The organism is Crossiella sp. SN42, assembly GCF_023897065.1.
Classification (GTDB): domain Bacteria; phylum Actinomycetota; class Actinomycetes; order Mycobacteriales; family Pseudonocardiaceae; genus Crossiella.
In genome coordinates this window covers 1-113,809 of sequence record NZ_JAMHIV010000017.1, presented here as the reverse complement: position 1 = coordinate 113,809, position 113,809 = coordinate 1, and the positions used below count along the sequence as shown (strand labels likewise).

At 71.4% G+C, this 113,809-nt stretch carries 107 protein-coding genes and 2 riboswitches (1 of these 109 cut by a window edge); of the genes, 42 read left to right on the top strand and 65 right to left on the bottom strand.

Going from position 1 to position 113,809, the window contains the following annotated elements; all coding sequences use genetic code 11:
• Both M8C13_RS21305 and M8C13_RS21300 read left to right on the top strand, forming a co-directional pair.
• Positions 1–675: the 3' portion of an ABC transporter permease gene (locus M8C13_RS21305; protein ID WP_252482404.1), read on the top strand. The gene continues 531 nt to the left of window position 1, outside the view; the window shows 675 of its 1,206 coding nt (coding positions 532–1,206); its start codon lies beyond the left edge, outside the window; it ends in the stop codon at positions 673–675.
• 14 nt (positions 676–689) lie between these two features.
• The gene (locus tag M8C13_RS21300; RefSeq protein WP_252482403.1) at positions 690–2,066 is read left to right on the top strand and encodes an alpha/beta fold hydrolase; all 1,377 of its coding nucleotides are present in this window, start codon (positions 690–692) and stop codon (positions 2,064–2,066) included.
• Here M8C13_RS21300 and M8C13_RS21295 read toward each other — a convergent pair.
• From M8C13_RS21295 to M8C13_RS21275, 5 genes are all read right to left on the bottom strand, one after another.
• On the bottom strand, positions 2,063–3,388 hold the full coding sequence (locus M8C13_RS21295; protein ID WP_252482502.1) for a deoxyribodipyrimidine photo-lyase: 1,326 nt from the start codon (positions 3,386–3,388) through the stop codon (positions 2,063–2,065). The two genes, M8C13_RS21300 and M8C13_RS21295, sit on opposite strands and share 4 nt — an antisense overlap.
• A 91-nt stretch (positions 3,389–3,479) precedes the next feature.
• Entirely contained in the window at positions 3,480–4,811 is a 1,332-nt protein-coding gene (locus M8C13_RS21290; RefSeq protein WP_252482402.1) for a citrate synthase, read from the bottom strand.
• A 460-nt stretch (positions 4,812–5,271) separates the two neighbouring features.
• Positions 5,272–6,192 (bottom strand): carbohydrate kinase, encoded by a 921-nt coding sequence (locus M8C13_RS21285; RefSeq protein ID WP_252482401.1) that lies wholly within the window; start codon positions 6,190–6,192, stop codon positions 5,272–5,274.
• Positions 6,189–7,409: an amidohydrolase gene (locus M8C13_RS21280; protein WP_252482400.1), complete on the bottom strand. Its 1,221-nt coding sequence runs from the start codon at positions 7,407–7,409 to the stop codon at positions 6,189–6,191. The genes M8C13_RS21285 and M8C13_RS21280 overlap by 4 nt, the downstream gene beginning before the upstream one ends.
• A 55-nt stretch (positions 7,410–7,464) precedes the next feature.
• Positions 7,465–8,331, bottom strand: coding sequence for a class I SAM-dependent methyltransferase (locus M8C13_RS21275; RefSeq protein WP_252482399.1), 867 nt, complete (start codon positions 8,329–8,331; stop codon positions 7,465–7,467).
• A 95-nt stretch (positions 8,332–8,426) separates the two neighbouring features.
• Between M8C13_RS21275 and M8C13_RS21270 the strand changes: the two genes are divergently transcribed.
• A complete protein-coding gene (locus tag M8C13_RS21270; protein ID WP_252482398.1) occupies positions 8,427–9,239 on the top strand; it encodes an alpha/beta fold hydrolase in 813 nt (270 codons plus the stop codon).
• On the opposite strand, the gene M8C13_RS21265 is transcribed toward M8C13_RS21270, so the two are convergent.
• Together M8C13_RS21265 and M8C13_RS21260 are read right to left on the bottom strand one after the other, a co-directional pair.
• Positions 9,223–10,128 carry an aldose 1-epimerase family protein gene (locus M8C13_RS21265; RefSeq protein ID WP_252482397.1) on the bottom strand — a complete coding sequence of 302 codons (906 nt, stop codon included), beginning with the start codon at positions 10,126–10,128 and terminating at the stop codon, positions 9,223–9,225. The genes M8C13_RS21270 and M8C13_RS21265 overlap by 17 nt on opposite strands.
• Positions 10,129–10,151: 23 nt before the next feature.
• Complete coding sequence (locus tag M8C13_RS21260) at positions 10,152–11,543, bottom strand: APC family permease (RefSeq protein WP_252482396.1); 1,392 nt, start codon at positions 11,541–11,543, stop codon at positions 10,152–10,154.
• Between the two features lie 111 nt (positions 11,544–11,654).
• Between M8C13_RS21260 and M8C13_RS21255 the strand changes: the two genes are divergently transcribed.
• The gene (locus M8C13_RS21255) at positions 11,655–12,299 is read left to right on the top strand and encodes a hypothetical protein (protein WP_252482395.1); all 645 of its coding nucleotides are present in this window, start codon (positions 11,655–11,657) and stop codon (positions 12,297–12,299) included.
• A gap of 3 nt (positions 12,300–12,302) precedes the next feature.
• Here the strand turns inward: M8C13_RS21255 and M8C13_RS21250 are convergent, their stop codons facing one another.
• Positions 12,303–13,289, bottom strand: coding sequence for a hypothetical protein (locus M8C13_RS21250; RefSeq protein WP_252482394.1), 987 nt, complete (start codon positions 13,287–13,289; stop codon positions 12,303–12,305).
• A complete protein-coding gene (locus tag M8C13_RS21245) occupies positions 13,286–14,083 on the bottom strand; it encodes an ATP-binding cassette domain-containing protein (RefSeq protein WP_252482393.1) in 798 nt (265 codons plus the stop codon). The genes M8C13_RS21250 and M8C13_RS21245 overlap by 4 nt, the downstream gene beginning before the upstream one ends.
• A 153-nt stretch (positions 14,084–14,236) precedes the next feature.
• Here M8C13_RS21245 and M8C13_RS21240 point away from each other — a divergent pair, with 153 nt between their 5' ends.
• On the top strand, positions 14,237–15,139 hold the full coding sequence (locus M8C13_RS21240; RefSeq protein ID WP_252482392.1) for an arginase family protein: 903 nt from the start codon (positions 14,237–14,239) through the stop codon (positions 15,137–15,139).
• A gap of 53 nt (positions 15,140–15,192) precedes the next feature.
• Positions 15,193–16,479: a hypothetical protein gene (locus M8C13_RS21235; protein WP_252482391.1), complete on the top strand. Its 1,287-nt coding sequence runs from the start codon at positions 15,193–15,195 to the stop codon at positions 16,477–16,479.
• On the opposite strand, the gene M8C13_RS21230 is transcribed toward M8C13_RS21235, so the two are convergent.
• Both M8C13_RS21230 and pdxH read right to left on the bottom strand, forming a co-directional pair.
• Positions 16,422–17,795: an MFS transporter gene (locus M8C13_RS21230; RefSeq protein ID WP_374213114.1), complete on the bottom strand. Its 1,374-nt coding sequence runs from the start codon at positions 17,793–17,795 to the stop codon at positions 16,422–16,424. The two genes, M8C13_RS21235 and M8C13_RS21230, sit on opposite strands and share 58 nt — an antisense overlap.
• Before the next feature lie 229 nt (positions 17,796–18,024).
• Entirely contained in the window at positions 18,025–18,648 is a 624-nt protein-coding gene (pdxH, locus tag M8C13_RS21225) for a pyridoxamine 5'-phosphate oxidase (protein WP_374213113.1), read from the bottom strand.
• Between the two features lie 125 nt (positions 18,649–18,773).
• Here pdxH and M8C13_RS21220 point away from each other — a divergent pair, with 125 nt between their 5' ends.
• The 3 genes from M8C13_RS21220 (at position 18,774) to sepH (ending at position 22,359) form a co-directional block, all read left to right on the top strand.
• Entirely contained in the window at positions 18,774–19,976 is a 1,203-nt protein-coding gene (locus M8C13_RS21220) for a citrate synthase 2 (RefSeq protein ID WP_252482389.1), read from the top strand.
• 104 nt (positions 19,977–20,080) lie between these two features.
• Positions 20,081–21,217 carry a phosphoserine transaminase gene (gene serC, locus M8C13_RS21215; RefSeq protein ID WP_252482388.1) on the top strand — a complete coding sequence of 379 codons (1,137 nt, stop codon included), beginning with the start codon at positions 20,081–20,083 and terminating at the stop codon, positions 21,215–21,217.
• 170 nt (positions 21,218–21,387) lie between these two features.
• Positions 21,388–22,359: a septation protein SepH gene (gene sepH / locus M8C13_RS21210; protein ID WP_252482387.1), complete on the top strand. Its 972-nt coding sequence runs from the start codon at positions 21,388–21,390 to the stop codon at positions 22,357–22,359.
• A gap of 121 nt (positions 22,360–22,480) precedes the next feature.
• Here sepH and M8C13_RS21205 read toward each other — a convergent pair whose 3' ends face one another.
• Both M8C13_RS21205 and M8C13_RS21200 read right to left on the bottom strand, forming a co-directional pair.
• A complete protein-coding gene (locus tag M8C13_RS21205) occupies positions 22,481–23,050 on the bottom strand; it encodes a DUF2537 domain-containing protein (protein WP_252482386.1) in 570 nt (189 codons plus the stop codon).
• 11 nt (positions 23,051–23,061) lie between these two features.
• Positions 23,062–23,868, bottom strand: coding sequence for an RNA methyltransferase (locus M8C13_RS21200; protein ID WP_252482385.1), 807 nt, complete (start codon positions 23,866–23,868; stop codon positions 23,062–23,064).
• Between the two features lie 216 nt (positions 23,869–24,084).
• On the opposite strand from M8C13_RS21200, the gene M8C13_RS21195 reads away from it, so the two are divergent.
• Positions 24,085–25,584, top strand: a complete 1,500-nt coding sequence (locus M8C13_RS21195) for a glutamate-cysteine ligase family protein (protein WP_252482384.1) — start codon at positions 24,085–24,087, stop codon at positions 25,582–25,584.
• A 26-nt stretch (positions 25,585–25,610) separates the two neighbouring features.
• Here M8C13_RS21195 and M8C13_RS21190 read toward each other — a convergent pair whose 3' ends face one another.
• Together M8C13_RS21190 and M8C13_RS21180 are read right to left on the bottom strand one after the other, a co-directional pair.
• Entirely contained in the window at positions 25,611–26,426 is an 816-nt protein-coding gene (locus M8C13_RS21190; RefSeq protein ID WP_308202835.1) for an ATP-binding cassette domain-containing protein, read from the bottom strand.
• Positions 26,427–26,471: 45 nt separating this feature from the next.
• Entirely contained in the window at positions 26,472–27,590 is a 1,119-nt protein-coding gene (locus M8C13_RS21180; RefSeq protein ID WP_252482383.1) for a hypothetical protein, read from the bottom strand.
• 85 nt (positions 27,591–27,675) lie between these two features.
• Here M8C13_RS21180 and M8C13_RS21175 point away from each other — a divergent pair, with 85 nt between their 5' ends.
• Genes M8C13_RS21175 through M8C13_RS21150 form a run of 6 tightly spaced genes read left to right on the top strand, consistent with a single transcriptional unit; the run spans position 27,676 to position 33,112 of the window.
• Positions 27,676–28,347, top strand: a complete 672-nt coding sequence (locus tag M8C13_RS21175; RefSeq protein WP_252482382.1) for a hypothetical protein — start codon at positions 27,676–27,678, stop codon at positions 28,345–28,347.
• Positions 28,344–29,315: an ABC transporter substrate-binding protein gene (locus tag M8C13_RS21170; protein WP_252482381.1), complete on the top strand. Its 972-nt coding sequence runs from the start codon at positions 28,344–28,346 to the stop codon at positions 29,313–29,315. Before M8C13_RS21175 ends, M8C13_RS21170 begins: the two co-directional genes overlap by 4 nt.
• Positions 29,315–30,343: an iron ABC transporter permease gene (locus M8C13_RS21165; RefSeq protein WP_252482380.1), complete on the top strand. Its 1,029-nt coding sequence runs from the start codon at positions 29,315–29,317 to the stop codon at positions 30,341–30,343. The genes M8C13_RS21170 and M8C13_RS21165 overlap by 1 nt, the downstream gene beginning before the upstream one ends.
• On the top strand, positions 30,340–31,122 hold the full coding sequence (locus M8C13_RS21160) for a heme ABC transporter ATP-binding protein (protein WP_252482379.1): 783 nt from the start codon (positions 30,340–30,342) through the stop codon (positions 31,120–31,122). The genes M8C13_RS21165 and M8C13_RS21160 overlap by 4 nt, the downstream gene beginning before the upstream one ends.
• 14 nt (positions 31,123–31,136) lie before the next feature.
• Positions 31,137–32,612 carry a hypothetical protein gene (locus tag M8C13_RS21155; protein WP_252482378.1) on the top strand — a complete coding sequence of 492 codons (1,476 nt, stop codon included), beginning with the start codon at positions 31,137–31,139 and terminating at the stop codon, positions 32,610–32,612.
• A complete protein-coding gene (locus M8C13_RS21150) occupies positions 32,609–33,112 on the top strand; it encodes a hypothetical protein (RefSeq protein ID WP_252482377.1) in 504 nt (167 codons plus the stop codon). Before M8C13_RS21155 ends, M8C13_RS21150 begins: the two co-directional genes overlap by 4 nt.
• Here the strand turns inward: M8C13_RS21150 and M8C13_RS21145 are convergent.
• A complete protein-coding gene (locus M8C13_RS21145; RefSeq protein ID WP_252482376.1) occupies positions 33,105–33,770 on the bottom strand; it encodes a hypothetical protein in 666 nt (221 codons plus the stop codon). The genes M8C13_RS21150 and M8C13_RS21145 overlap by 8 nt on opposite strands.
• A 73-nt stretch (positions 33,771–33,843) precedes the next feature.
• Between M8C13_RS21145 and M8C13_RS21140 the strand changes: the two genes are divergently transcribed.
• Positions 33,844–34,704, top strand: coding sequence for a helix-turn-helix transcriptional regulator (locus tag M8C13_RS21140; RefSeq protein ID WP_252482375.1), 861 nt, complete (start codon positions 33,844–33,846; stop codon positions 34,702–34,704).
• Positions 34,705–34,709: 5 nt separating this feature from the next.
• Here M8C13_RS21140 and M8C13_RS21135 read toward each other — a convergent pair whose 3' ends face one another.
• Genes M8C13_RS21135 through M8C13_RS21125 form a run of 3 tightly spaced genes read right to left on the bottom strand, consistent with a single transcriptional unit; the run spans position 34,710 to position 37,479 of the window.
• Complete coding sequence (locus M8C13_RS21135) at positions 34,710–35,483, bottom strand: ABC transporter ATP-binding protein (protein WP_252482374.1); 774 nt, start codon at positions 35,481–35,483, stop codon at positions 34,710–34,712.
• Positions 35,480–36,511, bottom strand: coding sequence for an iron ABC transporter permease (locus tag M8C13_RS21130; RefSeq protein ID WP_252482373.1), 1,032 nt, complete (start codon positions 36,509–36,511; stop codon positions 35,480–35,482). Before M8C13_RS21130 ends, M8C13_RS21135 begins: the two co-directional genes overlap by 4 nt.
• Positions 36,508–37,479 carry an ABC transporter substrate-binding protein gene (locus M8C13_RS21125; protein WP_252482372.1) on the bottom strand — a complete coding sequence of 324 codons (972 nt, stop codon included), beginning with the start codon at positions 37,477–37,479 and terminating at the stop codon, positions 36,508–36,510. Before M8C13_RS21125 ends, M8C13_RS21130 begins: the two co-directional genes overlap by 4 nt.
• 51 nt (positions 37,480–37,530) lie before the next feature.
• A riboswitch (cobalamin riboswitch) is annotated at positions 37,531–37,598 on the bottom strand.
• A gap of 158 nt (positions 37,599–37,756) precedes the next feature.
• Between M8C13_RS21125 and M8C13_RS21120 the strand changes: the two genes are divergently transcribed.
• Positions 37,757–38,380, top strand: coding sequence for a superoxide dismutase (locus M8C13_RS21120; RefSeq protein ID WP_252482371.1), 624 nt, complete (start codon positions 37,757–37,759; stop codon positions 38,378–38,380).
• Between the two features lie 158 nt (positions 38,381–38,538).
• On the opposite strand, the gene M8C13_RS21115 is transcribed toward M8C13_RS21120, so the two are convergent.
• A complete protein-coding gene (locus M8C13_RS21115) occupies positions 38,539–39,801 on the bottom strand; it encodes an MFS transporter (protein WP_252482370.1) in 1,263 nt (420 codons plus the stop codon).
• A 114-nt stretch (positions 39,802–39,915) separates the two neighbouring features.
• The gene (locus M8C13_RS21110) at positions 39,916–40,347 is read right to left on the bottom strand and encodes a MarR family winged helix-turn-helix transcriptional regulator (RefSeq protein ID WP_252482369.1); all 432 of its coding nucleotides are present in this window, start codon (positions 40,345–40,347) and stop codon (positions 39,916–39,918) included.
• Positions 40,348–40,578: 231 nt separating this feature from the next.
• Here M8C13_RS21110 and M8C13_RS21105 point away from each other — a divergent pair, with 231 nt between their 5' ends.
• The gene (locus tag M8C13_RS21105) at positions 40,579–43,173 is read left to right on the top strand and encodes a ricin-type beta-trefoil lectin domain protein (RefSeq protein ID WP_252482368.1); all 2,595 of its coding nucleotides are present in this window, start codon (positions 40,579–40,581) and stop codon (positions 43,171–43,173) included.
• Between the two features lie 17 nt (positions 43,174–43,190).
• On the opposite strand, the gene M8C13_RS21100 is transcribed toward M8C13_RS21105, so the two are convergent.
• From M8C13_RS21100 to M8C13_RS21090, 3 genes are all read right to left on the bottom strand, one after another.
• A complete protein-coding gene (locus M8C13_RS21100; RefSeq protein ID WP_252482367.1) occupies positions 43,191–43,898 on the bottom strand; it encodes a hypothetical protein in 708 nt (235 codons plus the stop codon).
• A gap of 11 nt (positions 43,899–43,909) precedes the next feature.
• Complete coding sequence (locus tag M8C13_RS21095; RefSeq protein WP_252482366.1) at positions 43,910–44,728, bottom strand: hypothetical protein; 819 nt, start codon at positions 44,726–44,728, stop codon at positions 43,910–43,912.
• 146 nt (positions 44,729–44,874) lie between these two features.
• Positions 44,875–46,332, bottom strand: a complete 1,458-nt coding sequence (locus M8C13_RS21090; protein WP_252482365.1) for an NCS2 family permease — start codon at positions 46,330–46,332, stop codon at positions 44,875–44,877.
• Positions 46,333–46,386: 54 nt separating this feature from the next.
• Between M8C13_RS21090 and M8C13_RS21085 the strand changes: the two genes are divergently transcribed.
• Positions 46,387–46,668: a DUF2530 domain-containing protein gene (locus tag M8C13_RS21085; protein ID WP_252482364.1), complete on the top strand. Its 282-nt coding sequence runs from the start codon at positions 46,387–46,389 to the stop codon at positions 46,666–46,668.
• A gap of 15 nt (positions 46,669–46,683) precedes the next feature.
• On the opposite strand, the gene M8C13_RS21080 is transcribed toward M8C13_RS21085, so the two are convergent.
• The 5 genes from M8C13_RS21080 to M8C13_RS21060 all read right to left on the bottom strand — a co-directional run bounded on the left by M8C13_RS21080 (position 46,684) and on the right by M8C13_RS21060 (position 53,227).
• Entirely contained in the window at positions 46,684–47,190 is a 507-nt protein-coding gene (locus M8C13_RS21080; RefSeq protein WP_252482363.1) for a hypothetical protein, read from the bottom strand.
• The gene (locus M8C13_RS21075) at positions 47,174–48,790 is read right to left on the bottom strand and encodes an alpha/beta hydrolase (protein ID WP_252482362.1); all 1,617 of its coding nucleotides are present in this window, start codon (positions 48,788–48,790) and stop codon (positions 47,174–47,176) included. Before M8C13_RS21075 ends, M8C13_RS21080 begins: the two co-directional genes overlap by 17 nt.
• Positions 48,787–49,086 carry a type VII secretion target gene (locus tag M8C13_RS21070; protein ID WP_252482361.1) on the bottom strand — a complete coding sequence of 100 codons (300 nt, stop codon included), beginning with the start codon at positions 49,084–49,086 and terminating at the stop codon, positions 48,787–48,789. Before M8C13_RS21070 ends, M8C13_RS21075 begins: the two co-directional genes overlap by 4 nt.
• A gap of 179 nt (positions 49,087–49,265) precedes the next feature.
• A complete protein-coding gene (locus M8C13_RS21065; protein ID WP_252482360.1) occupies positions 49,266–52,196 on the bottom strand; it encodes a sacsin N-terminal ATP-binding-like domain-containing protein in 2,931 nt (976 codons plus the stop codon).
• Positions 52,193–53,227: a DUF3027 domain-containing protein gene (locus M8C13_RS21060; RefSeq protein ID WP_252482359.1), complete on the bottom strand. Its 1,035-nt coding sequence runs from the start codon at positions 53,225–53,227 to the stop codon at positions 52,193–52,195. The genes M8C13_RS21065 and M8C13_RS21060 overlap by 4 nt, the downstream gene beginning before the upstream one ends.
• Positions 53,228–53,289: 62 nt before the next feature.
• Between M8C13_RS21060 and M8C13_RS21055 the strand changes: the two genes are divergently transcribed.
• The 3 genes from M8C13_RS21055 to M8C13_RS21045 are packed head-to-tail and all read left to right on the top strand — an operon-like array spanning position 53,290 to position 56,180.
• A complete protein-coding gene (locus M8C13_RS21055) occupies positions 53,290–54,066 on the top strand; it encodes a glutaminyl-peptide cyclotransferase (protein WP_252482500.1) in 777 nt (258 codons plus the stop codon).
• A 7-nt stretch (positions 54,067–54,073) separates the two neighbouring features.
• On the top strand, positions 54,074–55,687 hold the full coding sequence (locus M8C13_RS21050; protein WP_252482358.1) for an MFS transporter: 1,614 nt from the start codon (positions 54,074–54,076) through the stop codon (positions 55,685–55,687).
• Between the two features lie 10 nt (positions 55,688–55,697).
• Positions 55,698–56,180 carry a DUF2771 family protein gene (locus M8C13_RS21045; RefSeq protein WP_252482357.1) on the top strand — a complete coding sequence of 161 codons (483 nt, stop codon included), beginning with the start codon at positions 55,698–55,700 and terminating at the stop codon, positions 56,178–56,180.
• 25 nt (positions 56,181–56,205) lie between these two features.
• Here M8C13_RS21045 and M8C13_RS45110 read toward each other — a convergent pair whose 3' ends face one another.
• Positions 56,206–56,595, bottom strand: coding sequence for a cold-shock protein (locus M8C13_RS45110; protein ID WP_252482356.1), 390 nt, complete (start codon positions 56,593–56,595; stop codon positions 56,206–56,208).
• Between the two features lie 238 nt (positions 56,596–56,833).
• Positions 56,834–57,523 (bottom strand): HAD family hydrolase, encoded by a 690-nt coding sequence (locus M8C13_RS21035; protein WP_256509434.1) that lies wholly within the window; start codon positions 57,521–57,523, stop codon positions 56,834–56,836.
• A 91-nt stretch (positions 57,524–57,614) separates the two neighbouring features.
• Here M8C13_RS21035 and M8C13_RS21030 point away from each other — a divergent pair, with 91 nt between their 5' ends.
• Both M8C13_RS21030 and M8C13_RS21025 read left to right on the top strand, forming a co-directional pair.
• Positions 57,615–58,217, top strand: coding sequence for a TetR/AcrR family transcriptional regulator (locus M8C13_RS21030; protein ID WP_252482355.1), 603 nt, complete (start codon positions 57,615–57,617; stop codon positions 58,215–58,217).
• 63 nt (positions 58,218–58,280) lie between these two features.
• Positions 58,281–59,162, top strand: a complete 882-nt coding sequence (locus M8C13_RS21025) for a R2-like ligand-binding oxidase (RefSeq protein ID WP_252482498.1) — start codon at positions 58,281–58,283, stop codon at positions 59,160–59,162.
• Here M8C13_RS21025 and M8C13_RS21020 read toward each other — a convergent pair.
• A complete protein-coding gene (locus tag M8C13_RS21020) occupies positions 59,149–59,994 on the bottom strand; it encodes a helix-turn-helix domain-containing protein (protein WP_252482354.1) in 846 nt (281 codons plus the stop codon). The two genes, M8C13_RS21025 and M8C13_RS21020, sit on opposite strands and share 14 nt — an antisense overlap.
• A gap of 100 nt (positions 59,995–60,094) precedes the next feature.
• On the opposite strand from M8C13_RS21020, the gene M8C13_RS21015 reads away from it, so the two are divergent.
• The gene (locus M8C13_RS21015; protein ID WP_252482353.1) at positions 60,095–60,565 is read left to right on the top strand and encodes an SRPBCC family protein; all 471 of its coding nucleotides are present in this window, start codon (positions 60,095–60,097) and stop codon (positions 60,563–60,565) included.
• A gap of 18 nt (positions 60,566–60,583) precedes the next feature.
• Here the strand turns inward: M8C13_RS21015 and M8C13_RS21010 are convergent, their stop codons facing one another.
• Together M8C13_RS21010 and M8C13_RS21005 are read right to left on the bottom strand one after the other, a co-directional pair.
• Positions 60,584–60,958: a hypothetical protein gene (locus tag M8C13_RS21010; protein ID WP_252482352.1), complete on the bottom strand. Its 375-nt coding sequence runs from the start codon at positions 60,956–60,958 to the stop codon at positions 60,584–60,586.
• A 101-nt stretch (positions 60,959–61,059) separates the two neighbouring features.
• Entirely contained in the window at positions 61,060–62,061 is a 1,002-nt protein-coding gene (locus M8C13_RS21005) for a Gfo/Idh/MocA family protein (RefSeq protein ID WP_252482351.1), read from the bottom strand.
• Positions 62,062–62,092: 31 nt separating this feature from the next.
• On the opposite strand from M8C13_RS21005, the gene M8C13_RS21000 reads away from it, so the two are divergent.
• Positions 62,093–62,863, top strand: a complete 771-nt coding sequence (locus M8C13_RS21000) for a PhzF family phenazine biosynthesis protein (protein ID WP_252482350.1) — start codon at positions 62,093–62,095, stop codon at positions 62,861–62,863.
• 66 nt (positions 62,864–62,929) lie between these two features.
• Complete coding sequence (locus tag M8C13_RS20995) at positions 62,930–63,322, top strand: SSI family serine proteinase inhibitor (RefSeq protein WP_252482349.1); 393 nt, start codon at positions 62,930–62,932, stop codon at positions 63,320–63,322.
• Here the strand turns inward: M8C13_RS20995 and M8C13_RS20990 are convergent.
• Positions 63,319–64,947, bottom strand: coding sequence for an AMP-binding protein (locus tag M8C13_RS20990; protein ID WP_252482348.1), 1,629 nt, complete (start codon positions 64,945–64,947; stop codon positions 63,319–63,321). The genes M8C13_RS20995 and M8C13_RS20990 overlap by 4 nt on opposite strands.
• A 100-nt stretch (positions 64,948–65,047) precedes the next feature.
• Between M8C13_RS20990 and M8C13_RS20985 the strand changes: the two genes are divergently transcribed.
• Positions 65,048–65,230 carry a hypothetical protein gene (locus M8C13_RS20985; protein ID WP_252482347.1) on the top strand — a complete coding sequence of 61 codons (183 nt, stop codon included), beginning with the start codon at positions 65,048–65,050 and terminating at the stop codon, positions 65,228–65,230.
• Between the two features lie 2 nt (positions 65,231–65,232).
• On the opposite strand, the gene M8C13_RS20980 is transcribed toward M8C13_RS20985, so the two are convergent.
• From M8C13_RS20980 to M8C13_RS20970, 3 genes are all read right to left on the bottom strand, one after another.
• Positions 65,233–65,979, bottom strand: a complete 747-nt coding sequence (locus tag M8C13_RS20980; RefSeq protein ID WP_252482346.1) for a maleylpyruvate isomerase family mycothiol-dependent enzyme — start codon at positions 65,977–65,979, stop codon at positions 65,233–65,235.
• A gap of 22 nt (positions 65,980–66,001) precedes the next feature.
• A complete protein-coding gene (locus M8C13_RS20975) occupies positions 66,002–66,772 on the bottom strand; it encodes an HAD-IIA family hydrolase (RefSeq protein ID WP_283666073.1) in 771 nt (256 codons plus the stop codon).
• A gap of 69 nt (positions 66,773–66,841) precedes the next feature.
• Entirely contained in the window at positions 66,842–67,330 is a 489-nt protein-coding gene (locus tag M8C13_RS20970) for a MarR family winged helix-turn-helix transcriptional regulator (protein ID WP_252482344.1), read from the bottom strand.
• Between the two features lie 125 nt (positions 67,331–67,455).
• Here M8C13_RS20970 and moaA point away from each other — a divergent pair, with 125 nt between their 5' ends.
• Positions 67,456–68,520 (top strand): GTP 3',8-cyclase MoaA, encoded by a 1,065-nt coding sequence (gene moaA / locus M8C13_RS20965; RefSeq protein WP_374213112.1) that lies wholly within the window; start codon positions 67,456–67,458, stop codon positions 68,518–68,520.
• A 1-nt stretch (position 68,521) separates the two neighbouring features.
• A complete protein-coding gene (locus M8C13_RS20960) occupies positions 68,522–68,776 on the top strand; it encodes a MoaD/ThiS family protein (RefSeq protein WP_252482343.1) in 255 nt (84 codons plus the stop codon).
• A 9-nt stretch (positions 68,777–68,785) separates the two neighbouring features.
• Here M8C13_RS20960 and M8C13_RS20955 read toward each other — a convergent pair whose 3' ends face one another.
• The gene (locus tag M8C13_RS20955) at positions 68,786–72,004 is read right to left on the bottom strand and encodes a BTAD domain-containing putative transcriptional regulator (protein ID WP_252482342.1); all 3,219 of its coding nucleotides are present in this window, start codon (positions 72,002–72,004) and stop codon (positions 68,786–68,788) included.
• 132 nt (positions 72,005–72,136) lie between these two features.
• Here M8C13_RS20955 and M8C13_RS20950 point away from each other — a divergent pair, with 132 nt between their 5' ends.
• Positions 72,137–73,003, top strand: coding sequence for a phosphatidylinositol-specific phospholipase C/glycerophosphodiester phosphodiesterase family protein (locus M8C13_RS20950; RefSeq protein ID WP_252482341.1), 867 nt, complete (start codon positions 72,137–72,139; stop codon positions 73,001–73,003).
• Positions 73,004–73,228: 225 nt separating this feature from the next.
• Positions 73,229–73,399: riboswitch (cyclic di-AMP (ydaO/yuaA leader) on the top strand.
• Positions 73,399–74,079, top strand: coding sequence for a transglycosylase family protein (locus M8C13_RS20945; RefSeq protein ID WP_252482340.1), 681 nt, complete (start codon positions 73,399–73,401; stop codon positions 74,077–74,079). (Overlaps the previous riboswitch by 1 nt.)
• A gap of 73 nt (positions 74,080–74,152) precedes the next feature.
• On the opposite strand, the gene M8C13_RS20940 is transcribed toward M8C13_RS20945, so the two are convergent.
• The 4 genes from M8C13_RS20940 to M8C13_RS20925 all read right to left on the bottom strand — a co-directional run bounded on the left by M8C13_RS20940 (position 74,153) and on the right by M8C13_RS20925 (position 77,283).
• On the bottom strand, positions 74,153–75,100 hold the full coding sequence (locus M8C13_RS20940) for a molybdenum cofactor biosynthesis protein MoaE (protein ID WP_252482339.1): 948 nt from the start codon (positions 75,098–75,100) through the stop codon (positions 74,153–74,155).
• Positions 75,079–75,564, bottom strand: a complete 486-nt coding sequence (gene moaC, locus M8C13_RS20935; protein WP_308202834.1) for a cyclic pyranopterin monophosphate synthase MoaC — start codon at positions 75,562–75,564, stop codon at positions 75,079–75,081. The genes M8C13_RS20940 and moaC overlap by 22 nt, the downstream gene beginning before the upstream one ends.
• 26 nt (positions 75,565–75,590) lie before the next feature.
• Positions 75,591–76,985 carry an NAD-dependent malic enzyme gene (locus M8C13_RS20930; protein ID WP_252482338.1) on the bottom strand — a complete coding sequence of 465 codons (1,395 nt, stop codon included), beginning with the start codon at positions 76,983–76,985 and terminating at the stop codon, positions 75,591–75,593.
• 112 nt (positions 76,986–77,097) lie between these two features.
• The gene (locus M8C13_RS20925; RefSeq protein ID WP_252482337.1) at positions 77,098–77,283 is read right to left on the bottom strand and encodes a hypothetical protein; all 186 of its coding nucleotides are present in this window, start codon (positions 77,281–77,283) and stop codon (positions 77,098–77,100) included.
• Positions 77,284–77,356: 73 nt separating this feature from the next.
• Here M8C13_RS20925 and M8C13_RS20920 point away from each other — a divergent pair, with 73 nt between their 5' ends.
• A complete protein-coding gene (locus tag M8C13_RS20920) occupies positions 77,357–79,612 on the top strand; it encodes a helicase-associated domain-containing protein (protein WP_252482336.1) in 2,256 nt (751 codons plus the stop codon).
• Positions 79,613–79,899: 287 nt separating this feature from the next.
• Positions 79,900–80,634, top strand: a complete 735-nt coding sequence (locus M8C13_RS20915; RefSeq protein WP_252482335.1) for a hypothetical protein — start codon at positions 79,900–79,902, stop codon at positions 80,632–80,634.
• Between the two features lie 72 nt (positions 80,635–80,706).
• On the opposite strand, the gene M8C13_RS20910 is transcribed toward M8C13_RS20915, so the two are convergent.
• Genes M8C13_RS20910 through M8C13_RS20895 form a run of 4 tightly spaced genes read right to left on the bottom strand, consistent with a single transcriptional unit; the run spans position 80,707 to position 85,694 of the window.
• On the bottom strand, positions 80,707–81,312 hold the full coding sequence (locus M8C13_RS20910; protein ID WP_252482334.1) for an ATP/GTP-binding protein: 606 nt from the start codon (positions 81,310–81,312) through the stop codon (positions 80,707–80,709).
• The gene (locus tag M8C13_RS20905) at positions 81,293–81,898 is read right to left on the bottom strand and encodes a DUF742 domain-containing protein (protein WP_252482333.1); all 606 of its coding nucleotides are present in this window, start codon (positions 81,896–81,898) and stop codon (positions 81,293–81,295) included. The genes M8C13_RS20910 and M8C13_RS20905 overlap by 20 nt, the downstream gene beginning before the upstream one ends.
• Positions 81,899–81,922: 24 nt before the next feature.
• A complete protein-coding gene (locus M8C13_RS20900) occupies positions 81,923–82,345 on the bottom strand; it encodes a roadblock/LC7 domain-containing protein (protein WP_252482332.1) in 423 nt (140 codons plus the stop codon).
• 37 nt (positions 82,346–82,382) lie between these two features.
• Positions 82,383–85,694: a nitrate- and nitrite sensing domain-containing protein gene (locus M8C13_RS20895; protein WP_252482331.1), complete on the bottom strand. Its 3,312-nt coding sequence runs from the start codon at positions 85,692–85,694 to the stop codon at positions 82,383–82,385.
• A gap of 515 nt (positions 85,695–86,209) precedes the next feature.
• On the opposite strand from M8C13_RS20895, the gene M8C13_RS20890 reads away from it, so the two are divergent.
• A complete protein-coding gene (locus M8C13_RS20890; protein ID WP_252482330.1) occupies positions 86,210–87,193 on the top strand; it encodes an ABC transporter substrate-binding protein in 984 nt (327 codons plus the stop codon).
• Here the strand turns inward: M8C13_RS20890 and M8C13_RS20885 are convergent.
• The 5 genes from M8C13_RS20885 to M8C13_RS20865 all read right to left on the bottom strand — a co-directional run bounded on the left by M8C13_RS20885 (position 87,186) and on the right by M8C13_RS20865 (position 92,789).
• A complete protein-coding gene (locus tag M8C13_RS20885) occupies positions 87,186–88,694 on the bottom strand; it encodes a tripartite tricarboxylate transporter permease (RefSeq protein ID WP_374213111.1) in 1,509 nt (502 codons plus the stop codon). The genes M8C13_RS20890 and M8C13_RS20885 overlap by 8 nt on opposite strands.
• 48 nt (positions 88,695–88,742) lie before the next feature.
• Positions 88,743–89,708 (bottom strand): tripartite tricarboxylate transporter substrate binding protein, encoded by a 966-nt coding sequence (locus M8C13_RS20880; RefSeq protein WP_252482329.1) that lies wholly within the window; start codon positions 89,706–89,708, stop codon positions 88,743–88,745.
• 80 nt (positions 89,709–89,788) lie between these two features.
• A complete protein-coding gene (locus M8C13_RS20875; protein ID WP_252482328.1) occupies positions 89,789–91,303 on the bottom strand; it encodes a tripartite tricarboxylate transporter permease in 1,515 nt (504 codons plus the stop codon).
• On the bottom strand, positions 91,300–91,842 hold the full coding sequence (locus M8C13_RS20870; protein WP_252482327.1) for a tripartite tricarboxylate transporter TctB family protein: 543 nt from the start codon (positions 91,840–91,842) through the stop codon (positions 91,300–91,302). The genes M8C13_RS20875 and M8C13_RS20870 overlap by 4 nt, the downstream gene beginning before the upstream one ends.
• On the bottom strand, positions 91,839–92,789 hold the full coding sequence (locus M8C13_RS20865) for a tripartite tricarboxylate transporter substrate binding protein (RefSeq protein ID WP_252482326.1): 951 nt from the start codon (positions 92,787–92,789) through the stop codon (positions 91,839–91,841). The genes M8C13_RS20870 and M8C13_RS20865 overlap by 4 nt, the downstream gene beginning before the upstream one ends.
• Positions 92,790–93,082: 293 nt before the next feature.
• On the opposite strand from M8C13_RS20865, the gene M8C13_RS20860 reads away from it, so the two are divergent.
• Positions 93,083–94,744, top strand: coding sequence for a DNA repair helicase XPB (locus M8C13_RS20860; protein WP_252482325.1), 1,662 nt, complete (start codon positions 93,083–93,085; stop codon positions 94,742–94,744).
• Here M8C13_RS20860 and M8C13_RS20855 read toward each other — a convergent pair.
• Positions 94,737–95,396 (bottom strand): glycoside hydrolase family 75 protein, encoded by a 660-nt coding sequence (locus M8C13_RS20855; RefSeq protein ID WP_252482324.1) that lies wholly within the window; start codon positions 95,394–95,396, stop codon positions 94,737–94,739. The two genes, M8C13_RS20860 and M8C13_RS20855, sit on opposite strands and share 8 nt — an antisense overlap.
• A 187-nt stretch (positions 95,397–95,583) precedes the next feature.
• Between M8C13_RS20855 and M8C13_RS20850 the strand changes: the two genes are divergently transcribed.
• Positions 95,584–97,233 (top strand): hypothetical protein, encoded by a 1,650-nt coding sequence (locus M8C13_RS20850; protein ID WP_252482323.1) that lies wholly within the window; start codon positions 95,584–95,586, stop codon positions 97,231–97,233.
• On the opposite strand, the gene M8C13_RS20845 is transcribed toward M8C13_RS20850, so the two are convergent.
• Positions 97,230–98,207, bottom strand: a complete 978-nt coding sequence (locus M8C13_RS20845) for a S9 family peptidase (protein WP_252482322.1) — start codon at positions 98,205–98,207, stop codon at positions 97,230–97,232. The two genes, M8C13_RS20850 and M8C13_RS20845, sit on opposite strands and share 4 nt — an antisense overlap.
• Before the next feature lie 56 nt (positions 98,208–98,263).
• On the opposite strand from M8C13_RS20845, the gene M8C13_RS20840 reads away from it, so the two are divergent.
• Together M8C13_RS20840 and M8C13_RS20835 are read left to right on the top strand one after the other, a co-directional pair.
• Entirely contained in the window at positions 98,264–98,869 is a 606-nt protein-coding gene (locus M8C13_RS20840) for a GNAT family N-acetyltransferase (RefSeq protein ID WP_252482321.1), read from the top strand.
• On the top strand, positions 98,866–99,720 hold the full coding sequence (locus M8C13_RS20835) for a PaaX family transcriptional regulator C-terminal domain-containing protein (RefSeq protein WP_252482320.1): 855 nt from the start codon (positions 98,866–98,868) through the stop codon (positions 99,718–99,720). Before M8C13_RS20840 ends, M8C13_RS20835 begins: the two co-directional genes overlap by 4 nt.
• On the opposite strand, the gene M8C13_RS20830 is transcribed toward M8C13_RS20835, so the two are convergent.
• Complete coding sequence (locus M8C13_RS20830; RefSeq protein WP_252482319.1) at positions 99,689–100,789, bottom strand: CapA family protein; 1,101 nt, start codon at positions 100,787–100,789, stop codon at positions 99,689–99,691. The two genes, M8C13_RS20835 and M8C13_RS20830, sit on opposite strands and share 32 nt — an antisense overlap.
• 100 nt (positions 100,790–100,889) lie before the next feature.
• On the opposite strand from M8C13_RS20830, the gene M8C13_RS20825 reads away from it, so the two are divergent.
• Positions 100,890–101,114 carry a PspC domain-containing protein gene (locus M8C13_RS20825; protein ID WP_252482318.1) on the top strand — a complete coding sequence of 75 codons (225 nt, stop codon included), beginning with the start codon at positions 100,890–100,892 and terminating at the stop codon, positions 101,112–101,114.
• Between the two features lie 7 nt (positions 101,115–101,121).
• Here M8C13_RS20825 and M8C13_RS20820 read toward each other — a convergent pair whose 3' ends face one another.
• The 10 genes from M8C13_RS20820 to M8C13_RS20775 all read right to left on the bottom strand — a co-directional run bounded on the left by M8C13_RS20820 (position 101,122) and on the right by M8C13_RS20775 (position 112,412).
• The gene (locus tag M8C13_RS20820) at positions 101,122–102,711 is read right to left on the bottom strand and encodes a beta-N-acetylhexosaminidase (protein WP_252482317.1); all 1,590 of its coding nucleotides are present in this window, start codon (positions 102,709–102,711) and stop codon (positions 101,122–101,124) included.
• Positions 102,708–103,550, bottom strand: a complete 843-nt coding sequence (locus tag M8C13_RS20815; RefSeq protein ID WP_252482316.1) for a carbohydrate ABC transporter permease — start codon at positions 103,548–103,550, stop codon at positions 102,708–102,710. Before M8C13_RS20815 ends, M8C13_RS20820 begins: the two co-directional genes overlap by 4 nt.
• A complete protein-coding gene (locus tag M8C13_RS20810) occupies positions 103,547–104,497 on the bottom strand; it encodes a carbohydrate ABC transporter permease (RefSeq protein ID WP_374213115.1) in 951 nt (316 codons plus the stop codon). Before M8C13_RS20810 ends, M8C13_RS20815 begins: the two co-directional genes overlap by 4 nt.
• A 20-nt stretch (positions 104,498–104,517) precedes the next feature.
• Positions 104,518–105,807 carry an extracellular solute-binding protein gene (locus M8C13_RS20805; protein ID WP_252482315.1) on the bottom strand — a complete coding sequence of 430 codons (1,290 nt, stop codon included), beginning with the start codon at positions 105,805–105,807 and terminating at the stop codon, positions 104,518–104,520.
• Between the two features lie 205 nt (positions 105,808–106,012).
• On the bottom strand, positions 106,013–106,684 hold the full coding sequence (locus M8C13_RS20800; RefSeq protein ID WP_252482314.1) for a copper homeostasis protein CutC: 672 nt from the start codon (positions 106,682–106,684) through the stop codon (positions 106,013–106,015).
• 28 nt (positions 106,685–106,712) lie between these two features.
• Complete coding sequence (locus M8C13_RS45485) at positions 106,713–107,372, bottom strand: TNT domain-containing protein (protein ID WP_252482313.1); 660 nt, start codon at positions 107,370–107,372, stop codon at positions 106,713–106,715.
• A gap of 857 nt (positions 107,373–108,229) precedes the next feature.
• Entirely contained in the window at positions 108,230–109,852 is a 1,623-nt protein-coding gene (gene groL, locus M8C13_RS20790; protein WP_252482312.1) for a chaperonin GroEL, read from the bottom strand.
• Positions 109,853–110,055: 203 nt separating this feature from the next.
• On the bottom strand, positions 110,056–111,252 hold the full coding sequence (locus tag M8C13_RS20785; protein WP_252482311.1) for a serine/threonine-protein kinase: 1,197 nt from the start codon (positions 111,250–111,252) through the stop codon (positions 110,056–110,058).
• 190 nt (positions 111,253–111,442) lie between these two features.
• Positions 111,443–111,649, bottom strand: coding sequence for a cold-shock protein (locus M8C13_RS20780; RefSeq protein ID WP_252482310.1), 207 nt, complete (start codon positions 111,647–111,649; stop codon positions 111,443–111,445).
• 79 nt (positions 111,650–111,728) lie between these two features.
• Complete coding sequence (locus tag M8C13_RS20775) at positions 111,729–112,412, bottom strand: TIGR00266 family protein (RefSeq protein ID WP_252482493.1); 684 nt, start codon at positions 112,410–112,412, stop codon at positions 111,729–111,731.
• 72 nt (positions 112,413–112,484) lie between these two features.
• Between M8C13_RS20775 and glp the strand changes: the two genes are divergently transcribed.
• Entirely contained in the window at positions 112,485–113,702 is a 1,218-nt protein-coding gene (glp, locus tag M8C13_RS20770; protein WP_252482309.1) for a gephyrin-like molybdotransferase Glp, read from the top strand.
• Positions 113,703–113,809 lie beyond the last annotated feature (107 nt).

The following is a 113,809-nucleotide window of genomic DNA, read 5'->3' as shown; positions in this document are numbered from 1 at the left end:
CGCCTTGGCATCGCGATCGGGCTCACCGCGCTGCTCTACATGTCGCTGATGATCTTCGGCATGGCGGTGGCGCAGGGCGTGGTGGAGGAGAAGTCCAGCCGGGTGGTCGAGCTGCTGCTGTCCTCGGTGCGGCCGTGGCAGCTGCTGGCCGGCAAGGTCGCCGGGATCGGCATCGCGGGCCTGTTGCAGGTCAGCGTGATCACCGCGGTGGCGCTCACCGCGGCCACCGCCACCGACCAGCTCACCCTGCCCGGCGGGCAGATCACCGGCACCCTGGTCACCGGGGTGCTGTGGTACCTGGCCGGGTTCTTCACCTTCGGCACCCTGTTCGCCGCCTCCGCCGCGCTGGTCGCCCGGCAGGAGGAGGTCAGCTCGGTGGTGCAGCCGGTGATGTTCGCCGCGATCCTGCCCGCGGTGCTGACCTTCCTGATGCTGCCCCGCGATCCGGGCAACCGGATCCTGGAGGTGCTGTCCATGATCCCGCCGTTCGGACCGATCATCATGCCCGCCCGGATCGCGATGGGAGTGGCGCCCGCCTGGGAGATCGTGGTGTCGGTGGTGCTCACCGTGGCCGGGATGTTCGCCTTCATCCGGCTGGCCGGGCGGATCTACTCCAACGCGGTGCTGCGCACGGGCGGCCGGGTGAAGCTGCGGGACGCGCTCGGGGCCAAGTAGGCCACAATGGACTGGTGCGTTTCCTGATCTTGGCGTTGACCACGGCCATGCTCGGCACGGCTCCCGTCGCCCTTGCGGAGTCCACTGTGGACTGGAAGCTGTGCAGGGACCTCGCCAAGGACTGGTCACCGGAGGACGACCGGACCGAGTGCGCGATGGTCACCGTGCCGGTGGACTACGCGAAACCGGACGGGCGGACCATCGGCATCGCGGTGTCCCGGATCAAGGCCACCGATCCGGGCCGCCGCCGCGGTGTGGTGGTGTTCAACCCCGGCGGGCCGGGTCAGGCCGGGATCGAGATGCCGGGCCGGATCAGCGAGAGCAAGGCGGCCGGGCTCGGCCGGGAGCACGACCTGATCGGCTTCGACCCGCGCGGGGTGCAGTACAGCGCGGAGGTGGCCTGCCCGCGCGAGCCCGGCGACACCGAGGAACCGCCGCCCGGCCGGTCCGAGGAGGAGAAGGCCAGGTTCGTCTTCGAGCGCACTGCCAAGGTCAACCAGCGCTGCACGGCGCTGGACCCGGAGTTCGTGGCGCAGCTGACCACCCAGAACATCGCCAGGGACGTGGACCGGATCCGGATCGCGCTGGGCGAGCGGAAGATCGGCTTCTACGGGGTGTCCTGGGGCACCGCGCTGGGCGCGAGCTACCGCAGCCAGTTCGACCGGCACGTGGACCGGATGCTGCTGGACTCGGTCATGACGCCTGCCCTGAGTCTGTCCACAATGGACGATGGTCAGGTGGCGGCGGGCGAGCAGAGCGCGAAGGACTTCGCGAGCTGGATGGCCGAGCGGGACGCGGAGCACCACTTCGGGCGCACCCAGGCCGCGGTGCTGACCGTGTTCCAGGAGCTGCGCGGCAAGCACGGCGAGGACGTGCTGCACCACATCGCCGGGCCGCGCCGGGACTGGCCGCAGGCGGCCAAGGCGCTGGTCGCGCTGCGGCAGGGCGGTGGCGCGGAGCGGGCCGGGACGCTGGGCTGGCAGACCACGCCCACCGGGGGCAACACCTTCCAGCAGACCGCGGTGCTGTGCAACGGATCCACCAGCGCCCGCGACTTCGAGACGATCTACCGCCTGCGCCAGGAACGCATCCGCAAGCACCCGCTGATTGCCTTCCCCGGCACCTGGGACGGCACCTGCGCGGGCTGGACGCCGCCGGTGCGGCCGTGGGACTTCCGGGCGGGCGAAAGCCCGTTGCAGCTGGTCGGGCACCGCTACGAGCCGGTCACCCCGTACGGCTGGGCCGAGCAGCTGCGGGAGCGGATCGGCGGCGGGCTGCTGACCGTGCAGGACGACCACCACGGCTCGCTGTCCTCGATCCCCTGCGCGGCCAAGGCGGTGGCCTTCTTCCGCACCGGGCAGCCCAGCTCGGGAAGCTGTCCCGGCGCTTAGCCCCTGGTGGCCCCGTAACGGGCCAGGGCGACCTCGCGCTCGTGCTTGTGGTCCACGATCGGCTCCGGGTAGCCGGGCACGCCGACCGGCTTGTGCACGCCTTTCCCCGGCACGCCACGGAGTTCCGGCACGTACCGGCGCACGTAGTCGCCGTCCGGGTCGAACTTCTCGCCCTGGGTGGTCGGGTTGAACACCCGGAAGTACGGTGCCGCGTCCGTGCCGCAGCCCGCGGTCCACTGCCAGCCGTGCTGGTTGGAGGCCAGGTCGCCGTCCACCAGGTGGCGCATGAAGTGCCGTGCCCCGCGCCACCAGGGCTGGTGCAGGTCCTTGACCAGGAAGCTGGCGGTGATCATGCGGACCCGGTTGTGCATCCAGCCCTCGGCCAGCAACTGCCGCATGCCGGCGTCCACGATCGGGAACCCGGTCCGGCCCGCGCACCAGGCCGCGAACAGCTCGTCGTCGGTGTCGTGGTCGATCTGGTCGAAGCGGCGGTCGTAGTTCTGCCGCGCGGTCTCCGGCCGGTGCCACAGCACGTCGGCGTAGAACTCCCGCCAGGCCAGCTCGCTGCGGTAGGTCTCCGCGCCCTGGCCGGTGTGCCGGGCCAGGTCGGCGAGCAGGGTGCGCGGGTGCAGCTGGCCCCAGCGCAGGTAGGCCGACATCCGGCTGGTGCCGTCCACCGCGGGCCGGTCCCGCCGGTCCGCGTAGTCCGCCACCCTCTCGTCCACAAAGGACTCCCAGGCCTCGGTCGCGGCCCGCTCCCCCGCCGCGGGCAGGGAGATCTCGCCCAGGTCCTCATCCGCCGGGACGCGCACGCCGCCCTTCGCGGTGATCCAGTCCACTGTGGACGCATCGGTGTCCGCGGGCGGCCGCCAGCCGTGTTCGGCCCAGGCCCGGCGGAACGGGGTGAACACCTTGAACGGGGTGCCGTCGCCCTTGCGCACCCGGCCGGGCGTGACCGCGTACGGCGAGCCGGTGCGGACCAGCTCGATCCCGTTGCCCGCCAACGTTTTTGCCACTCGCTCGTCCCGCTCCCGGCCGTACGGGCCGGCGTCCGCGGAGATGTGCACGCTGTCCGCGCCCACCTGCGCGGCGGCCTTGCGCAGCTCGGCCGCCGGGTCGCCGCGCAGCACCAGCAGGCGGCCGTCCAACTGCTCCTCCAGCGCGCGCAGGCTGCGGTAGAGGAAGGTCCGGCGGACCGGTCCGGATGGCTTGAGCAGGGCCTCGTCCAGCACGAACACCGCGAGTACGTCCCGACTCCGCTGCGCGGCGGCCAGCAGGGCCGCGTGGTCGCCGAGTCTCAGGTCCCGCCGGAACCACAGCACAGCCGTCACACCGGGAAGGTACCCACCGCAAAGCGCCCCGGCACATCCACAGGGGATGCGAACCGGGGCCGCTTCGGTGGGGTCGGACGCCTCAGCGCTCGGTGATCGACTGGTAGTCGCGCTCAGCCGAGCCGATGTAGACCTGGCGCGGGCGGCCGATCTTGCGCGCCGGGTCCTTGATCATTTCCTGCCACTGCGCGATCCAGCCGGGCAGGCGGCCGAGCGCGAACAGCACGGTGAACATCCGGGTCGGGAAGCCCATGGCCTTGTAGATCAGGCCGGTGTAGAAGTCCACGTTCGGGTACAGCTTGCGCTGGATGAAGTAGTCGTCGCTGAGCGCGTACTCCTCCAGCTTGAGCGCGATGTCCAGCAGCGGGTCCTGCACGCCGAGCTTGCTCAGCACGTCGTCCGCGGTCTTCTTGATGATCGCCGCGCGCGGGTCGTAGTTCTTGTAGACCCGGTGCCCGAAGCCCATCAGCCGGACGCCGTCTTCCTTGTTCTTGACCTTCTTCACGAAGGAGTCGACGTCGCCGCCGTCCTCGTGGATCTTGTTCAGCATCTCCAGCACGGCCTGGTTGGCGCCGCCGTGCAGCGGGCCGAACAGCGCGTTGATGCCGGCCGAGACGCTGGCGAACAGGTTGGCCTCGGAGGAGCCCACCAGGCGCACGGTCGCGGTGGAGCAGTTCTGCTCGTGGTCGGCGTGCAGGATCAGCAGCAGGTCGAGCGCACGGGCCAGGGCCGGGTCGACCTCGTAGGGCTCAGCGGGCAGCCCGAAGGTCATCCGGAGGAAGTTCTCCACCAGGCCGAGGGAGTTGTCCGGGTAGAGGAAGGGCTGGCCGACCGACTTCTTGTACGCGTAGGCCGCGATGGTCGGCAGCTTGGCCAGCAACCGGATGGTGGAGATCTCCACCTGGTTGTCGTCGAAGGGGTTCAGGCTGTCCTGGTAGAAGGTGGACAGCGCGGAGACCGCGGAGGACAGCACCGGCATCGGGTGCGCGTCGCGCGGGAAGCCGTCGAAGAAGCGCTTCAGGTCCTCGTGCAGCAGGGTGTGCCTGCTGATCTTGCCGGTGAAGTCGTCCAGCTGCGCCTGGGTGGGCAGCTCGCCGTAGATCAGCAGGTAGCTGACCTCGACGAAGCTGGACTTCGCGGCCAGCTGCTCGATCGGGTAGCCGCGGTAGCGCAGGATGCCGGCGTCACCGTCGATGTAGGTGATCTCCGAGGCGCAGGAGGCGGTGTTCACGAAACCGGGGTCGAGAGTGACCATCTTGGTTGTGGAGAGCAGTTTGCCGAGCTCGAAGCCTGGCGCGCCGTCGGTGGCCGCGACCACCGGCATCTCATGCTCCCCGCCGTCATAACGTAGCGCGACGTTACGGTGTTTGGCTGGTTTCACCGTCGAATCTGGCGCGGTCGTCGCGTCGGGCATGCGAGTCCCTCTCACGCTAAGGCGAGGCGCTTCACGCGCGCGGGGTGGGTTTGCCACCACCCGCAGCAACCGCCTCGTTGGGGTCCTGTCGGTTGTCACGCTAGTGGGCGTTACATCCCAGCGCAGCCGCGTGAGTGGCCCAGCGGCTCATCTGGGACAGGTATCACATAACGCCCGTCCGGTTACCTGAGTGGCACCCGTGGGTTCCAACCTAGGGAATCCGATCGATCAAGACCAGATCCACGCAGGCCAGCGGGGTACGTGACGTCCACTACAGTGCCAGATGCATCGATCAAGATCGTCATCGGGGTAGCGCGGTACCGATGGGTAACCAGGGTCACCTAGTGGACTGGACCACTCGGGCGCAGCGTGCTGCCCGGCTACCCACGGTGATTCTTGATCGGGGCCGATCCAGCACCCGGAAATATCGATTTATTTGCCGGGTGGAAAACGCCGGGAATTAAGGACTCTGGAGTTCTGCCGCATACGGCGGTTCGGCCCCGGCCCTGGAACAGGTGAGCGCGGCGGCCCGCCCGGCGAATTCCAGCGCGGCCGTCCACTGCCGCTCGGTCAGCGCGCCCAGAGCGTCCCTGGACAGCGCGTCCTGCCGGGCCAGCCAGCCGAGCAGGGCGGCGTGCACGGTGTCGCCCGCGCCGATGGTGTCCACCACGTCCACCTCGGTGGCCGGGACCCGCACGGACAGCCCGGCCACGGTGCGCACCTCAAGGCCGTCCCCGCCGTGGGTGAGCAGCACCGCGGCCGGTCCCTGGCCGAGCCAGCCGGGCACGTCCGCGCCGAGCCAGTCCGCGTCCTCCACGGACAGCTTGAGCAGGGTCACCTGCGGCAGCCAGCTGCGGAACCTGGCCCGGTAGGCGTCCGGGTCCGGGATCAGCCCGGCGCGGATGTTGGGGTCCAGCGAGACGAACAGCCCGCGCCCGGCCTCCCGGCGCATCATCGCCTCGTACGCGCTCGCACCCGGCTCCAGCACCAGCGACAGCGTGCCCAGGGCCAGCGCGGTGGCCGCCGGGGCCAGCGGGCCGGGGTCGGCGACCAGGCGGTCCGCGGTGCCCTCCACGTGGAAGGAGTAGCGGGCCGAGCCGTCCGCGGCCAGGCCGACCACGGCCAGCGTGGTGGGCTCCGGGCCGCGCTGCACGCCGGAGACGTCCACGCCCGAGGCGACCAGCCGGTCCAGCAGCGCGTCGCCGAACTGGTCGGTGGACAGCCGCGAGACGAACCCGGCGGCCACGCCCAGCCTGCCCAGCGCGACCGCCACGTTGTACGGGCCGCCGCCAAGGCGCGGCAGCAGCGGACCCAGCTCACCGTCCATTGTGGACGGATCGGGGACCAGGTCGACCAGGGCCTCGCCGCCAACGATGATCATGAACGGGCTCCTCGCCGGTAGGGACTGGCCACGACGCCCTCGCCGCGGTGCTCGTCGAAGGTGTAAACCTCGCGGCCGTCCACGAACACCCGCAGCGCGCGGCTCATCACGTCCAGCGGGTCGCCCGACCAGAGCACCACGTCGGCGTCCGCGCCGGGCTTGAGCGAGCCGATCCGGTCTTCCAGGCCGAGCATCTTGGCCGGGTTGACCGTGATCGAGCGCAGCGCGGTGCGCTCGTCCAGGCCCTCCTTGACCGCGAGGGTGGCCTGGTGCACCAGGAAGTGGATGGGCACCACCGGGTGGTCGGTGGTCAGCGCGATCCGCACGCCCGCCTTGGCCAGCAGCCCGGGGTTGCGCAGCGAGCGCTGGCGCAGCTCCACCTTGGACCTGGCGGTGAACAGCGGGCCGATGATCACCGGGATGTCCCGCTCGGCGAGCAGGTCGGCGATCAGGTGCGCCTCGGTGCCGTGGTGGACGACCAGCCGGTAGCCGAACTCCTCGGCCAGCCGCAGCGCGGTGGCGATGTCATCGGCGCGGTGGCTGTGCTGGGCCCAGGGCAGCTCGCGGTCGAGCACCCGCACCAGCACCTCCAGCGTGGGATCGCGGTCGAACGGCTTGTTCTCCGCCGCCGCGTGCTCCCGCTTGCGCCGGTAGTCCTGGGCCTTGGTGAACGCGTCCCTGATGACCGCGGCCACGCCCATCCTGGTGGAGGGCAGCTTCTTCTGGTCGCCGTAGACCCGCTTGGGGTTCTCGCCGAGCGCGCTCTTCACGCTGGCCGGGTTGACCACGACCATCTCGTCCACGGTCCGGCCCCAGCACTTCAGCGCCACGGTCTGGCCGCCGATCGGGTTGCCCGAGCCCGGCTTGACCACCGCGGTGGTGACCCCGCCGGAGAGCGCGTCGGCGAACCCGGTGTCGGCCGGGTTGATCGCGTCGATGGCGCGCAGCCTGGCCCCGTTCGGGTCGGTCATCTCGTTGGTGTCCTGGCCTGCCCAGCCCTCGGCCTCCTCGTGGATGCCGACGTGCGCGTGGCCCTCCACGAACCCCGGCAGCACCCAGGTGCCCGCGGCGTCCACCACCTGCGCGTCCTCTGGCACGTCCACGGCCTCCTCGGTGCCGACCGCGACGATCTTGCCGTCGGAGATCAGCACCGTGCCGCCGTCGATCGGCTCGCCCTCGACGGGCACCACATATCCACCGGTGATCGCGATGTCCACGGCGGGACACGCTAACCGAGTATGCCGCCGAGCCGAAGGGTCCTGTCCGGTTCGGTCAGCCGATCCGGTCAGCGGGCGAGGCCGGTTCGGGCACGTGCGGCTCCAGGTCGAACAGGCTGACCTGGTACCCGCGGGCCCGGCTGCGCAGCGCGGCGCGCACCACGCCGAGGGTGGCGCGGGTCTGTGGCGGCAGCGAGCGGGCCAGCCGTTTGGGCAGCTGGAGCAGCGTGCGGGAGTCGCGGTGCCGCAGGCCCAGCCCCCACTCGCCGATCACCGCGGGATCGTCGCAGGACCAGCGGAAACTCGCGGTCACGTTCTTCTCGAACACCGGCGCGTCCTGGTTGTCCACCAGCCAGCGGCCGGCGGTGTCAAAGGCCAGCCCCGCGCCGGGGAAGTGCCTGGCCAGCCCGGCCAGGGCCAGCCGGACCTGGGCGGGCGGGAAGTACAGCAGCACGCCCTCGGCGACGAAGAAGTACGGGCCGGGCAGCGCGCGGACCGCATCCGGCCAGTCCTCCTCCAGCACCGAGGCGCCGACCAGCTTGCGCCGGTCGCATTCGGTGAAGAACCGGCGGCGCAGCGCCATCGCGTCCGGCAGGTCCAGGTCCACCCAGTGCACCCGCCCGTTGTCCAGCCGCTCGAACCGGGTGTTCAGGCCGGCGCCGATCTCCACCACGGTGCCGCCGGGGTTGGCGTCGAGGAACTCGCGCACCCACTCGTCCAGGATCAGCGTGCGCAGCACCGAGCCGAGCAGCATCGGCGAGCGGCCGAACCGGGTGAAGTCGTAGTCGATCCTGGCCACCATCCGGGCGGCGGTCTCATCGCGCAGCAGGCCGCGCTTCTTGCCGGTTTCCACCGCGCGGGCGTACAGGGTGGCGAGCAGGGTTTCCTGGACATCGCCCAGCTGCACCGAAATGTCGGCCATCGGGGCAGTGAAGCACCGGCCACTGGCCGCCGGAAGCGGCGCGGGCGGCGTGTTGGCCGGGTTCATCCACTCGGGACGTGGAAACCTCGACCGTGATGTCCCAACACATCCGCACCCGCGACGGCCGTTGTCTGCACCTCATCCGCCGTGGCTCGAGCGAACCGGTGGTGGTCTTCGAGTCCGGCATCGGCGCCAACCGGGGCAGCTGGACCCTGGTGGAGCCACAGGTCCAGGCCGCCACCCTGGTCTACGACCGGGCCGGACTGGGCCGCAGCACCCCCGATCCGGGCCCGCGCACGGTGTCCAGGATGACCGAGGACCTGCTCGACCTGCTTGCCGCGGCCGGGATCCGGCGCGCGGTGCTGGTCGGGCACAGCCTGGGCGGGGTGGTGGTCCGGCACGTGGCGCACCTGCGGCCGGAGCTGGTGGCCGGGCTGGTGCTGGTGGACCAGGTGCAGGAGGAACTGCCGCACTACCACGAGGGCAAGCGGTTCCGGCTGGTCAGCCTGGGCTACCGGACCGGCGCGCTGATCGCCCGCACCGGGCTGTTGAAGCTGTTGCTGCGCGGGCGGTTGCACCGCGACTTCCCGCCGGAGATCGCCAGGGAGATCACCGAGGAGGAGCTGAGTCCCGGCTTCCTGAAGGCCGCCGCCGCCGAGGTGCGCGCGCTGCCCGGCGGCCTGGCCGAGCTGCCGCCGCTGCGGCTGCCGCAGGTGCCGACCACGGTCATCTCGGCAGGCCGCACCGGGCCGGCGGAGAAGAGGTTCCGCCCGGTGCTGATCGAGACGCACCGGGCCTTCGCCGCCGCCCTCCCGCACGGCAGGCACGTGCTGGCCGAGCGGGCCGACCACCTGGTCCCGTTGCAGCAACCGGACCTGGTGGCCGCCGAGATCAACCGACTGCTCTGATCCCCCAGCTCCCCGACCAGGTCTCGCCCGGGGCCAGCGTGATCAGGTCGATGCCGCTGTTCAACGCGTTCGGCGGGCAGGTCATCGGCTCGATGGCCACCGCCCGCCCGCGCCCCGGGAAGCCGTCCGGGGTGTAGACCTGCACCCAGGAGAACACCGGGTCGGCCCACAGCTCCACGCCGCCGTCCGGCCCGCGCAGCACGTGGTGCACCAGCCCGTCCTCCGCGGGCAGGCAGCCGCCGAACGCGGTGTCCAGTTCCACGCCCTTGAGCAGCCGGGCGACGCGGAAGTCCAGGTCGGTGCCCGCGACCGGGACCGGGTCGCCGACCGGCACCTTGCGCTCGGGGTCCAGATCCACCGCGGTGGTCGCGGCCAGTTCCAGGGTGCACTCGTCGGTCTCCGCCTCCCCCGCCCGCGGGTAGGGGTGCGCGCCGACGCCGAAGGGCACCGGCTGGTGGCCGCGGTTGGCCACGGTGTGCGTGACGGTCAGGCCGCCGTCCTGGACCCGGTAGGCGACCGTGGCCCGCAGCCGCACCGGCCAGCCGGGCTGCACGTTGACGTCCGCGCCCAGGGTGATCCGGTCCAGGTAGTGGATCTCGGGCTGCCAGGTGGTGTGGCGCAGCAGGCCGTGGCTGGCGTTGCCCCTGGCCGGTTCGGTCAGCGCGAGCTGCTGGACACCGCCGTCATAGGTCCAGCGGCCGTCCAGCACCCGGTTGGGCCAGGGCACCAGCACCGCGCCGCAACCCATCGGCGGGGTGTGGTCCTCCGGATAGGTCTCCAGGTAGGGCAGGCCGCCGATCTCCAGGATCCGCGGCGCCGCCCCCACCTCGTTGACCACCGCCCGGACCGGGCCGTCGGTGATCTCGAACTGCGCACCGTTCACTGTCACGGCACGCAGTCAAACACGCGCCTTCAGTTCTTACCGAGGTTGGCGGCGTCGAACTCGATCTTGCCGTGCTGCTTGCGCAGGATCAGCCAGTTGACCACCCACAGCGCCAGGCCGATCAGCAGCAGGATCCCGGCCAGCTTGTAGTCCTCCCACGGCCTGCCGGACAGCGGCAGCGCCAGGTAGGCGCAGGTGACCGCGCCCAGCACGGGTACCACGGTGGGCGCCCGGAAGTGCTTGTGCTCGACCGGTTCCTTGCGCAGCACCAGGCAGGCGATGTTGACGATGGTGAACACCACCAGCAGCAGCAGCGCGGTGGTGCCGCCCAGCACGCTGATGTTCATCGAGGAGACCAGCACCACGGCGATCAGGCTGGTGAAGATGATCGCGATCCACGGGGTGCGCCGGCTCTGGTGCACCTTGCCGAAGGGCATCGGGATGATCCGCTCCTTGGCCATGCCGTAGAGCAGGCGGCTGGCCATCAGCATGTTGATCAGCGCCGAGTTGGCCACCGCGAACAGGCCGATGAAGGCCAGGATCCGGTGGTCGAACTCGGGCGCGCCGACCTGGATCACCCGCAGCAGCGCGGAGGAGCCCGCGCCCTTGAGCTCGCTGGCCGACAGCAGCAGCGAGGAGGCGATGGCGACCAGCACGTAGATCATGCCCGCGATGGCCATGCCCTTGAGCATCGCCTTCGGGAAGATCCGCACCGGGTCCTTGCACTCCTCGGCCATGTTCACCGAGTCCTCGAAGCCGACCATGGCGAAGAAGGCCAGCGAGGTGGCCGAGGTGATCGCGATCAGGGTGGTCTGGTTCTCGGTGTTGAACTCCACCAGCCGGGACCAGTCGCCCGCCCCCTGGGTCAGCGCGTACAGGCCGACGCCGACCACGATGGCCAGGCCGGCCAGCTCGATGATGGTGAGCACCACGTTGGCCTTCACCGACTCGCCGACCCCGCGGAAGTTGATGAAGGCGAGCAGCGCGAGGAACCCGATGGCCACCCACGGGGCGGGGGCGGTGACGAACTCCTTGAGGTAGGTGCCGCCGAAGGCCACCGCGGCCGAGGAGGCCGAGGTGATGCCGGAGCACATCACCGCGAAGGCCACCATGAAGGTCAGGAAGGGCTTCTTGAACGCGCGGTTGGTGTACAGCGCGGCGCCGGCCGCTCTCGGGTACTTGCCGACCAGTTCCAGGTAGCTGAACGCGGTCAGGAACGCGACCACGAAGGCCAGCAGGAACGGCAGCCACAACGCGCCGCCGACCTTCCCGGCCACCGTTCCGGTCAGCGCGTACACGCCGGTGCCGAGGATGTCGCCGATCACGAAGAACAGCAGCAGCTTCGGCCCGATCGCCCGCTTCAGCTCAGGCTGGCCGGCGTTCGTCTCGGGAGCCCCCTGGGCTTTCGCTTCGCTCGCCATAAGCGGAAAGTGTGCCTGGTCACAGCGCGTGCTGGGAGCCACCCGACCGTGTTTCGAACTAGGTACACCAAATCGTCACCCTGATCGGCCGAATGTGCTGAACTACCAGCCATGGGCAAGCGCGCAGTCCTGGTCTCCTCCCTGCTGGCCACCCTTGCCGTGGCCTCGGCCTGCACCTCGCCGCCGGAGCCCCCGGTCGGCGCACCGGCGCCGAAGCTGGATCCGGACGCGGTGGCCTACGACAACCTGGACTTCCAGAAGGGCCGCAAGCCGGTCTTCGACAACACCTGCAAGACGCTGCCGCCGGACATCACCACCCTGCTCGGGCTGACCAAGCCGCCGCGGACCGGGTTCAACAACCAGTCCTGCATCGGCGCGGAGGAGTGGGGCGAGTTCATGATCGCCCAGTTCGCGCAGCGGGACCGGAAGTCGGAGCAGAAGTTCTTCTCCGACGTGTGGAAGGGCGACGAGGTCTCCGGGCGGTACTTCGAGCGGCTGATCGTGGCCGAGCGTTACTACGCGGTGCAGAGCCTGGGCTACGACAACGCCAGCTGCGAACTGGTGGTGGACACCGGCTCGTCCACGCCGTTCAAGGTCTCGATCTACTACACCGACGCCGAGACCGAGGCCAAGCGCAAGCTGGACGAGAAGTTCGACCCCGCGGCCAGCCGGGACCGGCTCTGCCCGAGGGCGCGGGAGTTCGCCACCAAGCTGCTGCCCGCCATCGACCCCGACGGCGGCAGCCGCAAGAGCTGAGGCTCAGCCCGCGTCCCGCCTGCTGACCACCAGCGCGCCGAAGACCAGCAGGCCGACCCAGACCAGCACCGAGACGATGGTCTGCACCGCGCCGACGCCGAGCCCGGCCATCGCGTAGGCGGCCTCCAGCGGGTAGATCATGCCGATCACCTCGGGCAGCCCGGCCCTGGCGAAGGTCAGCAGCGGCACCGCCACGAAGAACACGGTGATCGCGGCCGCGGTGTTCGGGATCAGCGTGCCGATCACCATCGCGGACAGCAGCACCAGCGCGGTGGCCAGCGCGATCACGCCGAGCGTCCAGCCCGGCCGCATGCCCAGCCAGTTGGACTGCAGGTTCATCGCGGTGCGGGTCTTCACCAGCAGCGGCCCGGCGATGAAGGTGACCAGCGTGGCCAGCAGCCACACCCCGACCAGCACCGAGGCCTGGGCGAGCAGGTAGCGCAGCCGGGAGGGCTGCACCAGCAGGGTCGGCTGCACGCTCTTGTACTGCCACTCCCCGGCGATCAGCTTGATCACCGCGACGAACAGCAGCAACTGGCCGAGCTGCACGCCGAGCAGGTTGGGCATGATCTGGTCGGAGGCCGAGCGCAGGTAGTACTGCGGCAGGATGATCAGGCAGAGCACGCCGACCAGGAACACCGGCGAGAAGGCCAGCACGATCTTGTCCGAGCGGGTGCCGACCAGCTTGCGGAACTCCACCGCGACCAGGCGCAGGAAGCTCGCCGGCTTGGCCGCGCGCTCGGCCCACGGGCCGGTGGCGACCGGGCCGGACTGGCCGGGCGCGGGCAGGCCGGGCGGCGGGCCGGGCACGGCGGGCTGCTGACCGGTGTGCGGACCGGGCGCGGGGTGGCCGCCGGTGTGCGGGCCGGGGCCGGGCGGGAAGCCGGGCTGCTGCGGCGGGTAGGGCTGGCCGGGGTGGCCGCCCGGCATCGGCTGTGGGCCGGTCTGCGGGTAGCCGGGGGCCTGCTGTCCTGGGTAGCCGTGCGTCATGCCGGTCGTCCTCCCCCGGTGAGCCGGAAGAACAGGTCCTCCAGGTTCATCTGCTCCTCGCGCAGGCCCAGCAGCGGGATGCCCGCGGCGAAGGTGAGGTCGGAGACCTGTTCGACCGGGGCGTGCGCGGCCATGAAGCCGTCCGGCGCGGGCTGGATGGCGACCCCGGCGCGCTGCAGGGTCTCGGCGAGCTTGTTCATGTCCTTGGCGCGGACCAGGGAACGCGAGGAAGTGGTCAATGTGGACAGTGGGCCGTCGGCGACGATGCGGCCGTTGCCGATCACCAGCACCCGGTCCGCGGTCTGGTCCACCTCGGAGAGCACGTGGCTGGACAGCAGCACCGTGCCGCCCCTGGCCGCGTGGCCGCGGAGCAGGTTGCGGACCGCGCGGATGCCCTCCGGGTCCAGGCCGTTGATCGGCTCGTCCAGCACCAGCAGCGGCGGGTTGGTGAGCAGGGCGTGCGCGATGCCCAGGCGCTGGCGCATGCCGAGGCTGTACTTGCCGATCTTGCGGGTGGCCGCGTCGGCCAGGCCCACCGTCTCCAGCACCTCATCCGCCCGGCGGGCGGGCACCCCGGCCAGCGTGGCGGCCATCCGCAGGTGGCCCCGGCCGCTGCGGCCAGGGTGCACCGCGGCGGCGTCCAGCAGCACCCCGGCCACGTGCGACGGGTTGGGCCAGGCCGTGAACGGACGGCCCGCGACCATCGCGCGGCCCGCGTTCGGCACGGTCAGTCCGGTGATCATGCGCAGGGTCGTCGACTTGCCCGCCCCGTTCGGCCCGAGGAAGGCCGTCACGGTGCCAGGCTGGAGTTCGAAACTCACCTGATCGACGACCGTACGTCCCTCATAGGCCTTGGTCAGCCCCCATGCAGTGAGCACCGGCCCACCGTAGCCGCCCCGGCACAACTCGGTGGGCTGATTCGACCGTGTCGGGTATGAACTCATGCCATGCCGACCATCGCCGTGCTGGACGCGCCGTCCAACCTCGGACTCCGCCCGCCCGCCCCCGGCACCGTGCCCGGCTGCGCCAAGGCGCCCGGCGCGCTGCGCGACGCCGGGCTGCTGAGCAGGCTCGGCGCCAGGGACGCCGGCTGCCTGGTGCCGCCGAGGTACGACCGGGGCGACTGGCAGGAGGGCGACGGCGTCTTCCACGCGCCGCTGATCGCCGGGTACGCCAGACGGCTGGCCGACCGGGTCGACGCCATCCACGAACGGGGTGAGCTGCCGCTGGTGCTCGGCGGCGAGTGCTCGATCGCGCTGGGCCCGATGCTGGCGCTGCGGCGGCGATCCGGCAGATACGGACTGGCCTATGTGGACGGTCACTCGGACTTCCGGCACCCCGGCAACTCCGACCGGGTGGGCGCGGCGGGCGGTGAGGCGCTGGCCCTGGTCACCGGTCGCGGGCAGCCGGATCTCACTGATCTGGACGGTCTGCGGCCACTGGTCGCCGATGCGGACGCGGTGCTGCTGGGCATGGGGCCGGAGGACGAGTCCGACGTCACCGAACTGTCCACAACGGACATCGGCGTGCGCACCGCGCAGGACATCCGCCGCCTGGGCGCCGGCGTGGTGGCGGACTGGGCGCGGGACCGGTTCGCCGGGCTGGCCGGGTTCTGGATCCACCTGGACGTGGACACCCTGGACGCCAGCCTGATGCCCGCGGTCGACTCGCCCAACCCGGCCGGGCTGACCGCGGCGGAGCTGACCGAACTGCTCGCCGGGCTGCTGCGCGACCCCGGCTGCCTCGGCCTGGACGTGGGCATCTACGACCCCGACCTGGACCCGGACGGCCGGTGCGCGGCGCTGCTCACCGACATCCTGGTGGCGGCACTTGATTCCCCGACCGGCTGAACCTGGCGCGCCACACCGAGCGTCGGCCCTGCTCGCCCGCCACTGTGGCCCGCATGGGGCAGGAGCGCTATCGCCGGGTCGAGTGGGCCATCGCCGGACTGTGCGTGCTCAGTGCGACCGCCTTCGTGTTGTTGTGCCTGTTCGACCAGCGCAGGCACCTGCCGCCGCTGCTGGTCACCGCGCTGGTCTGCCTGAGCGGTGTGGTGCTGCTGCTCATCCGGCCGTTCGGGCGGCAGGCCTGGCGGTACTGGCTGTGCTCGGCGGCCTTCAGCGTGTTCTGCCTGCTCGGCATGGTCGTGGTGTGGAACACCGCGCAGGAGGAGGACCAGCGGGTGGTGATCGGCGAGGTGGTGCACTCAGCCGAGGAGACTTCCGCCTACCTGGCCGCGCAGCTGCCGCCGGGCAACACCGTCGCGCAGATCCCCACCGGCGTCTACCTGGAGTCGATCAGGTTCGCCGCCAGCAACGAGGTGCAGGTCAGCGGCTACGTCTGGCAGCGCTACGCGGACAGCCTGCCCGCCGGGCTGACCAGGGGCGTGGTGCTGCCCGAGGCCGATGACTCCTACCCGGCCAAGCAGGCCTACCGGCACCGGGACGGCGACGCCGAGGTGATCGGCTGGTACTTCAAGACCGCGTTCGTGCAGAAGTTCGACTACACCCGCTACCCACTCGACCGCCAGGACGTGTGGATCCGGATGTGGCACCCGGACTTCGGCCGCGGCGTGGTGCTGGTGCCGGACTTCGGCGCCTACCCGGGACCCTGGCAGCCGGAGCGCATGCACGGCCTGGACCCGCAGTTCGTCACCGCGCGCTGGCAGCCGCAGGCCACCTCGTTCAGCTTCTCCAAGCACGACTACACCACCAACTTCGGCCTCGGCCGCTACACCGACCGGCCGCCGTTCCCCGAGCTGTACTTCAACCTGCTGGTGACCAGGCAGTTCCACGGGCCGCTGTTCGAGACGCTGGTGCCGATCGGGTTCATCGCGGTGCTGGTCTTCGCCGCGCTGTTCATCACCACCAACGGCGACGAGCTGCGGCGCACCTTCGTCGGGTTCACCTCCTTCGGGGTGATCAGCTTCGCGGTGAGCATGGTGCTGGTGGTCGCGGTGCGGCAGAACGCGATCCGCGAGGCCACCGCCGCACCCGGCATCGTGTACCTGGAATATTTCTCGTTCGGGCTCTACCTGGTGGTGCTGATCAGCGCGATCAACGCGCTGCTGGTCACCGCGCGCACGCCGATCATGCTGATCCGCTGGCGGGACAACCTCGCGCCCCGGCTGCTCTACTGGCCGCTGCTGCTCGGCTTCTCCTTGGCCACCACACTGTCCACATTGGGCTGATCCACCGCGGACTCGGCGGTCGGCGCCCGGTAGCGCCAGATCACCGGGATGCAGACCACCGCGAGCACGGTCAGCACGATCACCAGCACGCCGCCGCCGGAGACCGCGATCGCGGTGCCGAAGGCCGCGCCCGCGGTGCCGTGCGCCAGGTCGGCGAACCGCGGCCCGCCCGCCACCACCACGGTGAACACGCCCTGGGTCCGGCCGCGCATGTCGTCGGTCACCGCCTGCTGGAGCATCGCGCCGCGGAAGATCATGCTCACCACGTCGGCCGCGCCGCCCAGCGCCAGGAACAGCACCGCCACCCACAGCTGCGTGGCCAGGCCCAGCCCGATGATGCTCAGGCCCCAGCCGATGATCGCGAAGGTCAGCGCCACGCCGTGCCGGGAGACCCGCGAGCTCCAGCCGGAGAACAGGCCGAAGATGAGCGCCCCCAACGGCATCGCCGCGTACAGCCAGCCCAGCGCGAAGCCGCCGCCCTCGGGATCGCCGAAGGTGCGCACCGCCATCTCCGGGTACAGCGCGCGCGGCATGCCGGCCACCATCGCGATGATGTCCAGCAGGAAGGAGGCCAGCAGCACCTTCTGCCCGATGAGGTTGCGGAAGCCGTCCACCACATCGCCCAGCCCGGCCCGGCGGGACGGCCCGTTCAGCGGCGGCAGCGGGGGCAGCTTCCACACCGCCCAGAGCGTGGCGCACAACGCGATCGCGTCGATCAGGTACAGCGTGGGCAGGCCGAGCACCGCGATCAGCGAACCCGCGGCCAGCGGGCCGAACACCGCGGCGAACATGAACACCGTCGAGCCCAGCGCCTGCGCGGCGGGCAGCTGGTCCAGCGGCACCAGCCGGGCGATCGCGGCACTGCGCGCGGGCATGTTCATCGCGAAGAAGGCCTGCTGCACCGCGAACAGGCTGAGCACCGTCCACACCGAGCCGATGCCGGTGGCCGCCTGCGCCCACAGCAGCAGCGCGGTGATCGCGATGCCGATGTTGGTGACCAGCAACAGCTTGCGGCGGTCCACCGTGTCGGCGACCGCGCCGCCCCAGATGCCGAAGATGATCAGCGGCACCACACCGAAAAGACCGGCCAGTCCGACGTAGGCGGACGAGCCGGTCAGGTCGAACAGCTGCTTGGGCACGGCGACCGTGCTGAGCTGGGCGCCGATCACGGTGATCGTGCTGGAGAGCCACAACCGCCGGTAGGCCAGGATCTTCAGTGGTCGGGTGTCCAGCAGGATGCGCCCCAGCCTGGCCCGGAGGCCAGGTCTGGGCGGCTTCTCGGCGTCGACGCGCACGGCGTCGGGGTCCCCAGTCACCCGTCGGATGTTAGGCCGTTAGCGTGGCTAAGGGAATGCGTTTGTCAGGCCAGGGTGTGTCCGCCGGGTCACGCCTGCGATAGCCGTGATCGGTTTGGTCGCTGGCGGTGCGGCCGGGACGCCCTCATACCGGGCGTATTGGGGTGTTCCGGCCGTGCCGCCAGCGGCCGAACCGGCGCGGCTAGCGCGGGCGTGACCCGGCGGACACACCCTGATGCTCAGGCGGCGCTCACGGCGCCAGGCGCTCTACCTGCCAGCCGTCGCGGCTGGCCCGGAAGCGCAGCCGGTCGTGCATCCGGTCCTTGCGGCCCTGCCAGAACTCGACCATCTCCGGCCGGATCCGCCAGCCGCCCCAGTGCGGGGGCACCGGGATCTGCTCGGCGTCGGCGAACCGGCGCTTGGCCATGTTCAGCGCGTTCTCCAGCGCGTGCCGGTCGTTGACCACCCGCGACTGCGGCGAGGCCCACGCGCTCAGCTGCGAGCCCCGGGGCCGCGAGTTCCAGTACTCCGCGGTCTCCGCCGCGTTGACCCGCTCCACCGCGCCCCGCACGGTGGCCTGCCGCTGCATGGCGAACCAGGGAAAAGTCGCGGATGCGAACCGCGTCGCCAGCAGATCGTGACTCTTGGTGGAGGTGTAGTTGGTGAAGAACACCAGTCCGCGTGCATCAAGCCCCTTGGCCAACACGGTGCGTGAGGACGGTCGGCCCTCGGTGTCCGATGTCGCCAAGATCATCGCGTTCGGTTCGGGCAGTCCCGCGCCGATCGCGTCGGTCAGCCACAACTGGAGCTGCTCGTGCCAGGTACCGGCGAGCGAGGTCTCGTCCAAGGCTCCTGCCTCGTACGACACTCTCATCGCCGGGAGTGTGATGTTGGCGTCCGGCATGTCGAACTCCTCCCCGACGGGGCACCCCGCGTAGCACCGTGACAGCGGACCGTACGGCGAAATCCACGAATGCGAAACCGCCTGAGTGGTGACGGATGCCACCACTGGAGGTGATTGCCGACACCGCGCGCACGCGGAAGGGTGGCGCCAACGCTCAGGGAGAGGGGCACAACGTGGTGCAGGAGCAGGCAGCCGACCCGACGTTCCGGCCGGGCCTGGAGGGCGTGGTCGCCTTCCAGACACAGATCGCCGAGCCAGACCGGGACGGCGGCGCGCTGCGCTACCGCGGCGTGGACATCGAGGACCTGGCAGGCACGGTCACCTTCGGCAACGTGTGGGCGCTGCTGGTGGACGGCCGCTTCGGCGCCGGGCTGCCGCCCGCTGAACCGTTCCCGATCCCGGTGCACACCGGCGACGTGCGGGTGGACGTGCAGGCCGCGCTGGCCATGCTGGCCCCGATCTGGGGTTACCAGCCGCTGCTGGACATCACCGACGAGCAGGCGCGGGAGAACGCCGCGCGGGCCTCGGTGATGGCACTGTCCTATGTGGCCCAGTCCGCGCGCGGCATCGGCGTGGCCGCGGTGCCGCAGTCCCGGATCGACGAGTGCTCCTCGGTCACCGAGCGGTTCATGACCCGCTGGCGCGGCGAGCCCGACCCCAGGCACGTCAAGGCGGTGGACGCCTACTGGGTGTCCGCGGCCGAGCACGGCCTCAACGCCTCCACCTTCACCGCCAGGGTGATCGCCTCCACCGGCGCGGACGTGGCGGCCTGCCTCTCCGGCGCGATCGGCGCGATGTCCGGCCCGCTGCACGGCGGCGCGCCCGCGCGGGTGCTGCCGATGATCGAGGCGGTGGAGCGCTCCGGCGACGCGCGCAAGGTGGTCGCCGACATCCTGGACCGCAAGGAACGGCTGATGGGCTTCGGCCACCGGGTCTACCGGGCCGAGGACCCGAGGGCCAGGGTGCTCCGCCGGACCTGCCAGGAGCTGGGCGCGGCCCGCTACGAGGTGGCCGCGGCACTGGAGCAGGCCGCGCTGGCCGAGCTGCGCGAGCGCCGCCCGGACCGGGCCATCGAGACCAACGTGGAGTTCTGGGCCGCGGTGATCCTGGACTTCGCCGAGGTGCCGCCGCACATGATGCCGGCGATGTTCACCTGCGCCCGCACCGCGGGCTGGGCCGCGCACATCCTGGAGCAGAAGCGCACCGGGCGGCTGGTCCGGCCCTCCGCGCAGTACCTCGGACCGGGGCCGCGCAAGCCGGACGAGGTCGAGGGCTGGGAGACGATTCAGCACGGGTGAGCTGGGGCACCCACTGGTAACCGGTAGGCCATCCGGCTGCAACACTGGGCACCTCCGGCAACGGCGCCGGCGCTGTTGACCACCGCGAAGCGAAAGGCGCCGTGATGACGCAGACGGCCGACCCCACCACCCTCCAGCTCCCGACGGAGCTGCGCCCGAGTGACGGCCGCTTCGGCTGCGGGCCGTCCAAGATCCGGCCGGAGCAGCTGGCCAGGCTGGCCGCCGAGGGTGGCGCGGTGCTGGGCACCTCGCACCGCCAGAAGCCGGTCAAGCAGCTGGTCGGGCGGGTGCGCGCAGGCCTGTCCGAGCTGTTCGCGCTGCCCGAGGGCTATGAGGTGGTGCTCGGCAACGGTGGCACCACCGCGTTCTGGGACGCGGCCACCTTCGGCCTGATCCGCGAGCGCTCGCTGCACCTGACCTACGGCGAGTTCTCCGCCAAGTTCGCCAAGGCGGCCAAGACCGCGCCGTTCCTCGGTGAGCCGATCGTGGTCAAGGCCGAGCCGGGCGACGCCCCCAAGCCGGTCGGCTCGCCCGAGGCAGACCTGATCGGCTGGGCGCACAACGAGACCTCCACCGGCGTGATGGTCCCGGTCGAGCGGCCCGCCGACGCCGGGGACGCGCTGGTGGCCATCGACGCGACCTCGGGCGCGGGCGGCCTGCCGGTGCGCGCCGAGGAGTTCGACGTCTACTACTTCGCGCCGCAGAAGAGCTTCGCCTCCGACGGCGGCCTGTGGCTGGCGCTGATGAGCCCGGCCGCGATCGCGCGGGTGGACGAGATCGGCGCCAGTGATCGCTGGGTGCCGGAGTTCCTGTCCCTGCCGACCGCGCTGGACAACTCGCGCAAGGACCAGACCTACAACACCCCCTCGGTGGCCACGCTGTTCCTGCTGGCCGACCAGATCGAGTGGATGCTGGGCAACGGCGGCCTGGACTGGGTCACCGCGCGCACCGCGGACTCCTCCTCGCGGCTGTACGACTGGGCGGAGAACAGCGAGTTCGCCACCCCGTTCGTGGCCGATCCGGCCAAGCGCTCGCACGTGGTGGGCACCATCGACTTCGCCGACTCGGTGGACGCGGCGGTGGTGGCCAAGGTGCTCCGGGCCAACGGCGTGGTGGACGTCGAGCCGTACCGGAAGCTCGGTCGTAATCAACTCCGCGTAGCCATGTTCCCGGCCATCGACCCGGACGATGTGACGAAGCTCACACGGTCTGTGGACTGGGTGGTCGGGCAGCTCGGCTGAGGCTGTCACCTCCCGCTAAGTGACACCGTTGTGATTTGCGGGTGCGAGCCTGTGCCCCGATCAGGCAAGATCGGGTGCAGATAGTCGTGGTGTCGGCGCGCCTGCCCCGTCAAGCAGGCTCGCCGACATACCGTGTCCGCTAGCGAGGTGAAAGTTTCCGGGAGGCCGCGATGCGAGCGCTGCGAGTAGTCGGGCTCGACGAGGACGCGCAGGTGCTCGTCCTCGAAGACGAGCGCGGCGAACGCTTCACGCTCCCGGCCGACGAGCGGCTCAAGGCCGCCGCCCGCGGTGACATCACCCGTCTCGGCCAGGCGCAGATCGAGCTGGAAAGCCAGATGCGCCCGCGCGAGATCCAGGCCCGCATCCGCGGCGGTGAGTCGGTGGAGCAGGTGGCCGCCGCCTCCGGGCTGCCGGCGCAGCGGGTCGAGCGCTACGCCTACCCCGTGCTGCTGGAGCGGTCCCGCACCGCGGAGCTCGCCCAGCGCGCGCACCCGCTCCGCGAGGACGGCCCGGACGTGCAGACCCTCGGCGAGGTGGTGGCGCACGGCTTCGGCCTGCGCGGCCAGGACTACGCCGTGGCGCACTGGGACTCCTGGCGCGGCGAGGACGGCAAGTGGGTCATCCAGCTGCGCTGGCGGGCGGGCCGCTCGGACAACCGGGCGCACTGGATCTTCCACCCGGGCGCGCACGGCGGCACCATCACGCCGCTGGACGAGCACGCCGCGGACCTGATCGACCCGACACCAGGCCGTCCGCTCCGCACCGTGCGCGCGATCACCCCGCTCGCGCAGCAGGCGCTGGAGCTCGACGGCGACACCAAGATCCTGCCCGTGATCGACGAGTCCATGCCGCCGCCACCGCCCGTGGTGGAGCCCCGGCAGGCCCCGGCGAGCAACGGTCAGCGCTACCAGCCAGAGCCGCTTCCGGAGGAGCTGGCCCAGCAGGCCGACGCGCCCCTGATCGAACCGACCGAGCCGGTGCAGGCGGAAGAGGTCGAGAAGACAGAGGCCGCGGAGACCGACCTGGGCACGCACGCCCCCGCACGGCGGACCGAGCCCGCAGGTAAGCGCGGTCGGAAGAACCACCCGATCGTGCCTTCCTGGGAGGACGTCTTACTCGGCGTGCGTTCCCAGCGGGGTTAGAGGAGCGCACGTGGCGTGAACAAGGGGAGAGCGACTTCCGCGGACCACCTGCAGGGGTCCACCGGTCTCGGTGACAGCGAGGCGGTAGGAACGCTCTTCCCTTTGGCCGGTCTAGCGCCGGTTATGGCCCGAGCAAGCTGAGCAGCAGGGCCAGCCACGCCACGCCGATCCCGGTGACCACGCCGTAGGCCACCCAGCGCCACACCGGGGTGCGCCGGGCCAGCCAGACCGAGGGCGCGAGACCGCCCGCGATCACGATGTTCGCGCCGAAGGCGAGCAGCGGGCTGGCCTGGCTCAGTCCCTGGGACAGCGCCACCATCGAGACCACCACGATCGCGGCCACGAACACGCTCACGGTCAGCCCGGTGGCCCACGGCGTCGGCTCCGCCGGCGGCGCCGGGCGGGCGGGCACGGGTGGCGGTGGCTGGATCTCCTCGGCCTCGCCGGAGACCGGGTCCACGTACCGCACCGGGGTGTCCAGCGCGCCGGCCAGCCGCCAGGCCAGGTGCCTGCCGCGCTGGTAGACGGCCTCGCCCGCCCCTTCGGACAGCTCCACCGCCTCGGCCACCTCGGCCCACTCGTGCAGGGCCTCCAGCAGTCCCGCGGGCAGCGGCAGCGTGCCGGGGTCCACCTCCTCCGGCTGGTCCGGGCGGAGGAGGACGGCGCGGGCTTCGCGGGCGTGCAGTTCCACGTCGCCGGAGCCTAGTGGCCCTGGGCGATCTCGTAGAAGGCCACGGCGGCCGCTGTTGCCACGTTGAGGGAATCGACGCCCGCCGCCATCGGGATGCGGACCGGCAGGTCGGCGGCGGTGATCGCCTCCTCGGTGAGGCCGGGGCCCTCGGAGCCGAGCAGCAGCGCGACCTTCTCGACTCCGGCGACGGCCTCCCGCAGCGGCAGGGCGTCCGCCCTCGGGGTCATGGCGGCGAGGCGGAAGCCGTTGTCGCGCAGGGTTTTCAGGCCCTCGGGCCAGGGTTCGATGGTGGTGAACGGGACGCGCAGCACGTGGCCCATGGAGACCCGGACGCTGCGCCGGTACAGCGGGTCCGAGCAGCCGGGGCCGAGCAGCACGCCGTCCACGCCGAGCGCGGCCGCGTTGCGGAAGATCGAGCCCAGGTTCTCGTGGTCGCCGACACCTTCCAGCACGGCCAGGCTGCGGGCGGTGGCGGCCAGTTCCGGCAGCGCGGGCATGGGCGCGCGGTCCGCGCTGGCCAGCACGCCGCGGTTGAGGTGGAAGCCGACCACCTCGGCCATGATCTCCGCGCTGGTCACGTACGCCGGCGCGGCCACTGGTTCGAGCTGGTCGGCCAGGGCCTCGATGCGCCGCTGGACGCCGAGCAGGGCGCGCACCGGGTAGGGCGAGGCGAGCAGGCGCTCGACCACCACGACGCCCTCGGCCAGCACCAGGCCGCGGCCGCCGGGCCGGTCCGGCCGCCGGTCGGCGGTAGACAGGTCGCGGAAGTCGTTGAGACGCTCGTCGGCCGGGTCGTCGATCTGGATCACCTGCACCACCCGATCAGTGTGCCATCCCACGGTTTGAGAGAGACTGTCCAGTAACGTTGCGTCGCGAAGAAAGCGTTGACCAGCGCTTTGTCGCTGTTGGTTAAGACGATGTAACAGAGAGCACCGGTTTGGCGGCTGGCGAGGCCGGGAAACGCTGTGTCACGGTGGGCCTTCGCGACGCCGCTGGTGTGCCCGGCCAAACCAGCCGACCGATTGGGAGGCGGCATGGGAAGGGACGTGACCAACCGGACGTTCACCAGGGAGGATCGTCAGCGATATCGGGACAAGGTCCAGCGCTGCCTGGACGCGCTCGCCCGGATGCTCGCCGAGAACCACTTCTCCTTCCCCCGGCAGCAGATGGGCCTGGAGATCGAGTTGAACCTCGTCGACGAGACGCTGCGTCCTGCCATGGCCAACACGGTGGTCCTGGAGAAGATCTCCGACCCTGCTTTCCAGACCGAGCTAGGTCAGTACAACATCGAGATCAACGTCGCGCCGCGGCCGCTGGCCGGGGACGAGGCGCTGGAGCTGGAAGAGGAGCTGCGCCAGCAGCTGGACGCCGCCGACGGCAAGGCGCACGACGCGGGCGCCGCGCTGGCCATGATCGGCATGCTGCCCACGCTGCGCCGGGAGCACTTCGATCCGCGGTGGCTGTCCACGAGTCCGCGCTACTCCCTGCTGAACGCGCAGATCTTCGGCGCGCGCGGCGAGGAGATGCTGCTGGACATGGAGGGCGCGCCGATGCCGGGCAAGGGCCCCGAACGGCTGCGCAGCTACACCGACTCGATCCTGCCGGAGTCCTCCTGCACCTCGGTGCAGCTGCACCTGCAGGTGGAGCCGAACGACTTCGCCGCGCACTGGAACGCCGCGCAGTGCCTGGCCGGGGTGCAGGTCGCCCTGGCCGCGAACTCGCCGTTCCTGCTGGGCAAGGCGCTCTGGCACGAGACCCGGATCCCGATGTTCGAGCAGGCCACCGACACCCGCCCCCAGGAGCTGAAGAACCAGGGGGTTCGGCCACGGGTGTGGTTCGGCGAACGGTGGATCACCTCCATCTTCGACCTGTTCGAGGAGAACGTCCGCTACTTCCCGGCGCTGCTGCCGGAGACCGAGCCGGAGGACCCGCTGGAGGCGCTGGCCGCCGGGAGGGCGCCGAAGCTGTCCGAGCTGCGGCTGCACAACGGCACCATCTGGCGGTGGAACCGGCCGGTCTACGACATCGTGGACGGGGTGCCGCACCTGCGGGTGGAGAACCGGGTGCTGCCCGCGGGCCCGACCGTGCTGGACGTGCTGGCCAACGCGGCCTTCTTCTACGGCGCGCAGCGGGCGCTGACCGCGCAGGACCGGCCGGTGTGGACCCAGATGTCCTTCCAGGCGGCCGAGGAGAACCTCTACAGCGGCGCCCGGCACGGGATGAACGCGCAGCTGTACTGGCCGGGCATCGGCTGGATCCCGCCGGATGAGCTGGTGCTGCGGCGGCTGCTGCCGATGGCGCACGAGGGCCTGCGGCTGTGCGGGGTCTCCGACGCCGCGCGCGAGCGCTACCTCGGCGTGATCGAGCAGCGGTGCGTGGCGCGGCGGACCGGGTCGACCTGGCAGCGGGAGACGGTGGCCCGGCTGGAGAGCAGGGGGCTGGACCGGGAGGCGGCGCTGACCGGGATGCTGCGGCGGTACCTGGAGCTGATGCACTCGGGTGAGCCGGTGCATACCTGGGCCGTTGGCGGATAACACAGCTGGCGGGCCGGAAAACTGAGCTATTTATCGAGGTCGGGGGCGGGTGCCAGTCGGGGGCGCCCGCTCTCGGCCGTCACGTCCAGCACGTGGTCGACCCGGACCGCCTGGGCCAGCCTGCGGTCGTGGGTGATCAGGATCAGCGTGCCGGGGTAGTCGGCGAGGGCCTGTTCGAGCTGCTCGATGGCGGGCAGCTCGAGGTGGTTGGTGGGCTCGTCCAGCACCAGGCAGGTGGTGCCCCTGGCTTGCAGCACGGCGAGTCCGGCCCTGGTGCGCTCGCCGGGGGAGAGCTCGCGCGCGGGGCGCGGCACGGCGTCCGCGCCGAGGCGGAACTTGGCCAGCAGGGTGCGGGCCGGCTCGGCGTGCAGGCCGGTCGCGGCCATCACCACCGCCAGCGCGCTGTCCTCGGTGTCGAAGGTGTGCCGGAGCTGGTCCACCTCGCCGACCACCACGCTCGCGCCGACCGACCTTTCCCCGGCCAGCAACGGGATCCGGCCCAGCAGCGCGCCGATGAGGGTGGACTTGCCGCTGCCGTTGGGGCCGGTGATCGGCCAGCGCTCGCCGCCGCCGATGGTGAGGTCGAGCGGGCCGAGCGACTCGCCCGGCCTGGGGTCGGTCTCCTGGGTCAGGTGCGCGAGCACCGCGCCCGGCCGCAGCGTGACCGTGCCTTCCTCTGGCGGGAGCTCGCCGGCCAGCACGCGGAGCAGGGTGGACTTGCCCACCCCGTTGGGCGCGCTCAGGCCGACGCGGTCACCGGGCGAGACATCGAGGTCGACCGCCGAGAGCACGGTCCGCGGACCGAAGGACAGGGTGACTTTCCGCGCCAGGAGAACGGACACGCCACCGACGGTGACAGCGGTGTGCCCGTCCGGCAACCGATTTACTCAGTCCACAGTGGACCTTCGACGGCCCGCGTAGAGCGCGCACGCGCCACCGGCGAGCAGGGCCAGGCCGCCGAGGGCGATCGGCAGGATCGGCCCGGCGCCGGTGTTGGCCAGCCCCCCGGGCCGCCCACCACCGGTGCCGCCGGTCCCGCCCGTACCGCCGCCCGGCTGGTCGCCACCGCCACTGCCACCTCCGCCGGGCGAGGTGGTGGCGGTCGTGGTCGGCGCGGGGTTTCCGTTGCCGCCGAAGGTGATCGGCAGGACGACGTCCTGGCTGCGGTCCGCGCCCAGGGTGTGGTCGGCGCGGCTGACGATGGCGCACTTGAGCACGGCGCAGTCGGTGTACTCGTCCTTGGCGGTCACGGTCAGCTCGACGGAGAAGGTGCCGCCGGGGCCGTAGGGCTTGGCCAGGTCCTTGCCGTAGGGCGGCGGGTTGCTGGAGATCCAGACCGAGTTGCCGTTCTTGCCGGACATGTCGACGCCGCCGAGGCAGGGCGTCGGCTGCTTGCCGGGGCCGTTGTCCACGCAGACGGCCACGTAGATGCCCTTGGCCTCGTTGTACCCGGAGCCGGTGACGGTGACCTTCTCCCCCGCGGCTTTGAGGCCCTGGGTTTTGGAGGCGGACAGCTTCGGGCTCGCGGTGGTCTCGGCCTGCGGGGCGGCCTCGCGGCGGTTGACGTCGACACTCGGCGCGGCGCTGGAGGTCGCGGCGGGTGGCGGGCTGCTCGACGGCGGACTGCTCGGCGTGGTGGCTGGCGAGTTCACGCCGAACTTCAGTGGCAGCGGGGCCACTCCGGCCACGCTCACCCGCAGCTCGATCGGGCTGCCCTCGGGCACGAAGGCCGGGCTGACCAGCAGTTCGGCCGCGAAACCGCCGTCGGCACCGGTGGTGATGGTGGCCGGTCCGGCCGGGTCGGCGGTGCTGCCGGACCAGGCGCCCAGGGCCAGCGTGCTCTGCGCGGCGAACCCGGCGCCGCGCACCACGATGCGCTCCCCCGCCGGGTCCAGGCCGCTGGCCCGGTCCGTGGACAGGACCGGAACCTGTTGGGCCACAGCGGTTCCCGGTAGCGCGAAGACGAGCCCCAGCAACACCGCGGCGGCCAGACGGACCGATCGCATCATCCGTTCACCCCATCAACAAACCAGCTTAGTTAGGTTAGGCTAACAATAGATAGGCAAGACTCACCTGGCTAGTGGGGGCGGAATGACTCAGCAGACCACGCCGAGCGGATACGTGCCGCCAGCGGCGGTGACCGTGAGCCGGGTGCCGGGCGCGGGGCTGGTCACCCAGGACGCGAAGGGCACCACGGTCACCGGCGACTACGGGCAGAAGCTCACCGTCGCCAAGACCAGCGGGCTGGACGAGGCCGGCGCGACGGTGACCGTCACCGGCCAGGGCTACCGGGTGGACAAGGGCATCTACGTGGCCTTCTGCGTGGACAACGGGCCGGGCAAGCAGCCGGGTCCGTGCGGCGGGGGCGCGGACCTGAGCGGGGCCGGCGGGTCCTCGAAGTGGATCTCCAACAACCCGCCCGCCTACGGCAAGGACCTGGCCAAGCCCTTCGGCGAGGGCGGCACGTTCACCGCCGAGTTGAAGATCAGCCCGGTGCTCTCGGCCGAGCCGAAGATCGACTGCCGGGACAGCGGGGTGAAGTGCGCGCTGGTCACCCGCACCGACCACACCCGCACCGCGGACCGCACCCAGGACGTGGTGGTGCCGGTGAAGTTCGGGCCGGAGCAGCTGCCCGCGATCGAGGTGCCCGCGGCGGAGCAGACCGCGGCGCTGCTGCCGGTGGCGCTCGGTGGCGGTGTGGTGGTCGCGTTGCTGGCGGCGCTGCTGGTCTTCCGCGCGCGGCGCAAGCGGTCCGCCTCGTGAGCGGGCGGTGGCTCGCGGGCGCGCTGCTGCTCGCGCTGGCCGGGTGCGCCGCGCCCGCCCCGGCGGCCGACGCGCCCAGTTCCGCGGTGGCGGCCGAGGTGAACGCGCAGCGGATCAAGCCGCTGGCCACGCCCGCGCCGGTGCTGCCGGTGACGGTGGACTCGGTGGACGGGCGCAGGGTGACCGTCACCGACGCCTCCCGGATCATCCCGCTGTCCGGGGCGATCTCCGAGGTGGTGTTCACCCTGGGGCTGGGCGCGAACGTGGTCGGCCGGGACGTGGCGGCCACCTTCGAGCCCGCGCGCGCCCTGCCGGTGGTGACCTCCGGGCACGACGTGTCCGCGGAGAGCACGTTGTCGTTGCGCCCCAGCGTGATCCTCACCGAGCCGGGCGTCGGGCCGCCGGAGGCGATCAGCCAGCTGCGCGACTCCGGGGTGCCGGTGGTGGTGCTGCCCGAGGCCAAGCGGATGCCGGAGACCTTCACCCGGATCGAGGCGGTGGCCGCCGCGCTCGGCGTGCCCGCCGCGGGCAAGGAGCTGGCCGGGCGGACCAGGGCGGAGATCGAGGCGGCCAGGGCCAAAGTGCCGCAGGGACAAGCGAAACCGCGGGTGGCGTTCCTGTACCTGCGCGGGTCGGCCTCGGTCTACCTGTTGGGCGGCAAGGGATCCGGCGCGGACTCCATCATCGAGGCGGCCGGGGCCAGTGACGTGGGCGCCGAGCTCGGGCTGGGACCGTTCACCCCGCTGACCGCGGAGTCGCTGGTCAAGGCGCAACCGGACGTCTTCCTGGTGATGAGCAAGGGACTGGACTCGGTGCAGGGCGTGGACGGGCTGCTCAAGCTGCCCGGGGTCGCGCAGACCCCGGCCGCGGCGAACCGGCGGGTGGTCGCGATCGAGGACGGGGTGCTGCTCAACTTCGGGCCGCGCACCGCGCTGGTGGTCACCGCGCTGGCGGAGGGCCTGCGCTGATGCGAACACGCCGCCTGGCCCTGGTGCTGGGCCTGGGGATCGCGCTCGTCCTGCTGTGCCTGCTGGGCGCGGGCATCGGGGCCTTCCCGAGCCCGGTGGCCGATGTGCTCGCCTCGGTGGCGCACCGGCTCGGGTTGGCCGAGGCCCCGCCGACCGGCTACCTGGACGCGGTGCTGTGGCAGATCCGGTTTCCCCGGGTGCTGCTCGGGGTGCTGGTCGGGGCCTCGCTGGCCTGCGCGGGCGCGGTGATGCAGGGCGTGTTCGGCAACCCGCTGGCCGAACCGGCGGTGGTCGGTGTCTCCGGCGGCGCGGCGGTGGCGGCCAGCGCGGTGACCGTGCTCGGGGTGACCACGCTGGGCACCTGGACGCTGCCCGCGGCGGCCTTCATCGGCGGGCTGGTCACGGTGGCGGTGGTGTACCTGGTGTCCCGCTCCGGCGGGCGGACCGAGGTGGTCACCCTGGTGCTGACCGGGATCGCGGTGAACGCGGCCACCGGCGCGGTGATCAACCTGCTGCTCACCTACTCCAACGACGCCCAGCTGCGCTCGGTGGTGTTCTGGATGATGGGCAGCCTGGCCCAGACCACCTGGCCGAAGGTGCTGGCCGTGCTGCCCTGCGCGGTCGCCGGGCTGCTGCTCGCACCGCTGTTCGCCAGGCAGCTGGACCTGCTCGCGCTCGGCGAGCGACCGGCCAGGCACCTGGGCGTGCACATCGAGCGGCTGCGCGGCACCTTGATGTTCGTGGTGGCCCTGCTGACCTCGGCGGCGGTGGCCGTGGCGGGCATGATCGGGTTCGTCGGACTCGTTGTGCCGCACGTCGTTCGCATGGTCATCGGGCCTGGGCACCGGTACCTGATCCCGGTCAGCGCGCTGGGCGGGGCGGTGGTCGTGGTGGCCGGGGACCTGGTGGCGCGCACCGCGATGGCGCCGGTGGAGCTGCCCATCGGGGCGCTGACCGCGCTGGTCGGCGGGCCGTTCTTCTTCTGGCTGCTGCGCCGCACCAGGGCCCGTCAGGGTGGGTGGGCATGAGCCGGGTGATCGCCGAGACCCTCGGCGTCGGCGTGGTCCTCGGCGGGCAGCCGGTGCTGCACGGGGTGAGCCTGAGCGCGCGCACCGGCGAGGTGCTGGCGCTGCTCGGTCCCAACGGCGCGGGCAAGTCGACGTTGCTGGCCGCGCTGGCCGGGGACCTCCCGCCCTCGGCAGGTCAGGTGCTGGTGCACGGGAAACCCGTTGGCGGCTACCGGCCGAAGGAGCTGGCGAAGCTGCGGGCCGTGCTGCCGCAACAGGTTCTGCTGTCCTTCCCGTTCACCGTGGCCGAGGTGGTCGAGATGGGCCGCGCGCCCTGGGCAGGCACGCCGGCGGCCGAGCTGGACGAGGAGGTCATCGCCGAGGCCATGCGGGAGACCGAGGTGACCGAGTTCGCCCAGCGCCGGTTCCCCTCGCTCTCCGGCGGCGAGCGGGCCAGGGTGGCGCTGGCCAGGGTGCTGGCCCAGCGGACCGGGCTGCTGCTGCTCGACGAGCCCACCGCCGCGCTGGACCTGCGGCACCAGGAAGCGGTGCTGCGCATCGCGAAACGCCGGGCCGGGGCCGGGGACGCGGTGGTCGTGGTGCTGCACGACCTCGGCCTGGCCGCGGCCTACGCGGACCGGGTCGCGCTGCTCTCCGGCGGCGAGCTGGCCGCGGCCGGGCCACCGGCCGAGGTGCTCACCGGCGAGCTGCTCAGCCGGGTCTACCGGCACCAGGTCGAGGTGCTGGCCCATCCCCGAACCGGGGCGCCACTGGTGCTGCCCCGCCGAGACCACGAATGACCTGGGAGAGCGTCATGCGCCACCGACTTCCCGTGCTGCTGCTGACCGCGGGCGCGCTGCTGGCGGCCGCGCCGTCCGCGCACGCGGCCGAGCCCGTGCGGCACGAGAAAGCGGCCACGGTCGCCGTGCCGGGCGTGAACTCCTTCGTCGCGCTCGGCGGCGAGACCTGGTTCACCAGCACCCGCAACGGCACCGCCGCCGCGCTGGACGGCGGGCACCAGGTCGTCGGCACCCCGGTCAAGCTGGGCAACCTGCCCGCGCAGCTGGCCGCGAACACCCGCACCGGCACCGTGTTCGCGGTCAACCGGGGCGTGATCGACAAGAAGCCCTCGGTGTCGGTGGTCGACGCGGCCACCCGGCAGGTCACCGCGACCATCCCGGTCGGCGCGGGTCCCAACGGCATCGGTGTGGACGAGGGCTCCGGCCAGGTGTTCGTGGCCGAGGGCGGCGCGGCCGTGGTGTCGGTGCTGGATCCGGTGCAGCGCAAGGTGATCGCCTCGATCCCGGTGGGTTCCGGACCGGACCAGGTGGTGGTGCACGGCGACCGCGCCTATGTGTCCAACCTGGACGACAACACCGTCTCGGTGCTGGACACCAAGGCGCACAAGGTGATCACCACCATCCCGGTGGGCGCGAACCCGCGCGGGCTGGCCGTTGACCCGGTGCTGCACCGGTTGTACGCGGTGAACCAGGGCAACGGCACGGTGACCACCGTGGACACCAGGACCAACCAGGTGCTCGGCGAACCCTTCGCCGCCGGGGCGGGCGCGGGCCGGGCCGCGGTCGACCCGGCCACCGGGTTCCTCTACACCGGGCAGGCCGAGCTCGGCCAGGTCGCGGTGCTGGACCCGGTGGCGCGCAAGGCGATCGGCACCCTGGAGGTGACCGCGCCCGGGACGATCGGGGTGAACCCGGCCACCGGCGCGGTGTACGTGGCCGACGGCAACAACCTCCAGGTCTTCGCCCGGTTCGCCGCGCCGGTGCTGCTGAGCGAGCCGGTCAGCACCGAGGCCGAGCCCGGCCAGCCCGCGCGATTCCAGGCCGGCGCCCGTGGCGCGACCGCGGTGCGCTGGCAGGAGAGCATCGACGGCGGCCGCAGTTGGGCCGACCTGGCCGAGACCGGCGACACGCTGACCGTGCTCGCGCAGCCCCGGTTGTCCGGCAGGCACTACCGGGCCGTGTTCAGCAACGCCACCGGCAGCACGCCGACCGCGGCCGCGGTGCTCACCGTGCCCGGCGGGCCCACCACGACCACGCCGACCAGCACCACCACCGCTCCCCCACCGGCCTCCACGACTTCCAGCACGACGACGACCACCACCACCCCGGTCGTCGCCCCGCCACCGGCCCAGGTCCAGCCGCCCACCCCCAGGCTGGCCAAGACCGGCGCGGAACCGATCTTCCCGTTGCTGACCGGGCTGGCCCTCCTGACGGCCGGCACCGCCCTGCTGCTGTTCCACCACCGAACCAAGAAGAGGGAATCAGCATGAAGAACAAGGTGAAGGCCGCGCTCGTCTCCTTCGGCGCGCTCGCCGGTGTGCTGGCCATGACCGGCACCGCCCTGGCGGCTCCGGACTCGGCCAGCCGCAACGGCCGCACCATCACCGCCTCCGAGGCCACCGCGATCGCGGTCAACGGCCAGGAGATCACCGTGACGGGCACCGGTTACCACACCGACAAGGGCTACTACGTGGCGCTGTGCAAGGTTCCCGCGGACCTCAGCTACGGCGTCAAGCCCGGCCCCTGCCAGGGCGGGGACGGGCAGGGCGGCACCGGGGTCGGCCCGTCCGCGTGGGTGACCAACACCCCGATGGGCGGCAACACCTATCCGATCGCGGCGGACGGCTCGTTCACCGCGAAGATCTTCCTCAAGCAGAACGCCGGTGGCCTGGACTGCACCGTGGAGACCTGCGCGATCATCACCCGCCGGGACCACTGGCAGGCCAGTGACCGCAGCTTCGACGTGTTCATCCCGGTGCAGTTCAGCTGAGCCGGTCCTCGTCGGTCCGTCTGGGGCAGCTCCGGCAGGCGTCCTCCGCCGGGGCGGTCCAGAACAGGCAGCAGTGGTTGCGCAGGTAGGTCAGGCCCTTCGCGCCGGTGAGCAGGCGACCGGTCGGGGCCAGCCACGGCACGACTGAGCACAACCGTTGGTACGCCAGGGAAAGCCGGGCTGAGTCGGCACCGCCCCGAGCCGCGCGGGCGAGGGCGGTGCCGATCCCGAAACCGATCTGCCCGCGCATGGCCGGTTCCGCGCAGCCGCGGACCACCCGCAGGTGCCCGGCCACCCGGAACAGGTGCCCCTCGAAGACCTCGCCGACCAGCTCGTCCAGCTCCACCGGAGCCGGATCGCCGGGCAGGTGCAGGGTGTGCCAGCCGTGGCCGCCATCGCCGCCCAGCCGGACGCGGTCCGGGTGCCACCAGCCCAGGCCCAGCGCCCAGGGCAGCACCGTGGCCTGGCCGATCTTGATCGCGTATACCGACAGCGCGGTGCGCGCGGCCGCCGCGTGCACCCGGTGCGCGGTGGCCTGCATCTCCGCCTCGACCAGCCGCAACGCCACCGCCGGATCGGCCGCGACCTCGGCGCAGGACAGCGCGTCCGGCGGGGCCGGGTCGCAGCGGACCCTGATCTCCGGGCAGGCGGCGGCCATCACTCCTTCGTGGCCGACGGGTGTGTGCGAGACTTCTCGACTGATATCAGCACCGTCATCTGGAGTCGTGTTCGTGCCCACTTCACCCACCGTCGCCAACTGGGAGCTCGGCCTCCGGCTGCGCGAGCACCGGGAGCTGACCGGCCTGACCGCGGTCGCCGCGGCCAAGGCCGCCAAGCTCACCCAGCCCTACGTCTCCGGGGTCGAGGGCGGGAAGCTGAAGATCACCGACGTGCGGCTGAAGGCGCTGGCCAAGGCCTACCGGCTGAGCGAGGAGTCCTACGCCGGGCTGATCGAGCTGCGCGCCGCGGCCGAGCAGCGCAGCTGGTGGCAGGCCTACTCCGGGCTGTTCACCGACGACACCCTGCGCTTCTTCGGCTACGAGCACGGCGCGGCCGCGATCCGCTCCTACGACGGCGGCCTGGTGCCTGCCCTGCTGCAGACCGAGGACTACGCCCGCGCGGTGATCCGCGGCGCTGGGCCGAACATCCGGATGGCCGACGTGGAGCGGGTGCTGGAGGCCAGGCTGATCCGGCAGCACCGGCTGGACGGGCCGGAGCCGGTGCGGCTCACCGCGGTGGTCACCGAGGCCGTGCTGCACCAGCAGGTCGGCGGCCGCGCGGTGCTGGCCGCACAGCTGCGGCACCTGGCCGCCATGGTCGAGCAGCGACCGTCCACTGTGGACATCCGGCTGGTGCCGTTCACCGCGGCGGCCTTCCACGCCCTCGGCGGCGGCGCGTTCCACCTGCTGGACTTCCCGAGCCAGCGGCTGCCCACGCTGCTGTGGCAGGAGACGGTCACCTCGACCTCGCTGATCGACCACCCGGTGCGGCTGCGCGAGTTCGACTCGGCGTTCAACCAGGCCGTGGAACACGCGCTGAGCACCGCGGACTCGCTGCGCCTGATCCGCCAGTTCGCCAAGGAACTGGCCTAGGCAGCTCACACCGTTCCTTCAATGTCCACAGTGGACCGTCCGTCGGCGAGCGCGCGCAGCTGACCGCGCACGCCGAACACCCCGGCCAGCAGCTCGGCGGTGAGCACCTGCGCCGGCGGCCCCGCGGTGACCACCTTGCCGTGGTCCAGCACCACCAGCCGGTCGCAGTGCTCCACCGCCAGCCGCAGGTCGTGCAGGGTGAGCAGCACGGACAGGCCCTCGGCCGCGCGGGCCCGCAGCAGCTCCAGCACGGCGAGCTGGTGCCGCAGGTCGAGGTGGTTGGTCGGCTCGTCCAGCACCAGGATCCGCGGCTGCTGGGCCAGCGCGCGGGCGATGGAGACCCGCTGCCGCTCGCCGCCGGAGAGGGTGCGGACATCCCGGTCCCGCAAGGCTTCCAGGTCGGCCAGCGCGATCGCCTCGGCCACCGCGGCGTGGTCCTGCGCGCGCAGCGACTCCAGCCAGCCGCGGTGGCAGGTGCGGCCCTGGCCGACCACCTCGGCCACGGTCAGCGAGGCGCTGTGCTCAGGCTCCTGGGTGGTCGCGGCCAGCATCCTGGCCAGCTCCCGCCGTCCGTACCCGGTGACCGGCCGCTGGTCCACCAGCACCGCTCCACCCTCGGGGACCAGCGCGCGGTAGACCGTGCGCAGTAGCGAGGTCTTGCCGGAACCGTTGGGGCCCACCAGCCCCAGCACCTCGCCTGGCGCGAGTGCCAGGCTCACCCCGTCGACCACGATCCGGCCGCCGAGCGCGACCCGCAGGTCCTCGGTGCGCACGCTCATGCCACCCTCCCCCGTCGCCGGTACAGCAGCACCAGGAACACCACCCCGCCGATCGCGGAAGTGACCGCGCCGACCGGGATCTCCAGCGGAGAGATCACGATCCGGGACAGCAGATCGGTGGCGACCAGGAACAACCCGCCCAGCAGCGCCGACACCGGCAGCAGCCGCCTGGCGTCCGCGCCGACCAGGAACGCGGCCGCCTGCGGCACGATCAGGCCGACGAAGGCGATGCCACCGGCCACCGCGACCGAGGTCCCGGCCAGCAGTGCCACCGCGATCAACGCCACCAGCCGGAGCCGCTTCGGGTCCACGCCGAGGGCGGCGGCGCCGTCGTCTCCGGCGTGCAGCAGGTTCAGCCACCGCCCGGCCGCCATGCCGGCACCCAGCGCCAGCACGAGCACCGCGGCCGGCACCACCATGGTGGGCCAGCGGGCGTCACCGAGTCCGCCGCTGAGCCAGAACATGACCTGCTTGGCCTGGTCCCCCTTGGCGAACAGGAAGATCACCATCAGGATGCCGGCGAAGAACACCTGGCCGACGCTGAGGCCGCCGAGCACCAGCGCGGTCGGCGAGCCGAGCCTGCCGGCCACCGCGAGCACCAGCACCAGGGCCAGCAGCGCGCCGAGGAAGGCCGCGATCGGCACGGTGGCCGCGCCCAGCGCGCCCGCACCGATCCCGACCACCAGCACCAGCGCGACCAGGAACCCGGCGCCGAAGTTGACGCCCAGCAGGTACGGGTCGGCCAGCGGGTTGCGGGTGACGATCTGCGCCACCGCCCCGGCCAGCGCCAGCGCGGCCCCGACCAGCACCGCCAGCACCACCCTGGGCAGCCGGGACTCGCGGATGATCGAGGCCCGCACCGGCGACCAGTCGGCCTCCACCAGCCCCGGCGCGACCCAGTGCAGCAGGATCCGCCACACCTGGCCGACCGGCACCGCCACCGACCCGAAGGACAGGGCCAGGCTGGCGGCGCCGAGCAGCGCCAGGATCGCGAGCAGCAGGGTCAGGCCGAGGGGGATCCGGGTCACCGGAAGAGGTCCGGGTGCACGCCGGCGGCCAGCGTGCGCAGCGCGGCGGGCAGCCGGATGCCCTCGATCAGGTCCGGCAGGGTCAGCGTGACCAGCCGCTTGTTCCGCATCGCCGGGGTGCCCGAGGCCAGCGGATGTGCTGCCAGGAAACGGCGTTTGGCGTCCACGCCGCCGTTGTCGCCGAGGTAGTCCACCAGCACGATCACCTCGGGCGCGCGCTCGGCGACCTGCTCCCAGCTGGCGTCGCCGAAGACCTTGGCCACGTCGGCGAAGATGTTGCGCCCGCCCGCGCGCCTGGCCAGGTCGTTGCCGAGGCCGCGGCCGCCCACGGTGAACGGGGCCTGCTCACCGCTGTCGTAGAAGAACACCGGCACCGCGGGCCGGTTCGCCGCGGCGACCTTGGCGGTGACCTCCTCGACCGCCTTGGTGGTCTGCTCCACCAGCTTCGCGGCCCGGTCGGTCACGCCCAGCGCCCGGCCCAGCGCGGTCAGGTCCTCGGTGTAGGTGCTGATCGACGCGGTCGCGTCCGGGCAGTTCTCCGACAGCAGGAAGGTGCGGATGCCCTTGGCCTCCAAGGCTTCCCGGCCACGGCCGTCCTTCTCGGCGAAGGCGCTGGCGTAGCCGCCGACCACCAGGTCCGGCTCGGCGCCCAGCAGTTGCTCGGCGCTCGGGTACTTCTCCGCGATGGTCTTGACCTTGGCGTAGTCCGCGGCGATCTCGGCAGGCACGTCCGGGGTGTCCGGGAAGGCGGTGCCGACGATCCGGTCGGTCACACCGAGCGCGACCAGGATCTCGGTGGCGTGCTGGTTCAGGCTGAGGATCCGCTTCGGCGGGCCGTCGAACTTCTGCGTCCGGCCGCAGTTGCCGATCTCCTGCGCGGCCGGGGCGCTGGGCGCGGCCGCCGGGTTCCCGCAGGCCGGGATGAGCAGCGTGAGCGCGCACACAGCGGCGAGCAACGAGTTCTTCATGGACACCTTCCGCAAGCCTCGACGGAGATCGGTGGGTCGCACCTTGCGGCAGGTACTCGGGCTCGCCGCGTGTCGCGGCCCACCGTTGCGGGTCAGCGCCGGATTTCGACCGGCTTCCCCTGCGCGAAGGCGTGTGCTGTTCCTACTGGTGCTGATGCTGGCCCGGCAGTAGTAGCCAGGTCAAACCCCCGACCCCAACTCGTGACCACGGCTTGTTGCAAGTAGGTTGTAGTTGCACAGCACTCTCATGAACGACTGCCACATGGGGAGGCTCTCGATGGGCGCCTACGTCCTGCCCGATCTTGACTACGACTACTCCGCGCTGGAGCCCGCGATCAGCGGGGAGATCAACGAGCTGCACCACTCCAAGCACCACGCGGCCTACGTCAAGGGCACCAACGACACCCTGGACAAGATCGCCGAAGCCCGCGACAAGGGCGACTTCAGCTCCATCGTCGGCCTGGAGCACACCCTGGCCTTCAACCTGGCCGGGCACGCCATGCACGTGGTCTGGTGGAAGATCCTCTCCCCCAACGGCGGCGACAAGCCCACCGGCGAACTGGCCGCCGCGATCGATGAGGAGTTCGGCTCCTTCGACAAGCTGCGCGCCCAGCTCAACGCGGTCTCCACCACCATCCAGGGCTCCGGCTGGGGCGTGCTGGCCTGGGACCCGATCGGTCAGCGGCTGATCACCCAGCAGCTCAAGGACCACCACTCCAACCTCTCCATCGCCACCACCCCCCTGGTGGTCTTCGACGTGTGGGAGCACGCCTACTACCTGCAGTACCGCAACGTGAAGGCCGACTACATCAACGCGCTGTGGAACGTCGTGGACTGGACCGAGGTCGGCAAGCGCTTCGAGGACGCCCGCGCGGGCAAGAACGGCCTGCTGCTCCCCTGAGCGCGGCACCCCAGGCTTCGGCGGTGGATGCTCCGACAAGTTGACGTCGCCGAGAAAGAGTGAGGCCCCGGACTCCTCGCGGAGCCGGGGCCTCACTCTGTTCCCGAACTGACTGCCGCTCCCACCACGAAGCGGACAAGACTTAGGTTAGCCTTACTTCACTCCTCGGTCAACCCACGCCTTCTGGCCCGAAAGAGTGGCCAGCGGCCGACCGGCCAGCGGATGCCGCCGCGACCTGCGAGAACGGCTCCGCAGACGATTGCGGCCAGCAGCGAGACCACCCCGCCCACCAGCAGCGGCATCTGCCCGCCGTACTCCTGCGCGATCCACCCCATCACCGGGCTGCCCAGCGGGGTGCCACCCAGGAAGACCAGCATGTACAGGCCCATCACCCGGCCGCGCATGTCCGGCCGGACGGCCAGCTGGACGGTGGCGTTGGCCGTGGTTGTGAACGTCATCACGGCGATGCCGGTGGGGATCAGCACCAGGCCCAGCGCGGTGAAGGTGGGCATCAGGCCGAGCACGATCTCCAGCACCCCGAACACCGCCGCGCCGCCGATCATCACCCGCAGCCTGGGCTTGCCCTTGGTGCTGCGCCGGGCGGCCAGCAGCGCGCCCAGGAAGGTGCCGGCGGCCAGCAGGGTGGAGAGCAGGCCGTAGCCGTCGGCGTCGCGGCCGAAGACGTTGCGCGCCACCACCGCCAGCGTGCTGCTGAAGTTCAGGCCGAAGGTGCTGACGAAGAACACCAGCACCATCACCACGACCAGGTCCTTGCGGCCGCGGACGTAGCGCAGGCCCTCGCGCAGCTGGCCCTTGGCCCTGGGCACCGGCGGGTTGCGGTGCAGCTGGGCCGGGTTCATCAGGGCCAGGCCGAGGATCACCGCGACGAAGGTGGCCGCGTTGAGCAGGAACACCCAGCCGGTGCCGATCAGCGTGATCAGCAGGCCGGCGATGGCCGGGCCGGTGATCCGGGCCATGTTGAAGTTCATCGAGTTCAGCGCGACCGCGTTGGTCACCTGGTCCTTGCCGACCATCTCCACCACGAAGGACTGCCGCACCGGCGTCTCCACCGCGGTGAAGCAGCCCAGCGCCAGGCAGAGCGCGTAGACGTGCCAGAGCTGCGCGGCGCCGGTGACCGCCAGCAGGCCGAGCACCAGCGCGCACAGGCCCATCGCGGTCTGCAGGCCGATCAGCAGCTTGCGCTTGTCCATCCGGTCGGCCAGCACGCCCGCCCACAGCGAGAACACCAGGGTGGGCGCGAACTGCAGGGCCATCGCGATGCCGAGCGCGATCGCGTTGCCGTGCGAGAGGTCCAGGACCAGCCAGTCCTGGGCGACCCGCTGCATCCACACGCCGATCAGCGAGACGATCTGGCCCGCGATGAAGTAGCGGTAGTTGCGGGCGCGCAGCGAGGCGAACATGCCTGGGCGCTTGGCTGGGGTTGGGGCTGGGGCTGGGGTTGGGCTGCTACGCGGATGGGTTGAGTCGTCGGTCGGACGCTGTTCCGGCTCACGTTCCGCGTAGGTGGTCACCCGTTACTGCCCCGCCATCCTGTCTATGATCTCGGCGGCCCGGGCCAGCACTGCCCGGTCCGAGTCGTCGAGCTCGGCCAACTGCTTGTCCAGCCAGCGTTCCCGGGCCCGCACATCGGCCCGGATGAACGCCCGCCCCTGCTCGCTGATCTCCACGATCGCCTGCCTGCCGTCCGTGGGATGCGGACGCCGGGTGGCGAAGCCGTGGTCTTCCAGCGCGGCGATCACCCTCGTCATCGAGGGCGGCTGCACGCCTTCCTTGCCCGCCAGCTCACCAGGGGTCAGCGGTCCGCACTTGAACAGGCAGGACAGCGCGGACAGCTGGGTCAGCGTGACGGTGGAGTCGGTGCGCTGCGCGCGGAGCCTGCGGTTGAGCCGCACGACGGACAGCCGCAACCGGCTGGCGAGGGTGGGCTCTGTCTCGAACTCCGGCACATCCTTAGCATACCAAACGACTTTCGCCCTGACTGCGCTTTTTGTCCCATGCCACACAGCCGGATACCGCCATTCGGCGCTATCCCGGGCGGTCAGTTGCGCCGTCAATGGAGACAGGGCTGCCTGCCGGGGAAGGACCACGCCCAACCACCACCGTGACGGAAGGTTTGGTTCGGCGTGCGCTCAGTGCTGCCTGGAGTTGTGCTGTCCCTACTACTCGTGGGGACGGCCGTGGCCGCCCCGCCCCACCAGCACGCCACCCACGGGCACGCGTTGCCGCCGGGCGCCAGCCCGGACCGGGAGACGCCGGAGCACCTGTACGAGCAGGAGCGCAAGGTCCTCGGCGAGCGGCACGCGCGCGAGCACCTGGAGGCCAGGAAGCGCGCGCTCCGGGAGGGCCGCAAGGCCGATCCGCACGCCAGGTTCGACTCGCCCGGTGAGACGCCGCCGCCACCGGGGCCGGCCGAGGAGGTCGGCCGGTTCGAGACCAGCGGCGCGGTCCACCCCTCACCGGACTACGGCGTGCACGTGGCGGTGCTGCCCACCGGCAAGGTGCTCTCCTTCAGCTTCGACGAGGTCACCAAGAACCCGCAGGAGGAGACCACCCCGACCTACACCGTCGGCGCGCGCAACCGCGGCCGCGCCTACCTGTGGGACCCGAAGGCGGGCACCGGCGCGACCGCGTGGAAGTCCGTGCCGCCGCCGGTGGTGGACCTGCCGGACGGCTCGGGGCAGGCCAGGCCCGCGCCGCTGTTCTGCACCGGGATGGCCTTCCTGCCCAACGGGAACCTGGCCGTCTTCGGCGGCAACCTGGCCAAGGACGGGCAGCTGTCCGGGGCCAGGCTGGTGTTCACCTTCGACCCGTGGACCGAGACCTGGCACCGGCAGCAGGACATGTCCGTCGGCCGCTGGTACCCGACCTCCTTCCTCACCCCGGACGGCCGGGTGGGCACCGTCTCCGGCGAGGACGACAACGGCTGGCTGACCGCCAAGACCGAGATCTTCCCGGCCAGGAACACCGCGATTCCCGGTGTCGCCCAACGGAACGCGACCGACCTGCCCAGTGAGACCGCGCCGGTGCAGGTGTTCACCTGGGACTACCCGCAGGCGCTCACCCTGGCCGACGGCTCCACCTACCTGCTCGGCCGCGGCGCGGACCAGCAGCAGCGGCTGGACACCAGCTCCTGGTCGGTGCAGCGGCTGCCGAACCGGCCGGACGGCCTGATCCGCCGCTACGGCCCGGCGGTGCCGCTGCCCGGCGGCGCGCAGGGCCCCACCCAGGCGCTGCTGACCAGCGGCAGCACCGGTGATCCGAAGGCGCTGCGGCTGGACTCGGCCTCGGGCAGGTGGCAGCCGGACAGCGCCCGCGCGTTCAGCCGCAACAACGACAACCTGGTGCTGCTGCCCGACGGCGGGGTGCTCTCGGTCAACGGCGAGACCGGCGACCCGCTGCGCGACTACGGCGCCGGGTACAAGGTGGCCGACGGCGACCAGCGCTACCGCCAGGTCGAGCTGTACGACCCGGCCACCCGCGCCTGGAAGCTGGGCCCGTCCTCGGCGATGCTGCGCGGCTACCACTCCAACGCGGTGCTGCTGGCCGACGGCCGGGTGCTGGTCACCGGGGACGAGTTCCAGCAGATGACCAGGGACACCGACAAGAACGACAACCTGCTGGGCTCGATCGAGATCTACCAGCCGGCCAACCTCTTCCGCGGTCCCCGGCCGAGCATCACGCACGCGCCCGAGGTGCTCCAGTACGGCCAGTCCTTCACCGTGCACTACGGCGGCGAGGCCCCGCCGGCCCGCGCGGTGCTGGTCTCGCCCAGCGCGTCCACACACGCGGTGAACACCACCCAGCGGCACGTCGAGCTCACGGTTGAGTCCACTGTGGACGGTCAGATGCGGGTGCGCGCGCCCGCGAGCTCCGCCGCCGCGTTGCCCGGCTACCACATGCTGTTCCTGCTCACCGCCGCCGGCACGCCGAGCGTGTCCGTGCCGGTGCGCTTCGACCCGCCACCGGCCCGCAGGCCTGCCTTCACCGCGCAGGCGGTCACCACCGACCAGCCGGGCGAGCGCTGCATCGACGCCGACGGCGCCCGCTCGACCCCCGGCACCAAGGTTCAGCTCTGGGACTGCAACGGCACCAACGCGCAGCGGGCCACCCTGCGCGCCGACGGCCGGATCACGCTGGACAGCGGCGGCTGCCTCGACTACGGCGACGACAACGCCAGCGCGGGCCGGGTGGTCACCATCCAGGTCTGCGGCGGCGACGGCCAGGTCTTCGGCTACGACACCGCGAAACGCGTGCTCACCGCGCCGAACGAGCTGGTGCTGGACGTCTTCGGCAACCGCGCGGACAGCGGCGCGGAGCTGGGCCTGTGGCATCCCAGGGGGAGCCCGAACCAGAGCTGGACCCCGGCAGGCGGCCCGCGTCTGGTCGAGTCGATGCTGCACACCGACCTGCCCGGCGGCCGCTGCCTGGACGTCGCGGGCGGTTCGTCCGCGCCGGGCACCAAGGTCCAGCTGTGGGACTGCAACGGCACCAACGCCCAGCGCTTCACCCAGCGCGCGGACGGCCGGGTCGAGGTGCGCAGCGGCGGCTGCCTGGACCACGGCCCGGACAACCCGCCGGCCCCGCACCTGGTGACCGTGCAGCCTTGCGGCGGCGACGGGCAGCGCTGGACCTACCACCCGGCGCTGCGGGTGCTGCGCGCGGCGGACAACGGGCTCGCGGTGGACGTGGGCAACTTCAACCCGGCCAACGGCGCGGACATCGTGGTCTACCACCCGCACCGCGGCGCGAACCAAATGTGGTCGGTGGGCTGACCACCAGGGCATGACCTCTAGTTCGCGGTGAACTGGTCGTAGAAGGCGGTCTTGATCCGCACGATGGCCTCCTCGGTGCGCTTGAAGCAGGCCTGTTCCGCTGCCGAGCCGAGCGCCTGCCACAGCTGGACGCCGAGCTGGTCGGAGTGGGTGGAGGCCAGCGGCGAGAACTCCGCGAGCGGGCGGACCTTGGCGTCGTGCACCTTGTGCGGCAGGTAGAACGTCGACCCCTCGCCCAGCACCGGCCCGATCCGCTGCCACAGCTGCTCGTACTCGACCGCGACCAGCACCTCGCCCCAGAACCGCAGCACCGTCAGCAGGCCGGCGTCGGAGTGCTCGCGCGCGCCGGCCTCGCTGATCAGCTCGAAGGTCGCGGTGATCGCCGCCAGGGTCGCCCGGGTCGGCCTGCTGGTGACCAGGTCGGCGCGCGGCACCCCGAGCCGGAGGATGTCCTCCTTCATCTCCTCCCGGTGCGACAGGCTGCGCCCGTCCTCGCCCGGGTACTCCTCGCGCAGGATCACCCTGGCGATGCGCACGCTGCGCTCGTCGGTCAGCAGGTCGATCGCCAGGTCGTAGGCGGGGGTGAAGGCCAGCGACAGGAACCGCCGCTGCAACAGCACCTCGTGGAACCGGCTTTCGGGCAGTCCCGCCACGTTCGCCAGCACCGGGTGCGCGCGGAACCGCGCGATCAAGCCGTCCTCGAACTCGTCCAGTTCATGTGCCATCGTCGCCCCAGTCACAGTCGTTTCCGTTCGAGATCGCGTTCCCAGTCCAGCGGATCGATCTCCACGCCGATCTCCCACAGCGTGTCCAGCTCCTGCTGGAACTGCCGCCCGAGCAGGCTGCCGGAGCCCTGGATCTCCAGCTGCGGCGACTCGATCGCGAGCTGTCCGTGCAGGAACACACTGACGTAGTAGTGCGTGTCCGCCTTGTACACCGCGGCCGAGGGCAGCGAGTTGTACACCTTCACCTTCAGGTGGCCTGCCCGGCGGCGCTTCTCGGTCACCAGCTCCTTGAGGATGCCGAGGTTGTGCCGCACCCCGCTCCGGACGTTCCACTCGGGGTTGGACCTCCCGCGAGCGCGCAGCGCGTCGTCCCGCAGCGAGGCCACCATCGAGTTGGGGTACAGCAACAGGATGCGGACCTCCGCGCGCCGGTCCAGCGCGTCGCCCAGCGACTCCTTCAGCCGTTGCAGGTTGGGAATCCAGGTGTTCAGGATCGTCACCTGCCGCGCCTGCTTGACGTAGCGGAGGTAGTCCTCGTTGGCCAGGTTCGGGTGCACCGCGACCAGCCCCTGCTCGAAGCCCTGCGCGACGGCCCGCCGCACCGCGTCCACCTTGGCGTCGATCTCGTCCAGCTTGGCGAAACCGTCGACCTCCAGCGTCACCACCAGGGCCATGGAACCCAGCACCAGCAGGGTGATCTTCTGGATGGTCCCGCCCGGCGCGATGAGGTCCAGCCAGCCCGCCAGGTCCGCCACGGCGACCGCGATGGACAGGCACGCTGCCGTGTACAGGCCGGTCCGCTCGAACGTGCGCCGAAGTCTGCTCGCCATGATGTCGCTGCCACCCCAGAATTGATCAGCCAAGGGTGGCCCGGGTCACAGGGGGTGTCAACCGGGTCGTCCTGCTCCGCCCGTTCGGCGGCCGGAGCAGGACGTACGGGGGACGCCGTTCGGTGGCCCGCTCTGGCGGCCTGCCTCTAGAGGAAAAGCGCGCGCAGCGGCCCGATGCCGAAGTAGAGCAGGAAGGCCACCGCGACCACCCACATCAGCGGGTGGATCTCGCGGGCCTTGCCGGTGGCCGCCTTCAGCGCCACGTAGCTGACGAAGCCCGCGCCGATGCCGTTGGCGATGGAGTAGGTGAACGGCATCACCACGATGGTCAGGAAGGCGGGCAGGGCCACGGTGAAGTCGGTGAAGTCGATGTCCACGATCTGGGTCATCATCAGCGCGCCGACGATCACCAGCGCCGGCGCGGCCGCCTCCACCGGGATCACCTGGTACAGCGGGGTGAAGAACATCGCGGCCAGGAACAGCAGGCCGGTGACCACGTTGGCCAGCCCGGTGCGGGCGCCCTCGGCGATACCGGCCGCGGACTCGACGTAGACGGTGTTGGAGGAGCTGGAGGCGACGCCACCGGCGACCGCGGCCACCCCGTCGACGAACAGCGCCTTGCTGGTGTTGGGCAGCTGCCCGTCCTTGTCCACCAGCCCCGCTTCCTTGCCCAGGCCGGTCATGGTGCCGATGGTGTCGAAGAAGTCGGTCAGCACCAGGGTGAACACCAGCATCGCGGCGGCCAGCGCGGGCAGCCGGGTCCAGGCGCCGAAGGACACCTCGCCGACCAGTGACAGGTCCGGCAGGCTGAACACGCTCTCCGGCAGCGCGGGGTAGCCGAGGTTCCAGCCGCGCGGGTTGCTGCCCTTGGACGGGCCCGCGTTGACCAGGGCCTCGATCACGATGGCCAGCACGGTGCTGCCCAGCACACCGATCAGGATCGCGCCGCGGACCTTGCGCGCCACCAGGATCGCGGTGCCCACCAGGCCGACCACGAACACCAGCGTCGGCCAGGAGGCGATCGAGCCGCCGATGCCCAGGCTGACCGGCACGGTGGTGCCCGCGGCGTCCGGGATGCGGCGCACGAACCCGGCGTCCACCAGGCCGATCAGGCAGATGAACAGCCCGATGCCGACCGCGATGGCGGCCTTCAGCGGTGCGGGCACCGAGTTGAACACCGCGGTGCGGAACCCGGTGACCACCAGCAACAGCACCACCAGGCCGTTGACCACGATCAGGCCCATCGCCTCCGGCCAGGTGACCTGCGGGGCGATGGTGACCGCGACCAGGCTGTTGATGCCGAGCCCGGTGGCGATGGCGAACGGGTAGTTCGCGATCAGTCCGAACAGGATGGTCATCGCCCCGGCGACCAGGGCGGTCACCGCGGCCACCTGCGGCACCGGCAGGATCGCGCCGAGCACGTCCTTCTTCGCCCCGGCGTCCGCCGCGGAGAAGCTGCCCAGGATCAGCGGGTTGAGCACCACGATGTAGGCCATGGTCACGAAGGTGACCAGCCCGCCGCGGACCTCCCTGCTGACCGAAGAACCCCGCTCGGAGATCTTGAAGAACCGGTCGAGACCGGACGGGACCCCTGTCTTGGCCACCGCGGTTCCTCCCTGCTGCCACTGGCCGTCGTTTCGGCAGGTAGCCTGCCTGACGTGGCCGAGAGAAGCGAACCCAGCCCGGTTACGAACAGGCAAACACCCCCGCCCCCGCCCGCCCTGCCCCGCGGCCTGGTGGACGCGGTGCCCGCGGTGTCGGTCGGCACCGGGGTGTTCTTCGTCGCGTTCGTGGTGCTGCTCACGCTGCGCGGCACCGAGTCGGTGTGGACCTGGACCTGCCTGGTCGGCGGACTGCTCGGCTTCGTCGGGCTGGCCGTGATCGCCTGGCAGCGCGCGGCCGCCAGGCGCGGGTCCCGCTCGGCGCAGACCGGGGTCTAGGCGACGGGGATCGGTCTACTGGGGGTCGGGCGTCCCGTTCGGCCACACGCACGGCGAACTCGCGTTGATGGCCAGCAGCCCGCGGGCGTTGCCCTGCACGCTGAGCCGGAACTCATCCGGCTGGTGCTGCACCCACAGGTACCAGTCCTTCGGCCGCGAGTCCTCCAGCACCACGTAACCGTTGCCCACCCAGTAGCTCTTGAGGGTGTCGAACACCCGGTTGAACTCCGCGACCGGCACCGCCGTGGTCTCGAACGCTCTGGAGACCACCTTCCGGCCCCGGGGACCGTTGTCCGAGGACGGCTCGCAGGACATGACATCGGCCACCACCTGGGTAAAACCGGCATCGGCCGGAAGTTGCGCGATGGCCGCGCGGATGTAGCCATCCACCCGCTCGGTGGCTTCCTGCTGAGTGATGGTCGGCTGCACAACTCTCCCCGTCCACGTGTAGACAACCAGCGCGGCCACGCCGAGCACCACCACGGCACCCAGCACGAGCAGTCCTCTAGTCCGTCGGCTCACCGGCAATGATCTTTCCCATGTTCCGCAGCGACTTGTTCGTGATGTCCCAGTACTCCATGTGCGCCGCGATGCTCGGCAACCCCAGGTTGGACGTGCCCGGGTCGGAGGTGAAGACCTTGCCACCGAAACGCTGATCAGCGGGATCCGGCCCGAGCGGGTCGAAGATCGGCACGTTGTCCCGGTCCAGCCCGATCGGGACGTTGGTCGCGTTGATGACGTCGTGTTCGGCCACGCTCGCGTGCACTCGCTCCGGCGGGATGTTGAGCTGGTCGGCCCGCTCGACGCCGACCCCGGGGCTACCGATGAAGACCAGGTCGTCGGCCTTGAGCCCCAGGTCCCGCGCGGTGTGCCCGACCACGGTCGAACCGTAGCTGTGCCCCACCACCGTGTTGTGCGAAGGCTGTCCCTCGTGCGTGGCGCGCAGTCCCTCCTGGAAGCGCGCCAAACCCTCCCTGGCGTTCTGGGCGTAGCTCTCACCAGCCGCGTCCGGCAGCGGCGACTGCGGAGCGTCGTAGCCGACCCAGCTGATCACCGACGTGGACTCCGACCCCGCCTGCCGCGCGGCGGTCACCATGCGGTCGGCCCGCTGCAGGTAGTCGCCACCGTCGGCCAGGTTCGAGCCGGTGCCCGGCACCAGCGTGGCCACGTTCTTCGCGGTGTCCGGGTTGCCCATCGCCACGATCGCCCGCCCGTTGCCGTCTGCGTTGACCCCCAGCAGGAAAGCCGGTTGCTTGCCGGCATCCGGGGTCGCCCGCAGACGTTGGGTGATCGCGTCCAGGCCCTTGAGCTTGTCCGTCAGCTCCACCAAGCGCTGCTGGTCGTCATGGGTGAGGTGCGGCTTGGCCGCCAGCCGGGTCTTCTCCTCGGACAAGCTTGCCTGCAACCCGGCCAGCACCACCCGGTTGGCTCGATCCCGCACCACGGCCGGCACCCCGTCCAGCGCTCCGATCCGGGCGCCGTCGGTGGCCAGCAACGACTCCCGGTCGGCGATGCTCAACCCGTCCCACCACCGCTTCACCTCCGCCGGCGAGGTTCCCGCCGCCGGGATGGTGGCACTGGCGGGAGTGCACACCTGGATGCCGCCGGGCGCCATGCCGGTGACCTCCTGGGTGATGCGGCGCAGTGCGGCCGCGGCATCGGCGTCCACGGTCGCGGCCTGGCGGAGGATGTCGCGCACGCTGGTGGTCAGATCCGCGCACAGCTGGGCCCGGTTCGGCGCGCCCTGCGGCATCGGCGTGGCCACCACCACGGCGCCGTCGACCACCAGGCCGTCGCTGGCCACCCGCAGGTGGTTCGCGCGCGCGGTGGCCAGCTCGTCACGCAGCGCTGCTTGTAGCCGGGTCAGGCGCTCGCCCGCCTCCCGCAGCACCGGCGGGATACCGGAAAGCCCCTTGGCGAGGTCGTCCAGGCGACCGCGCTGGTCGCCGATCTGCTGCTTGGCGACCTCCGCCGCCGCCCCGCGCCACTCCCCCAGCCCAGCCAGTCCCCGGGTGGCTTCGCCTGCCCGGCTGGTCATCGACTTGGCCAGCTCCTGCCAGCGCTGCGCGGCGCGGGTGAACACTCCTGGCTCGGCCTCGCGCAGTTCCTCCACCGTGGTCATCGCGGCGCCAGCCCGGACCGTGCGGTGTCCTCGGCGTGGGTGTAGGCGCCTGCGGTCAGTTCCAGGTTGTCACCGGCTACCGCCAGCTTGGTCGCCACCGCGATCAGGGCCTGCGACCAGGTGTCCTCGCACTGCGACAGCGCCTGGGCCAGCGCGAACGAGGTGTTCGCCGCCGCGTCGCCGTCCTGCGCGCCGCTGTTGGCACGGATGTCCCGCTGCGCTTGGTCAGCGGTGGCGACCAGGCCCCTGCCCACCTGCCTGAGCTGATCCGCGGTGACCGCGATCTTCCCCCTCAACGCTCCCCCTTCGCATCAACACAACGCCTCCCCCAGGCTGTGGTGCGCGAACGCTCCCTGCCGACCGTAGCGCGATCGTCCGGATGGCAGAGCCCGTTCGGGGCCTGTTCCACCCCACCGGCCGTCGCATCACCGGAAATGCGGACACCGAATGGGGGACAGGTCAGGAGTACGCCCGCTCAGCGCAGCAGCGTCGGCGCGGTCGGGTCGGCGAGCAGGGCGGCCAGCAGGTGCCGGTCGTCCCAGCGGTCCAGGGTCCAGGCCAGGGCGCGGGCCAGGCCCTGGGGGTCCTCGGTGGTGTGCAGTTCGCCGTCGGGGTCCAGCCACCAGGGCACGGTGTGCCGGGTCTCGTCGACCAGCACCACCAGCTCTTCGTGCACGTGCAGGTCCCCGTCGGGGTAGTCCAGGCCGAGCAGGTCGCAGGTCTCGACCACGCCGTCCAGCTCCGCCCAGGGCTGCACCCGGCCCGCGCTGACCACCTCGTCGCCGTCGGAGGTGGGCAGGTCGAGCAGGTCGGCCAGTGCGGGGGCGTCCCCGCCCGCGACCACCTCGGCCGGGTCCAGCACGGCCAGCCACCAGGGGCCGTCCAGCACCAGCGCGCGTTCGGTGGCCACCACGGTGCCGGCCAGCGAGCGGACCGCGGCTGGCGGTTCCACCTCGGCCGGGTCCACCCTGCCCTCGCTCACCGCGTCCGCGAGCGCCTCGTGCGCGCGCAGCACCACGCCCTCGCGCACCAGCCGGTCCGGATCGGCGAGGCGGGCCAGCACGTCGATGGCATCGTCCACATCGGACACTTCGACCGAGTCGCGGACACCGAGCAGGGCGAGGAGCTCATCGCTGAGTCCCTCGGCCGGGACGACCTCGTACAGGCCGTTGAGCTCGTCCACGTCGGCCCGGCGCCAGTCCCTTGGCGGGCGGCCGCCGATCAGCGCGAACCGGGACAGCCACCAGGCGGTGTGCCCGTCCCGCAGCCGAAGTGCCTGCCAGGCAAGGGGATCCGCCGCGATCAGGCGCAGCGCGACCGGCCAGGCCTCCGCCGCGACCAGGTCCAGGTCGCCGACCGCGACGATCTGCCGGGGGCCTTCGCCTGCCGGGTGCGCGGCGGCCACCTCGTCCCACCACTCCTGCTCGTCCGGCAGGTCGTGGTCGGGGCCGGTCGGCGACTCGTCCACGATGATCGGGAAGGAGTCCAGCACGCCGATCGCGGTGAGCAGGCCGGGCGCCCAGCGCTCGGCCACGTCGGCGGCGAGCACGCCGAGCGGGCTGTCCTGCGCCAGCACCTCGCGCAGCGGCGAGGTCGGCAGCAGCAGCTCATCGGCCCGGCGCGGGTCGCCGTGCTCGTCCGGCAGGGCCAGCGCGGCCAGCCACGGGGCCTCGCCCCTGCGCAGTCCGGCCAGCTCGACCAAGCGCAGCACCACGTCGGTGAGCGCGGCGGTGTCCAGCCCGGCTTCCAGGTCCTCCACGCTGCGCTCCACCGCGGGCCGCAGCTCCTCCAGCAGCTCGGCCGCGCCGACGGACTTGGCGCCGAGGCGTTCCAGCAGCCGGTGCTTGGCCGCGGGGTGCACCACCCGCAGGCCGATGTCCACAGTGGACATAGCGGTGAGGATGTCGTCGGCCACCTCGGGCAGCAGCACCCCGCGCGGGCCGGTGACGGTGCGTCCGTCGACCAGCGGCACCGGCAGCGCGCCCAGCTCCTCGCGGGCGGTGGAGTCGACCTCGGCCACCGGGGCCAGCGCGGTGTAGAGCCGGTGCCACCACTCCGGCGCGCGGTCCACGCCCGCCACGGTGGCGACCACCTCGGGCAGCCGGATCCGGCGCACGCCAACGGCTTGCAGCGCGCGCAGGTGCTCGGCCCCGGCCAGCTCGGCGGGCAACAGCCCACCCAGGGACGGCCCGAGCAGCTCGACCAGCTCCGGCGCGGCCACGTCCAGCAGGCAGGCCTGGCGCGGGGAGAGCACCGCCTTGTCCGCGGCGACCAGCCATTCGGCGTTGGTCAGCGCGGTGAGCACCAGCTCGCGCAGCTTCTCGTCGACCTCGGAGAGCGGGAACTCCGGCAGCGGCACCAGCGCGGTCCGGCTGGCCGGGGGCAGCGCCAGCAGCAGCTGCGGGTAGCAGTCGGCGGCGGCGCGCAGCACCGCGTCCGCGGCCGGGCTCGGCGCCAGCCGACGGCGGGAGGGTTCGATCGGCAGCCCGGCGAACAGCCTGGCGGGTAAGGAAAGTCGCTCGTCGGTGGGCGTGGGCGCGTAGAGCACGTCGGAGCCGGCGGGGCAGGGCGTGCCGGACTCGTCCAGCCGCACCGCCCAGCACACCGACCACCCGGTGCGCCGCCGCGCCTCCACCCCGAGACCGGCCAGCACCTCCTCGCCGAGCTGCCCGGACTCCCGGTGCAGCGCCCAGCGGGACGGTCCGGTCGGCGTGCTCAGCTCGGCCACGCCGTCCGGGCGGTCCACCCTGGTCCAGACCTGGTCCTCGACCTCGATCCGGCTCAGCCCGGGCAGCGCGAGCAGCAGGTCCTCGGCCTGTCCGGCCAGCTGGTCCAGCAGCGACTGACCGTCCACATCGGACAGCAGAGGAAGGCGCACCTCGGTGTCGAAGCCGGGCGGCAGCGGCTCGGGCCCGACCGCCCAGGGCAGCCGCAGCACCGGGACGGTGTTCTCCCGCTCGGCCAGCTCGGCGGCCAGCTCCGGGATGGCCCGCACCTCGGCCAGGGTGTCCGCGGCGGAGAACCGCACACCCCCGGCGGCCGAGCGCACACTCGGCTCGGTGCTGACCGCCAGCACCGCGGCGAACCCGACGCCGAACTGCCCGACCCCGCCGGAGCGCTTGGCCGAGGCCCGCAGCGAGGCCAGCGCGGCCACGCCCTCGGCGTCCAGCGGAGCACCCGTGTTGGCCACCCTGAGCTCGTCACCGGCAAGGATCACGCGCAGGATGCCGCCCGCGCCCGCCGCGTCGGCGGCGTTCTGGGCGAGTTCGACGAAGAGGCGGTCGCGGTAGCCGCCGTAGCGCAGGTCGTCCTCGGCGTTGGCGTCCTCGCGGAACCGGGTCGGCGAGGACGCCCAGGCCGCCAGGGTCGCCTGGCGCAGCTCGTCGGCGCGGAAGGTCTCGCTCACTCCTGGGCTTCGTTCGCGGCGGGGGACTCCGGCAGGATCGCCTCGGCTTCGACGGGCTCAGTTGCGGCCTCGGGCGCGGACTCCGCGGGGGCGGCTTGCGGGGCGGCCTCGGTCGCAGCCTCGGCGGTGGGCTCCGGCGTGGCCTCGAACGAGCCCTCCGGCGCGGCTTCGGTCGCGGCTTTCGCGGCAGTCTCGGTCGCGGTCTCCGGCGCAGTCTCGGCGGCGCTGGGCGCGGTCTCGGCGGGGCTGGGCCGCTGCTCGATGTCCAGCATCGCGTCGTCGTAGATCACCTCGGCCACCGGCACCAGCGGCGAGGTGTCCACCTCGGCCTCGGAGTGCGCGCCGCAGCCGTACTCCGCGTGCACCACCCGGCCATCGGCGGGCGAGTACTCGTTCCCGCACACCCCGAACGCCGCGCGCAGCGACCCGGCCAGCGGCAGGAAGAACCCGCAGCCGACGCAGGAGCCCGGCGCGCTGCGTGCCATGTCGCTGCCCGGTCCGAAGTCGCCGCCGGTCCAGCGGGCCGCGGCCTCCGCCCTGCCCTCCCAGGACAGCACCCGCATCCGGCCCAGGCCCACCTCACGGCTGACCTCCTCGACCGCGGGGTCATCGCTCTGCAGGTAGCCGGGGACCAGTCGGTGGTCGTCGGGGGAGGTGGGCAGCAGGTCGCCGACGCCGAGGTCACCGGCCTTGACCCGCTGGTTCCACGGCACCCAGTCCGGGGCGACCAGGGCCTGCGGGCCGGGCAGCAGCACGACCTCGCTGACCGTGACCGGTTCCTCGCCGCCTGCCTGGGAGATGGTGACCGCCCAGCGCCAGCCGGTGTAGCCGGGGTGCGCGGCCTCGAAGAAGTGGGTGACGGCCGACGGGTCCTCGACCGCGGTGCCGACGTGCCCGCCGACCTCCTCGCCCTCAGCGGCCTCCGCGGCCGCGGCCTGGGCCAGCGGGACCGCGTTCACCAGTGCGGCGCTCGCCTGCGTGCCGTCGATCGAGTCGGTCCGGTGCTCGGCTGGAGTGGAGGTTGGGGTCACATAGCAGATTGTGCCGCATCTCGGCGAGCACCGATGCGGCATGCCACCCTGTGACCGTGCGAGTGGTGACGGTGCTGACCGCGGCGGTGTGCGCGAGCCTGGTGTTTTCCGGTTGCTCGGCCGCGAGCGAACCGCAACCACAACGCTTGCGCGCCGAGGTGCTGTCCAGTCATCCGCACGACCACACCGCCTTCACCCAGGGCCTGGAGATCGCCGACGGCACCCTCTACGAGGGCACCGGGCTGGCCGGGTCCTCCACCCTGCGCGAGGTGGACCGGGAGACCGGCCAGGTGCGGCGGCAGGCGGCGGTGCCCAACGGCTTCTTCGGCGAGGGCATCACCGTGGCCGGGGACGTGATCTGGCAGCTGACCTGGCAGGACGGCTACGCGCTGCGCTGGAACCGGCGCGAGCTGACCCAGATCGACCAGGTCGGCCTGGAGGGCGAGGGCTGGGGCCTGTGCAAGGACGGCGACCGGCTGGTGATGAGTGACGGCACCGGCACGCTGAGCTTCCGCGACCCGAAGACCTTCGCCCGCACCGGCACGGTCACCGTGCGCCGCTCCGGCAGCGAGGTGAGCAAGCTCAACGAGCTGGAGTGCGTCGGCGGCGCGGTCTGGGCCAACGTGTGGCAGACCGAGGAGATCCTGCGGATCGACCCGAACTCCGGCGCGGTCACCGCCGTAGTGGATGCCAGCGGGCTGCTCCGCGCGGAGCAGAAGGAGGGCGCGGACGTGCTCAACGGCATCGCGGCCATCCCGGGCACCGAGGAGTTCCTGCTCACCGGAAAGCTCTGGCCAGCCATGTTCCGGGTCAAGTTCGTTCCGGTACGGCAGGATTAGGAGTGTGATGCGACCCGGACCGGACGAGCCGACCCGCAACGGCAGCCGCGGGCGCACCCGCAGGTACGAACCGCCTGCCGAGGGCGGCCGGGGTTATCCCTGGGAGGACGACCCGGACTACCAGGGCGAGCGCCGCACCGAGCCGGTGCGCCGCCGCACGCCCCCACCACCGCCGCCGAGGTCCGCCCCGCCACCGCCGGGCAGGCCGCACCGCCCGCCGCCCTCGCCGTACTACCCGGACGAGGTCTACGAGGAAGAGCCGCCGCCGGCCCAGCCGGACGCGCCCGCGCCGCCGAAGAAGATCACCGTCACCAGGGTGATGATGTGGCGGAGCAAGCACCTCACCCAGCAGGCGGTGCGGGCCTTCCGCCGCGGGGTGGCCGCCGACGGCGCCCGCGAGTCCGGGCTGGCCGCGCTGACCTACGCCACCATGCTCAACTACGCCGTGGACGCCGCGATCGCGGTGGCCATGGCCAACACGCTGTTCTTCTCCGCCGCGAGCGCGGAGAGCAAGGGCAAGGTCGCGCTCTACCTGCTGATCACGGTGGCCCCGTTCGCGCTGGTCGCCCCGGTGGTCGGCCCACTGCTGGACCGGATGCAGCAGGGCAGGCGGCTGGCGCTGGCGGTCTCCTTCGCCGGCCGGATCGCGCTGGCCGCGGTGATGGCGCTGAACTTCGACAACTGGGCGCTCTACCCGGCCGCGCTGGGCTGCATGGTGCTGTCCAGGTCCTTCGGCGTGCTCAAGGCCGCGGTGACACCCCGGGTGCTGCCCGATGAGCTGGACCTGGTGCGGACCAACTCCCGGCTGACCGTGTTCGGCCTGGTGGCCAGCGTGGCCTTCGGCGGTATCGCGGCCGGGCTGGGCCAGCTGTTCGGGCCGCAGGGCGCGCTGTGGTTCACCGCGGCGATCTGCGCGGTCGGCGTGTGGTCCTGCGTGCGCATCCCGGCCTGGGTGGAGGTCACCGAGGGCGAGGTGCCCGCCTCGGTGGGCGCACACCCGAAGCGGAAGCGGCAGCCGATGGGCCGGGTGCTGGTGGTCACGTTATGGGCCAACGCGACCGTCCGGGTGCTCACCGGCTTCCTGATGCTCTTCGCCGCGTTCGCGGTGAAGGCGCAGACCCAGGGCGAGCCGTTCATGCAGCTGCTGCTGCTCGGCGTGATCGGCGCGGCCGCGGGCGCGGGCAACTTCGTGGGCAGCGCGGTCGGCGCGCGGCTGAGCTTCAGCAAGCCGGACCAGCTGCTGCTGGTCTGCGTCGGGTCCTCGCTGGCCGCCACCGTGGTGGCCGCGATCTTCGGTGGGCTGACCACCGCGGCCATCGTCGGTCTGGTCGGCGCGACCGCCTCCGCGCTGGCCAAGGTGTGCCTGGACGCGGTGGTGCAGCGGGACATGCCGGAGGAGTCGCGGGCCTCGGCCTTCGGCCGCTCGGAGACCGTGCTCCAGCTGGCCTGGACCTTCGGCGGCGCGGTCGGCCTGCTGCTGCCGCCGGAGTACTGGATCGGCTTCACCGTGGTCTCGGTGCTGCTGGCCCTCGGTTTCACCCAGACCCTGCTGGCCGGGCGCGGCTCCTCGCTGATCCCGGGCTTCGGAGGCGACCGGCCGCTGCGTCCGGCAACCACCTAGAGTCGGGTTCGTGCGTAAGGGACTGTCGTTGCTGCTCGCCGCTGTCGCGCTGTCCGGAGTGGCCGCCTGTGCCGCCCCGGTCGGACCGCCGGAGGTGACCCTGTTCGCCGCGGGCAAGTCGCTCGCGGTGAAGCCCTCGCAGTACTGCGACGTGAAGGTGGAGAACTGCCAGGCCGACCCGAAGGCCGCCGGGGTGCTGCGGGTGCCCAAGGGCCAGGAGGTCAAGATCTCGGTCGATCCGCGGATCGGCGAGACGCCGTGGCAGGTGGTCTTCCGCTACCGCAAGCCGGACAACGGCAAGGTCGACGGCCGCAGCGAGGCCTTCGCGCCGAACAAGACGCTGGCCTACACGCTGAAGCTGCCGGAGGCGGACGCGCAGCTGGAGACCATCGAGGTGCACCAGTACGGCGCGGCCATCTCGGCCAACACCGAGGGCGGCGTCAGCTTCGGGACTCGCGGGACCTGGGTGATCTCGGTGGACGACCGCGGGTAGGCCCCGCGGCCGTCGTAACCCAAGATCAGTTCGGGTCGAGCTCCCGCGCCACCGCGCGCACGACCTCGGCGATCCGCTTGGTCACCTTCCGGTCCGGGTAGCGGTTGCGGCGCAGGTCCGGCTGCACGGTGGACTCCAGGACCTTGATCATGTCCTCGATCAGCCCGTGCAGCTCCTCCGCGGGCCGGCGCCGGGCCTCCACCACCGAAGGCACCGGATCCACCAGCCGGACGGACAGCGCCTGTGGACCCCGGCGACCGTCAGCGACGCCGAACTCCACCCGCATGCCGGGCTTGAGCGCGGAGACACCCTCGGGTAGCGCGGAGGCGCGCACGTAGACGTCCTCGCCCCCGTCCTGGGTCACGAAGCCGAAGCCCTTCTCCGCGTCGTACCACTTGACCCTGCCGCTCGGCACTGTCCTCACCGTTTCCCTAAGTCACGACAAACGCGCCTCAAGAGTGCGAGAGGCGCGTGTTCTCCAGAGTAGCCGAGTTGTGCGCGCTACCCGTGGTCCCCGCGTGAACGTCTAAGCTTCCAGCGTGGCCGCGACCGCCCCGAAGATCAAGCTGATACCGGTAGCCATCGCTGTGTTCGCGATCGGTCTGCTGGCGGTGGTCAGCACGTTCGGCCTGTTCGCCGCCGGGCAGACCGAACTACCCCTGTGGCTGAACCTGGCCTGTCTGCTGCTGCCGATCGGTCTCGCGCTCGGCGTCTTCGCCGTGTTCCGGCAGTCCCGCAAGGACCGCGGCTGATCCGGCGAGCCACCTAGGGAACTCGGTCAGCGAGTCCAGCACGAGGTCCGCGCCGGCCGCCCGCAGCTCCTGCGCGGTGCACGGTCCAGTGGGCACGGCCACCGAGAAAGCCCCGGCCGCCCTGGCCCCGTTGACATCGCCGATGTGGTCGCCGACGTAGACCTTGGCGCCGAACCGGCGCAGCGCGACCGCCTTCTCCGTCGACCACAGCTCGCCGACCAGGTGCTCGACCTGCCAGCCGAGCGCGTCCAGGTGCAGCTGCGCGTTGGGCCCGTACTTGCCGGTGACCACCACCGCCGAACCGCCAGCGGCGCGCACCGCGGCCAGTGACTCGGCCGCGCCGGGCAGACCGGCCGTGCGCGGGATGACGATCTCCGGGTACAGCGCGCGGAACTCGCGCACACCCCTCGCGACCTGCTCTTCGTCCAGGCCGCAGCTGCGGAAGTAGCCGTCCAGCGGCGGCCCGAGGTTGCTCGCGAACTTCTCCCCGTTGACCGGGAAACCGGTGCGGCGGCCGACCTCGTCCATGGCCAGCACCATGCCGGGCCGGGGGTCGATCAGCGTCATGTCCAGGTCGAAACCCACGGTCAGGTTGGCCACGGCTCCACCGTACGTGCCTTGACAAACGATTTCTCGCTGTCGAGGCACTTGACACGGAGGTCGTTCGTGTCAAACTCGGATGGTGGCTCAGATCACACCGTTCACGGCCAGGATCAAGGCCTCGCTGCGCGAGACGCTGCTGGACGCCACGGCCAACCTGCTCGCCGACCGCGGCTTCCACGGCCTGCGGATGGCCGATGTGGCCACCGCGGCCGGGGTGAGCAGGCAGACCGTCTACAACGAGTTCGGCAACAAGGACGCGCTGGTGCAGGCGGTCGCGCTGCGGCTGACCGCGGAGTTCCTGGCCGGCACCGCGCACCGGCTGGAGCGCGCGGAGCACCTGCTGGACGGCATCCGCGCGGCGACCCGCTACATCCTGACCCACGCGGCGGAGAACCGGCTGATCGCCGCCATGCTCACCGGCGCCGATGCCCAGGACCTGCTGCCGTTCGTGACCACCCGCGGCGCGCCCGTGCTGACCTCGGCCACCGAGCTGGTCCGCGGGCACATCGGCGCGCGGCTGCCGCACCTGCCCGCCGAGGTGGCCGCGCTGCACGCGGAGACCGCGGTCCGGCTGACCGTGAGCCACCTGCTGCTGCCTTCCGGCGGCCCTGACCAGGCCGCCGAGGCGATCACCGCGGTCGCCGCGGCGATGCTCGGTCCTCATCTGTCCACAAAGGAGTGAGACGTGACGCGACAGGGTTTCCACTCGCTACGCCAGGGCGGGCTCAACTGGGACTCCTTCCCGATGCGCCTGTTCGTCAAGGGCAACGCCAGGTTCTGGAACCCGGCGGACATCGACTTCAGCCAGGACGCGCTGGACTGGGCGGACATGGCGGAGGACCAGCGCGCCGGCAGCACCTACCTGACCGCGATGTTCATCGCCGGTGAGGAGGCGGTGACCGAGGACATCCAGCCGTTCATCAGGGCGATGGCCGCCGAGGGCAGGCTGGCCGACGAGATGTACCTGACCCAGTTCGCCTTCGAGGAGGCCAAGCACACCGAGGTGTTCCGCCGCTGGCTGGACGCGGTGGGCCTGACCGGCGACCTGCACCCCTTCGTCGACGGCAACCCCGGCTACCGGGCGATCTTCTACGACGCGCTGCCCAGCGCACTGGCCGCGGTGGCCGAGGATCCCAGCCCGGCCAACCAGATCCGGGCCAGCGTCACCTACAACCACGTGGTCGAGGGCACCCTGGCGCTGACCGGCTACCACGCCTGGAACAAGGTCTGCCAGGAGAACGGCATCCTGCCCGGCATGCAGGAGCTGATCCGCAAGATCGGCGACGACGAGCGGCGGCACATGGCCTGGGGCACCTTCACCTGTCGCAGGCACGTGGCCGCCGACGACCGGAACTGGGACCTGGTGCAGCAGGTGATGGGCGAGCTGCTGCCGCACGCGCTGACCGCGATCCAGTGGGTGCAGGAGCAGTTCGAGACCCCGCCGTTCGACTTCGACGTGCAGGAGTTCGTGGCCTACGCGGCCAACCGGGCGCAGCGGCGGCTGGGCGCGATCGAGTCCGCGCGCGGGGTGCCGGTGGCCCAGATCGACCTGGACTACTCGCCGGAGGAGCTGGAAGAGCGCTTCGGCGAGGAGGACGCGGCCGCGCTGGTGGTCAACGCGAGCTGACCTCGTGCGCGAGCAGGGCCAGCGCGCTGCCCGAGGCCTCGTCGCGCGGGGTGCTCACCGCCAGCGTCTGGCTCCACTCGCCGACCGGGATCAGCGTCTGCTGGAGCACGGTGAGCGCGCCGACCAGCGGATGCCGCAACCGGTACACCGCGCCGTTGCAGGCCGCGACCCGGTTGCCCGCCCAGAACCTGGCGAACTCGGGGCTGCGGGTGGACAGCTCGCCGATCAGACCGGTCAGGGTGGCGTCCCCCGGGTAGCGGCCGGTCATCAGCCGCAGGTTGGCCACCACCGCGAGGGCCTTGTCCGTCCAGTTGGCGTACAGCTCGCGGGTGTGCGCGTCCAGGAACACCTGGCGGGCCATGTTCGGGCGCTCGGCCGGGCGCTGGGGCGCGGTGAAGTCCAGGTGCCCGGCGAGCAGGGCGTGCCCAACCGGGTTCCAGGCCAGCACGTCCGAGGCACGGCCGAGGGCCAGCGCCGGGGTGTCGCCGAGCGCGCGCAGCAGCTCGACCGTGCCCTCGGACACCCGTTCCACCGGGTGCCCCCTGGCCCGGCGGGCGCGCTGCCCGGCGCGGGCCAGGTCGTGCAGGTGCTGGCGCTCGGCCTGGTCCAGCCGCAGCGCCCTGGCCAGCGCGTCGATCACCTCGGGCGAGGCGTTGCGGGACTGGCCCTGCTCCAGCCGCACGTAGTAGGAGGTGCTGACCCCGGCCAGCTGCGCCAGCTCCTCCCGGCGCAGTCCGGGCACCCGCCGCCGGTCGCCGGGCACCAGTCCCACGTCCTGCGGCCGCAGCCGGGCCCGGCAGGCCTGCAGGAAGTCGGCGAGTCCGGTGTCCACACCCCGAGTATCCGGGTCCGCGCCGGGCCGAGGGTGACCCTCCCAGTGGTAGGACAACGCCGGTCTGGATAGCCCGGCCCGCGGCGAACAGGGTGGCCGCATGATCTCCCTTGGCGAACTGACCTTCACCCGCCGGGCCTGGCTGCCCGCCGCCCCGCACCCGCTGTACGACCTGGTCAGCGACGTGTCCATGATCGGGACCTGGAGCCCGACCGCGGTCGCCGCCGAGTACGACGAGGGCGCCGGACCGCGACCCGGGGCCTGGTTCTCCGGCCGGAACCAGCGCGGCGAGCGGACCTGGCGCAGCCGGTCGCAGGTGGAGACCGCCGAGCCGGGCGCCGAGTTCAGCTTCGTGGTCGGCGGCCTGGCCGGGGGCATCGTGCGCTGGCGCTGGACCTTCACCGCGGACGGGCCGGGCACCGTGGTCGCCCAGCACTGGCAGGTGCTGCGCCTGGACCCGGTGCTCGGCGCCACCCGCGAGGAGCTGCTCACCCTGCGCGAGGTGATGGCGGCCAGCGCGGAGAGCACGCTGCTGGCGCTGTGCCGCTGGGTCAGCGAGCAGGCCGCGTGACCGGTTGAGTTGTCAGGGTCAACGGGCGGCCCCGTTGTGGATCTCGCGCCGGGGCACGGGCGGGCGGAAGCCATCCCCGAGCGGGGTGGTCACGGCCAGCAGGGCGGCCGTGACCGCGGCCGTGGGGTTCTGCCGCGCCTCGGTGCCCAGCGCGTGGTAGGCGGCCTGCGCCGAGACGAACGTGGCCTGTAGTCCCTGGATCATCTCGTCCAGGTGCTGGCACACCGTGATGTACTCGTCCTCGCTGATGTCCTGGGCGTCCACCCAGGTGAGCGCGGTGTCCTTGACGTCGTCGGCGACCCGCTGGAGCAGGTCCACCGTGCGCATCACGTCGTGCACCAGACCGCGGCCGTTCGCGTGCGGCAAACCGTCCGCGCCGATGGCGTGGTCCATGCGGAGCGCCGCCTCGACGAGGTCTTGCGAGTGGACGAGGGCGTCTAGTGATCTCCGTTCCACCCGTTGGCTATCGGCCAGGCACCCAGAGACCTGAAGCGTCAGGGACCAGAACTCGTCTGGCTGGCCGGGTGCGCGACCCCCATCCGGCCCAGTGCGGCACAGAGGGTGCGCATCACGTTCACCGAGTCGGCCCAAGCCATCTCCGGACTTTCCACCTCACCGGCCGCGATCTGCTCCACCACCTCACGCGCCTGGTAGGTGTAACCGTTGCCCCACAGCTCATGCCGGAAGGTCTCCGGCTCGGCCCCGTTGCGGTGCAAGGTCATCGCGGTCGGCGCGTAGAACGGCGAGGCCACCTCGATCCGGCCGGTGGTGCCCACCACCTCGGCGGTGATCCCGGTCCCGGCCAGCAGGGAGGTGCTCAGCAGCGCCTGCGCGCCATCGGGATAGCCGAGCAGCAGCGCGGCCTCGGCGTCCACGCCGCTGGCCGCGCGGGAGCCGTGCACGTGCAGCTCGCTGGGCACGCCGAGCACCATGTGCGCGAAGGACACCGGGTACACGCCGAGGTCCAGCAGCGCGCCCCCGCCCAGCGCGGGGTTCCACAGCCGGTGCCCGGGATCGTAGGGCGCGCGGAAGCCGAAGTCCGCGCGCACCAACCGGATCTCGCCGATCGCCTCATCGGCCAGCAGCGCGCGCAGCTTGCGGACCAACGGGATGAACCGGGTCCACATGGCCTCCATCAGGAACAGCCCGCGCGACTCGGCCAGCGCGACCAGCTCCTCGGCCTGGGCCACGGTGATGGTGAAGGCCTTCTCGCACAACACGTTCTTGCCTGCCCGCAGCGCGGCCGAGGCGACCTCGTGGTGCTGGCTGTGCGGGGTGGCCACGTAGACCACGTCGATGTCCGGGTCGGCCAGCAGCTCGTGGTAGTCGCCGTAGGCGCGCGGAATGCCGAACCGCCCGGCGAACTCCTCGGCCTTGGTCAGCGCGCGGGAGGAGACCGCGTGCACCTCGATCCCCGGCACCAGCAACAGGTCCGAGGTCACCGCCCCGGCGATGCCACCCGTGGCGACCACGCCCCAGCGCAAAATGTCGGTCACGCCTTCGGACGCTACCCGCTAGGTTGGGGTTGTGGAGATCTTTGTGGTGGACGCCTTCACCGGCACCGCGTTCGGTGGCAACCCGGCCGGGGTGGTGCTGTTGACCCAGCCACGCCCGGCCGAGTGGATGCAGTCGGTGGCCGCGGAGATGAAGCACGCGGAGACCGCCTTCGTCGACCCGGCGGCCGAGGGCGCGAAACCGTTGCGCTGGTTCACCCCGGCCGCCGAGGTCGACCTGTGCGGGCACGCCACCCTGGCCACCGCGCACGTGCTCGGCGGCGAGCAGCGGTTCAGCACCCGCAGCGGCGAGCTGGTCTGCGTGCCCGCCGGGGACGGCTCGATCACCATGGACTTCCCCGCCGACCCGCCAGTGCGCGTCGAACCCGCCCCCGACCTGCTGGCCGGGCTGCCCGGCGTGACCGTCAAGGCCACCGCGCAGGCGGTCAGCGACCTGCTGGTGGAGGTGGCCACGGCGGCCGAGGTGCGCGCGCTGGTCCCCGACCTGGCCGCGATCGGCCGGCTCCCGGTCCGCGGCGTGATCGTCACCGCGCCCGGCGACCGCCCCGGCCTGGACGTGGTCAGCCGCTGCTTCTACCCGGCCTTCGGCGTGCCGGAGGACCCGGTGACCGGTTCCGCGCACTGCACCCTGGCCAGCTGGTGGGCGCCCCGGCTGGGCGAGGGTCCACTGACCGCCGAGCAGGCTTCGCCACGCGGCGGCACGGTGCGGATGACGTTGCGTGACAACCGGGTTCAGCTGTCTGGACGCGCAGTGACCGTCCTCAAGGGACAGTTGCTCGTCTGAGTGAACCACCTTGCGCCAACCGGTGAAGAACCCGCCAGTAGGTTTTTGGTGGGGTAAGCCGGAGCCATGGCTGCTTTTCGTGTACCCGCGCTGGCCTTCTCCGTGCTGACGGCCGTCCTGCTGGTGACAGGACCTGCCGCGGCGGACAGCCAGGACTCCGAGCTCACCGTGACCTTCGCCGAGGGTGAGCGGGCCGCGCCGCCCAGCAAGGTCGCCGACCTGCGCTGCGAACCCACCGGCGGCACCCACCCGCACCGGGACGCCGCCTGCACCGAACTGGCCAAAGTGGACGGTCGGGTGGAGTCGATGACCGAGGAGTCCATGGCCTGCACCATGGACTACCGCCCGGTCACGGTGACCCTCAAGGGCAACTGGCAGAAGCGCCCGGTCGACTTCACCCGCACCTACGGCAACGGCTGCGCGCTGCGCAGCCAGACCGGCCCGGTCTTCGACATCTAGCCGTTGTCCCGCAACAGTTCCACCGACACCTCCCGCATCTCCACCTTGCGGACCTTGCCGGTGACCGTCATCGGGAACTCCTCCACCACGTGCACGTAGCGCGGGATCTTGTAGTGCGCGAGCCGCCCGGTGCAGAACTCCCGGACCGCCTGCGCGGTCAGGGTTTCCGCGCCGGGCCGCAGCCGCACCCAGGCCATCAGCTCCTCGCCGTACTTGGCGTCGGGCACCCCGATCACCTGTGCGTCAAGGACATCGGGGTGGGTGTAGAGGAACTCCTCGATCTCCCGCGGGTAGATGTTCTCGCCGCCGCGGATCACCATGTCCTTGATCCGCCCGGTGATCGAGACGTAGCCTTCCTCGTCCATCACCGCCAGGTCGCCGGTGTGCATCCAGCGGGCCGCGTCGATCGCCTCCGCGGTCTTGTCCGGCTGGGCCCAGTAGCCCAGCATCACCGAGTAGCCGCGGGTGCACAGCTCACCCGGCGTGCCGCGCGGCACGGTCAGCCCGCTGTCCGGGTCCACGATCTTGACCTCCACGTGCGGATGCACCCGGCCCACCGTGGACACCCGCCGCTGGATGGAGTCATCCGCCCTGGTCTGGGTGGACACCGGCGAGGTCTCGGTCATCCCGTAGCAGATGGTCACCTCGCGCATGCCCATCCGCTCGATGACCTGCTTCATCACCTCCACCGGGCACGGTGACCCGGCCATGATCCCGGTGCGCAGGCTGCTCAGGTCGTAGGAGTCGAAGTCCTCGTCGGCCAGCTCGGCGATGAACATGGTCGGCACCCCGTACAGCGAGGTGCACCGCTCCTCCTGCACCGCGGCCAGGGTCGCCTTCGGCTCGAACGCGGGCGCGGGGATCACCACGCAGGCCCCGTGCGAGGTGGCGCCCAGGTTGCCCATCACCATGCCGAAGCAGTGGTAGAAGGGAACTGGCAGGCAGACCCGGTCCTGCTCGGTGTACCCGCACAGCTCGCCGACGAAGAACCCGTTGTTGAGGATGTTGTGGTGCGAGAGGGTCGCGCCCTTGGGGAAGCCGGTGGTGCCCGAGGTGTACTGGATGTTGATCGGATCGTCCGGGGTCAGCGCGCCCTGCGCCGCCGCCAGCGCGGCCGGATCTCCTTGCCTGCCAACGGAAACCAGCTCGTCCCAGGCCGCACCGCCGAGCAGCAGCACATCGGTCAGCGCCGGGCAGCGCGGCCGCACCTCCTCGATCATCCCGGCGTAGTCGGAGGTCTTGAACGCCGCGGCCGCCACCAGGGTGCGCACCCCGGACTGGTTGAGCACGAACTCCAGCTCGTGCACCCGGTAGGCCGGGTTGATGTTGACCAGCACCGCGCCGATCTTGGCCGTGGCGTACTGCACCAGCACCCACTCCGCGCAGTTCGGCGCCCAGATGCCCACCCGGTCGCCCTTGGCCACGCCGAGCCCGAGCAGGCCCAAGGCCACCGAGTTCACCTCGTCGGCCAGCTCGCGGTAGGTCCAGCGCCGCCCGGTGGCCCGCTCGACCAAGGCGTCCCGCTGCCCGAACCGCTCGACGGCCCGGTCGAAGTTGTCCCCGATGGTGTCCCCGAGCAGGGGGACCTCGGAAGTCCCAGACGCGTAACTGGCGATCCCGGGCACCACAGCACCTCCGCGACTCCGCTGTCAGATCGCCCCATCCTCACGCGACGGGCCGCCGCCGTCGACCCCACACCGGCCCTGGACGTGGGACGCTGGGCCGATGAGCGAGTTCATCGTGCTGGGCATCGGCATCCTCGGCGGCCTCGCGCTGCTGGCCATCGCACTGCTGCGGCGCGGCGAGCGCCGCGACGCGAATCCGGCCGCGGCGGCCGAGACCGGGCACCGCCCTGGCCAGACCGAGACCGCGCTGGGCGGCTACAAGGAGTACTTCGGCGGGCCCTGAGCTCAGCCGAGGTCGGCCCAGTCCAGGAACGCCGCGGCCAGCTCCCGGTCACCGGTGGTGCTGACCACGGCAGGCCGGCGCCACAGCAGCAGGTCCAGGTCACCGGCCGCACCGGCGATCACCGCCGCCGGGGCCTCCGCCGGCTCGGGCAGCAGCCGGGGGCCGTCCTCGCCCGCGCGGAAGTCCCAGACCCGGTCCAGGTCGGTGGCGTGCAGCCGGACCACCCCGGTGGACCCGGTCCAGGTGTCCTCGCGGGCGGGCAGCATCCGGGTGGCGAACTCGACGATCCCGGCCGCGCCCAGCTCGGCGGGCAGCGGGGTGGCCTGACCGAGCGCGTGCTCGGCGTCCCAGCGGTGCACCAGCGCCTCGTGCGCCATCCGCTCGGCGACCTCGGCCGCGGTGCCCAGCTGCTCCGGGTGCCACCAGCACCAGACCGGGGACTCCGGCGGCGTGCCGCGCAGCGCCTCGGTCAGCGCCCCGGCGCGGGCCCGCCACCAGCCGAGCAGGTCGGCGCCGGGCGTGGCCACGGTGAGCACGGCCTCCTCCTCCGGCATCAGCCCGCCCTCGGCCAGGGTGTGCGCCCACCAGGTCATCACCTCGCCGAGGTGGGTCACCAGGTCGGCCACGGTCCAGCCGGGGCAGGAGGGCACCGACCGCGCCAGCGCGCCGGGGCGGCTCACCGCGGCGGTGAACGCGGCGCTCTGCTCCGCCACCACGGCCGGGTAGTCGATCTTCAGCTCGGTAGCCACCGGGGAAGGTTAGGCCCCGGGGTCACACCCCGTCGGGGAAGGGGTTGTCCGCGTGGCCGACCAGGTCCGCGATGGAGTCGATCACCCGGGTCGGCCGGAACGGGAAGCGGTCCGCGGTGTCCTCGGTGGAGATGCCGGAGAGCACCAGGATGGTGTGCAGCCCGGCTTCCAGGCCGGAGCGGACGTCGGTGTCCATCCGGTCGCCAATCATCAGCGCCCGCTCGGAGTGCGCGCCGATGGAGCGCAGCGCGGAGCGCATCATCAGCGGGTTCGGCTTGCCGACGAAGTAGGGCGCGCGGCCGGTGGCCTTCTCGATCAGCGCGGCCACCGAGCCGGTCGCGGGCAGCACGCCCTCCCGGCTCGGGCCGGTCTCGTCCGGGTTGGTCGCGATGAACCGGGCGCCCGCCTCGACCAGGCGGATGGCCTTGGTGATGGCCTCGAAGCTGTAGGTGCGGGTCTCGCCGAGCACCACGTAGTCCGGGTCCCGGTCGGTGAGCACGTAGCCGATGGAGTGCAGCGCGGTGGTCAGCCCGGCCTCGCCGATGACGTAGGCCGAGCCGTTGGGGCGCTGGGAGTCCAGGAACTTGGCGGTGGCCAGCGCCGAGGTCCAGATGGCCGACTCCGGCACGTCCAGCCCGGTCCGGCGCAGCCGGGCGCGCAGGTCCCTCGGGGTGTAGATGGAGTTGTTGGTCAGCACCAGGAAGCCGACGTCGAGCGCGCGCAGCTCGCTGAGGAACTTGTCCGCGCCCGGGATCAGGTGCTCCTCGTGCACGAGCACGCCGTCCATGTCCATCAGGTAGTTCCACCGCGGGTTCTCGGTCACCGCGCCATGATCCCCCACCGCGGCCGGTGCGGCCATCGTTCAGCGCGTCTCGTTCAGCCGGGCGATCTGGGCGCGCATCATCTCGATGGAGTCGCGGGTGTACCGGGTGATCACGTCGATCTCCTCCGGCCGGTAGCGGCTGACCATCTCGGTCACGCCGTCGACCAGGCCGCGGAAGATGTGGTCGTAGCGGCCCTCGTTGCACTGGGTGACCTCGACCAGCACCTTGCGCCGGTCGTGTGGGTCGCGCACCCTGCGCACGAAGCCGGCCCGCTCCAGCCGGTCGATCACGCCGGTGACCGCGCCGGTGGACAGGCCGGAGAGCTCGGCGATCCGGCCGGCGGTGAGCGGTCCGGGCGAGTGCAGGGCCAGGTCGAGGCACTTGTGGTCGGTGCCGGACAGGCCCATCCGCTCGGCCGCGGCCGCGTGGAAGGCGATGGTGACCGAGCTCATCTCCCGCCCCAGCTTGGCCAGGGTGACCGCGGCCTCGCTGCGCCCGTCCGTTGTCGTGGCGCTGTCACTGCTCATGCCCGCTCCACCTCTCTCCCGACCGCCGAAGTACCTCTGTAACTAAGAGACTTACAGGATGGCTAACTTCTCAGTCGACACAGACTAGACGTTCTCTGTCAGGAAGAGCGATTACGCTCGGAGGGGTGACAGCGGTACAGCTGGGTATGCCCTCGATCGCCACCGGTCCCCCCGTCGGGCCTGCCGGTCGGCCGGACACGCCCGCGCTGCTGGACTCCTACGGGCGAGTCGCCACTGACCTGCGGGTTTCCGTGACCGACCGGTGCAACCTGCGCTGCACCTACTGCATGCCCGCCGAGGGCCTGGACTGGCTGGCCAAGCCGGAGCTGCTGGACACCGGCGAGCTGGTCCGGCTGATCGAGATCGCGGTGCACAAGCTCGGCATCACCGAACTGCGCTTCACCGGCGGCGAGCCGCTGCTGCGCAAGGACCTGGAAGAGGTGCTGGGGGCCGCCGCCGCGCTGCGGCCCCGGCCGCTGATCTCGCTGACCACCAACGGCGTCGGCCTGGTGCGGCGGGCCGAGGGCCTGGCCGCGGCTGGCGTGGACCGGGTGAACGTGTCCCTGGACACCGTCCGCCGGGACCGCTACGCCGAGCTGACCAGGCGGGACCGGCTGCCGGACGTGCTGGCCGGGCTGCGCGCGGCCAAGGCCGCCGGGCTGGATCCGGTGAAGGTCAACGCGGTGCTGATGCGCGGGGTGAACGAGGACGAGGCGGTGCCGCTGCTGGAGTTCTGCCTGGACGGCGGGTACGAGCTGCGGTTCATCGAGCAGATGCCGCTGGACCCGCAGCACGCCTGGGACCGGGCGGCGATGGTCAGCGGCCCGGAGATCCTGGCCGCGCTGCGCACCAGGTTCACCCTGGACCCGCACACCGCCGAGCGGGGCGCGGCACCGGCCGAGCGCTGGCTGGTGAATGGCGGACCCGCCACCGTCGGCGTGATCGCCTCGGTGTCGCAGCCGTTCTGCGCCGCCTGCGACCGGACCAGGCTGACCGCCGACGGCCAGATCAGGTCCTGCCTGTTCGGCACGCACGAGACGGACCTGCGCGGCGCGCTGCGCGCGGGCGCGACGGACGAGGAGCTCGCCGAGCGCTGGCGGGCGGCGATGTGGGCCAAGCCCGCCGGGCACGGCATCAACGAGGTCGGGTTCGCCCAGCCGGTGCGCCCGATGAGTGCGATCGGAGGCTGACGTGGCATCGGTGACCGTGCGCTACTTCGCCGGGGCCAGGGCCGCGGCCGGGGTGCCGGACGAGGCGGTCGAGCTGACCGGGGTGTCCACCGTGGCGGATGTGCTGGACCTGGTGCGCGGCAGGCACACCGGCAGGCTGACCGAGGTGCTGCCCGCGTGCAGCTTCCTGCTCAACGGGGTCGCCGTGCGCGACCAGGCCACCGTGGTGCCGGACGCGGCCGAACTGGACGTGCTGCCACCCTTCGCGGGCGGCTGATCCTCTCCTCTATATAGAGGTGTCGTCGAGCAGCTTCCGGACGTCCTCGGCATCCGGCATCCCCATGTCGGCGAACAGCCCCAGCGCCAGCTCCCACTCCCGCCGCGCCAGGTCCGGCGCACCGCGCTGGTGGTGGATCCGACCGGCCAGCAACCGCGCTTCCGCCTCGCCCGGACGGTGGCCGGTGCCATCCAGGGTGTCGATGGCGCGGCGCACCAAGTCCTGGGCGTCATCGACCTGCCCGGCCGCAAGCCTGGCCTCAGCCAGCGCGGTCAACGCATGCCCTACTTCCAGGCGGAAGCCGTGTCGGGAAGCGAGCGCCAGAGCCCGTCCGGCATAGTCCGCCGCTTCGCCTGGCCGGTCCAGGCGGCGGAGAGTAAAACTCATGGCCACCATCGCCTCGATCTCGCCGAAGCCATAGCCGATCAGCGTGGACTGGCGGAACGCCTCAGTGCACACCTCCAGGGCCTGGTCCGGCCGGCCACCACGCAGGTGGAGCTTGCCGGTCGTGATCATCGCGTCGATCTCAGCCCGATGATCACCGGCCTCGCGAGCGACTTGACGAGCGCGTGCCGCTGACGCAATGGCCTCGTCGAGTTGTCCACGCGCGCCCCGGACAGCCGCCAGATGCTCGAAGGAGTCAGCTTCTTCGCGGCCGAGTTCCGCGTTGATCTCCAGGGCCAACCGGCTCCAGTCCAGGGCCGCGTCGAAATCACCGGTGAGCAGGCGGTTGAACGACAAGTTGACCGCAGATACCCCTTCCCCGAACCGGGATCCAATGCGGCGACACAGCTCGATCGCCTCCAGCATCAGCTCCATGGCGTGCCCGAGCTCTCCCCGTCTGCACATGACCGTGCCAAGGTTCACCAGGGCCTGGGCGACCTGTTTGGTCGATCCGCGACTTCGCCAGTAGGCAAGCGCCTGAGTGGTCGTCGACTCCGCATAGGCGATGTTGCCCGACTCCAACCCCAGGATCCCGAGGTGCAGGTTGACTCCGGCCAGCACCTCCTCGCCCACGGCGGTGTCGCTGAGCAGTGCCTGTGCCCTGCGATAGGACTGACGAGCACGCTCGTAGTCACCGACACTCCAGTGAGCCGTGCCGACACCGTCCAATGTGGACGCGACCATCAGGGAGTTGCCGCTGCGCTCGGCGGCCCGGAGTGCCGCTTCCGCCGCGATGAGCCATTCCGCCCGGTGGTCATAGAAGTAGAAGTAGTTCCGCAACGCCCGGACCAGCGACCAGGAGATCCACGGATGGCCGGTGTCGTCAGCCGCCTGGACGATCGCGAGGATGAGGCCCCGCTCGAGGTCCAGCCAGGCCAGCGCCTGCTCGACGTTCTTGAACGACTCGATGCCCCGGGTGCCCGGCTGGTCCAGCTCCGCGGACAACGGCTCCGACATGATCAACTCTGCGGCGTCGTGGCTCGTCCCCAGGATGTAGTTGAAAAGCCTGGTCAGTGCATGCCTGTCGGCCGGCTCAGCCTTTTCCCTGGCGTACAGGCGGAGCAGGTCGTGATAACCGAACCGGTCCGGACTGGCCTGCTGGAGCAGGCTCACCGCGACCAGATCGGTCAGGACTTCACGAGTCCGGTCGACGGTCCAGTCGAGCATCGCCCCGGCGGCCCGGAGACTCAGGTCCGTGCCAGGGGCAAGCGCGAGAGTCCGGAAGGCGAGCCGCCGGTCGGCGGCCAGCTCGGCGTAGGACAGGTCGAAGGCCAGGCGGACCGCAGCCGCGGCGTCACCATCGACGGTCAATTTCTCCAGCCGGTCACCCTGCCGCAGCTGGACCACGAAGTCACTGATCCGATGACCGAGCACATTGGCCGCGGCGACCCGCAAGGCCAGCGGCAGATGGGCGCAGACTTCGGACAGGGCGGCCACTGACTCCGGCTCGGCTCGCACCACGTCCTGACCGAGGATGCCGGTCAGCAGCTCTACCGACTCCTCGGGATCGAGCACGTGGACCGAGAACCGGTGCGCGAACTCCGCGAACTCGGTCCGGCTGGTCACGAGCACGGCGCACCCCGGCGCTTCCGGCAACAGCGGGGCGAGCTGGGCGGGGTCGGCGGCGTTGTCCAGCAGCACGAGGATCTTGCGGTTGGCGAGGAGGCGTCGGTACATCGCGGTCTGCGCCTCGACCTGCACTGGCACCTGTTCCGGCTGGATCCCGAGTGCCCGCAGGAACCTGGCCAGGATCTGTCCGGCGGCCAAGGCGGGTTCTGGCGCGTAGCCGCGCAGGTTCACGTGCAGCTGGCCGTCCGGGAAGCGGCCGCGGAGCCGGTGCCCGACGTGCACGGCCAGCGCGGTCTTGCCCGCTCCTGGCGGTCCGGACAGGGCGACCAGCCTGGGCTCCGATCCGGTGAGGGCCGAGCTGATCGCCTCGATCAGCGCTCGCCTACCGACGAAGTCGGGGATGTCGGCAGGCAGTTGAGCGGGAACAGGTCCGGTTCGCGGCGCTTTGCGTTCCGCGCGCGCATATAGGGAGGTGTCGCCCCGGAGGATCGCCTCGTGCAGCGCGCGCAGGGCGGCCCCAGGCGGCACACCCAGCTCGACCTTCAGGTGACCGGTCAGCCGAGTGAAGGCGTGCAGGGCCTCCGCCTGTCTTCCATCACGGACTTGAGCGAGCATCAGCTGCGCCCAGAAACGTTCACGCAGCGGATGTCGAGCAGTCAGCTCGGTCAGCTCACCGATCACCCCGGTGTGCCGACCGAGGTCCAGGTCCAACTCAATGCGGCGCTCCAGAAGCACCAGTCGCTGTTCGGTGAGGCGTGCCGCGTCGGTCTGCCGCAAGGGCTCTGAAGGAACGTCCGCCAGGACCGGGCCGCGCCACAGGGCCAAGGCCTCGGCCAGGTGGACGCGTTCGGTCTCGCTGTCCTCAGCGGCGCGGGCTCGTTCGGCACTGGCGATCAGGCTGCGGAGGCGGAACAGGTCAAACTGCTCCGGCTCAGGGTCGACGCGGTAGCCACGTTCAGTCGTGGCGATCAGGTTCGGACGGGCCAGGGTCTGGCGGAGGCGCTTGATGTAGGTGTGCAGGGCGGCACGCGGGTTCACCGGAGGCCCGGACTCCCACAACGTGCCGGTCAGCTCCTCGATGCGGACCTCTTCGCCGGCCTGCAACAGCAGTGCGGCCAGCAGCACGCGCTGCTTGGCCGCGCCGATGACCAGTGGCCTGCCCTCCGCCCGGACCTCCAGCGGCCCGAGCACCCGAAACTCGATCTCCGGTGCCATCGCCTCCCCTGCCTTGGCCGATGGTCGCACGGACCGATGGCCCTGGCACGGCAACCAACCGGCCGGACCACGTTCACCGGCCGGTCGTTCGTCCGCTTTACTTTGCGCCCCAGGCTCACTCGGGAGGTCGGTGTGCGGATCGGGTTGCGGGCGGCGCTGCTGGGTCTGGCGGTGGCCGGGTTGCTGGGTGGGGCGGTGGCGCCGGCGGAGGCGGCCGGGCGGGTGAAGCCGCTGGCCCAGGCGCACGCGCACAACGACTACGAGCACGGGCGGCCGTTGCTGGACGCGCTGGCGCACGGGTTCACCAGCGTCGAGGCCGACATCTACCTGGTGGACGGGGCGCTGCTGGTCGGGCACGACCCCGGCGACCTGCGGCCGGAGCGGACGTTGCAGGCCCTGTACCTGGAGCCGTTGCGGAAGCGGGCGCTGGTCAATGGCGGGCGGGTCTACCCGGGGCGGGCCGGGCTGTTCCAGCTGCTGGTGGACATCAAGACCAACGGGGCCGCGGTCTACGCCGAGCTGGACCGGGTGCTGCGGTCGCCGCGGTACTCCTGGATGTTCAGCCGGTACCTGCACGGCTGTGTGCTGCGCGGGGCTGTGACGGCGGTCATCTCCGGCGACCGGCCGAGGGCGGTCATGGCTGGTCAGCGGGACCGGCTGGCCTTCTATGACGGACGCCTCACCGATCCGGCCGACCTGGGTCCCGGCGCGGACCCGGAGCTGGCGCCGCTGGTGTCCGACAACTGGACGAAGCTGTTCGCCTGGCGGGGTGAAGGCGAGATGCCCGCCGCGGAGCGGGCCAAGCTGCGGGAGCTCGTCGGGCGGGTGCACGCGGGCGGGCAGCGGCTGCGGTTCTGGGCGACGCCGGATGTGCCGGGGGCCGCGCGGGCGGCGCTCTGGCGGGAGCTCGCGGCGGCCGGGGTCGATCACCTCAACACCGACGACCTCGCCGGGCTCGCCGCGTTCCTACGGGGTCACTCGGGTGCCGCGACGGGGTGAGCCACGCCTCACCGACGGTGATTGATCTCGGTAAGGACACGGCGCGGTAACGGCAGACTGACCTGGGGAGACACCCGCCATCGCAGAACTCCGCCAAACGTTACGGTGACGACGGTCACAGTCCAGAAGGTTTGGCGGACCCCCGCTGCGTTACGTACGGTCGCTTCTCGGTCGGCCCCGAACCGGCCAGCACGACGGGAACTCGTAGCGCCAAGCCCTGTCCAAGCGAGTTCCCGACCAAACCCCGAGCGAAACTTCAACTGGACAGGGGCGGGGGAACCAACTCCGGGCGAGCAGTCAGCGCCCTTGGGGTGAAGCCGGTGAGAACCGGCCGGGCCAGCACCACCGGTCCGAATCCGACAGCTCACCTCGTAGGCGCGGTTGGCGAGAGGGAAATGGCTTCTTACCGAGGCAAGCACCGCAAGCAGTCCAACATCACCCGCACCGTGGCCCGCGTCGTCGTGGCCGGTGCCGTCGTGGCCGCCCCGATGGCCGTGGCCGGTACCGCCAGCGCTGCGAGTGGCGTGAACTGGGACGCTCTTGCCAAGTGCGAGAGCGGCAACCGGTGGAACATCAACACCGGCAACGGCTTCTACGGCGGCCTCCAGTTCGACCGTGGCACCTGGCTCTCCAACGGTGGTGGCCAGTACGCCCCGTACGCGCACCTGGCCACTCGTGAGCAGCAGATCGCTGTCGCTGAGCGCCTGTACGCGGCCCGCAAGCTGACCCCGTGGCCGAGCTGCGGCAAGAAGGCCGGTGTGGCCGGTGGCGGCGGCGGCAACGCCAAGCCCGCTCCCGCCCCGAAGCCCGCGGCCAAGCCGGTCGTGAAGAAGCAGGCCGCGCCCAAGCCCGTGGTCAGCAAGCCGGTCATCAAGCCGGCCGCTCCGGTCCAGCCGGCTCCGGTCGTCACCGACAAGAACGGCGCGGACTACACCGTCGTCGCGGGTGACACCCTGTCGACCATCGCGTCGAAGCTGCAGGTCAACGGTGGCTGGAAGGCGCTGTTCGAGCGCAACAAGGACATCGTCAAGGACGCTGACCTGATCTTCCCGGGTCAGAAGCTCGACGTGAAGTGAGTCCACTGACTCGCTGAGCACATTCCGCGAAACCCCCGGTCGTTCACGTGGCGACCGGGGGTTTTGTGTTCGTTCAGGGGCAGTTGACCCATTCCTCGGCGCCGTCGGTGAACAGCTGGCGCTTCCAGATGGGCAGGCGGCGCTTGACCTCGTCGACCAGGTCGGCGCAGGCGGTGAAGGCCTCGCGGCGGTGCTCGCCGGCCACCGCGCAGGCCAGCGCGGCGTCGCCGATCTTGAGCTGGCCGATCCGGTGGCTGACCGCGATGGCCCGCACGCCCCGGTGCCGCAGCGCGATCTCCCCGGCGACCTCGGCGATCACCTCGGCGGCGCTGGGGTGCCCGCTGTACTCCAGCTCGGTCACGCCGCGGCCCTCGTCGTGGTCGCGGACCACGCCGGCGAAGGTGACCACCGCGCCCGCGGCCGGATGGGCCACCAGGCGGGCGTGTTCCTCCACGTCAACGGGGTCCTCGGTGACCTCGGCGCGCAGCACGGCGGCCGCCGGGCCGGTGCGCGGACCGCCGCCGGGGGCGTGGTCGCCGCCGCGGAGCTGGCTCACCGCGTGGTCCAGCACGCCGTCCAGCACCGCCAGACCGTCCCGCACGCCGCCCGTGGAGCCCGGCAGGTTCACGATGAGGGTTCTACCGGCCACCCCCGCCAGTCCGCGCGAGAGGGCCGCTGTGGGCACCTCAGGCCGTCCCGCGGCCCTGATCGCCTCGGCCAGGCCGGGCACCTCGTAGTCGAGCACCGCCCTGGTGGCCTCCGGGGTGCGGTCGGTGGGGCTGATGCCGGTGCCCCCGGTGGTGATCACCACGTCGACCCGTTCGGTCACCGCCTTGCGCAGCGCCTGGCCCACCGGATCGCCGTCGGGCACCACGTCGGCCTCGGGCACCCAGAAGCCGCGCTCGCGCAACCAGCTGACGATCACCGGGCCGGTGCGGTCGGCGTAGACGCCGCCGCTGGCGCGGTTGGAGGCGGTGACCACCCGGGCACTGCGCGGGCTCACGGCTGCGGTCTCGTCCATAGTCCCGTCTTCCCACCCTCCTTGCGGTCAACCCGGACGGCGTCCAGCACCGCTGCCGGGTCGACCGCCTTGACCATGTCGTGCAGGGTGAGCCCGGCGACGGCCACCGCGGTGAGCGCCTCCATCTCCACCCCGGTGCGATCGGTGGTGCGGACCGTCGCGGTGATCATCACCTCGGCCTCGCCCAGCGCCAGGTCCAGCTTGACCCCGGCCAGCGCGATCGGATGGCACAGCGGCACCAGGTCCGGGGTGCGCTTGGCGCCCATGATCCCGGCGATCCGCGCGGTCGCCAGCGCGTCGCCCTTGGGCAGCCCGTCCCGGCGCAGCAGCTCCACCACCTCGGCGGTGGTGCGCAGCACGCCGGAGGCCACCGCGCTGCGGCTGGTCGCCTCCTTGCCGGAGACGTCGACCATCCGCGCCGCCCCCGCCGCGTCGACGTGGGTCAGCTCACCGCGTTCACTCACAAGGGAATGCTAGGCCCCTGACCGGTTCAGCCCGACACGGCCGATCCGGCGGCCTTGCGCACGGCCTCGGCCACCGCGGGCGAGACGTTGGTGTCGAAGACGCTGGGCACGATGAAGGAGGCGTTGAGCCGCTCCGGGGCGACCACGTCGGCGATCGCGCCCGCCGCGGCCACCAGCATGTCGTCGGTGATGGTGTTGGCGTGCGCGTCCAGCAGGCCGCGGAAGACGCCGGGGAAGGCCAGCACGTTGTTGATCTGGTTCGGGTAGTCGCTGCGGCCGGTGGCGACCACGGCGGCGTGCTGCTGGGCCTCCAGCGGGTCGATCTCCGGGTCCGGGTTGGCCAGCGCGAACACGATGGCGTCCTTGGCCATGGTGGCCACCTGCGCGGCGCCGAAGAGGTTCGGCGCGGAGACCCCGATGAACACGTCCGCGCCGACCAGCGCGTCGTGCAGGCTGCCGGTGACCTGGCCGGCGTTGGTGTTGTCGGCCACCCACCGCAGGTTCGGGTCCATGCCCTCGCGGCCGGGGTGCACGATGCCGTCCACGTCCACCGCGATGATGTCGCCCGGCTTCTGCTTGAGCAGCAGGCGGATGATCGCCGAACCGGCCGCGCCGACGCCGCAGACCGCGATCTTGGTGTCGGTGATCTCCTTGCCCACCACGCGCAGCGCGTTGCGCAGCGCGGCCAGCACCACGATCGCGGTGCCGTGCTGGTCGTCGTGGAAGACCGGGATGGACAGCTTCTCGCGCAGCCGGGCCTCGATCTCGAAGCAGCGCGGCGCGGCGATGTCCTCCAGGTTGATGCCGCCGTAGACCGGGGCGATCAGCTCCACCGCGCGGATGATCTCCTCGGTGTCCTGGGTGTCCAGGCACACCGGCCAGGCGTCCACGCCGGCGAACTTCTTGAACAGCACCGCCTTGCCCTCCATCACCGGCAGCGCGGCGGCGGGGCCCAGGTTGCCCAGGCCCAGCACGGCCGAGCCGTCGGTGACCACGGCGACGGTGTTGCGCTTGATGGTCAGGCGGCGGGCGTCCTCCGGGTTGGCCGCGATGGCCTGGCAGACCCTGGCCACGCCGGGGGTGTAGGCCCTGGAGAGGTCGTCACGGTTGCGCAGCGCGATCTTGGAGGCGATCTCCAGCTTGCCGCCCAGGTGGATCAGGAAGGTGCGGTCGGAGATCTTGCGCACGGTCACGCCGGGCAGCAGGGCCAGCGCGTCGGTGATGTCGTTGACGTGGTTGGCCGAGATCGCGTTGCAGGTGATGTCCACGATCACCCGGTCGTTGTGCGACTCCACCACGTCGAAGGCGGTGATCACGCCGCCGACCCGGCCCACCGCGCTCGCCAGGTCCCCGGCCGCGCTCGCCGATGGCGGCGCCTCAAGACGGACGGTGATCGAATAACCCGGACCAGGAACCGGCATTGGTGGCCTCCAAGACAACGCTTTCAACCGAAGAGCGTAGTCCCGGGTTACTTAAAGTACGCACGCGGCTCGGAAAGCTGAATCCTCGCCGAGCCGCGTGAACCGGTTCCGCCTACTTGTTGATCACCGTGGTCGGGTGGTGGTAGGGCACCGACTCGAACGGGAAGCTCACCTCGCCGAACGGCGACTGCGCGCCCTGGAGATGGCTGACGAGCTCGCTGACCGCGTGCTCCTTCTCGGAGGGACCCTCCGGCCAGGTGGGCTCGATCCGCTCCGCGTGGCGCTCGGCCTTGGACACGTCAATCCTCCTCTGTCGTCGTACGCGCCATAGTGTGCCCGACGATCCACCGCGGGCAGATACCGTGGAGGGGATGTCCGGTCCTTCACTCGCCGCGTGGCTGCGCGCGCAGGACGAGACGAGGCTCGCCGCTCTGCTGCGCGCCCGCCCCGACCTGGCCACCCCCTCCCCCGGCGACACCAGCGTGCTGGCCACCAGAGCCGGCATCCGCGCCTCCATCGCCAGGGCCTGCGAGGACCTGGACTCCTTCACCCTGACCGTGCTGGAAGCCCTGCTGCTGGCCGGCGCGGACACCGCGCCGCGGCCGCTGACCGAGGTCTCCGCGCTGCTCGGCAAGGGGGTGCCGGTCAAGGCGACCAAGGCCGCGGTGGAGCTGCTGCGCTCCCGCGCGCTGGCCTGGGGACCGGACACCGCGCTGTCCGTGCCGCCCGCGGCCACCGAGGCGGTGACCCTGTTCCCGGCCGGTCTGGGCAGGCCGGACCCCCGGCTGGACGGGGCGGACCTGCCCGCGCTGCTGGCCGAGCTGGACGAGACCGAGCGCAAGCTGCTGGAGACACTGGCCGACGGCCAGCCCACCGGGCGGACCAGGGACGCGGGCACGGTGGTGCCGCTGGAGAAGGCGCGCAACCCGGTGCAGAAGCTGCTCGCCCGCGGCCTGCTGCTGCGCCGGGACGCCGAGACCGTGGAGCTGCCGAGGCAGGTCGGGCTCGCGCTGCGCGGGAACCGGGCGTTCCGGGCCGTGGAGGTGACCGAGCCCGCGCTGGACACCGGCGCGCACAACCAGGCCACCGTGGACGCCACCGCGGCCGGGGCGGCGATGGAGCTGCTGCGGCAGGTCGAGGGGCTGATCGGGTTCTGGAGCGAGGAGCCGCCGCCGGTGCTGCGCTCCGGCGGGCTCGGCGTGCGGGAGCTGCGCAGGCTGGCCAAGGAGATCGACGTCGAGGAGCGCAGGGCCGGGCTGCTGGCCGAGCTGGTGGTCGGCGCGGGCCTGGCAGGCGACAGCGAGGCGGGCGAGCCGGAGTGGGTGCCCACCACGCTGGCCGACACCTGGCTGGTCGGCACCCCCGAGCAGCGCTGGGCCACCCTGGCGCAGGCCTGGCTGGACCTGCCCCGGCTGCCCGGCCTCTACGGCCGCCGGGACGAGAAGGACCGGCCGCTGGGCGTGCTCAGCGAAGAGCTGCGCCGCCCGCTGGCGCCCCGGGAGCGGCGGCGGGTGCTGGACGTGCTGGCCGACCTGCCGCCGGGCGCCACGGTCAAGGACGTGCGGCAGCTGGCCGCGGTGCTGGCCTGGCGGGCGCCCCGGCGCGGCGGCAGGCTGCGCGACGACCTGGTCGAGTGGACGGTGGCCGAGGGCACCGTGCTCGGCGTGCTCGCGCTGGACGCGCTGAGCGGACCGGGCCGCACGCTGCTGACCGAGGGGCCGACCGCGGCCGCCAAGACCATGGCCGACGCGATGCCGGCGCCGGTGGACCACGTGCTGGTGCAGGCCGACCTGACCGTGGTCGCGCCCGGCCCGCTGGAGGCCGATCTGGCCGCCGACATCGCGCTGGTCGCCGACGTGGAGTCCGCGGGCGGGGCGACGGTCTACCGGGTCACCGAGGCCACCGCGCGCCGCGCGCTGGACTCCGGGCGCACCGCGGCCGACCTGCACGAGCTGTTCCGGACCCGCTCGCGCACCCCGGTGCCGCAGTCGCTGACCTACCTGATCGACGACGTGGCCCGGCGGCACGGACGGCTGCGCGGCGGGGCGGCCGGGTCCTTCCTGCGCTGCGACGACCCGGTGCTGGTGGCCGAGGTGCTGGCCAGCGCGGAGGCCGACCGGCTGGCGCTGCGCCGGATCGCGCCCACCGTGCTGGTCAGCCCGATGAGCCTGGCCGAGGTGCTGGACGGGCTGCGCGCCGCCGGGTTCGCCCCGGCCGCCGAGGGCCCGGACGGGCAGGTGCTCGACCTGCGCCCGGCCGGCCGCCGGATCACCGCCCGGATCAGGCACCACCGCCGCCCGGTGGTGCCCGGCGGGCCGAGTGAGGAACAGCTGCTCGCGGTGGTCGCGCAGATGAAAGCGGGGGACGCCGCGGCGGCCACACCGAGGGGTGCCACAATCTCCCCGACGGACAGCGCGACCACCCTGGCCCTGCTGCGCGGGGCCGCCGAGGCGGGTCGCAGCGTCTGGCTCGGCTTCGTGGACAACCACGGGGTGGCCAGCCAGCGGGTGGTGAACCCGGTGAGCGTGGCCGGCGGCATGCTCGAGGGGTTCGACCAGGCGCACGGAACGCTGCGCCGGTTCCCGGTGCACCGGATCACCTCGGTGGCCGTTGTCGAGGACGCCTGATCTCGCTGCGCGCTTCACCCACTCCTCCGGCGGTCGCCGATCATGATGGCGCGACCAAGATCGAATACGGAACGACGTCGGACTGAATCGTTTCCGCCTGCGAATACGCGCCCAGTTCAGGCACAACGGTCCGATGTGGACGATCCACTCGTCCGGTCCGCCGGACCACCCGTTGTAGTGGCCTGTTCGCGCTTAGCGTTCTCCGCGGAGGTTGTCACCTGCACCGGCCACCTCCGACCGGCGGTCATTTCGACCGTGTAGACGAAACGACTGCGAGGAGGAATGGCATGACCATTTCCCGACTGGCCCTGCGCTCGGCCGCTGGCTTCACAGCGGTGTCCCTCGGCATGCTGGCCTGCGCCGGACTGGCCTCAGCCGACGACCGGCCGGACGACCGGCCGAACGTCAACGCGGGCGTGAACGCGGGCATCTCGATCAGCGGGCTCAACATCGGCATCGGCATCGGTGACATCGGCATCGGCATCGGCGGCGGCATCAGCCTCGGCGGCGAGATCGGCGTCGGCGTCGGCGTCGACCCCATCGACATCGGCGCGGAGGTCGGCGTGAACGCCGGGATCGGCGTGAACCTGAACGTGCTGGACGACGACGACGATGACGACGATGACGCGGACGTGCACGTCAGCCTGGGCGACGGGATCAGGAAGGCGGCCACCGCCAAGATCGCCGACCGGCAGGCCAAGGCCAAACCCAAGGTCCAGCCCAGGGCCGCGAACGACGTGCCGAACATCAACGTCCGGCCGACCGCGGGACTGAAGCTCACCGGGCTGAACCTGGGCGCCGGGGTGGGTGATGTGAAGGTGGCCGTGGTCGCCGACGCGGGCCTGGTCTGCTCGGCGGAGGCCGGGGTGGGCGTCAAGCCGATCGCGGCGGCGGCCGGAGCCGGGTGCAGCCCGACCGCCGGCGTCGGCCTGCACGTGGGCGATGACGACTCGCGGAAGTCCGCGGCGGAGCGGATCCGCGGCGCGGCGAAGGCCAAGATCACCGAGCGCGCGAAGCGCTAGCGGCGGTAGCTCGAAGCGCCCCGGCTGGTTCAGCCGGGGCCTTCGTGCGTTCAGGCCGGGTCCGGCCTGCGATCAGCCCGCGCGGACGGCCATCCACTGGCGCATGGCGTGCTCCACCAGGTGGATCAGCGCCTGCTTGGTGGACTCCCGGCTGCGGGCGTCGCAGGTGATGATCGGCACCGACTCCTCGATGGTGAGGGCCTCGCGCACGTCCTCGACGCGGTGGTGCAGCGTCCCGTCGAAGCAGTTGATCGCCACGACGTAGGGCAGCTGCCGGTCGTCGAAGAAGTCGATCGAGGCGAAGGCGTCGGCCAGCCTGCGGGTGTCCACCAGCACGACCGCGCCGATGGCGCCGCGCACCAGGTCGTCCCACATGAACCAGAACCGGTGCTGACCCGGGGTGCCGAACAGGTAGAGGATCAGGTCGCTGTCCAGCGAGACACGACCGAAGTCCATCGCCACCGTGGTGGTGACCTTGTTCGGCGTGGCGCTGAGGTCGTCGACCCCGACGCTGGCCTCGGTCATCACCGCTTCGGTGGTCAGCGGCACGATCTCGGACACCGAGCCGACGAACGTCGTCTTCCCGACGCCGAACCCGCCGGCCACCACGATCTTGGCCGAGGTGGTGGCCCGCCGGGTGTCCGGCGCGTTGCGGGGATTAGAGCCTGCGGAGGCCACTGAGCACCCTTTCCAGGAACGCAAGCGACGGCCGGTCCCCCATTACCAAACCGCCCTGGTGAATCGTGACAAGCCCGAGCCCCGCCATGTCGCCGATGAGCACCCGCACGACCCCCAGCGGCAGCCGCAGGTGCGCGGCGACCTCGGCGACCGAGCGGGCGTCCAGGCAGAGCCCGCAGATGGAGCGGTGTTCGGGCAGCACCGCGGCATCCCGGCCGTGGTCGCTGGTGGACACCAGCGCCTCGATGGCCAGGTCGTAGTCGGGGCGGGTACGCCCGCCGGTCCGGGTGTAGGGGCGCACCAGCGAACCGGTCTCGGTGAAGGGGTCCGGCTCGGCCGAGGCGGCCCCCGGCGCGGCCTGCTGGGGGATGGGGGAATCCTCGACCATCCCGCCGCCGAACAGGTCCGCGCCAGGGCCGCCGAACAGCCCTGAGCCCATCCCGTCCAGCCCGCCGCGCGGCGACAGCGTGTCCGGGTGCTCCGCCCGGAGTTCGCCGTCGTCGTCCGGCTCGTTGTATCCGAAGCCGCCCAGCGCCCACTCCTTGTAGTCGAACCGGTCGCCAGTGAAGCCTGAACCTGTGGTCATCTCCGCGTCACCCCCATCGACTCATTATCTGCGCACCACGCCGTGCAGCTGCGCGCGCAGTTCGGGGGTGAGCTGCTGACCGACCCGCTCCACGAGCAAGGTCATCTCGTACGCCACCAGGCCGATGTCGCAGTTCGGCGCCGCGAGCACGGACAGGCAGGACCCGTCACTGATCGACATCAGGAACAGGTAGCCCCGCTCCATCTCGACCACCGTCTGGGCCACCTCGCCCGCCTCGAAGCACCGAGCCGCACCCGCGGTCAGGCTGACCAGGCCGGAGGAGACCGCCGACAGCTGTTCGGCGCGATCCCTGGGCAGGCCCTCCGACCCCGCGAGCATCAGACCGTCGGCGGAGACCACGACCGCGTGGGCGACACCGGGCACCCGGCGCACGAAGTCAGTGATCAACCAACCGAAGCTGCCTGGCTGTTGGACTGACTCGGTCACGCGGACTCCTCCTCAAGGGCCGTCACCGCTGGCTCGTTCACGGCTGCTCCTCGTTCCTCGCCTGCCCGTTGGAGCGGGTCTCGTCGTCGTTCGGTCCCTGAGCCGACTCGTTCGTCAGGACATCGATCCTGGCGTGCCTTCCCCGGCGCAGACCCTGCTGGAAACTTGACATCCTCCCACGAACATTGTCCGCGGAGCGACCGGACGCCGGAGTCTTCGACGGCAGCGTCTGCTGACGGGGTGCCGCCGAGCCCGGCACCAGGTGCGCCTTCGGCACCCGCTTGGGCAGTCCGGACGGGGTCTGCTGGGACAGCGCCTTGGCACTGCTCAGCACGGCCTCGGCCTGCTGCCAGCCCTCATCGCCTGGCGAATGCCAGTCGGTGCTCGGGCGGCGTGCGGTCACCGTCTCATCCTGGAGGCGCGCGGCCGGACGTTCAACCGCCGGGCGCCGCTGCGGGGCCGGTTCGGGCTCCGGCTCCGCCTTGGCCACGGGCACCGCGGGCTGCGGCGCGGAGCGCTCGGCCGGGCGTTCCGGCTCGACCGCGCGCTGCGGCTCCGCCGGACGCGGCGGCTCGGCAGGCCGCTGGGGCTCTGCCGGACGCTGCGGCTCGGGCGCCCTGACCTGCTCGGTCTTGGGCTCGGGCAGCCGGACCTGCTCGGTCTTGGGCTCAGGCCGGGCCGGGGCGGCCTTGGACTTCACCGGCGGGACCGGGCCGAGGCCCAGGTCGCCGCGGTCGGAGCCGAGGTAGGGCGCGGCCCCGCCGACCGGCTCGCTGTCCACGGCCTGGAACCACTGCGAGAGCACCGCCTCGTAGATCGGCAGCCGCTCGGTGGGGGCGTCCAGGTCGTACTCGACGCCCTTGGGGCGCTCCCCGGTCCCGTTCAGCGCGCCGTAGGCAGGTGGCGTGACCGAGGCCCTGGGCACGATCGGGTTGCGGCCGGCCTGGGTCTGCTCGGCCACCGGTTCGGGCTCCGGCTCCGGGACGGGCTCCGGCTGCGGCGCAGGCGGCACCACGGGCTGGAAGATGTCCCTCGGCGCGGACAGCTCCGGCGGAGCCGCCGGGTCCTGCTCGCCCCGGCCGGTGAGCACCTGGACGGTCAGGTCCGGGTGGTCGCCCGAGTCCGCCACCGGGCCACTGACCTCGGCGGGCTGCTCCGGCTCCGCCACCGGCGGGACCGGCGGCAGGGACGGCTGGCTCTGCTCCGCCGGGGCGGAGTTGGAGGTGAACAGCGACTGGTGCTCGCCGGTGTTGATCACCGAGGCGGCGGTCTGCTGGTAGGGCGAGGGCACCGGCGGCTGCGACCCGGTGTGCGACTGGGTGAACAGCGACCCCGCCGAGGTCCGGCCCGCCGAGGGGGAGCTCAGCGGCTGGATCAGCTCGGCCGGGACCACCACGAGCGCGGTGGTGCCGCCCTCGATGTCCTCGTTGTTGCGCAGGCGGACCCGGATGTCGTGCCGCTGGGCCAGCCGGCCGACCACGAACAGGCCCATCCGCCTGGAGACCGCGACGTCGACCTCCGGCGGGTCGGCCAGCCGCTGGTTGTAGTCGGTGATCTCCTGCTCGGGCATGCCCACACCGCGGTCGCTGATCTCGATCGCCAGCTCGCCCTTGCGGGTGCGGGCGGTGCGCACGGTGACCTTGGTGTTCGGGTCGGAGAACGCGGTGGCGTTGTCCAGCAGCTCGGCCACCAGGTGCACCACGTCGTTGACCGCGCGGCCCATCACGGCCAGGTCGGGCACCGCGGTGACCTGCACCCTGGCGTACTGCTCGACCTCGGAGACCGCGGCGCCGACCACCTCGGCCACCGGCACCGGGCGGGTGAGCCGCCTGGTGAGGTCGGTGCCCGCGAGGACCAGCAGGTTCTCCGAGTTGCGGCGCATCCGGGTGGCCAGGTGGTCCAGCTCGAACAGGCTGGAGAGCTGGTCCGGGTCCTGCTCGTCCTGCTCCAGCCGGTCGATCAGGCTCAGCTGGCGTTCGACCAGCGCCTGGGACCGGCGGGAGAGGTTGACGAACATCGCGTTGACGTTGTCCCGCAGCAGCGCCTGCTCGGCCGCCAGCCGGACCGCCTCGCCGTGCACCGCGTCGAAGGACCGGGCGACCTGCCCGACCTCCTCGCGGGTGTGCACGGGCACCGGCTCGATGGCGGTCTTGGCCGCCTCGGCCGGGTCCGGCGCGGCCAGGATGCGCTCGACCGCCTCCGGCAGCTTCCGGTCGGCCACCTCCAGCGCCGTGCGGCGCAGGATGCGCAGCGGGCGCAGCAGCGAGTAGGCCACCAGCATCGCCAGGAACACCGCCAGCGCGAGCGCGGCCAGCACCAGGATGGAGCGGGTGGTCGCCGAGGCGCGCACGGCGGCCGCCGCGGCCGCGGTGTCCGCCTTGAGCTGGTCGATCAGCGAGTTCTCGACGCGCTGGGTCAGGTTGATGGTCAGCGTCGCGGCCATGTCCCAGCGGTCGGTGGCCAGGTTGCCGAAGGCCGCGGCCTGCGGGGCCTGCGGCTGGGCGGCCAGCTGGAGCACGGCCTCCTGCATGTCGTTGGCCACGTCGACGATCAGACCGGTGACGGTGTCGTCGTACTGCCGCCGCTGCTCCGGCGTCGCGGACTTGCGGAAGTCGTTGCGCGCGGCTTCCAGCTCGGCGTCCGCGGCCAGGATCTGCCTGGTCTGGGTCGGCTCGAACTTCTTCTGCTGCAGGATGTCCAGCAGGATCGCGCGCTTGCGGGAGACCTGCTCCTTGGCCCGGCCGAGGGCCACCGCGGCCAGCTGCAGCCGGATCAGCTCCGGCTCGTCGGCCTGGGTGCCCGCGATCTCACCCAGGTCCAGCAGGGCTCCGATGGACTCGGTGTAGTTGCGCAGGATCTCCGACTCGGGGTACGCGGTGACGCCCGCCACCTGGCGCAGCCGGTTCAACCGCTCCAGCTGCTGCACGACGGTGACGTAGGAACGCCTGGTGTCGTCATCCAGTGAGGGACCGACCTCGTTGAGCTGGTTGCGCAGCACCTCGGTGGCGTCGATGACGCGCTTGCGCTGGCGGTCCAGCACACCGACCTGGTCTTCCTTCTCGTTATCGGTGGAGGCGACGTAGCGGACCGTGAGGTCCCGCTCGCGCTGCATCTGGTGCACCAACGTGGCCACGCTGCCCTGCAACTGGGCCTGCGTCGCGAGCCTGGCCAGCCGGCCGGCCTGGTCGATCTCGTTGGTCACCTGGACGCCACCCAGCACAAGGGCGACCACCGTCGGGATGAGGAGTACGGCGAGCAGCTTGCTGCGCAGTCGCCAGTTGCGCAGGCGCCAGCGGGCCGTGCCCACCTCCTGCGCGGACTTGGCCTGCGATGGCTTGTCCGTGCTCACCGGTGTGGAGTCCGGTGTCGCGGCTGCCGGCATCTGCTTGGCCCCGTTACTCTTCGAAGCCGCCTCATCACCCTTTTCGGGGGTCTCCGAGCGCGGGGCTTCCCCCGCGCCACGCTGGCTGGGACCTTTCTCTCGACGGGCCACCCTGGGCTTCCTCTTCCAGCAGCAGTGTCCCGGTCCCTCCCCGGACCGAGGTTGGACTCGCGAATCGGGCCGAATTGCAGCACAGCTCCTACTCGGGACGCCAGGGGGGTTGGCGCCGAGCACACGCGTGGCAGAGCTGAACCACCAGCGGCTAGGCCGGAGAGCCTAGTGGGAATCCCCCACGGCGCGAAAGGGCAGGATTGCGCAACGTGTCCAAAGCTCTACCTGAAGTCCTGCTTGTGGGTGGTCTCTACCTCGTTAGCATCTACTTCCGGCACACTGCGACACTGCGCATAGACAGCGCGTGCACCGCGATGTAGGTCAGCCGTGGCAGCACGCGGCTAGAAGCAGGACGGCGAGAGGCTCTCCCGATGGCGAACAAGACACTGCGCCGCAGCGTGGCAGTGGTGCTGAGCACGGTGATGGTGGCGGTCACGGCGAGCTGCTCGCTGTTCGGCGGCGGCGGCGCCGGCGCCAAGCCGGTGCTGGAGAAGACCACCCTGCGAGTCGGCTTCCTGCCGCTGGTGGACGTGGCGCCGCTGTTCATGGCCAAGGAGGACGGCAAGTTCTCCGCCATCGGCCTCAACGTCGACACGATCAGCATGAACTCCGAGAAGGAGGCGATGGCGGCCCTGAACAACGGGACCATCGACATCGCCTTCGCCAGCCACGTGACCTTCTTCAAGGCCGCGGCCGAGGGCGCGGAGCTGCAGTTGCAGGGTGAGGCGTACCAGGCGGGCACCAACACGATGGCCCTGGTCACGCTGAAGAACTCCACCTTCACCGCGCTCAACCGCGGGAACTCCCGGCCGACCATCGGCGTGGACTCCACCGACAGCATCGGTGCGCTGACCACCAAGACCGTGTTCAAGGCGGCCGGGGTGAACGAGGTCAAGCTGGAGCAGGTCGAGTTCGGCAAGATGGAGTCCGCGCTGCTCACCGGCAAGGTCGAGGCGGCCTGGATGGTGGAGCCGCACCTGACCAGGGTGCAGAAGCAGATCGGCGCGGTCGTGCTCAGCGACACCGCCCGCGGCGGCACCCTGGACTTCCCGATGTCCGGCTACGCGGCCACCCGGCGCGCGGCCGAGGAGAGCCCGAAGACCTTCGCCGCCTTCCGCCAGGTGCTCAGCGAGGCCCAGCTGCTCGGCACCAACCACCTCAAGGTGCAGGAAGTGCTGATCAAGTACGCCACCCTGGACCCGCAGACCGCGGCCCTGGTGGCGGTGGGCACCTTCCCGGTGTCGATCAACCCGGTCCGGCTGCAGCGGGTGGCGGACATGATGGAGAGCAACAAGCTGCTCAACACCCGCCTGGACGTGCTCCAGCTGCTGCCGCCGTCAGCGCCGGTCAACTAGTCGTGACCGGCCGGGCGCGCAGCGCCCTGAGGCCGCGCAGCAGCAGCGGGGACAGCATGCTCAGCAGGGCCAGCCCGAGCACGATCTTGGCGAACGGGCTGGCCAGCAGCGTGGCCGGATCACCCTGGCTGACCTGCAACGCCTTGCGCAGGTTCTCCTCCGCGATCGGCCCGAGCACCAGCCCGAGGATCGCCGGCAGCACCGGCCAGCCGTAGCGCCGCATGGCCAGCCCCAGCACGCCGAGGGCCAGCAGCACCAGCAGCCCCGAGTACTGCTGGCTGCCCGCGTAGGCCCCGAGCGAGGCGCAGACCAGGATGCCCGCGTACAGGTACGGCCTCGGGATGCGCAGGATCTTCACCCAGATGCCGACCAGTGGCAGGTTCAGGACAAGAAGCATCACGTTGCCCAGGTACAGCGAGGCGATCAGCGTCCAGACCAGCAGCGGCTGGCTCTGGAACAGCAGCGGGCCCGGCTCGATGCTGTAGCTGCCGAAGGCGGCCAGCATCACCGCGGCGGTGGCCGAGGTGGGCAGGCCCAGGGTGAGCAGCGGGACCAGCATGCCGGCCGCGCCCGCGTTGTTCGCCGCCTCCGGCCCGGCCACGCCCTCGATCGCGCCCTTGCCGAACTCCTCCGGCTTCTTCGCCAGCTTCTTCTCCACCGCGTAGGACAGGAAGGTGGAGATCACCGGGCCGCCCGCGGGCACCGCGCCGAGCGGGAAGCCCAGCGCCGCGCCGCGCAGCCAGGGCTTCCAGGACCGCTTCAGATCCTCCTTGGGCAGCCACCAGACCCGGTTGACCGGGATCACCTCCGGCGCCCCGTGGCGCAGCCTGGCGGCGGTGTAGAGGGCCTCCCCGACGGCGAACAGGCCGACCGCGGCGATCACCAGGTCGACGCCGTTGACCAGTTCGCCGATGCCGAGGGTGAAGCGCTCCTGGCTGGACATCGGGTCCAGGCCGACCAGTCCGAGCACCAGCCCGAGGGCCAGGCTGGCGAAACCGCGGATCGCGCTGCCGCCGAGCATGGTGGCCACCGTGCAGAAGGCCAGCACGGTCAGCGCGAAGTAGTCCGCCGAGGTCAGGTGCACCGCCCAGTCCGCGACCTGCGGGGCCAGCAGGGCCAGCAGCACGGTGCCGATGGTGCCGGCCACGAACGAGCCGAGGGCGGCAGTGGCCAGCGCCTGTGCCCCCCGGCCCGCCCGGGCCATCTTGTTGCCCTCCAGCGCGGTGATCACCGACGCCGACTCGCCAGGGGTGTTGAGCAGGATGGAGGTGGTGGAACCGCCGTACATCCCGCCGTAGAGCACCCCGGCGAACATGATCAGCGCGGCCGCGGGCGGCACCGAGTAGGTGATCGGCAGCAGCAGGGCGACGGTCATCGCCGGGCCGATGCCCGGCAACACCCCGACCAGCGTCCCCAGTAGCACGCCCCCCAGGGCGAACAGCAGGTTCTCCACGGTGACCGCGGCCGCGAACCCCTGCATGACGTAGTCGAACGTGCTCAATTCCCCGCCTCTGCCGTGCGTGTGCGTGTGTTGCCAGGTTTTGGGTGGCTATGCCAGGCCGATCTCGGTGAGCACCTTCTTCGCCGCCGCGCTCTCCGACTCGATGTAGCTGTCGAAGTCCGGGCCGGCCAGGAAAGCGTCTTCCCAGTCCTTGTCCCGCAGCATCTGCTGCCAGGCCTGGCTGTCCTTCAGCTTGGTGAACATGTTCACCAGGTCGGTCTTGGCGCTGCCGGCCAGGTCCGGCGTGCCGACCACGCCACGCCAGTTGACGTAGGAGATCGGCACCCCTTGCTCCTTCAACGTTTTAACCTCAGGCAGCAGCTTTGACCGCTTGTCGCCGGACACCGCGAGGGCGCGCAGGTTTCCGGCTTTCACCTGTTCGGCGTATTCGGAGACACCGGAGATGCCCGCCTTCGCCTCGCCGGAGAGCAGCTTGGCCACCGACTCGCCGCCACCGCCCTGGTTCGGCAGGAAGTTGACCACCTTGGGGTCGATGCCGACCTCGTCGGCGATCAGCCCGGACAGGATGTGGTCCACGTCGGCCACCACGCCACCGGTGACCACGGTGCCCTTGGCGTCCTGCTTCCAGCCGGTCAGGAAGTCCTGCAGGTTGGTGTACGGGGACTTGGCCGGCACCACCAGCGCCATGCTCTCGCTGGTCAGCCGGGCCAGCGGGGTGGTGTTCTTGAGCGTCTTGCTGGACTTGGAGTTGATCACGCTGGCCACCATGACCTTGCCCATGACCATGAGCACCTTCTCGTTGCGCTCACCGGTCAGCTGGTTCAGCCCGGTGATGCCGTTGGCCCCGGCCACGTTGAACACCTCGGTCCCGGTGGCCAGGTTGTCGCGTTGCAGCACGTTGCGCACCGCCTCCGCGGTCTGGTGCCAGCCACCACCGGCCTTGGCGGGCACCATCAGGCGCAAGCCCTCCATCGGCGCACCGGGCGCCGCGTTGCCGCCGTTTCCGCACCCGGCCACCAGTGCGGCGGCCATCAGCAGGGCGCCGGCCGCCATCATTCCTCGTTGAACACGCATGGCGAGCAACCAACCACAACCAGCGATTGCACGATAGGACGTTGGAAAAGAACCAACTTTCAAGATACTGATGTGGGTTCCCGCAGTTTGGCTCTGTTCCGCACCGCTGCCCGGGTCCGGAGTACCAGGGGCACCCCCACCGCGAGGACGGCCGCGCCGAGCACCACGATGGAGAACGGGGTGTGCACCAGCGCGCCCACCTCGCCCTGGCTGATCTGCAGCGCCTTGCGCAGGTTGGTCTCGGCCACCGGACCGAGGATCAACCCGAGGATGGCCGGCGCCACCGGCCAGCCGTAGCGCCGCATGACGAAGCCGAGCAGCCCGATGCCGGCCAGCACGACCAGGCCCTGCCAGGCGCTGCTGGCCGCGTAGGCGCCCAGCGAGGCGCAGAGCAGGATGCCCGCGTACAGGTACGGCCGGGGAACTCGCAAGATCTTCACCCAGAGCCCGGCCAGCGGCAGGTTCAGCACCAGCAGCAGCACGTTGCCCACGTACAGCGAGGCGATCAGCGTCCACACCAGCACCGGCTCGGTCTCGAACAGCAGCGGGCCGGGCTGGATGTTGTAGCTGGTGAACGCGGCCAGCATGATCGCCGCGGTGGCCGAGGTGGGCAGGCCGAGGGTGAGCAGCGGGACCAGCACCCCGGCCGCGGCCGCGTTGTTGGCCGCCTCCGGCCCGGCCACGCCCTCGATCGCGCCCTTGCCGAACTCCTCCGGCCGCTTGGTCAGCTTCTTCTCCACCGCGTAGGACAGGAACGTGGTCACGTCCGCCCCGCCGGCCGGCACCGCGCCGATCGGGAAGCCGATCAGGGTGCCGCGCAGCCAGGGCCGCCAGGACCGCTTCAGGTCCTCCCTGGGCAGCCACCAGACCTTGTTCACCGGGATCAGCTGCGGCACCCCGTGCCGCATCCTGGAGGCCACGTACAGCGCCTCGCCGACGGCGAACAGGCCGACCGCGGCCACCACCACCGGCACCCCGCGGGAGAGCTCGTCCACGCCGAAGTCGAACCGGCTCTGCCCGGTCTGCGACTCGGTGCCGATCAGCCCGAGGAACAGCCCGAGCGCGAGCGCGGCCACCCCGCGCAGCGGCGAGGCGCCCAGCATCGCCGAGACGGTGCAGAAGGCCAGCACGGTCAGCGCGAAGTAGTCCGCCGAGGTGAGCTTGATGGCCCACTCCGCGATCTGCGGGGCGAGCAGGGACAGCAGCAGGGTGCCGATGGTGCCCGCGACGAAGGAGCCGATGGCCGCGGTGGCCAGCGCCTGCGCGCCCCGGCCCGCCCTGGCCATCTTGTTGCCCTCCAGGGCGGTGATGATCGAGGCGGACTCACCGGGGGTGTTGAGCAGGATCGAGGTGGTGGAGCCGCCGTACATGCCGCCGTAGTAGATGCCGGCGAACATGATCAGCGCGGCGGCCGGCGGCACCAGGTAGGTGATCGGCAGCAGCAGGGCCACCGTCATCGCCGGGCCGATCCCGGGCAGCACCCCGACCAGCGTGCCCAGCAGCACGCCGAGCAGCGCGAACAGCAGGTTCTCCACGGCCAGGGCGCTCTCGAAGCCCTGGAGCAGCGCGCTCACCCGAGCAGGCCCTGCAACGGGCCGCCGGGCAGGTAGGCGCCGAGGCCGAAGACGAACACCGCCCACAGCGCCAGGGCCAGGGCCAGCGCGCTGACCACGATCACCCACCAGCGGCGGGCGCCCAGGATCACCGCGGTGCCCGCGAACAGCAGCGCGGCGGCCAGCGGCCAGCCGATCGGCTCGATCAGCACCGCGTGCCCGGCGAAGAGCCCGACCAGCAGCAGCACCGCGCGCTTGTCACTGCGCTGGCTGAGGTCGATGTCCTCGCCCTCCTCCGGCGGGGCGGCCTGGCCGCGCAGCACCTGCACGGTGAGCAGCACCGCGACCCCGACCAGCAGGCCGCCGATGAGGTAGGGGAACAGCCGGGGCCCGGCCACCGCGGCGGCCGGCGGGACCATGATCGTCGGAGTCTCGACCAGGACGTAGACGCCCAGGCCGCCGAGCAGTGCGGTCAGCAGCAGCTCACCGCTGACGCGGGCTCGGCCGCCCCGGTTTCCGGGACGGCCGAGTGCCGAGCTGTGGTCGGTGCTGGTGGTCACTTGATCCCGCCGATTTCGGCGAGCATCTTCTTCACCCGTGCCTCGTCCTCGTCGATGAACTTGGCGAAGTCCGCGCCGGTGGCCCAGGCGTCCTCCCAGTCCTTGGCCTTCAGCGTCTGCTTCCACGCCTCGCTGTTGCGCATCTTGGTGACCATGTCGACCAGGGTCTGCTTGGCGCCATCGGACAGGCCGGGGCGGGCCACCACGCCGCGCCAGTTCAGGTAGGAGATGGGCACGCCCTGCTCCTTGAGCGTCTTGGTGTCGGGCAGCAGCGTGGAGCGCTTGTCACCGCTGACCGCGATCGCGCGCAGCTTGCCGGACTTGACGTGCTCGGAGAACTCCGACACCCCGGAGATACCCGCCTTGACCTCGCCGGAGAGCAGCTTGGCCACCGCCTCGCCACCACCGGAGTTGGCCACGTAGTTCACCTGACCGGGGTCGATGCCGACCTCGTCGGCGACCAGTCCGGCCAGGATCTGGTCCGCGCCGCCCGCCGAGCCGCCGGTGATCACGGTGCCCTTGGGGTCCTGCTTCCAGGTGGTCAGGAAGTCCTGCAGGTTGATCTCGGTCTGGGCGGCCGGCACCACGATGACCAGCGCCTCGCCGGTGAGCTTGGCGATCGGCGTGGTGTCCTTGAGCGTTTTGTCCGACTTCGCGTTCAGAATGCCGCCGACCATGACCTGACCCATGATCATCAGCAGCTTGTCGTCCTTCTCGCCGGCCATCTGCTTGAGGCCGGTGACCCCGCCCGCGCCCTCCACGTTGAACACCTGCGCGCCGGTGGCCAGCTTCTCCTTGAGCAGCACGTCCTGCATGGCCTGCGCGGACTGGTGCCAGCCACCGCCCGGCTTGGCCGGCGCCATCAGGCGCAGCCCCGTGACCGGCTGGTTCGCCCCGCCACTGGTGCCCCCGGTACATCCGGCGAGCAGGGTGGCGACCGTGGTCACGACACCGGCGGCGATTAACCGCCGTCGCGGAATCTGGCGAAGCATTCGGGGGTCCTTCCTCCATGGAGGGAAGTTGCATGGGTGGAAGCGCGTTCCATTTACCCAGTGATGTGCTGGGCGGAACGGGCAGCATTCCAGCACATCAGCGCCCTATACCACTACCGCCGAACGCGAAGAAGTGTCGGAAGTTCTCTGAAGCGCACCCGTACGACCTGCCCGAACGAACTTGACTTCCGGGGTCACTACCCTGGAAGGCCAGGAAACCGCCACCAGGCCCAGGAGCCCGATACCCCGTGACCGACGGACCCCTCATCGTCCAGTCCGACAAGACCCTGCTGCTAGAGGTCGACCACGAGCTGGCCGACGAGGCACGCATCGCGATCGCGCCGTTCGCCGAGCTGGAGCGCGCGCCCGAGCACGTGCACACCTACCGGGTGACCCCGCTGGCGCTGTGGAACGCGCGCGCCGCCGGGCACGACGCCGAGCAGGTGGTGGACGCGCTGGTCCGCTACTCGCGCTACTCGGTGCCGCAGCCGCTGCTGGTGGACGTGGTGGACACCATGGGCCGCTTCGGCCGGCTACAGCTGGCCAACCACCCCGTGCACGGCCTCGTCATGTCCACTGTGGACCGGGCCGTGCTGGAGGAGGTGCTGCGCAACAAGAAGATCGCGCCGATGCTGGGCGACCGGCTGGACCCGGACACCGTGGTGGTGCACCCCAGCCAGCGCGGCCACCTCAAGCAGCTGCTGCTCAAGGCGGGCTGGCCGGCCGAGGACCTGGCCGGCTACGTCGACGGCGAGGCGCACCCGATCGCGCTGGCCGAGAACGGCTGGACCCTGCGCGACTACCAGCGGCACGCCGCGCAGGCGTTCTGGGCGGGCGGCTCCGGCGTGATCGTGCTGCCCTGCGGCGCGGGCAAGACGCTGGTCGGCGCGGCCGCGATGGCGCAGGCACAGGCGACCACGCTGATCCTGGTCACCAACACGGTGGCCGGTCGGCAGTGGAAGCGGGAGCTGGTCGCGCGCACCTCGCTGACCGAGGACGAGATCGGCGAGTACTCGGGCGAGCGCAAGGAGGTCCGCCCGGTCACCATCGCCACCTACCAGGTGATCACCCGCAAGACCAAGGGCGAGTACCGGCACCTGGAGCTGTTCGACTCCAGGGACTGGGGCCTGATCGTCTACGACGAGGTGCACCTGCTGCCGGCCCCGGTGTTCCGGATGACCGCCGACCTGCAGTCCCGCCGCCGCCTCGGCCTGACCGCGACCCTGGTCCGCGAGGACGGCCGGGAGGGCGACGTGTTCTCCCTGATCGGCCCGAAGCGCTACGACGCGCCGTGGCGGGACATCGAGGCGCAGGGCTGGATCGCGCCCGCGGAGTGCGTCGAGGTCCGGGTCACCATGACCGAGAACGAGCGCCTCCAGTACGCCACCGCCGAGCCGGAGGAGCGCTACAAGATGTGCTCCACCGCCCGCACCAAGGCCCCGGTGGTCCGCGCCATCCTGGACCGCCACCCGGACGAGCCCACCCTGGTCATCGGCGCCTACCTGGACCAGCTCGACGAGCTCGGCGAGGCCCTCAACGCCCCGGTCATCCAGGGCTCCACCAGGAACAAGGAGCGCGAGGCCCTCTTCGACGCCTTCCGCAAGGGCGAGATCCGCACCCTGGTCGTGTCCAAGGTGGCCAACTTCTCCATCGACCTGCCCGAGGCCTCGGTCGCGGTGCAGGTCTCCGGCACCTTCGGCTCCCGCCAGGAAGAGGCCCAGCGACTGGGCAGGTTGTTGCGCCCCAAGGGAGATGGTCGCCAGGCGCACTTCTACTCGGTGGTGGCCAGGGACAGCCTGGACACCGACTACGCGGCGCACCGGCAGCGGTTCCTGGCCGAGCAGGGGTACGCGTACCGGATCGTGGACGCGGACGACCTGCTCGGCCCGGCACTACCGGAGATCAGCTGACCAACGCGGTCGCGGCCTGCTGCCCGAGGCGGACCGCGGTCGCGTTGTGCTCGATCGGACTGGCCTTCACCCCGGGGAACACCACGAAGTCGACCACGGCCCCACTCACGCCCCCGGTGCTCGGATGCGGGTTGATGCCGAGCTGCCGCGCCATGCCGTAGGAGGCCTCACCGATGATCGCCTTCGGCCCGAGGTCCCCCACCACCCCGTAGACCACCTTGTCCTTGTACACCGCGACCGCCACCGTGCCCCCGGTGATCCCGGAGTCGCGGTAGTTCCAGGTCGGACTGGCCAGCGGCACCACGATGAAGGGCAGCGTCTCGGCGTTGAGCGGCCTGCCGTCGGACTGATTGAAGGCGGTCGCGTTCTGCCAGTAGGGATCGGTGCTGGCATTGCACTTGGCGGTGCGCTGCCCGTCGCAGTCGATGTCCAGGTCGGCCCGCCAGTGCACGGCCTTGCGGGTGGCACAGACCGGCACGGTCCGCGCTCCCCCGGCGTCGTGGGCGTACTTGCCGTTGGAGACCTGCTTGGTGCAGGCGGCCACGGCGGCTTTGAGCTGGGCGGCGGTTGGCGGGGCGGCTTGAGCGGCCAGGGCGGGGGTGACCGGGGTGAGGGCTAGGGCGGCGGCGAGCGCGAGCAGGGCTGTGCGCATGATGACCTCCAGGCAGGGACTGGCAATCACTAACCACTTCAGCCTGAAGATGGTTACCGGTTCACAAGCGAGTCGGCAAGGGCCCGGCTTCAGCTTTGGTGAACCCGAAAAAAAATCCGGGGGGCCTGGCCATTTCGGCGAGGACCCCCCGTAGGTGAACCCAACTATACCCGCTAACCTCAATCCCGTGCAACCGGCAAACCCCGAATACGCCCAGCACGTCCTCGCCCGCCTCACCGACTTCTGCCGAGTGGACGGCGTGCTGTGGACAAGAAGACTCTGGGACATCGGTTCGATCTTGACCCTGGAGGAGCTGTGGGAATCAGCGAGTTGGCAGTCCAGGAAGGTGATCTCCGGCAGCGCCCTTGATTGGCAGCGGCACCAGCTCGCCTGCCTGATCGGTCCCGATCTCGGCATGGGCGACAAGGCACTGCGCCGCGAACTGGTCCAGCTGCTCGGCTCGGAAGACCTGACCGATCCCGGCCCTGGTCACCGGCAACTCCGGGTGCTCATCGACCACGCGCGAGATGGCTACCTGGACCGATGGGCCGACCGGGTGGCCGAGGGGACTCCGGTGAAGCCCGAGCGGCTGGCCAGGACACTGGCCGCGCACCTGCTCGACCTCGGCTACACCGCACAGTTCCTGACCGCGCATTGGTTGTCCGGGTTGCGTTCGAAAAATACCCACACTGAGGCGATTATTGCCAGTGCAGCCGGACTTGCGCGCATCCCGCCACGAAACTTTCACGTTCTGCTGTCACTAAGCTCGGTCCCTGCCCGGTCGATCGCGGAAAACACTCCAGATTGGCTGAATAATTCAGAAGTAGCCAGCTGGTTGAAGAAGGAAGGACACTCGACCAGCGGGGTCCGCTCCCAAGGTGGATTCCTCTACCGGGTCTCCGCACGGGATCCGTATGGCGCCGCCGACAAGGTCAGGGAGATGTTCGAACGCATGGTCGCGCGCTCGTTCTTCTCCCGCCGGGACCGCGGCGGGATCGCGGCCTCCCCCGTGCTGTGGGTCAGCGGCCATCCCGAGCCGCTGCCCCTGGCCGGCCCGGCCCGGCACGCCGACGTGCTCTCGCTCGCCCAGCAGGGGCAGCTCTACGACGTCGCCCGGCCGCGCAACCCGGTCGACGACGCCTTGGAACTGGCCGCGACGGTGAACCAGGCTGGGTCCTCCGGCACCGCGCTGGCCGGGGCGTGGGCCGCAGTCGAGTCGCTGCTGTGCCACCCCGGCGATCCGGTCCCGGCCGGCGAGCGCAGCGGCAAGGCGGTAGCCGCGGATCGGCTGGCCGCGATCGTCGCCTGCTCTTGGCCACGGGCGGAGCTGACCACGCTGGTGCGACGGCATGGTCGCAAGGACGAGCAGGATGAGCTGTCCCGGCGCCGGGACGCCTGCACCACCAGCCGGGCACAGGCCCAGGTCCTGCTCGCCGAGATCACCAGGAACGGCGCGGCCAACCTGCGCTTCCACGGCCGGACGCGGTACAGCGACCGGGTGGTGGCCCGGCTGCTGGCGGAGTGCGTGGCCGAACCGAAGCGGGTGGTCGGTGAGCTGACCTCGGTCGTGCGCATCACGCTCCGGCGGCTGTACCGGGCACGCAACATCGTGCTGCACGGTGGCTCCACCACCGGCGTGGCCCTGGACGCGACCCTGCGCACGGCCGCGCCGTTGCTGGGGGCCGGGCTCGACCGGATCGCGCATGCCTACTTCGGATCCGGGCTGGGTCCGCTGGACCTGGCTGCTCGGGCGAAGCTGAGTCTCTCGCTGGTGGGGGACGAGACCGGACTGTCGCTGGTGGACCTGTTGCGGAAGCCGGGGGCGGAGGCGGCTTAACCGAGGTCGCGCAGGAACTGCTGTTGGTCGTCCAGGAAGCCGGTGGCGAACAGGGCGCGGGGCGCGAAGAGGGCGGTCAGGGTGAGCTTGAGGTCGGAGCGTTCGATGGTGTCCTTGACCAGGGAGTGGGCCGCGTCGGGGTAGTGCTTGACCTGGAGTGCGCCGCCTTCGGCGAGGGCTGTTCGGTAGCCGCGTTCGGTGTCGGCGGTGTCCACGTTGCGGTCGTGGCCTGCCAGGGTGAGCAGCACCGGCACGCCGCGCAGGGCGGGCAGGTCGGGGGTGGCGTCGGCGGTGTGGTTCTTGGTGATGAAGCGCCAGCGGTCGGGGGTCATGCCGTGTGTTTCGCCGCCCATGGCGCGGGTGTAGTCGTCGAAGCTCGCCTGGGTGGCCAGTAGGCGGCGGGTGGTGTCGCTTCTGGTGAGCTGGGCCTCGGTGGGGTTGCCCGCCAGCAGGTGGAAGCGGCCCTGCTGGAGCCAGTTGATCGCGGGTGAGACGGCCAGCACGAAGCGCACCGGGGTCCGGGCGACGACCTTGGGCAGCACCCAGCCCGCCTGGCTGGCGCCCCACAGGCCGATGCGGTCGCCGTCGATGTCGGGGCGGGCTCGGGCCCAGGCGATGGCTGCGACGGCTTCCTCGGCGCGGTCGGTCATGGACTGGTCCAGCCAGTTTCCGGGGGCGTTCGCGACGCCGGGTTTGTGCCAGGACAGGGTGGCGTAGCCGGCCTTGGCGTTGGCCTCCCAGATCGGGCGGTAGCCGCCCTCGTGGGTGGCGTCGACCGGGCCGTCGCCGTGCAGGTGCACCACCAGGCCGTGGCGGGTGCCGGTCGTGGGCGTGGCCAGCACGCCGTGCAGCAGGTGGCCGCCGTGGTTGATCGTGACGGACTGCTCGTTCAGGTCGTAGGAGTGTTGCCAGAGCAGCACACCGCCCAGCCCCAGGACCAAGACCAGGACTGTGACCAGCACTGTGACTCGCATGGCGGCGAAACTATCACGTCCAGAACGATCGTTGAGGCTGTGATAGTTTTTGGGGCATGGCAGTGGTGACTCTCCGGCGGGGTGTGCCCTCCGGTGCGGAATGGCAGGCGGCGCGGCTGTACTGGGCGGCGTTCGGGCGCAAGCTCGGGCCCGCGCTGAACCCGCCGGAGGTGGCGGTGCGCTTCCTCGCCGAGCAGCTCAACGCCGATCGCGCGGTCTGCGCGCTGCGCGAAGGACAACTGGTCGGCCTGGCCGGTTATCAGCTCGACGGGCGGGCCTTCATCAGCGGCTCCGGCCGGTCCGTGCTGCGCTACTACGGTCTGCGCGGCTGGTGGCGGCTGCCGTTGCTGGCGCTGTTCACCCGCAGGCCCGCGCCGGAGCAGCTGGTCATGGACGGCATCGCGGTCGAGGAGAGCGCGCGCGGGCTGGGCATCGGCAGCCTGCTCATCGAGGAGGTGACCGCCGTCGCCGCGGAGCATGACCGGGAGCAGGTCCGGCTGGACGTGATCGACACCAACCCGCGCGCCAGGGCGCTGTACGAGCGGCGCGGCTTCACCGCGGTGCGCACCCAGCCGACGCCGTACCTGTGCGGGCTGCTGGGATTCAGCGCGGTGACCACGATGCACCGTCCCGTCCCGCCGAAAGGACCCCGCACCCCGTGACCGACCGGATCCAGGTCCCCACCCGCCTGCTCGTGCACGCCCTGGTCCGCGCGGACGGCACCGTCGACGCGGGCGAGCTGTACCGGGTCGCCGAGACCATCGGGATGAGCGAGCAGCAGGTCCGCCTGTGCGTCAAACGCCTGGTCGCCGAGGGTCGGTTCCGGCACGAGGGCCGCGGCCGCAAGGCGGTGCTGCACGCGAGCGCGGACACCCTGCGCGAGCTCGCCCCCAACCTCGACTTCCTGCACCACGCCTACCGCCAGGACACCGGCCTGGAGCCGTGGGACGGCCGCTGGCACCTGGCCGCCTTCGCGGTGCCCGAGTCGGCCCGCCCGGCCAGGGACGCCCTGCGCGACACCCTGCTCCGCCTCGGCGGCGCGGCCCTGCAAGGCGGCCTGTACGTCTGCGCGAACCCCTGGGAGCCCTATCTGGTGGCGGCGGCCGGCGAGCTGGGCGTGCCGGACTCGCTCACCCTGCTCACCAGCTCGGACCTGCGCCGCGGCGAGGTCAGCGACCCGGTCGAGCTCGCGCGGGAGCTCTGGCCGCAGGACGAGCTCGCCGAGGGCTACCGGCGGCTCAGCCGGATCGCCGAGGTCCGCCTGGCGCGACTCGACGGCGCGCCTTCGCCGGACGAACGACTCGTCATCGCGGTGGAGCTGGCCGCCGAGCTCAGCCGGGTGATGGAGCCGGATCCGCTGCTGCCACCCGAGTTGCTGTCCCAGCCTTGGCCGGGAGCCCGGGCGAGGGAGCTGTTCGCCCGGTGCTGGACCGCGCTGGGCGCGGAGACCCCGTCGATCCTGTTCCGCCAGTACGCCGGAATCAGCTTCCCACCGGCAACTCCGCCGCGCTGACGCCCGCGCTGCGCACAATCCGGTCGATCCGGTTGGCCGCCTCGTTCTCCCCCGGCTTCAGCGTGCGCAGCCGGATCGGCGGTCCCAGGTCCACCAGCGTCGGCACGTAGTCCGCGGTCACCTGCCAGGAGCCGTTGGCCTCGGCGAAGCGGAAGCGGGCCAGCACGCCTTCCTCGGTGACGCCGCGGGGTTCCTCGTGCTTGGCGATGTGGTTGCCCAGGCCGTAGGCGACCCACTTGCCCGCGACCTTGGCGATGGGCTGCACGACGTGGGCGTGGTGGCCGATGATCAGGTCGATGGCCGGGTCGTCCAGCAGCTTGGCGGCCAGCTGTTTCTGGTCGGCGGTGGGGTCGTGGCGGTACTCCACGCCCCAGTGCAGGCTGGCCAGCACGACCTCGGCGCCGGCGGCCTTGGTGGCGCGGGCGGCCTTGAGCACGGACTCGGCGCTGAGCTGGTTGGACAGCCAGGGTTTGTCGGCGGGGAGCTTGAGGCCGTTGAAGCCGAAGGTGTGCGAGATGTGGCCGACCTTGACGCCGTTCACCTCGTAGATCACCGGTTTGGCCGCCTCGGGGGCGGTGCGGGCGGAGCCGGTGTGCTTCAGGCCTGCCGCGTCCAGGGCGTCCAGGGTGCGTTTCACGCCGTCCACGCCCTGGTCGAGGGTGTGGTTGGAGGCGGTGGAGCAGGTGTCGTAGCCGGTGGTCTTGAGCGCGGTGACGACCTCGGGCGGGGCGTTGAAGCTGGGGTAGCCCTTGAACGGGCCGCCGGGGGCGGCGATGGGGACTTCCAGGTGGCAGATGGCCAGGTCGGCGCCGCTGATCGCGGGTTTCACGCCCTCGAAGAGCTTGGTGTAGTCGCGGCTGCCGCCACCGTCGGCGGTGGCCTGGGTGGTCAGGGCCGGGTGGATCAGCACGTCGCCGGTGGCCGCGACGGTGAAGGCGCGCGGTGGCGGGGCCGCGGCTGACGTGGGGCTCTGCGCGGAGGTGGTCGCGGGCGGGGCCGGCTGGTCCGCGCCGCAGGCGGTCAGCACCAGGGTGGCGGCCGCGAGGGCGGCGGTCAGGGGTCCGCGCATTTCTCGACCCTAACCCCCCTGGCCGCATCCGGGCCGGTTCCGGGGCGGGCTCCGGGGTCACCCTGATCCGCCGGAGCCGCCCGCGGTCAAAACTTGTGGCATGTACGAGAACACGACATACAGCCAGACGGGACAGCCCGTGAAGAAGCTGCGCCGGAGCCGGACCGACAAGATGCTGGCCGGGGTCTGCGGCGGGATCGGCAAGCTGCTGGGCATCGACGCGGCGATCATCCGCATCGTGCTGGTGGCCGCCACCCTGCTCGGCTTCGGCACCGGCGCGATCATCTACCTCATCTGCTGGCTGATCATGCCGGAAGAGGCCTGAGCCGCCCTCACCTCGGCCAGCCCTGCACGTCCGGTCTGCGCTGCCAGGGCAGGGGGCCGTCGAGGGGGCGGTACTCCACGCCCAGCGCGTCCAGCCGGGGCAGGTGGTGCTCGGTGAGGCGGCGCAGGAACCCCGGTTCGTCGCGGGATGCGGGGCTCCACACCACTTCGGCGAACGCGGCCAACCTGGGGAAGGCCGCGTAGTCCAGTCGCCGGGGCGAGTCCAGGTGCTCGGTCCACAGCTGGGCCTGCGCGCCGAGCACGTGCGCGGCCGCGTCCGGGTCCAGCCCGGCCGGGACCGGCTCGTAGCCGTAGACATCGGTGACCGTGCGCACGAACCCGACCGGGATCGGCTCGTCCGGGTGCTCGGACTGCCGGTGGTCCAGGTACACCTTCTGTTCCGGGCACATCACCACGTCGTGCCCGGCCTTGGCCGCCGTGGCGCCGGCTTCCTCGCCCCGCCAGGAGGCCACCACCAGGCCGGTCGGCAGCTCGCCGACCTCCATGATCTCGTCCCAGCCGAACGCCGTGCGGCCGTGGCCCGCCAGGTGTTCGGCCAGCTGGCGCAGGAACCAGCCGTGCAGCCCGGCCTCGTCGGCCAGGCCCAGCTCGGCGATGCGGCGCTGGGCCAGCGGGTCACGCCGCCACTGCACCAGCGGCACCTCGTCGCCACCGATGCCGATCACCTGGGCCGGGAAGACCTCGACCACCTCGTCGAGCACGTTGCGGAAGAACTGGACCGTCTCGTCGCGGACGTTGAGCACGTTGTCGTTGATGCCCCAACGGGTCCACACGCCGATCGGCTGGTCCAGGTTGCCCAGCTCGGGGTAGGCCGCGATGGCCGCCTGGGTGTGGCCGGGCACGTCGATCTCCGGCACCACCGTGATGCCGAGACCGGCCGCGTAGCCGACGATCTCGCGCAGGTCGTCCTTGGTGTAGAAGCCGCCGTGCGGGCGGGCGTCGTAGTTGCCGCGCTGCCACGGCCCGACGCCGGAACGCTCCCGCCAGGCGCCGACCTCGGTCAGCTTCGGGTAGCGCTCGATCTCCATCCGCCAGCCCTGGTCATCGGTGAGGTGCAGGTGCAGCACGGAGAACTTGTGCGCGGCGAGCAGGTCCAGGAAGCGCAGCACGCCGTCCTTGGGCAGGAAATGCCTTGCCACGTCGAGTAAACAGCCGCGCCAGCCGAACCGGGGCCGATCCCGCACCTGACCGCAGGGCAGCAACCACTGTCCTTTGTGGACAGCTGAGCGGCGGAAGGCGGCCGGGCCGAACAGCTGGCGCAGGGTCTGCGCCGCGTGCCGGGCGCCGGCCAGGGCACCGGCGCGCACGTCCGCCGCGGTCCCGGTGATGGTCAGGACGTACTCCTCCTCGGCCAGCCCGCCGTCCAGGCCGAACCGGATCTCCGGACCGCCCACCTCGGCCGAGTCGAGCGGGAAACCCGTTGCCGCGCACAGGTTCTGCCGCAGCCAGTTCGCCGCCAGGGCGAGCGCGGGATCGGCCAGGACCGCGGTGCCGGGGCGCAGCTCGAACTCGCCGGTCGCGCGGACGGTGGAGTGCGGGCGGGGCAGCAGCACGTCGAAGGACGGGGTCATGCTCATCCCTTCACCGCCCCGGCCAGGCCGGAGACGAGACGTCGTTGCACGAAGATGAAGAAGATCAGCACCGGGATGGTCATGAGGGTGGAGCCCGCCATGATCGCGCCCCAGTCGTTCTGGTCCGGCTTGAAGAAGGTGAGGATGGCCAGCGGCAGGGTCTGGTTCTCCTCGGCGGAGATGATGAAGGTCTTGGCGAAGAGGAAGTCGTTCCAGGCGTGGATGAACGACAGCACGCTGGTCGCGACCAGACCCGGTGCCACCAAAGGAAAGAGCACCTGCCAGGTGAAGCGGAACCGGCTGGCGCCGTCCAGGGTGGCCGCCTCCTCCAGCTCCACCGGCACCGCGGCCACGAACCCGCGCAGCATCCAGATCGCGAACGGCAGGCCGAAGGCCAGGTGCACCAGCATCAGCGAGCCGAGCTGGTTGAGCCCGAAGGCCGGGGCCACGTCGCCGACCTGGCGCATGAGGAAGAACAGCGGCACGGTCAGCGCCTCCACCGGCACCAGCTGCGCGATGAGCAGCATCACCAGCATCGTGGTGCGGCCCTTGAAGCGGAACCGGGTCAGCGCGGTGGCGGCCAGGAAGGAGCAGAGCAGCGCCACGACCACCACGACCAGCGCGACCACCACGCTGTTGAGGAAGTAGCGGCCGAAGTTCTCCACGGTGAGGACCTTGGTGAAGCTCTCCAGGCTGGGCGCGAAGGTCCACGGGCGCGGCGCGGTGGAGAGCACCTCGCTGGTCGGCTTGAGCGCGGAGAGCACCATCCAGTACAGCGGGAAGGCCACCACCAGCGCGATCAGCACGGTGGCGATCTCGGCCACCGTGCGGCCGGGTCGTTTCACAGCTCCTCCCCGCTCCTGCGCAGCGCGCGCAGGTAGAGCACGATGACGCCGAGCAGCAGCACGGTCATCACCACGCCGATCGCCGAGCCGAGGCCGTACTCGCTGGCGGCGAAGGCCTTCTGGTAGGCGTAGACGTTGAGCACCAGGTTCTGCCCGGCCACGCCACCGCCGCCGGTCATCACGTAGATCTGGGTGAACAGCTTGAAGTCCCAGATGATCGACTGGATGGTCACGATGATCAGCAGCGGCCGCAGCAGCGGCAGGATCACGCTGGTCATGGTGCGCACGGTGGACGCGCCGTCCAGCGCCGCGGCCTCCAGCACCTCGCCGGGGATCGCCTTGATCCCGGCGTAGAGGGTGACCATGACGAACGGGAACGAGCACCAGACCACCTGGGCGGCGACCAGGCCGAAGGCCACGTACTTGTCGAAGGTCCAGGAGTAGCCGGCGAACCCGTCCAGGCCGACGCCGGTGAGGATCTCGTTGACCAGCCCGAAATCGGTGTCGAAGAGGAACAGCCAGACCGTGGACCCGGCCACCGCCGGGGTGGACCAGGCGCCGATCGCGGCCAGGAACAGGATCATCCTGGGCACCGCGCGCACCCTGGTGGCCAGCAGCGCCAGCGCGGCGCCGACCAGCAGCGTGGCCACCACGCAGAACGCGGCGAACAGCACGGTCTGCAGCAGCACCTGCCAGAACTGCGGATCACCCAGCAGCGCCTGGTAGTTGCCCAGGCCGAGGAACTTCAGCGCCGCGCCGCCGCTGGCCTGCTCCTGGCCGTAGTCGAACAGCGAGATCACGATCAGCTGGTAGATCGGGTAGCCGAGCAGCCCGCCCAGCACCAGCAGGGTGGGCAGCAGGTAGCCGATCGCGGCCCGGCCGTCCCGTTTCCTCCCGCGCCGCAACGGTTTCCCCGGTGCCCCCGGTGGCGGCGCGGCTGCCGTCACCGGGGTCAGGGTGCCTTGGCTCACGAAGTGAAGGCCGTGTTCATCAGCTTGGCCGCCTCGGCGGTGGCCTGGTCCACGGTCTTGGCCTTGGTGACCACCTGCTGGATCATGTTGGGCAGCACGGTCTGCGCGTCGATCTTGGCCCAGGCCGGGGTGACCGGGACGAAGCGGGTGCCGGCCTCCAGGGTGGCGATGAACGGCTTGGTGAACTCGTCGCTGCCGGAGACCTCGCGCTGCACGTCGGTGAAGGTGGGCAGGTTGCCCATCGCGGCGTACATCTTGCGCTGGTACTTCTTGCCCGCCAGCACCTGCAGGAACTCCTTGGCCAGGGTGCGGCGCTCGGTGGAGCGGGTGATGCCGAGCAGGTTGCCGCCGGCGAAAGCGGGTGCGATCGAGCCCGCGGTCTCCCCCGGCAGCGGCACCACGGCGAACTTGCCCTTCACCGCGCCGGCCTCCACCGCCTTGCGGTTGAAGTCGCCGCCGATGGTCATCGCGGCCTTGCCGGAGACGAAGGCCTGCACGCTGGCGTCGCCGCCGTTGGGCGCGCACGCCGAGGGCGGGCAGATGTCGTCGCTGATCAGCTCGGCGTAGCGGCCCAGCCCGGCGCGGCTCTGCGCGCTGTCCACCGCGGCGGCGAACTTGCCGCCCTCGGCCTTGGCCAGGTCGCCACCGGCGGACCAGACGAAGGGCAGCATGCCGTAGGTGTACTTGCCGCCGACGGAGATGCCGTACAGCTCGGGCTTGGCCTTGCGGATCTGCCGCGCCAGCGGGGCCAGCTCGGCGAGGGTCTTGGGCGGTTGCAGGCCCAGCTCGGTGAAGACGTCGGTGCGGTAGTACAGCGCGCGCACGCCGACGAACCAGGGCAGGCCGTAGGTCTTGCCATCCACCTTGCCGGTGTCCAGGATCTTGGGCGCGAAGTCGGCCGCCTCCGACCAGCCGGACAGGTCGCCGGAGAGGTCGGCGAACCCACCGGCGGCCACGTAGTTGGCCAGGTCGGTGTTGCCGAACTCGGCCACGTCCGGCGCGCTCTTGGCGTCGCTGAAGGCCGCCTTGAAGCGCTCGGCCCTGCTGTTGACCTGGATGTACTGCACGTCGACGGTGACACCGGCGTGGGCGGCGGTGAACTCCTTGATGGCCTCGTTGACCACCGCTTCCTTGGGCGCCCGGTTGACCTCGTCGAAGAGCCAGACGCGCAACGTGCCGTCCTTGGCGTCGTTGGCCGAGTTGCTCGGACCGGACTGCACCGGGGCGCAGCCGACCGTGGCCAGCCCGACCAGCGCGGCCACTGCCGCGAGCCGTCTGATCGTCATCGAGACCTCCACACCTGGCGTTGTTGCATACTGCGCAATGGACATTTCGCATGAAGCAACGAGATGCTGGCGATGGTATGGGGCGAAACAGGCTCGAACAAGGGTCTAGACCATCCCAATTACCAGGAGCGCCCCCGGAAACGACAGCGCGCCCGCGGGACGAGTCCGTCCCACGGGCGCGCGTGGTAGTTCTGCGGGCAGCGGGTCAGCCGTCGACCACCCGCCGCCACCCGGCGACCGCGTCCGGGTCCACCGGCGTGCCCCAGCCCCCGGCCCGAGCGGGTCCGCCGACGTGGAACCCGCTGATCCCGGCGGCCAGCAGCTCCGGCACGTGCTGCTGCTTCAGCCCACCGCCGACCAGCACCGCCAGCCCGTCCGACGCCTGCCGGTCCGCGAGCTTGCGCAACACCGGCAGCCCCTCGCCGACTCCCGCGGGGGACCCCGCCGCAAGCACCGTGTCACAACCCAGCCCCGCGACCATCTCCCAGGCCGCCACCGGATCCGCCGCGTTGTCCAGCGCCCGGTGAAAGGTCCAGGCCGCCCCGTCCAGCTCACCGAGCAACGCCCGGCAGGCCGCGAGGTCAACAGTGTTGTCGCCGTCCAGGAACCCGAGCACGAACTCCGTCGCGCCCACGGCCCGCAGCTCAGCCGCATCCCGCCGCAGCCGATCGAGGTCGGCGGGCGCGTACCCCGCCGCGTCCCGCAACATCACCCGCACCGGCAGATCGGTCGCCGCCAGCACCGAGCGCACTGTGGCCGCGCTGGGCGTCAGCCCCCCGGAATCCATGCCGGAGACCAGCTCCAGCCGATCCGCCCCGCCAGCCTGCGCGGCCTCGGCATCCCGGGCGTCCAGCGCGATGACCTCCAGCAACGTCATGCCGACCAGCCTAACGTGGTCTAGACCTCTACGGGTGAGCCGTTGGGAGGTGAGCGAGGTATCCGTTGGTGACCAGCCACGCCACGTTGAGATAGCCGTCCCCCGGCAGCAGAGAACGGTCCAGCTTGATCTGCACGCCCCGCCCACGCTGCTCGAACCAGGGCGCGATGAGCCCCTTCCAGACCTTGAACTCCTTGAGCACGCGGTAGGTGTGGTAGTTGCACCGGTAGTTGGCGTCGAAGGTGTACAGGCTCTGCGGCGGCAACGCCCGCTGGCTGTAGTGCGCCCCAATCGGCGCCAGGAACTGCCCACCCTCGCTGCCAAAACGGTCCAGCTCGTAACCGGGGAGCAGGCGGTGCTCCTGCTTGATCGGCGAACCGTCGGGCCGCAACAGGAACCCGTCCTGCGGCGGGTACTTCCAGCTGTTGGCGGTGCCGTCCCAGTACTTGGCCAGGAAGCTGTTGGCGTCCAGCCGGCCGAAGCGCTTGTAGCCGGTGACCAACCGACCGACCGGGTGCTGGGCGACTCGGGGCAGCGTCTCCGGACCCAAGCGGTTGTCGTTGGGCAGGTACGAACCGGCACAGGCCGGCGGCGCGGCGGCCAGGGCCGGAGAGGCGGCGCCCAGGAGCAGGGTGATGCTGGCCAGCAGGGTGGCGAGGAAGGTGGCAAGGAAACGGCGGCCCGGCACGGGCGCTCCTTCCGGTGGTGATCAAGGACGGAGCAATCCTGGTGGAGCGGAGAGCGAACCGGGGTGCGGGCGATCACACCAGGAAGGAAGACCACCCGGAAGGGCGCAGGGCAGCCCGGGGTTGAAAACCCACAAAGCGGGCCTCTCGTCTTCTCCGTACGGCCTGGAGACTGCGCACCGCATCCCGCCGAGCAGACGCTCACAGCAACCGCCGCCAATGCCGATCAGCGTGACGGCGGCTGGTCGGCGGGATGTGGTTCGCTGTCGGAAGGTCGTGCGGAGAAGACGAGAGGGTCGCGAGCACGCTGGGTCTTGAGTCGGCAACACAAACCCCGCCCCGCAACCTGCTCGTCCCGGCTCTTGACTTGTCAAACCCTCCGGGGGTCTGCCCGTCCGGCGAGGACATTCTTTTCGCTTTTCGCTTTTAAGATCAAAAGAAAAAGAAGTGTCCTCGCCGGACGGGCAGACCATCAAAGCAGGGGGGAAGATCAAAGGCAGCGAGATGAGTTGCAGACCAGTGCGAGTTTGTGTTGGCGCACCTGCGGCAGCGTGGGTGGTTCCGCGGGGTCTGGGTGGTTCTGCTTCGACGGCCTTACGAAACCAAACCACATCCCGTCAAGCGCCCCAGTTCCGGGCGTTGGTGCGGTTGGCGGCGCGGGTGGGGCGCTTGACGGGATGTGGTGTGTCTTCTCCAGGCCGTCGAAGCAGAACCACCCAGACCGGCCGCTCCGTTGCGAGGAAAGGCGAAAAGCTCAAGCCCTCGCCCGGGGCATGAAGCAAGCCCCGGTCACAGTGCAGGTGGACCGGGGCTTGCTTTGTGTTCAGTTGTCTAGCTGGTACCGCTTAGCGAAGCTGGATCAGAAGTCCATCTCGCCGCCGCCGGGGGCGGCGGGAGCGGCGGCGTTCTTCTCCGGCTTCTCGGCGACGACGGCCTCGGTGGTCAGGAAGAGACCGGCGATGGACGCGGCGTTCTGCAGCGCGGAGCGGGTGACCTTGGCCGGGTCGATGATGCCGGCCTTGATCAGGTCCTTGTACTCGCCCGTGGCGGCGTCCAGACCCTCGCCAGGCTTGAGGTTCTTGACCTTCTCCACCACGACGCCGCCCTCAAGGCCGGCGTTGATCGCGATCTGCTTCAGCGGCGCCTCGACGGCGACCTTCACGATGTTCGCGCCGGTCGCCTCGTCGCCCTCAAGGTTGAGGCCGGCGAAGGCGGTCTCGGCGGCCTGGAGCAGCGCGACGCCGCCACCGGCGACGATGCCCTCCTCGACGGCAGCCTTGGCGTTGCGGACGGCGTCCTCGATGCGGTGCTTGCGCTCCTTGAGCTCGACCTCGGTGGCCGCGCCCGCCTTGATCACCGCGACACCGCCGGCCAGCTTGGCCAGGCGCTCCTGCAGCTTCTCGCGGTCGTAGTCGGAGTCGCTCTTCTCGATCTCGGCGCGGATCTGGTTGACCCGGCCCTGGATCGCGTCGGCGTCGCCGCCGCCCTCGACGATGGTGGTCTCGTCACGGGTGACGACCACCTTGCGGGCCTTGCCCAGCAGCGAGATGTCGGCGTTGTCGAGCTTGAGGCCGACGTCCTCGCTGATGACCTGGCCGCCGGTCAGGGTGGCCATGTCCTGCAGCATCGCCTTGCGGCGGTCGCCGAAGCCCGGCGCCTTGACGGCGACGGACTTGAAGGTGCCGCGGATCTTGTTGACGACCAGGGTGGCCAGCGCCTCGCCCTCGACGTCCTCGGAGATGATGACCAGCGGCTTGCCGGTCTGCATGACCTTCTCCAGCAGCGGGAGCAGGTCCTTCACCGAGGCGATCTTCGAGCCGTAGAGCAGGATGTAGGGGTCCTCCAGGACCGCTTCCTGACGCTCGGTGTCGGTGACGAAGTAGCCGGAGGTGTAGCCCTTGTCGAAGCGCATGCCCTCGGTGAGCTCCAGCTCGAGCCCGAGGGTGTTGCTCTCCTCGACGGTGATGACGCCTTCCTTGCCGACCTTGTCCATCGCCTCGGCGATCAGCTCGCCGATGGTGGAGTCAGCGGCGGAAATGGAGGCGGTGGCCGCGATCTGCTCCTTCGTCTCCACCTCCTTGGCGGTCTTCAGCAGCGCCTCGGCGACAGCCTCGACGGCCTTCTCGATGCCGCGCTTGAGCGACATCGGGTTGGCGCCGGCGGCCACGTTGCGCAGACCCTCGCGAACCAGGGCCTGGGCGAGCACGGTGGCGGTGGTGGTGCCGTCACCCGCGACGTCGTCGGTCTTCTTGGCTACTTCCTTGACGAGCTCGGCCCCGATCTTCTCCCACGGGTCCTCAAGCTCGATTTCCTTCGCGATGGAGACACCGTCGTTGGTGATCGTCGGCGCGCCCCACTTCTTCTCGAGCACGACGTTGCGGCCCTTGGGGCCGAGGGTCACCTTGACGGCGTCGGCGAGGGTGTTCATGCCGCGCTCGAGTCCTCGGCGGGCGTCCTCGTCGAACGCGATCATCTTGGCCATTGCGGTGTGGTCCTCCGGTAAGTGGATGACACGGGTGCACGGCCAGGCTCGGTGCCCGCGACGGACGACCGGACAGCAGCGCCCCAGTGGTGGGGATGCCGACGGCCTCACCGTCCCGACCTGGCACTCACTGTCGGCGAGTGCCAGGTTCGTGTTTAGCACTCGGCGGGGGCGAGTGCAAGCCGCCAGGCTCTCGGTGCAGCTCAGGCCACTGCGAGCACGATCACGATGACCACCACGACCAGCGCGACCACGGCCAGCACCGGGATCAGCCAGCGGCCGCCGACCTCCCGCGAGCTGCTGTTGCCGAAGGCGGTCGGTGCCACCGCCATCGGCGGGCGCAACCGCACCGGCTCGGCGGGCTGCGGCCGGTAGCCCGGCTGCGGGGTGGCGTAGGACGGGGGCGGCTGCACCGGGGTGGGCCCGGTCGGCGGGTGCGGCACGGCGGCGGGCTGGGCCACCGGGACCGGCCCGGTCGGCGGGCGGTGCGTCTGGTGCGCGCCGGTCGGGGTGGGCGTCGGCTGCGCGCTGCCCGGTGCCCTGACCTGCGGCGGTGTGCCCTGCTGGGCGACCGCGGCGAGCGCGGAGCGGGCGGCGGAGATCAGCTCGCGGCAGTTGGCGAACCGCTTGGCCGGGTCCTTGGACATGCCCCGCCGGACCACCGCGTCGATCGCGGGCGGCAGCACCACCAGCGAGGTGACCGCGGGCGGCTCGGTGGCCAGGTGGCCCTGGATCACCTCGGGCACCTTGCCCTGGTACGGCGGCCTGCCGGTGAGGCAGGCGAAGAGCACGCAGGCCAGCGAGTAGGCGTCGGTGCGCGGGTCGACCGGCTCGCCGCGCAGGTGCTCGGGCGCGGCGTAGGTCGGCGAGCCGAGGAAGTCCCCGCCCCTGGTGCGGTGGCCGGTGGCGCCGCGCCGGGTCAGGCCGAAGTCGGCCAGGTAGACGTGCTCGCCGGAGGACTCGCGCGTGGTGACCAGCACGTTGGCCGGCTTGATGTCCAGGTGGACCAGGCCCTTGCCGTGCAGGTTGTCCAGCGCCTCGGCCACCTGCTGCAACAGCGTCAGCGCGCGGGCCGGCGCGATCGGGCCGTCCTTGATCAGGCTGGCCAGGTCGGCGCCGTCGACGAACCGCATGGCGATGTAGAGGAAGCCGTCGGTCTCGCCGAAGTCATACAGCGGCACCACGTGCGAGTGGTCGATGGCCGAGGTGTTGCGCGCCTCGTCCACGAACCGCTCGCGGAACTCCGCGTCCACGGTGAGGTGGTCGGCGATCACCTTCAGCGCGACCTTGCGCCCGAGCCGCACATCCGTGGCCCGGTACATCGTGCTCATGCCACCGCGGCCGATGACGCCGTCGATGCGGTAATGGCCGAGACGGCGTCCGGTGAGGTCTTCCGACACGGGACGCAGCCTAGCCGTTGCGGGCGGCCCAGGTGCCCTCCGGTGGGACTTGTGCGTGAGCGCCGGAGTCCAGGTCGTTCCTGGCGGTGCCGCCGAAGCGGCCTCGTACTGGGCGTACTTGGTCGATTCGGCGGTGCCGCCAGGGACGACCTGGGCCCGGCGATCGCGTGCAAGTCCCGCCGGAGGGCACCTAGGTGGCCTTGCGTACCTCTTCGGCCTGCTGCCTGCCGTCGCGTCCGGCCTTGACCTCGAACTCGACCCGGTCACCCTCGTTCAGGGACCGGTAGCCCTCCATCTGAATGGCTGAGTAGTGCACGAAGACGTCGGCCCCGCCGTCGGTGGCGATGAAGCCGTAGCCCTTCTCCGCGTTGAACCACTTGACCGTGCCCAATGCCACGAGATCCTCCCGGCCACGCGCTGAACCCGGTCAACGCTACCGGAGCGGACCGGCAAAAGTCAGCGGCAGAAAACCCGGCTCAACCCCGGGAAACCGTTGCGGCACCACGCAACCAGCTCGCCATGCCACGTGGGTCGCGGCTCTGCGCGAGCACCTCGCCCGGCCCGGCGAAGTCGAACACCAGGCCCTCGCCGGTGCGGATGGACTGGCTGCCGTTGTGGGTGGCCGCGCGCAGCCGGACCTGCACGGTGTCGGCGTAGGCCAGCACGTGCCCCGGGTCCATGGTGATCAGCTCACCGGCCTTGAGCGTGACCACCTCCAGCGCGCCGCAGGCGGCCAGCACCAGCGGGCCCTGGCCGACCACGTGGGTGAGGAAGCCGCCGTCGCCGCCGAAGAGGGCTTGCAGCCCGGACCACTCCGGGTCGAACTGCACCGTGGCCGGGGCGGCCAGCCAGCAGGTGCGGCTCAGGCACCAGCCCGCCGCGCCGTCCAGCTCCACCACGTGCAGGTCGCCGGGCAGGCTCGGCGCCAGGTCGACCCAGCCGCCCTGCGCGGGTGCGGTGTAGAGCGCCACCGCCGGGCCTTCGCTGCCGAGCGCGGCCCTGGTCAGCGACTTCAGGAAGCCGCCCTGGGCGCGGGAGTCGATCGCCATGCCGTAGCTGGTCGCCACCAGCCGGCCCGGTTCGGCCAGCACGACCTCGCCGGGAGCCAGCAACAACCGGGCGACGCCGAAGTAGGGAGTGTGACGAGTACGGACCTGCACGATTCCCGAGTCTGGCATGAATGGTCCGGTTGCGGCTCGCCGGATGAAGATCCGGAGGGTAAGGATGGGCACGTGAGCACGTCATCCGCAGCCCTGGTCGAGGTCGAGGCGCACAAGGCCAGGGTCTGCTCCCTGCTGGGCACCACCCCGGTGGAGCGCCGTCCGCTGGCCGACTGCCTCGACCTGGTGCTGGCCGAGGAACTGCTGTCCCCGGTGGCGCTGCCGCCCTTCGACAACTCGGCGATGGACGGCTACGCGGTGCACTCCGGCGAACTGGCCGGGGCCAGCCAGGACGAGCCGGTGGAGCTGCTGGTCGCCGAGGACATCCCGGCCGGGCGCACCGATCAGCTGTCCCTGCTCGGCGGCACCGCGCACCGGATCATGACCGGCGCCCCGGTGCCGCACGGCGCGGACGCGGTGGTGCAGGTCGAGTGGACCGACGGCGGCATGCCGAGGGTCCGGGTGTACCGCGAGGTCAAGGCGGGCGCGAACATCCGCCGGGGCGGGGAGGACGTGCTGGCCGGGACCAGGGTGCTGGCCGCGGGGACGCTGCTGGGCGCGAGTGAGCTGGGCCTGGCCGCCGCGGTCGGGGTCTCCGCGCTGCCGGTGTTCCGGCCGCCTCGGGTGCTGGTCCTGTCCACCGGCTCCGAGCTGGTGGAACCGGGCCGGGCGCTGCGGCACGGGGAGATCTACGAGTCCAACGGGATCATGCTGGCCACCGCGGTGCGCCAGGCCGGTGGGCAGCCGGAGCTGCTGCGGTTCGTGCCCGACGACGTGGACGCCTTCCACGCCGCGCTGGCCCCGCACCTGTCCACGGTGGACCTGGTGCTGACCTCCGGCGGGGTCAGCGCGGGCGCCTACGAGGTGGTCAAGGACGCGCTGGCCGGGCACGGGGTGGAGTTCACCAAGGTGGCCATGCAGCCCGGCATGCCGCAGGGCGCGGGCTGGTACCGGGGCGTGCCGGTGGTCTCGCTGCCGGGCAACCCGGTGAGCGCGCTGGTCTCCTTCGAGGTCTTCCTGCGGCCCGCGCTGCTGGCCGCGCGCGGCGCGGCAGACACCGAGCGGCCGCGGCGGACCGCCGTGCTCACCGAGGGCCTGAAGGCGCCTGCCGGCCGCCGCCAGTTCCGCCGGGGCCGCTTCGACCCGGTCGCCGGGACGGTGGCCGTGGCCGGTGGTCCCGGCTCGCACCTGCTCTCCGCGATGGCGCAGGCCAACTGCCTGATCGACGTGCCGACGGAGGTCACCGAGCTGGCCGCGGGCGACCCGGTGACCGTGATGCTCACCAGATAAAGGACTGCTAACAGCGGGGTTGTCCCCCCAAAGGGTGAAGGCCAGACTCCGCCGGGTGCATGCTGCTTTTCGAGCCGGACTGTCGGTGACGCTGCTGCTGGCGTTCC

Excerpts from the sequence above, each read along its gene's own strand:
- M8C13_RS21075 (WP_252482362.1), bottom strand. The coding sequence starts at position 48,790 with ATGACCACGGTGGAGGAACTGCGCGAGGCCGAGCCAGGAGTGTTCACC.
- M8C13_RS21240 (WP_252482392.1), top strand. The coding sequence starts at position 14,237 with ATGCCGACCATCGCCGTGCTGGACGCGCCGTCCAACCTCGGACTCCGC.
- M8C13_RS20920 (WP_252482336.1), top strand. The coding sequence starts at position 77,357 with ATGTCCGGTCCTTCACTCGCCGCGTGGCTGCGCGCGCAGGACGAGACG.
- M8C13_RS21180 (WP_252482383.1), bottom strand. The coding sequence starts at position 27,590 with ATGCGATCGGTCCGTCTGGCCGCCGCGGTGTTGCTGGGGCTCGTCTTC.
- M8C13_RS20800 (WP_252482314.1), bottom strand. The coding sequence starts at position 106,684 with ATGACGTTGCTGGAGGTCATCGCGCTGGACGCCCGGGATGCCGAGGCC.
- M8C13_RS21150 (WP_252482377.1), top strand. The coding sequence starts at position 32,609 with ATGAAGAACAAGGTGAAGGCCGCGCTCGTCTCCTTCGGCGCGCTCGCC.
- M8C13_RS21165 (WP_252482380.1), top strand. The coding sequence starts at position 29,315 with ATGCGAACACGCCGCCTGGCCCTGGTGCTGGGCCTGGGGATCGCGCTC.
- sepH (WP_252482387.1), top strand. The coding sequence starts at position 21,388 with ATGCGAGCGCTGCGAGTAGTCGGGCTCGACGAGGACGCGCAGGTGCTC.
- M8C13_RS20830 (WP_252482319.1), bottom strand. The coding sequence starts at position 100,789 with ATGCGCGGACCCCTGACCGCCGCCCTCGCGGCCGCCACCCTGGTGCTG.
- groL (WP_252482312.1), bottom strand. The coding sequence starts at position 109,852 with ATGGCCAAGATGATCGCGTTCGACGAGGACGCCCGCCGAGGACTCGAG.
- M8C13_RS21275 (WP_252482399.1), bottom strand. The coding sequence starts at position 8,331 with ATGGCCGACATTTCGGTGCAGCTGGGCGATGTCCAGGAAACCCTGCTC.
- M8C13_RS21195 (WP_252482384.1), top strand. The coding sequence starts at position 24,085 with ATGGGAAGGGACGTGACCAACCGGACGTTCACCAGGGAGGATCGTCAG.
- M8C13_RS20845 (WP_252482322.1), bottom strand. The coding sequence starts at position 98,207 with ATGCGAGTCACAGTGCTGGTCACAGTCCTGGTCTTGGTCCTGGGGCTG.
- M8C13_RS20945 (WP_252482340.1), top strand. The coding sequence starts at position 73,399 with ATGGCTTCTTACCGAGGCAAGCACCGCAAGCAGTCCAACATCACCCGC.
- M8C13_RS21255 (WP_252482395.1), top strand. The coding sequence starts at position 11,655 with ATGGGCAAGCGCGCAGTCCTGGTCTCCTCCCTGCTGGCCACCCTTGCC.
- M8C13_RS21010 (WP_252482352.1), bottom strand. The coding sequence starts at position 60,958 with ATGGACCACGCCATCGGCGCGGACGGTTTGCCGCACGCGAACGGCCGC.
- M8C13_RS21125 (WP_252482372.1), bottom strand. The coding sequence starts at position 37,479 with ATGAAGAACTCGTTGCTCGCCGCTGTGTGCGCGCTCACGCTGCTCATC.
- M8C13_RS21120 (WP_252482371.1), top strand. The coding sequence starts at position 37,757 with ATGGGCGCCTACGTCCTGCCCGATCTTGACTACGACTACTCCGCGCTG.
- M8C13_RS20915 (WP_252482335.1), top strand. The coding sequence starts at position 79,900 with ATGACCATTTCCCGACTGGCCCTGCGCTCGGCCGCTGGCTTCACAGCG.
- M8C13_RS20825 (WP_252482318.1), top strand. The coding sequence starts at position 100,890 with ATGTACGAGAACACGACATACAGCCAGACGGGACAGCCCGTGAAGAAG.
- M8C13_RS21250 (WP_252482394.1), bottom strand. The coding sequence starts at position 13,289 with ATGACGCACGGCTACCCAGGACAGCAGGCCCCCGGCTACCCGCAGACC.
- M8C13_RS21270 (WP_252482398.1), top strand. The coding sequence starts at position 8,427 with ATGTCCCAACACATCCGCACCCGCGACGGCCGTTGTCTGCACCTCATC.
- M8C13_RS21235 (WP_252482391.1), top strand. The coding sequence starts at position 15,193 with ATGGGGCAGGAGCGCTATCGCCGGGTCGAGTGGGCCATCGCCGGACTG.
- M8C13_RS21260 (WP_252482396.1), bottom strand. The coding sequence starts at position 11,543 with ATGGCGAGCGAAGCGAAAGCCCAGGGGGCTCCCGAGACGAACGCCGGC.
- pdxH (WP_374213113.1), bottom strand. The coding sequence starts at position 18,648 with ATGAGAGTGTCGTACGAGGCAGGAGCCTTGGACGAGACCTCGCTCGCC.
- M8C13_RS20905 (WP_252482333.1), bottom strand. The coding sequence starts at position 81,898 with ATGACCACAGGTTCAGGCTTCACTGGCGACCGGTTCGACTACAAGGAG.
- M8C13_RS21100 (WP_252482367.1), bottom strand. The coding sequence starts at position 43,898 with ATGGCACATGAACTGGACGAGTTCGAGGACGGCTTGATCGCGCGGTTC.
- M8C13_RS20880 (WP_252482329.1), bottom strand. The coding sequence starts at position 89,708 with ATGGCGGCCGGCGCCCTGCTGATGGCCGCCGCACTGGTGGCCGGGTGC.
- M8C13_RS21015 (WP_252482353.1), top strand. The coding sequence starts at position 60,095 with ATGATCTCCCTTGGCGAACTGACCTTCACCCGCCGGGCCTGGCTGCCC.
- M8C13_RS20955 (WP_252482342.1), bottom strand. The coding sequence starts at position 72,004 with ATGGCACCGGAGATCGAGTTTCGGGTGCTCGGGCCGCTGGAGGTCCGG.
- M8C13_RS21285 (WP_252482401.1), bottom strand. The coding sequence starts at position 6,192 with ATGATCATCGTTGGCGGCGAGGCCCTGGTCGACCTGGTCCCCGATCCG.
- M8C13_RS20890 (WP_252482330.1), top strand. The coding sequence starts at position 86,210 with ATGGCGAACAAGACACTGCGCCGCAGCGTGGCAGTGGTGCTGAGCACG.
- M8C13_RS20820 (WP_252482317.1), bottom strand. The coding sequence starts at position 102,711 with ATGAGCATGACCCCGTCCTTCGACGTGCTGCTGCCCCGCCCGCACTCC.
- M8C13_RS21115 (WP_252482370.1), bottom strand. The coding sequence starts at position 39,801 with ATGTTCGCCTCGCTGCGCGCCCGCAACTACCGCTACTTCATCGCGGGC.
- M8C13_RS21160 (WP_252482379.1), top strand. The coding sequence starts at position 30,340 with ATGAGCCGGGTGATCGCCGAGACCCTCGGCGTCGGCGTGGTCCTCGGC.
- M8C13_RS21095 (WP_252482366.1), bottom strand. The coding sequence starts at position 44,728 with ATGGCGAGCAGACTTCGGCGCACGTTCGAGCGGACCGGCCTGTACACG.
- M8C13_RS20840 (WP_252482321.1), top strand. The coding sequence starts at position 98,264 with ATGGCAGTGGTGACTCTCCGGCGGGGTGTGCCCTCCGGTGCGGAATGG.
- M8C13_RS21175 (WP_252482382.1), top strand. The coding sequence starts at position 27,676 with ATGACTCAGCAGACCACGCCGAGCGGATACGTGCCGCCAGCGGCGGTG.
- M8C13_RS21145 (WP_252482376.1), bottom strand. The coding sequence starts at position 33,770 with ATGGCCGCCGCCTGCCCGGAGATCAGGGTCCGCTGCGACCCGGCCCCG.
- M8C13_RS21050 (WP_252482358.1), top strand. The coding sequence starts at position 54,074 with ATGCGACCCGGACCGGACGAGCCGACCCGCAACGGCAGCCGCGGGCGC.
- M8C13_RS20930 (WP_252482338.1), bottom strand. The coding sequence starts at position 76,985 with ATGCCGGTTCCTGGTCCGGGTTATTCGATCACCGTCCGTCTTGAGGCG.
- M8C13_RS20985 (WP_252482347.1), top strand. The coding sequence starts at position 65,048 with ATGAGCGAGTTCATCGTGCTGGGCATCGGCATCCTCGGCGGCCTCGCG.
- M8C13_RS21290 (WP_252482402.1), bottom strand. The coding sequence starts at position 4,811 with ATGCCCGACGCGACGACCGCGCCAGATTCGACGGTGAAACCAGCCAAA.
- M8C13_RS20805 (WP_252482315.1), bottom strand. The coding sequence starts at position 105,807 with ATGACGATCAGACGGCTCGCGGCAGTGGCCGCGCTGGTCGGGCTGGCC.
- serC (WP_252482388.1), top strand. The coding sequence starts at position 20,081 with ATGACGCAGACGGCCGACCCCACCACCCTCCAGCTCCCGACGGAGCTG.
- M8C13_RS20940 (WP_252482339.1), bottom strand. The coding sequence starts at position 75,100 with ATGGACGAGACCGCAGCCGTGAGCCCGCGCAGTGCCCGGGTGGTCACC.
- M8C13_RS20855 (WP_252482324.1), bottom strand. The coding sequence starts at position 95,396 with ATGCGCACAGCCCTGCTCGCGCTCGCCGCCGCCCTAGCCCTCACCCCG.
- M8C13_RS20995 (WP_252482349.1), top strand. The coding sequence starts at position 62,930 with ATGGCTGCTTTTCGTGTACCCGCGCTGGCCTTCTCCGTGCTGACGGCC.
- M8C13_RS21220 (WP_252482389.1), top strand. The coding sequence starts at position 18,774 with ATGCCACCACTGGAGGTGATTGCCGACACCGCGCGCACGCGGAAGGGT.
- M8C13_RS21135 (WP_252482374.1), bottom strand. The coding sequence starts at position 35,483 with ATGAGCGTGCGCACCGAGGACCTGCGGGTCGCGCTCGGCGGCCGGATC.
- M8C13_RS20975 (WP_283666073.1), bottom strand. The coding sequence starts at position 66,772 with ATGGACATGGACGGCGTGCTCGTGCACGAGGAGCACCTGATCCCGGGC.
- M8C13_RS21025 (WP_252482498.1), top strand. The coding sequence starts at position 58,281 with ATGCGCCTGTTCGTCAAGGGCAACGCCAGGTTCTGGAACCCGGCGGAC.
- M8C13_RS20970 (WP_252482344.1), bottom strand. The coding sequence starts at position 67,330 with ATGAGCAGTGACAGCGCCACGACAACGGACGGGCGCAGCGAGGCCGCG.
- M8C13_RS21155 (WP_252482378.1), top strand. The coding sequence starts at position 31,137 with ATGCGCCACCGACTTCCCGTGCTGCTGCTGACCGCGGGCGCGCTGCTG.